The organism is Agromyces solani (assembly GCF_058349925.1).
Window position 1 is genome coordinate 282,179 of the sequence record NZ_JBYRER010000004.1, and the last position, 112,918, is coordinate 395,096.

102 protein-coding genes and 2 pseudogenes (1 of these 104 only partly in view) are annotated in these 112,918 nt (G+C 68.1%); 46 read left to right on the forward strand and 58 right to left on the reverse strand.

The window, feature by feature from the left end; translation table 11 throughout:
* A protein-coding gene (locus tag AC3RJ7_RS18005; RefSeq protein ID WP_491457223.1) for an SGNH/GDSL hydrolase family protein crosses the window boundary here: on the forward strand, nt 1–443 show its 3' portion. 343 nt of this gene lie to the left of the window's left edge; 443 of the gene's 786 nt are visible here — the last part of the coding sequence; its start codon lies beyond the left edge, outside the window; it ends in the stop codon at nt 441–443.
* On the opposite strand, the gene AC3RJ7_RS18010 is transcribed toward AC3RJ7_RS18005, so the two are convergent.
* Together AC3RJ7_RS18010 and AC3RJ7_RS18015 are read right to left on the reverse strand one after the other, a co-directional pair.
* Nucleotides 425–1,702 carry a D-alanyl-D-alanine carboxypeptidase family protein gene (locus tag AC3RJ7_RS18010; RefSeq protein ID WP_491457224.1) on the reverse strand — a complete coding sequence of 426 codons (1,278 nt, stop codon included), beginning with the start codon at nt 1,700–1,702 and terminating at the stop codon, nt 425–427. The two genes, AC3RJ7_RS18005 and AC3RJ7_RS18010, sit on opposite strands and share 19 nt — an antisense overlap.
* Nucleotides 1,699–2,517 (reverse strand): TrmH family RNA methyltransferase, encoded by an 819-nt coding sequence (locus tag AC3RJ7_RS18015; RefSeq protein WP_491457225.1) that lies wholly within the window; start codon nt 2,515–2,517, stop codon nt 1,699–1,701. Before AC3RJ7_RS18015 ends, AC3RJ7_RS18010 begins: the two co-directional genes overlap by 4 nt.
* A 143-nt stretch (nt 2,518–2,660) precedes the next feature.
* Here AC3RJ7_RS18015 and AC3RJ7_RS18020 point away from each other — a divergent pair, with 143 nt between their 5' ends.
* The gene (locus tag AC3RJ7_RS18020) at nt 2,661–3,443 is read left to right on the forward strand and encodes a Sir2 family NAD-dependent protein deacetylase (protein ID WP_491457331.1); all 783 of its coding nucleotides are present in this window, start codon (nt 2,661–2,663) and stop codon (nt 3,441–3,443) included.
* Nucleotides 3,444–3,474: 31 nt separating this feature from the next.
* Nucleotides 3,475–4,080, forward strand: coding sequence for a histidine phosphatase family protein (locus tag AC3RJ7_RS18025; RefSeq protein WP_491457226.1), 606 nt, complete (start codon nt 3,475–3,477; stop codon nt 4,078–4,080).
* 42 nt (nt 4,081–4,122) lie between these two features.
* Here AC3RJ7_RS18025 and AC3RJ7_RS18030 read toward each other — a convergent pair whose 3' ends face one another.
* The gene (locus AC3RJ7_RS18030) at nt 4,123–5,235 is read right to left on the reverse strand and encodes a glycosyltransferase family 4 protein (RefSeq protein WP_491457227.1); all 1,113 of its coding nucleotides are present in this window, start codon (nt 5,233–5,235) and stop codon (nt 4,123–4,125) included.
* Nucleotides 5,232–6,125, reverse strand: a complete 894-nt coding sequence (locus tag AC3RJ7_RS18035; protein ID WP_491457228.1) for an alpha/beta fold hydrolase — start codon at nt 6,123–6,125, stop codon at nt 5,232–5,234. Before AC3RJ7_RS18035 ends, AC3RJ7_RS18030 begins: the two co-directional genes overlap by 4 nt.
* Before the next feature lie 102 nt (nt 6,126–6,227).
* Between AC3RJ7_RS18035 and AC3RJ7_RS18040 the strand changes: the two genes are divergently transcribed.
* Nucleotides 6,228–6,929, forward strand: a complete 702-nt coding sequence (locus tag AC3RJ7_RS18040) for an exonuclease domain-containing protein (RefSeq protein ID WP_491457229.1) — start codon at nt 6,228–6,230, stop codon at nt 6,927–6,929.
* Nucleotides 6,930–7,050: 121 nt separating this feature from the next.
* On the opposite strand, the gene AC3RJ7_RS18045 is transcribed toward AC3RJ7_RS18040, so the two are convergent.
* The 4 genes from AC3RJ7_RS18045 to glgA form a co-directional block, all read right to left on the reverse strand.
* Nucleotides 7,051–7,314: a hypothetical protein gene (locus tag AC3RJ7_RS18045; protein ID WP_491457230.1), complete on the reverse strand. Its 264-nt coding sequence runs from the start codon at nt 7,312–7,314 to the stop codon at nt 7,051–7,053.
* 67 nt (nt 7,315–7,381) lie between these two features.
* The gene (locus AC3RJ7_RS18050) at nt 7,382–7,633 is read right to left on the reverse strand and encodes a type B 50S ribosomal protein L31 (RefSeq protein WP_491457231.1); all 252 of its coding nucleotides are present in this window, start codon (nt 7,631–7,633) and stop codon (nt 7,382–7,384) included.
* Between the two features lie 155 nt (nt 7,634–7,788).
* Entirely contained in the window at nt 7,789–8,580 is a 792-nt protein-coding gene (locus AC3RJ7_RS18055) for an ABC transporter ATP-binding protein (protein WP_491457232.1), read from the reverse strand.
* A gap of 50 nt (nt 8,581–8,630) precedes the next feature.
* Entirely contained in the window at nt 8,631–9,818 is a 1,188-nt protein-coding gene (gene glgA, locus AC3RJ7_RS18060) for a glycogen synthase (RefSeq protein WP_491457233.1), read from the reverse strand.
* 81 nt (nt 9,819–9,899) lie between these two features.
* Between glgA and AC3RJ7_RS18065 the strand changes: the two genes are divergently transcribed.
* The 3 genes from AC3RJ7_RS18065 to AC3RJ7_RS18075 all read left to right on the forward strand — a co-directional run bounded on the left by AC3RJ7_RS18065 (nt 9,900) and on the right by AC3RJ7_RS18075 (nt 12,864).
* A complete protein-coding gene (locus tag AC3RJ7_RS18065; protein WP_491457234.1) occupies nt 9,900–11,147 on the forward strand; it encodes a glucose-1-phosphate adenylyltransferase in 1,248 nt (415 codons plus the stop codon).
* On the forward strand, nt 11,144–11,806 hold the full coding sequence (gene serB / locus AC3RJ7_RS18070) for a phosphoserine phosphatase SerB (RefSeq protein ID WP_491457235.1): 663 nt from the start codon (nt 11,144–11,146) through the stop codon (nt 11,804–11,806). The genes AC3RJ7_RS18065 and serB overlap by 4 nt, the downstream gene beginning before the upstream one ends.
* Nucleotides 11,807–11,916: 110 nt before the next feature.
* On the forward strand, nt 11,917–12,864 hold the full coding sequence (locus AC3RJ7_RS18075; protein ID WP_491457236.1) for an SMP-30/gluconolactonase/LRE family protein: 948 nt from the start codon (nt 11,917–11,919) through the stop codon (nt 12,862–12,864).
* A 22-nt stretch (nt 12,865–12,886) separates the two neighbouring features.
* On the opposite strand, the gene fabG is transcribed toward AC3RJ7_RS18075, so the two are convergent.
* Nucleotides 12,887–13,597 carry a 3-oxoacyl-[acyl-carrier-protein] reductase gene (gene fabG, locus AC3RJ7_RS18080; RefSeq protein ID WP_491457237.1) on the reverse strand — a complete coding sequence of 237 codons (711 nt, stop codon included), beginning with the start codon at nt 13,595–13,597 and terminating at the stop codon, nt 12,887–12,889.
* A gap of 143 nt (nt 13,598–13,740) precedes the next feature.
* Here fabG and AC3RJ7_RS18085 point away from each other — a divergent pair, with 143 nt between their 5' ends.
* The 3 genes from AC3RJ7_RS18085 to AC3RJ7_RS18095 are packed head-to-tail and all read left to right on the forward strand — an operon-like array spanning nt 13,741 to nt 15,142.
* A complete protein-coding gene (locus AC3RJ7_RS18085) occupies nt 13,741–14,037 on the forward strand; it encodes a DUF3099 domain-containing protein (protein ID WP_491457238.1) in 297 nt (98 codons plus the stop codon).
* Nucleotides 14,034–14,288, forward strand: a complete 255-nt coding sequence (locus tag AC3RJ7_RS18090) for a hypothetical protein (protein WP_491457239.1) — start codon at nt 14,034–14,036, stop codon at nt 14,286–14,288. Before AC3RJ7_RS18085 ends, AC3RJ7_RS18090 begins: the two co-directional genes overlap by 4 nt.
* The gene (locus AC3RJ7_RS18095) at nt 14,285–15,142 is read left to right on the forward strand and encodes an SURF1 family cytochrome oxidase biogenesis protein (RefSeq protein WP_491457240.1); all 858 of its coding nucleotides are present in this window, start codon (nt 14,285–14,287) and stop codon (nt 15,140–15,142) included. Before AC3RJ7_RS18090 ends, AC3RJ7_RS18095 begins: the two co-directional genes overlap by 4 nt.
* Nucleotides 15,143–15,191: 49 nt before the next feature.
* Here AC3RJ7_RS18095 and AC3RJ7_RS18100 read toward each other — a convergent pair whose 3' ends face one another.
* The gene (locus AC3RJ7_RS18100; protein ID WP_491457332.1) at nt 15,192–16,790 is read right to left on the reverse strand and encodes an ABC-F family ATP-binding cassette domain-containing protein; all 1,599 of its coding nucleotides are present in this window, start codon (nt 16,788–16,790) and stop codon (nt 15,192–15,194) included.
* Between the two features lie 114 nt (nt 16,791–16,904).
* Between AC3RJ7_RS18100 and AC3RJ7_RS18105 the strand changes: the two genes are divergently transcribed.
* On the forward strand, nt 16,905–18,014 hold the full coding sequence (locus AC3RJ7_RS18105; RefSeq protein ID WP_491457241.1) for a winged helix DNA-binding domain-containing protein: 1,110 nt from the start codon (nt 16,905–16,907) through the stop codon (nt 18,012–18,014).
* 109 nt (nt 18,015–18,123) lie between these two features.
* Here AC3RJ7_RS18105 and AC3RJ7_RS18110 read toward each other — a convergent pair whose 3' ends face one another.
* On the reverse strand, nt 18,124–18,687 hold the full coding sequence (locus AC3RJ7_RS18110; protein WP_491457242.1) for a YceI family protein: 564 nt from the start codon (nt 18,685–18,687) through the stop codon (nt 18,124–18,126).
* Nucleotides 18,688–18,809: 122 nt separating this feature from the next.
* Nucleotides 18,810–19,982: a glycoside hydrolase family 3 N-terminal domain-containing protein gene (locus AC3RJ7_RS18115; protein WP_491457243.1), complete on the reverse strand. Its 1,173-nt coding sequence runs from the start codon at nt 19,980–19,982 to the stop codon at nt 18,810–18,812.
* Between the two features lie 80 nt (nt 19,983–20,062).
* On the opposite strand from AC3RJ7_RS18115, the gene AC3RJ7_RS18120 reads away from it, so the two are divergent.
* The 6 genes from AC3RJ7_RS18120 (at nt 20,063) to AC3RJ7_RS18145 (ending at nt 26,223) form a co-directional block, all read left to right on the forward strand.
* Nucleotides 20,063–21,220: an aggregation-promoting factor C-terminal-like domain-containing protein gene (locus tag AC3RJ7_RS18120; protein WP_491457244.1), complete on the forward strand. Its 1,158-nt coding sequence runs from the start codon at nt 20,063–20,065 to the stop codon at nt 21,218–21,220.
* Complete coding sequence (locus AC3RJ7_RS18125; protein WP_491457245.1) at nt 21,220–22,023, forward strand: oxygenase MpaB family protein; 804 nt, start codon at nt 21,220–21,222, stop codon at nt 22,021–22,023. Before AC3RJ7_RS18120 ends, AC3RJ7_RS18125 begins: the two co-directional genes overlap by 1 nt.
* A 14-nt stretch (nt 22,024–22,037) precedes the next feature.
* On the forward strand, nt 22,038–22,532 hold the full coding sequence (locus tag AC3RJ7_RS18130; RefSeq protein ID WP_491457246.1) for an Lrp/AsnC family transcriptional regulator: 495 nt from the start codon (nt 22,038–22,040) through the stop codon (nt 22,530–22,532).
* 108 nt (nt 22,533–22,640) lie between these two features.
* Nucleotides 22,641–23,762 carry a pyruvate dehydrogenase (acetyl-transferring) E1 component subunit alpha gene (gene pdhA, locus AC3RJ7_RS18135; protein ID WP_491457247.1) on the forward strand — a complete coding sequence of 374 codons (1,122 nt, stop codon included), beginning with the start codon at nt 22,641–22,643 and terminating at the stop codon, nt 23,760–23,762.
* The gene (locus AC3RJ7_RS18140; protein ID WP_491457248.1) at nt 23,759–24,778 is read left to right on the forward strand and encodes an alpha-ketoacid dehydrogenase subunit beta; all 1,020 of its coding nucleotides are present in this window, start codon (nt 23,759–23,761) and stop codon (nt 24,776–24,778) included. Before pdhA ends, AC3RJ7_RS18140 begins: the two co-directional genes overlap by 4 nt.
* The gene (locus AC3RJ7_RS18145; RefSeq protein ID WP_491457249.1) at nt 24,775–26,223 is read left to right on the forward strand and encodes a dihydrolipoamide acetyltransferase family protein; all 1,449 of its coding nucleotides are present in this window, start codon (nt 24,775–24,777) and stop codon (nt 26,221–26,223) included. Before AC3RJ7_RS18140 ends, AC3RJ7_RS18145 begins: the two co-directional genes overlap by 4 nt.
* A 29-nt stretch (nt 26,224–26,252) precedes the next feature.
* Here AC3RJ7_RS18145 and AC3RJ7_RS18150 read toward each other — a convergent pair whose 3' ends face one another.
* Both AC3RJ7_RS18150 and AC3RJ7_RS18155 read right to left on the reverse strand, forming a co-directional pair.
* A complete protein-coding gene (locus AC3RJ7_RS18150; RefSeq protein WP_491457250.1) occupies nt 26,253–26,756 on the reverse strand; it encodes a hypothetical protein in 504 nt (167 codons plus the stop codon).
* Nucleotides 26,757–26,862: 106 nt separating this feature from the next.
* A complete protein-coding gene (locus tag AC3RJ7_RS18155) occupies nt 26,863–27,360 on the reverse strand; it encodes a glutathione peroxidase (protein WP_491457251.1) in 498 nt (165 codons plus the stop codon).
* 132 nt (nt 27,361–27,492) lie between these two features.
* Between AC3RJ7_RS18155 and AC3RJ7_RS18160 the strand changes: the two genes are divergently transcribed.
* Both AC3RJ7_RS18160 and AC3RJ7_RS18165 read left to right on the forward strand, forming a co-directional pair.
* A complete protein-coding gene (locus AC3RJ7_RS18160; RefSeq protein WP_491457252.1) occupies nt 27,493–28,278 on the forward strand; it encodes a metal-dependent hydrolase in 786 nt (261 codons plus the stop codon).
* A gap of 129 nt (nt 28,279–28,407) precedes the next feature.
* Nucleotides 28,408–28,884 carry a hypothetical protein gene (locus AC3RJ7_RS18165; protein WP_491457253.1) on the forward strand — a complete coding sequence of 159 codons (477 nt, stop codon included), beginning with the start codon at nt 28,408–28,410 and terminating at the stop codon, nt 28,882–28,884.
* Nucleotides 28,885–28,960: 76 nt separating this feature from the next.
* Here the strand turns inward: AC3RJ7_RS18165 and AC3RJ7_RS18170 are convergent, their stop codons facing one another.
* The 4 genes from AC3RJ7_RS18170 to AC3RJ7_RS18185 all read right to left on the reverse strand — a co-directional run bounded on the left by AC3RJ7_RS18170 (nt 28,961) and on the right by AC3RJ7_RS18185 (nt 33,304).
* Nucleotides 28,961–30,397: a hypothetical protein gene (locus AC3RJ7_RS18170; RefSeq protein ID WP_491457254.1), complete on the reverse strand. Its 1,437-nt coding sequence runs from the start codon at nt 30,395–30,397 to the stop codon at nt 28,961–28,963.
* Entirely contained in the window at nt 30,387–31,118 is a 732-nt protein-coding gene (locus tag AC3RJ7_RS18175; protein ID WP_491457255.1) for a TIGR03943 family putative permease subunit, read from the reverse strand. The genes AC3RJ7_RS18170 and AC3RJ7_RS18175 overlap by 11 nt, the downstream gene beginning before the upstream one ends.
* Nucleotides 31,119–31,164: 46 nt before the next feature.
* Nucleotides 31,165–32,211, reverse strand: a complete 1,047-nt coding sequence (locus AC3RJ7_RS18180) for a permease (protein WP_491457256.1) — start codon at nt 32,209–32,211, stop codon at nt 31,165–31,167.
* A gap of 103 nt (nt 32,212–32,314) precedes the next feature.
* Nucleotides 32,315–33,304: a hypothetical protein gene (locus AC3RJ7_RS18185; RefSeq protein ID WP_491457257.1), complete on the reverse strand. Its 990-nt coding sequence runs from the start codon at nt 33,302–33,304 to the stop codon at nt 32,315–32,317.
* 1,108 nt (nt 33,305–34,412) lie between these two features.
* Between AC3RJ7_RS18185 and AC3RJ7_RS18190 the strand changes: the two genes are divergently transcribed.
* On the forward strand, nt 34,413–36,458 hold the full coding sequence (locus AC3RJ7_RS18190; protein WP_491457258.1) for an ATP-binding protein: 2,046 nt from the start codon (nt 34,413–34,415) through the stop codon (nt 36,456–36,458).
* Nucleotides 36,459–36,470: 12 nt separating this feature from the next.
* Here AC3RJ7_RS18190 and AC3RJ7_RS18195 read toward each other — a convergent pair whose 3' ends face one another.
* Entirely contained in the window at nt 36,471–37,181 is a 711-nt protein-coding gene (locus AC3RJ7_RS18195; RefSeq protein WP_491457259.1) for a hypothetical protein, read from the reverse strand.
* Nucleotides 37,182–37,682: 501 nt separating this feature from the next.
* On the opposite strand from AC3RJ7_RS18195, the gene AC3RJ7_RS18200 reads away from it, so the two are divergent.
* A complete protein-coding gene (locus AC3RJ7_RS18200; protein ID WP_491457260.1) occupies nt 37,683–38,030 on the forward strand; it encodes a hypothetical protein in 348 nt (115 codons plus the stop codon).
* A 234-nt stretch (nt 38,031–38,264) separates the two neighbouring features.
* On the opposite strand, the gene AC3RJ7_RS18205 is transcribed toward AC3RJ7_RS18200, so the two are convergent.
* The 10 genes and pseudogenes from AC3RJ7_RS18205 to AC3RJ7_RS18250 all read right to left on the reverse strand — a co-directional run bounded on the left by AC3RJ7_RS18205 (nt 38,265) and on the right by AC3RJ7_RS18250 (nt 55,081).
* On the reverse strand, nt 38,265–38,531 hold the full coding sequence (locus AC3RJ7_RS18205; protein WP_491457261.1) for a hypothetical protein: 267 nt from the start codon (nt 38,529–38,531) through the stop codon (nt 38,265–38,267).
* 89 nt (nt 38,532–38,620) lie between these two features.
* Complete coding sequence (locus AC3RJ7_RS18210) at nt 38,621–38,998, reverse strand: sulfate permease (protein WP_491457262.1); 378 nt, start codon at nt 38,996–38,998, stop codon at nt 38,621–38,623.
* Between the two features lie 111 nt (nt 38,999–39,109).
* On the reverse strand, nt 39,110–42,556 hold the full coding sequence (gene mobF / locus AC3RJ7_RS18215; protein WP_491457333.1) for a MobF family relaxase: 3,447 nt from the start codon (nt 42,554–42,556) through the stop codon (nt 39,110–39,112).
* A 479-nt stretch (nt 42,557–43,035) separates the two neighbouring features.
* Nucleotides 43,036–43,939: pseudogene (locus tag AC3RJ7_RS18220) on the reverse strand (IS982 family transposase).
* 102 nt (nt 43,940–44,041) lie between these two features.
* On the reverse strand, nt 44,042–44,512 hold the full coding sequence (locus AC3RJ7_RS18225; RefSeq protein ID WP_491457263.1) for a hypothetical protein: 471 nt from the start codon (nt 44,510–44,512) through the stop codon (nt 44,042–44,044).
* A gap of 138 nt (nt 44,513–44,650) precedes the next feature.
* Nucleotides 44,651–51,481 (reverse strand): PA14 domain-containing protein, encoded by a 6,831-nt coding sequence (locus AC3RJ7_RS18230; RefSeq protein ID WP_491457264.1) that lies wholly within the window; start codon nt 51,479–51,481, stop codon nt 44,651–44,653.
* A gap of 501 nt (nt 51,482–51,982) precedes the next feature.
* Nucleotides 51,983–53,146 carry an alpha/beta hydrolase family protein gene (locus AC3RJ7_RS18235; RefSeq protein ID WP_491457265.1) on the reverse strand — a complete coding sequence of 388 codons (1,164 nt, stop codon included), beginning with the start codon at nt 53,144–53,146 and terminating at the stop codon, nt 51,983–51,985.
* Nucleotides 53,143–54,135: a DUF6545 domain-containing protein gene (locus AC3RJ7_RS18240; RefSeq protein WP_491457266.1), complete on the reverse strand. Its 993-nt coding sequence runs from the start codon at nt 54,133–54,135 to the stop codon at nt 53,143–53,145. The genes AC3RJ7_RS18235 and AC3RJ7_RS18240 overlap by 4 nt, the downstream gene beginning before the upstream one ends.
* Nucleotides 54,132–54,662, reverse strand: a complete 531-nt coding sequence (locus AC3RJ7_RS18245; protein WP_491457267.1) for a hypothetical protein — start codon at nt 54,660–54,662, stop codon at nt 54,132–54,134. Before AC3RJ7_RS18245 ends, AC3RJ7_RS18240 begins: the two co-directional genes overlap by 4 nt.
* A complete protein-coding gene (locus AC3RJ7_RS18250; RefSeq protein WP_491457268.1) occupies nt 54,659–55,081 on the reverse strand; it encodes a hypothetical protein in 423 nt (140 codons plus the stop codon). The genes AC3RJ7_RS18245 and AC3RJ7_RS18250 overlap by 4 nt, the downstream gene beginning before the upstream one ends.
* A gap of 156 nt (nt 55,082–55,237) precedes the next feature.
* Between AC3RJ7_RS18250 and AC3RJ7_RS18255 the strand changes: the two genes are divergently transcribed.
* The 10 genes from AC3RJ7_RS18255 to AC3RJ7_RS18300 all read left to right on the forward strand — a co-directional run bounded on the left by AC3RJ7_RS18255 (nt 55,238) and on the right by AC3RJ7_RS18300 (nt 63,601).
* Nucleotides 55,238–56,476, forward strand: coding sequence for an ArdC-like ssDNA-binding domain-containing protein (locus AC3RJ7_RS18255; protein ID WP_491457269.1), 1,239 nt, complete (start codon nt 55,238–55,240; stop codon nt 56,474–56,476).
* Complete coding sequence (locus tag AC3RJ7_RS18260) at nt 56,473–57,366, forward strand: bifunctional DNA primase/polymerase (RefSeq protein ID WP_491457270.1); 894 nt, start codon at nt 56,473–56,475, stop codon at nt 57,364–57,366. The genes AC3RJ7_RS18255 and AC3RJ7_RS18260 overlap by 4 nt, the downstream gene beginning before the upstream one ends.
* Nucleotides 57,354–58,040, forward strand: coding sequence for a DUF2637 domain-containing protein (locus tag AC3RJ7_RS18265; RefSeq protein WP_491457271.1), 687 nt, complete (start codon nt 57,354–57,356; stop codon nt 58,038–58,040). The genes AC3RJ7_RS18260 and AC3RJ7_RS18265 overlap by 13 nt, the downstream gene beginning before the upstream one ends.
* Nucleotides 58,033–58,443, forward strand: a complete 411-nt coding sequence (locus tag AC3RJ7_RS18270) for a hypothetical protein (RefSeq protein ID WP_491457272.1) — start codon at nt 58,033–58,035, stop codon at nt 58,441–58,443. Before AC3RJ7_RS18265 ends, AC3RJ7_RS18270 begins: the two co-directional genes overlap by 8 nt.
* 3 nt (nt 58,444–58,446) lie before the next feature.
* Nucleotides 58,447–59,337 (forward strand): hypothetical protein, encoded by an 891-nt coding sequence (locus tag AC3RJ7_RS18275; RefSeq protein WP_491457273.1) that lies wholly within the window; start codon nt 58,447–58,449, stop codon nt 59,335–59,337.
* Nucleotides 59,334–60,311 carry a ParB/RepB/Spo0J family partition protein gene (locus tag AC3RJ7_RS18280; protein WP_491457274.1) on the forward strand — a complete coding sequence of 326 codons (978 nt, stop codon included), beginning with the start codon at nt 59,334–59,336 and terminating at the stop codon, nt 60,309–60,311. Before AC3RJ7_RS18275 ends, AC3RJ7_RS18280 begins: the two co-directional genes overlap by 4 nt.
* A 57-nt stretch (nt 60,312–60,368) precedes the next feature.
* A complete protein-coding gene (locus tag AC3RJ7_RS18285; protein WP_491457275.1) occupies nt 60,369–61,019 on the forward strand; it encodes a hypothetical protein in 651 nt (216 codons plus the stop codon).
* 10 nt (nt 61,020–61,029) lie between these two features.
* Complete coding sequence (locus tag AC3RJ7_RS18290) at nt 61,030–62,199, forward strand: M23 family metallopeptidase (RefSeq protein ID WP_491457276.1); 1,170 nt, start codon at nt 61,030–61,032, stop codon at nt 62,197–62,199.
* A gap of 1 nt (nt 62,200) precedes the next feature.
* Nucleotides 62,201–62,467 carry a DUF6112 family protein gene (locus tag AC3RJ7_RS18295; protein ID WP_491457277.1) on the forward strand — a complete coding sequence of 89 codons (267 nt, stop codon included), beginning with the start codon at nt 62,201–62,203 and terminating at the stop codon, nt 62,465–62,467.
* Between the two features lie 444 nt (nt 62,468–62,911).
* Nucleotides 62,912–63,601 carry a hypothetical protein gene (locus AC3RJ7_RS18300; RefSeq protein ID WP_491457278.1) on the forward strand — a complete coding sequence of 230 codons (690 nt, stop codon included), beginning with the start codon at nt 62,912–62,914 and terminating at the stop codon, nt 63,599–63,601.
* Between the two features lie 3 nt (nt 63,602–63,604).
* Here the strand turns inward: AC3RJ7_RS18300 and AC3RJ7_RS18305 are convergent, their stop codons facing one another.
* From AC3RJ7_RS18305 to AC3RJ7_RS18320, 4 genes are all read right to left on the reverse strand, one after another.
* On the reverse strand, nt 63,605–64,126 hold the full coding sequence (locus AC3RJ7_RS18305) for a hypothetical protein (protein WP_491457279.1): 522 nt from the start codon (nt 64,124–64,126) through the stop codon (nt 63,605–63,607).
* Nucleotides 64,127–64,194: 68 nt separating this feature from the next.
* A complete protein-coding gene (locus AC3RJ7_RS18310) occupies nt 64,195–64,602 on the reverse strand; it encodes a hypothetical protein (protein ID WP_491457280.1) in 408 nt (135 codons plus the stop codon).
* 32 nt (nt 64,603–64,634) lie between these two features.
* Nucleotides 64,635–65,063 carry a helix-turn-helix domain-containing protein gene (locus tag AC3RJ7_RS18315; protein WP_491457281.1) on the reverse strand — a complete coding sequence of 143 codons (429 nt, stop codon included), beginning with the start codon at nt 65,061–65,063 and terminating at the stop codon, nt 64,635–64,637.
* Between the two features lie 14 nt (nt 65,064–65,077).
* The gene (locus AC3RJ7_RS18320) at nt 65,078–65,548 is read right to left on the reverse strand and encodes a hypothetical protein (RefSeq protein ID WP_491457282.1); all 471 of its coding nucleotides are present in this window, start codon (nt 65,546–65,548) and stop codon (nt 65,078–65,080) included.
* Between the two features lie 286 nt (nt 65,549–65,834).
* Here AC3RJ7_RS18320 and AC3RJ7_RS18325 point away from each other — a divergent pair, with 286 nt between their 5' ends.
* Genes AC3RJ7_RS18325 through AC3RJ7_RS18335 form a run of 3 tightly spaced genes read left to right on the forward strand, consistent with a single transcriptional unit; the run spans nt 65,835 to nt 69,020 of the window.
* On the forward strand, nt 65,835–66,149 hold the full coding sequence (locus tag AC3RJ7_RS18325) for a DUF6112 family protein (RefSeq protein ID WP_491457334.1): 315 nt from the start codon (nt 65,835–65,837) through the stop codon (nt 66,147–66,149).
* A gap of 27 nt (nt 66,150–66,176) precedes the next feature.
* A complete protein-coding gene (locus AC3RJ7_RS18330) occupies nt 66,177–67,556 on the forward strand; it encodes a conjugal transfer protein TrbL (protein WP_491457283.1) in 1,380 nt (459 codons plus the stop codon).
* Nucleotides 67,557–67,559: 3 nt separating this feature from the next.
* A complete protein-coding gene (locus tag AC3RJ7_RS18335; RefSeq protein ID WP_491457284.1) occupies nt 67,560–69,020 on the forward strand; it encodes an SCO6880 family protein in 1,461 nt (486 codons plus the stop codon).
* 104 nt (nt 69,021–69,124) lie between these two features.
* Here the strand turns inward: AC3RJ7_RS18335 and AC3RJ7_RS18340 are convergent, their stop codons facing one another.
* Genes AC3RJ7_RS18340 through AC3RJ7_RS18355 form a run of 4 tightly spaced genes read right to left on the reverse strand, consistent with a single transcriptional unit; the run spans nt 69,125 to nt 72,137 of the window.
* Nucleotides 69,125–69,724 carry a response regulator gene (locus AC3RJ7_RS18340; protein ID WP_491457285.1) on the reverse strand — a complete coding sequence of 200 codons (600 nt, stop codon included), beginning with the start codon at nt 69,722–69,724 and terminating at the stop codon, nt 69,125–69,127.
* Nucleotides 69,725–69,732: 8 nt separating this feature from the next.
* The gene (locus tag AC3RJ7_RS18345) at nt 69,733–70,806 is read right to left on the reverse strand and encodes a sensor histidine kinase (RefSeq protein WP_491457286.1); all 1,074 of its coding nucleotides are present in this window, start codon (nt 70,804–70,806) and stop codon (nt 69,733–69,735) included.
* A 12-nt stretch (nt 70,807–70,818) separates the two neighbouring features.
* Nucleotides 70,819–71,094, reverse strand: coding sequence for a hypothetical protein (locus AC3RJ7_RS18350; protein WP_491457287.1), 276 nt, complete (start codon nt 71,092–71,094; stop codon nt 70,819–70,821).
* The gene (locus tag AC3RJ7_RS18355; RefSeq protein ID WP_491457288.1) at nt 71,091–72,137 is read right to left on the reverse strand and encodes a hypothetical protein; all 1,047 of its coding nucleotides are present in this window, start codon (nt 72,135–72,137) and stop codon (nt 71,091–71,093) included. The genes AC3RJ7_RS18350 and AC3RJ7_RS18355 overlap by 4 nt, the downstream gene beginning before the upstream one ends.
* 506 nt (nt 72,138–72,643) lie before the next feature.
* Between AC3RJ7_RS18355 and AC3RJ7_RS18360 the strand changes: the two genes are divergently transcribed.
* The 7 genes from AC3RJ7_RS18360 to AC3RJ7_RS18390 all read left to right on the forward strand — a co-directional run bounded on the left by AC3RJ7_RS18360 (nt 72,644) and on the right by AC3RJ7_RS18390 (nt 79,280).
* Complete coding sequence (locus AC3RJ7_RS18360) at nt 72,644–72,961, forward strand: hypothetical protein (protein WP_491457289.1); 318 nt, start codon at nt 72,644–72,646, stop codon at nt 72,959–72,961.
* Nucleotides 72,962–73,260: 299 nt separating this feature from the next.
* Complete coding sequence (locus AC3RJ7_RS18365; protein WP_491457290.1) at nt 73,261–73,704, forward strand: hypothetical protein; 444 nt, start codon at nt 73,261–73,263, stop codon at nt 73,702–73,704.
* The gene (locus AC3RJ7_RS18370) at nt 73,704–75,191 is read left to right on the forward strand and encodes an ATP-binding protein (protein WP_491457291.1); all 1,488 of its coding nucleotides are present in this window, start codon (nt 73,704–73,706) and stop codon (nt 75,189–75,191) included. The genes AC3RJ7_RS18365 and AC3RJ7_RS18370 overlap by 1 nt, the downstream gene beginning before the upstream one ends.
* Before the next feature lie 61 nt (nt 75,192–75,252).
* Nucleotides 75,253–76,242 carry a DNA-processing protein DprA gene (locus AC3RJ7_RS18375; RefSeq protein WP_491457292.1) on the forward strand — a complete coding sequence of 330 codons (990 nt, stop codon included), beginning with the start codon at nt 75,253–75,255 and terminating at the stop codon, nt 76,240–76,242.
* Between the two features lie 4 nt (nt 76,243–76,246).
* The gene (locus tag AC3RJ7_RS18380; protein WP_491457293.1) at nt 76,247–78,073 is read left to right on the forward strand and encodes a type IV secretory system conjugative DNA transfer family protein; all 1,827 of its coding nucleotides are present in this window, start codon (nt 76,247–76,249) and stop codon (nt 78,071–78,073) included.
* Between the two features lie 98 nt (nt 78,074–78,171).
* Entirely contained in the window at nt 78,172–78,660 is a 489-nt protein-coding gene (locus AC3RJ7_RS18385) for a single-stranded DNA-binding protein (RefSeq protein WP_491457294.1), read from the forward strand.
* A gap of 50 nt (nt 78,661–78,710) precedes the next feature.
* A complete protein-coding gene (locus tag AC3RJ7_RS18390; RefSeq protein WP_491457335.1) occupies nt 78,711–79,280 on the forward strand; it encodes a hypothetical protein in 570 nt (189 codons plus the stop codon).
* Nucleotides 79,281–79,294: 14 nt separating this feature from the next.
* On the opposite strand, the gene AC3RJ7_RS18395 is transcribed toward AC3RJ7_RS18390, so the two are convergent.
* The 7 genes from AC3RJ7_RS18395 to AC3RJ7_RS18425 all read right to left on the reverse strand — a co-directional run bounded on the left by AC3RJ7_RS18395 (nt 79,295) and on the right by AC3RJ7_RS18425 (nt 87,892).
* Nucleotides 79,295–80,107, reverse strand: coding sequence for an SDR family NAD(P)-dependent oxidoreductase (locus tag AC3RJ7_RS18395; RefSeq protein WP_491457295.1), 813 nt, complete (start codon nt 80,105–80,107; stop codon nt 79,295–79,297).
* Nucleotides 80,104–80,694, reverse strand: coding sequence for a gluconokinase (locus tag AC3RJ7_RS18400; RefSeq protein ID WP_491457336.1), 591 nt, complete (start codon nt 80,692–80,694; stop codon nt 80,104–80,106). The genes AC3RJ7_RS18395 and AC3RJ7_RS18400 overlap by 4 nt, the downstream gene beginning before the upstream one ends.
* 5 nt (nt 80,695–80,699) lie before the next feature.
* Complete coding sequence (gene manD / locus AC3RJ7_RS18405; protein ID WP_491457296.1) at nt 80,700–81,938, reverse strand: D-mannonate dehydratase ManD; 1,239 nt, start codon at nt 81,936–81,938, stop codon at nt 80,700–80,702.
* A gap of 48 nt (nt 81,939–81,986) precedes the next feature.
* Nucleotides 81,987–82,769: a GDSL-type esterase/lipase family protein gene (locus AC3RJ7_RS18410; RefSeq protein WP_491457297.1), complete on the reverse strand. Its 783-nt coding sequence runs from the start codon at nt 82,767–82,769 to the stop codon at nt 81,987–81,989.
* Between the two features lie 61 nt (nt 82,770–82,830).
* Nucleotides 82,831–84,243 (reverse strand): mannitol dehydrogenase family protein, encoded by a 1,413-nt coding sequence (locus tag AC3RJ7_RS18415; RefSeq protein WP_491457298.1) that lies wholly within the window; start codon nt 84,241–84,243, stop codon nt 82,831–82,833.
* Nucleotides 84,240–85,643 carry a glucuronate isomerase gene (gene uxaC / locus AC3RJ7_RS18420; RefSeq protein ID WP_491457299.1) on the reverse strand — a complete coding sequence of 468 codons (1,404 nt, stop codon included), beginning with the start codon at nt 85,641–85,643 and terminating at the stop codon, nt 84,240–84,242. The genes AC3RJ7_RS18415 and uxaC overlap by 4 nt, the downstream gene beginning before the upstream one ends.
* The gene (locus AC3RJ7_RS18425) at nt 85,643–87,892 is read right to left on the reverse strand and encodes a glycoside hydrolase family 2 protein (RefSeq protein WP_491457300.1); all 2,250 of its coding nucleotides are present in this window, start codon (nt 87,890–87,892) and stop codon (nt 85,643–85,645) included. The genes uxaC and AC3RJ7_RS18425 overlap by 1 nt, the downstream gene beginning before the upstream one ends.
* Before the next feature lie 146 nt (nt 87,893–88,038).
* On the opposite strand from AC3RJ7_RS18425, the gene AC3RJ7_RS18430 reads away from it, so the two are divergent.
* Entirely contained in the window at nt 88,039–89,253 is a 1,215-nt protein-coding gene (locus AC3RJ7_RS18430; protein WP_491457301.1) for a helix-turn-helix transcriptional regulator, read from the forward strand.
* Between the two features lie 53 nt (nt 89,254–89,306).
* On the opposite strand, the gene AC3RJ7_RS18435 is transcribed toward AC3RJ7_RS18430, so the two are convergent.
* From AC3RJ7_RS18435 to AC3RJ7_RS18465, 7 genes are all read right to left on the reverse strand, one after another.
* The gene (locus AC3RJ7_RS18435) at nt 89,307–90,809 is read right to left on the reverse strand and encodes an MFS transporter (RefSeq protein ID WP_491457302.1); all 1,503 of its coding nucleotides are present in this window, start codon (nt 90,807–90,809) and stop codon (nt 89,307–89,309) included.
* A 158-nt stretch (nt 90,810–90,967) separates the two neighbouring features.
* Complete coding sequence (locus AC3RJ7_RS18440; protein WP_491457303.1) at nt 90,968–91,771, reverse strand: SDR family NAD(P)-dependent oxidoreductase; 804 nt, start codon at nt 91,769–91,771, stop codon at nt 90,968–90,970.
* A 132-nt stretch (nt 91,772–91,903) separates the two neighbouring features.
* The gene (locus tag AC3RJ7_RS18445) at nt 91,904–92,776 is read right to left on the reverse strand and encodes a sugar phosphate isomerase/epimerase family protein (RefSeq protein WP_491457304.1); all 873 of its coding nucleotides are present in this window, start codon (nt 92,774–92,776) and stop codon (nt 91,904–91,906) included.
* A 3-nt stretch (nt 92,777–92,779) separates the two neighbouring features.
* Nucleotides 92,780–93,613, reverse strand: a complete 834-nt coding sequence (locus tag AC3RJ7_RS18450; RefSeq protein WP_491457305.1) for an SDR family NAD(P)-dependent oxidoreductase — start codon at nt 93,611–93,613, stop codon at nt 92,780–92,782.
* Nucleotides 93,610–94,848, reverse strand: a complete 1,239-nt coding sequence (locus AC3RJ7_RS18455; RefSeq protein ID WP_491457306.1) for a glycoside hydrolase family 1 protein — start codon at nt 94,846–94,848, stop codon at nt 93,610–93,612. The genes AC3RJ7_RS18450 and AC3RJ7_RS18455 overlap by 4 nt, the downstream gene beginning before the upstream one ends.
* A gap of 71 nt (nt 94,849–94,919) precedes the next feature.
* Complete coding sequence (locus AC3RJ7_RS18460; RefSeq protein ID WP_491457307.1) at nt 94,920–97,601, reverse strand: family 78 glycoside hydrolase catalytic domain; 2,682 nt, start codon at nt 97,599–97,601, stop codon at nt 94,920–94,922.
* A 56-nt stretch (nt 97,602–97,657) separates the two neighbouring features.
* A complete protein-coding gene (locus tag AC3RJ7_RS18465) occupies nt 97,658–98,989 on the reverse strand; it encodes an MFS transporter (RefSeq protein ID WP_491457337.1) in 1,332 nt (443 codons plus the stop codon).
* 76 nt (nt 98,990–99,065) lie between these two features.
* On the opposite strand from AC3RJ7_RS18465, the gene AC3RJ7_RS18470 reads away from it, so the two are divergent.
* Nucleotides 99,066–99,875 carry a TetR/AcrR family transcriptional regulator gene (locus AC3RJ7_RS18470; protein ID WP_491457308.1) on the forward strand — a complete coding sequence of 270 codons (810 nt, stop codon included), beginning with the start codon at nt 99,066–99,068 and terminating at the stop codon, nt 99,873–99,875.
* A 60-nt stretch (nt 99,876–99,935) separates the two neighbouring features.
* Here the strand turns inward: AC3RJ7_RS18470 and AC3RJ7_RS18475 are convergent, their stop codons facing one another.
* Nucleotides 99,936–100,943, reverse strand: coding sequence for a LacI family DNA-binding transcriptional regulator (locus tag AC3RJ7_RS18475; protein WP_491457309.1), 1,008 nt, complete (start codon nt 100,941–100,943; stop codon nt 99,936–99,938).
* Between the two features lie 329 nt (nt 100,944–101,272).
* Between AC3RJ7_RS18475 and rhaI the strand changes: the two genes are divergently transcribed.
* The 3 genes from rhaI to AC3RJ7_RS18490 are packed head-to-tail and all read left to right on the forward strand — an operon-like array spanning nt 101,273 to nt 105,914.
* On the forward strand, nt 101,273–102,439 hold the full coding sequence (gene rhaI / locus AC3RJ7_RS18480; RefSeq protein WP_491457310.1) for an L-rhamnose isomerase: 1,167 nt from the start codon (nt 101,273–101,275) through the stop codon (nt 102,437–102,439).
* A 2-nt stretch (nt 102,440–102,441) separates the two neighbouring features.
* The gene (locus AC3RJ7_RS18485; protein ID WP_491457311.1) at nt 102,442–104,478 is read left to right on the forward strand and encodes a bifunctional aldolase/short-chain dehydrogenase; all 2,037 of its coding nucleotides are present in this window, start codon (nt 102,442–102,444) and stop codon (nt 104,476–104,478) included.
* Nucleotides 104,475–105,914 carry a rhamnulokinase gene (locus tag AC3RJ7_RS18490; RefSeq protein WP_491457312.1) on the forward strand — a complete coding sequence of 480 codons (1,440 nt, stop codon included), beginning with the start codon at nt 104,475–104,477 and terminating at the stop codon, nt 105,912–105,914. The genes AC3RJ7_RS18485 and AC3RJ7_RS18490 overlap by 4 nt, the downstream gene beginning before the upstream one ends.
* A 344-nt stretch (nt 105,915–106,258) precedes the next feature.
* Here the strand turns inward: AC3RJ7_RS18490 and AC3RJ7_RS18495 are convergent, their stop codons facing one another.
* From AC3RJ7_RS18495 to AC3RJ7_RS18520, 6 genes and pseudogenes are all read right to left on the reverse strand, one after another.
* Nucleotides 106,259–107,572 (reverse strand): flavin monoamine oxidase family protein, encoded by a 1,314-nt coding sequence (locus AC3RJ7_RS18495; protein WP_491457313.1) that lies wholly within the window; start codon nt 107,570–107,572, stop codon nt 106,259–106,261.
* 284 nt (nt 107,573–107,856) lie between these two features.
* Nucleotides 107,857–108,234, reverse strand: a complete 378-nt coding sequence (locus tag AC3RJ7_RS18500) for a cupin domain-containing protein (RefSeq protein ID WP_491457314.1) — start codon at nt 108,232–108,234, stop codon at nt 107,857–107,859.
* A complete protein-coding gene (locus AC3RJ7_RS18505) occupies nt 108,231–109,568 on the reverse strand; it encodes a flavin monoamine oxidase family protein (RefSeq protein ID WP_491457315.1) in 1,338 nt (445 codons plus the stop codon). The genes AC3RJ7_RS18500 and AC3RJ7_RS18505 overlap by 4 nt, the downstream gene beginning before the upstream one ends.
* A gap of 30 nt (nt 109,569–109,598) precedes the next feature.
* Entirely contained in the window at nt 109,599–111,089 is a 1,491-nt protein-coding gene (locus AC3RJ7_RS18510; protein WP_491457316.1) for an NAD-dependent succinate-semialdehyde dehydrogenase, read from the reverse strand.
* A complete protein-coding gene (locus tag AC3RJ7_RS18515) occupies nt 111,086–111,442 on the reverse strand; it encodes a cupin domain-containing protein (protein ID WP_244853999.1) in 357 nt (118 codons plus the stop codon). The genes AC3RJ7_RS18510 and AC3RJ7_RS18515 overlap by 4 nt, the downstream gene beginning before the upstream one ends.
* Nucleotides 111,439–112,710: pseudogene (locus AC3RJ7_RS18520) on the reverse strand (flavin monoamine oxidase family protein); the annotation flags it as partial. The pseudogene AC3RJ7_RS18520 and the gene AC3RJ7_RS18515, both read right to left, overlap by 4 nt.
* Nucleotides 112,711–112,918 lie beyond the last annotated feature (208 nt).

Here is a 112,918-nt window from a genome sequence, read left to right on the forward strand (position 1 = left end):
ACCACGCGACGATCGTCATCTTCACGGGCGTCGACGTGGGCTTCTCCCCCGTCTTCCGCGGCATCCGCGGGAAGGTCGCGATCTACAACGAGAACCTCCGTTCGATCGCCGCGAAGTACGACTGCATCGTCGCCGACCAGTGGGCCCTCACCGAGATCCAGGACCAGCGGATGTGGTCGCCCGACCGGCTGCACCTCAACTCGCTCGGCCACCACACGGTCGCCCGCATGGTGCTCGCCGCCCTCAACGTCGAGAACGACCTGGAGCCGCTGAAGCCCGAGCCGCTTCCGCTCACGACGTGGCGCCAGGCCCGCGTCGAAGACCTGGCGTGGGCGCGCGAGTACCTGGTGCCGTGGGTGGTCCGGCGCATCCGCCACCAGTCGTCGGGCGACTTCATCACGGCGAAGCGCCCCGAGGCCGGTCCCTACTCGCTGCCGGACTGAGCGCTGCTCGAGGCGAGTCCGTCGGGGTTGGCGAGCCGCCACCACGTGCCGGGATCGTCGATCTCGGCGTCGAGGACGAGCGGCACGCTGATCTCCTGCTCGCCCGCACGCACGACGACCGTGCCGACCTCGGCGCCCTCGGGCGCGACGGTCACGGGCTCGGCATTCACCACGACCTCGACCGGCGTGTCGCTCCAGACCACGACCGAAGCCCCGTCGGCGGCCCGGGCGCTCGCCGTGTCGCCCCACCGCGTCTCGTAGGTCGCGAGCTCCTGGCCCGCCTCGAGCGGGGCGAGCGCGTGGAAGCCGGGCGCGATGCTGTCGAGCAGCTCGGCGACCGCCTCGCGCAGCACCGCGTGGTTCTCGGCGCCGAGCAGCACGCCGACGACGGTCACCGTCGTGTCGCCGACCGCGTAGTCGGCGGAGAACAGCAGGTTCGCCGCGTCATCCGTCGTGCCGGTCTTGATGCCGTCGACGCCGTGCGTGCCGAGCAGCTTGTTCGAGTTGTCGAGTTCTCCGAGCTCGGGGATGTCGACCGACTTCGTGGCGACGATCGAGGCGAGCGCGGGCTCGGCGAGGGCGAGCCGGCCGAGCTCCACGAGGTCGGACGGCGTCGAGACGTTGTCCATCGAGAGCCCGCTCGAGTCGGAGATGCGGGTGTTCGCGAGGCCGTGGTCGGCGAGCCACTTCGTCGCCGCGGTCACGAGGCCCGACTCCGACCCGTACGCCCAGTTCGAGAGCGAGATCGCGTAGTTGTTGCCCGAGGGCAGCAGCATCGCCTCGAGGCTCTCCTTCAGCGTGAGCGTCGAGCCCGCCTCGACCGGGGCGACCGAACCGTTCTGGGCGATCATGTCCCAGTAGATGTCGACGTCGGCCTCGGTGTAGTCGATCTCGGGTCCGCCCTCGCCCTCGGCGATCGGATGGTCCTGCAGGATCGTGAGCGCCGTGATGACCTTGGTGATGCTCGCGGTCGCCATCGGCCGGTCGGGCTCCCCGGCGGCGAGGAGGCCGTCGAACCCGACGGCGCCGACGGCGTAGCCGCCGAACCCGGGCAGGTCGAGCCCCTGGGGCGCGGCCACGACGGGGTCGGGCTGCTCGACGTCGGGCGTCGCGGCGGGCACGGCGGCACCGAGGGCGTTCGCCGTGTAGACACCGCCCCCGACGAACAGCGCGAGCACGACGGCGAGCGCACTGAAGACGACGATGCGGCGGCGCCGGTAGACGCGCTTGCGCTCGGCGGGATGGGTGGGGGTCGTCAACGGGCCTCCTCGGGGTCGACGGCGACGGCGTAGAGCACGACGGCCGCGGCGGCGGCGACATTGAGCGAGTCGACGCCGTGGTGCATGGGGATGGTCACGATGCGATCCGCGGCCGCGAGCGCGTGACGGCTGAGCCCGTCGCCCTCGGCCCCGAAGACGAGCGCGAGCCGGTCGGATGCCTCGGCGGCCAGCCGGCGCAACGGCACGGCGTCCTCGGCGAGCGCGAGGGCGGCGATCTCGAAGCCCGCGTCGTGCAGCAGGTCGGCGGCGGTGTCCCACTCGGGCAGCCGTGTCCACGGCACCTGGAAGACGGTGCCCATGCTGACCCGTACGCTGCGCCGGTAGAGCGGGTCGGCGCAGCGGGGGCTCACGAGCACGGCGTCGGCGCCGAGGGCCGCGACCGAGCGGAAGATCGCGCCGACGTTCGTGTGGTCGACGATGTCCTCGAGGACGACGACGCGGCGGGCGCCCGCGAGCAGCTCGGGCACGCCGGGCAGTTCGGGTCGCTCGAACGCCGCGAGCGCGCCGCGGTGCACGCGGTAGCCGGTGATCTCCTCGAGCTGCTCGGGATCGGCGAGGTGCACCGGGATGTCGAACGGGGCGAGCACGGGCTCGAGCCCTTCGAGCCACTTCTCCTCCATGAGCACCGATCGCGGCCGGTGTCCGGCGGCGATCGCACGGCGGATGACCTTCGCCGACTCGGCGATGTAGAGTCCCTCTTCGGGCTCGCGGGCGCTGCGCAGCGCGACGTCGGTGAGCCTCGCGTAGTCGGCGACGGCATCGGTGGCCGCGTCGCGGACTCGTTCGATGTGCATGGATCTCCTCCACTCAAGAGTGCCAGCCCGTGAAACAATCCGGAAAACGACGGCGTTTACTCTCAGTGGTGTCGAAGGGAGACGACGTGGAACAGGTGATCGGCCGCGCGCAGGCCGCCGGGATCGACGAGGCGCTCGATCTGATGCGGGGTGCGCGCGTCGCGGTGCTGACCGGCGCCGGCGTCAGCACCGACTCCGGCATCCCCGACTACCGCGGCGAGGGCGCACCGGTGCGCACCCCGATGACGGTGCAGACCTTCCTCTCCTCCGAAGCGGCCCGCAAGCGGTACTGGGCCGGCAGCCACCTCGGCTGGCGCGACTTCGCGTCGGCGGCGCCGAACGCCGGCCATCGCGCACTGGCCCGCCTCGAGGCATCCGGGATCGTGACCGGCGTCGTGACGCAGAACGTCGACGGACTGCACCGGCGCGCAGGCAGCCGCCACGTCGTCGAGCTGCACGGCGGCATGGACCGCGTCGTCTGCCTCGAATGCGGCCAGCACTTCGCTCGCCAGGCGATCGCCCGTGAGCTCGCCGAGCACAACCCGTGGCTGGATGCCGATCGGGCGGTTCGCCTCAACCCCGACGGCGATGTCGAGATCGACGACGTCGAGGCGATGCGGATCCCCGCGTGCACCGTCTGCGGCGGTGTGCTGAAGCCCGACGTCGTCTTCTTCGGCGAGTTCGTGCCCGTACCGACCTTCCGCGCGGGCGCTTCGCTCGTCGCGGCCTCCGACGTGCTGCTCGTCGCCGGATCGTCGCTCGTCGTGAACTCCGGCATGCGGCTCCTCGAGCAGGCTCGTCGCAGCCGGCTGCCCGTCGTCATCGTCAACCGCGGTGCGACCAAGGGCGATGCCCGGGCCGCCGTCAAGATCGACGCCGGCACGAGCGAGACGCTCGCCGCGTTCGCGACCGCCCTCGATTCGTGAACGGACGCGCACGCGTGGCAGAGTCTCCGTCATGACGGATGCCTCGACCAGCACCGATCCGGTGATCATCGCGCTCGTCCGACACGGGCAGACCGATTGGAACGTGCAGCGGCGGATCCAGGGCCGCACCGACATCCCGCTCAACGACACCGGTCGACGCCAGGCGTCGGAGACCGGGGCCGCGCTCGCCGAGTCCGGCTGGGACGCCGTCTACTCCAGCCCGCTCTCGCGTGCCTCGGAGACCGCCGAGCTCATCGCCGCTGAAGTCGGCGCTCCCATGCGGGGGCACTACGAGGCGCTGTCGGAGCGCAGCTACGGCGTGCTCGAAGGGCTCGACCACGAGGGCCGGGCCGCCGTGGAGGCGCAGGCCGCGACCATCGAGGGGCTCGAGCCGCGCTCCGCCGTGATCGAACGGGCGAGCGCCGCGCTCACCCAGATCGCGGCGGCGCACCGGGGCGGTCGGGTCGTCGTCGTCTCGCACGGCGGCGTCATCCACTCGCTCATCCTGCATCTCAGCGACTGGGCGCTGCCCGGCGCCGGCTACGCCGTGACGAACGGGTCGGTGCACCTCGTGATCGCCGGCGAGGGCGGGCTCGAGCTCGCCGAGCCCGAACGGCTCACGGGCACCGAGGGCTGAGCCCGCCCCGGTCGTCGCCCGACGGAGGTTCGGATCGCCCGGTCAGCGACGCCGGCCGGGTCGGGCCGTACGACGTCGTGAACCGTCGCGGTCGGCGACCACTCGCTTCAGCAGGTCGTAGAGCACCGCCGCGGAGTGCGCCCAGGTGAATCGCGCCGCCGCCTCCACCGACGCCGCGGACCGACGCTCCCATTCGTCGTCCTCCTCGAGGGCGCGCAGCGCGTCGACGAGCGTGTCGGGGCGGTCGGCGTCGAAGAACAGGGCGGCATCGCCGCCGATCTCGCGGAAGATCGGGATGTCGTTCACGACGATCGGCGTGCCGAGTCGCATCGCCTCGACGAGTGGGATCCCGAAGCCCTCGGCCTTCGAGGCGTGCACGAGCGCCGTGGCGTCCGACAGCAGCTCGCCGTACTCGGAATCAGTGACTCCGTCGTGGAAGACGAGCCGCGCCTGCGGTGCGAGCCTCGTGAGCCGCTCGCGCTCGTCACGGCCAATCCGGCTCAGGAGGTGCAGCTCGTGGTCGGGAAGTTCGGCGACGGCTCGTACGAGCGTGTCGACGCTCTTGTACGGCATGTACGAGCCCATGTACACGAGCCGGTGACCCTCGGGCCTCGTGCGGGGCAGGTCGGGCACCGCGAGATCGTCGGCCGCGTTCGGCACGACGGTCACCGGGCGGCGGGTGAGCCGATGGTCGCGGATGAGCCCGGCGGTCGTCTCCGAGACCGTCACGACCGCGTCCGCCCGGTTGAGCAGCAGCCGCTGCGGCCACCACGCCAGGTGGTACAGGCGCCAGAGCAGGCGGATCGGCGCCGACAGGTCGCGCGGCGGGGTGCGGTTCTCGTAGTAGATGAGGTCGTGCAGCGTCAGCAGCAACCCGTAGTCGCGCCCCCACGATCCCATCGTCTGCATCGGCGAGAACACGACATCGGGGCGCAGGCGGCGCACCTGGCGCGCGACGAACGGCTCGCGCGCGCTCGTCGGCGAGCTCACGAGCTGCCACGGCAGGGGCGGCAGCATCTCGAGCTGGCGGTGGTCGCTCACGAGCATGGTCACGGGATGCAGCTTCGCGAGTTCGCCGACGATGCCCGCGGTGAACCGGCTGATGCCGTCGTGGTGGCCGATGCGGGTGTAGCGGCAGTCGACGACGATCTTCACGCGCGCTCCCCCGCCCCGAGGAAGCGGGTGATCCGTGCGGCGGCGTCACCGGGGGTCTCGTAGTGGATGAGGTGCCCGACCTCGGGGATCACCTCGAGGGTCGCGTCGGGGAACCGGGCGACCAGGCGGTGCTGGGCCTCGAGCGGGGTCACGTCATCGCGTTCGGCGGCGACGAGCAGCGTCGGCACCGGGATCTCCGCGGCGTATTCGCTGACGTCGTGGCTCACCGAGGCGCGGAACGCCTCGAGCAGCTGGTCGCGGTCGCCGAAGTCGGAGAAGTAGCGATCGTGCTGGTCGTGGATCCAGCGGCGGAGGTCGCGGTCACGGGTCTTCGCCATCGTCACGCTCATCACCCGCACGATCGCCCCGTTGCGCAGCAGCGCGAATCCGGCCTTCTCGGGCAGCGCGGCCGACGCTCGGTAGTAGAGCACGGCGAGCCGGGTCATCACCCCTCGGGGCCCCTCGAGCGCGGGTGCGCCGATCGGGTTGACGAGCACGAGCCGACGCGGTGCGAGGCCGCCGGCGACGGCCGCGCTCACCACGATCGAGCCGAACGAGTGGCCGAGCAGGTCGTAGTCGCCCTCGATGCCGATCGCCTCGATGAAGGCGCCGAGCCAGCGCGCGTAGCCGTCGATGTCGTGGGCGCGGTCGCCGAACACCTCCGACGCGCCGAAGCCCGGGAGATCGGGCGAGACGATCCGATAGCCGGGCAGCTGCGCGACGATCGGCTCGAGTCCGTGGTGGTCGCCGCGGAACCCGTGCACGAGCACGAGCACGGGAGCGTCGGCCTCGCCGTACTCCCACCAGGCCGTCGTGGTGCCCTCGACCTCGGTGCGGTGCTCCCGGACGGGGATGCGGTCGAGCGCTGAGGCGTAGGGCGAGGCGATCATCCCCGCCATTCTACGGATGCCGACTGCGCGGATCCTGCGGAACCGGTGGACACGCGCACCTCTACGCGGGTCATGACGGTGGGGCTGCATAGCCTGTCGCACATGGATGCAGTGAACCGGGCCGGTTGGGCCGACCACCTCGCCGTCTTCGACCTCGAGACGACCGGCATCGACGTCGACGTGTGCCGCATCGTCACGGCGCACGTGGGCGTGCTCGGCCCGTCGGGCGAGGTGCTCGAACGACGCGAGTGGCTCGTCGATCCCGGCGTCGAGATTCCGACGGCCGCGTCGCTCATCCACGGCATCACGACCGAGCGGGCGCGTCTCGAGGGCCAGAACGCCGCGACCGCGGTCGCCGAGATCATCGACGAGCTGGCGCGTGCGGCGGCGAGGGGGCTGCCGATCGTCGCGTACAACGCCGCGTACGACCTGACGGTCCTCCACCGGGAGGCGGAGCGGTACGGACACGCGCCGCTGCCGGGTCCGGGCCCCGTCATCGACCCGCTCGTCATCGACAAGGCGGTCGACCGGTACCGCCGGGGCAAGCGCACCCTCTCCGTGACCGCGGAGCACTACGGCGTCGTCCTGGAGGACGCGCACGACGCCGGTGCCGATGCCGTCGCCGCCGGTCGGGTAGCCCAGGCGATCGCACGGGCGTACCCCGAGCTCGCCGCCCTGGCCGTCGGCGATCTCCACACCCGTCAGATCGACTGGTGCCGCGATCAGGCCGAGAGCTACCAGGCGTGGCGACGCAGCAACGGCGAGCCCGACTTCACGACGTCGGGCGCGTGGCCGGTGCGCTGACGCTCGCCGGCCGGGCACGACGAAGGGGCGGGCGACCGAAGTCGCCCGCCCCTTCGTTCGGCTGGATTACTTGCCGAAGTTGCTCGGCGTGTAAACGTGCCTCAGCCGGAGGAGCGGGCGCTTAGGCGAATACCCGCGACAGGATGTTCGAGGTGCCGACGATCACACAGATCGGCCCGATGATCACGATTAGGACGTGAGCCCAGCGCTGATTCTCCTTGTTGTAGACGCGTTCAGCGACGGCCTTGCCGAACACTGCCCTGCCGGGCCGCTTGAAGAAGTCAGCGAGACGGTCGGGATGGCGAAGTCCGTAGATCCCCAGCAGGGTGAATCCCGCCGCCATGAGCGTCCATATGACGATCCCGATGATAGGTGCATCGTCCACAGGTGATCCTCCTGCTGGTACGCCGAAAGCCCTGCCGATGGGCAGGGCTTTCGGTCGGAGAGAACAGTTAGTTCTTGCCGAAGTTCTTGAAGCGCTGGTTGAACTTCTCGACGCGGCCGGCCGAGTCCATGATGCGCTGCTTGCCCGTGTAGAACGGGTGCGACTCGCTCGAGATCTCGACGTCGATGACCGGGTAGGTGACACCGTCGAGCTCGATCGTCTTGTCGCTCGTCGCGGTCGAGCGCGTGAGGAACGTGGCGCCCGAAGCCAGGTCGCGGAAGACGATGGCGTTGTACTCGGGGTGGATGTCGGTCTTCATGGAGACTTCCTTGGATTTCGGTTGATAGAGCGATCGGATGGTTTTCGAGCTCCCGCCGCGCGAACGCGGCACCTTCGCGGTGCGGCTCACTGGAGGGAAAGCATGATGGCGGTAGGGCCAGCTGTCGAGTTTAGCAGAGTCAGCGCCCGAACGCCTCAGACGGCACGCGCGGCGTAGCGCCCGTCGCGCTCGGTGAGCTCGATCTTCATGTCGAAGGTCGAACTCAGGGTCTCGGCCGTCAGCGCCTCGGCGAGCGGGCCCGCCGCGACGATGCCGCCCTTCGAGAGCAGGAGCGCGTGGGTGAACCCGACGGGGATCTCCTCGACGTGGTGGGTGACCATCACGATCGCGGGAGACGCGGGCGACGCCGCGTAGCCGCCGAGAAGGCCGACCAGCTCTTCACGGGCACCGAGGTCGAGGCTCGCCGCCGGCTCGTCGAGCAGCAGCAGCTCGGGGTCGGTCATGACCGACCGTGCGATCTGCACGCGCTTCTGCTCGCCGTCGGAGAGGCTGCCGAACCGGCGGCCGGAGAAGCCGTCGAGGCCCCACTCCTTGAGCACGCGCTCGGCGCGGCGCAGGTCGATGCCTTCGTACTCCTCGTTCCATCGGCCGGTGACCGAGTAGGCGGCGGTCAACACGACGTCCAGCACGGTCTCGTCGCGCGGGATGCGCCGGGCCATCGCCGTCGAGGCGAACCCGATCATGGGCCGCAGCTCGAAGACGTCGACCTTGCCGAGCTTCTCCTGCAGCACCTCCGCCTTGCCGGAGGTCGGGTGCATCGAGGCGGCCGCGATCTGCAGCAGCGTGGTCTTGCCCGCACCGTTCGGCCCGAGCACGACCCACCGTTCGTCGGAGGCGACGCTCCACGTCACGGAGTCGAGGATCGTGTTGCCGTCGCGGACCACCGACACATCGCGGAACTGCAGAACCGTACTCGCACTCGCCATGCGTCCCATGCTATCGGGACCGAAGACCCCCTCCGGCGCACCCGAAGGGCTCAGCCGGCGAGCACCCGTTCGTACACCTCGATCGTGCGGGCGGCGATCGCATCCCACGCGAAGTGCGTCTCGGCGCGGCGCCGCCCCGCCGCGCCCATCACGGCCGCGGCGGCCGGGTCGGCGACGACGCGGGTGAGCGCATCGGCGAGATCGGCGACGAAACGATCGGGGTCGAGCGGGGTGCCGGTGCCGTCGTCGGCCTGCTCGATGGGCACGAGCACGCCCGTCACCCCGTCGTCGACCACCTCGGGGATGCCGCCCGTGGCCGTGCCCACGACCGGGGCGCCGCACGCCATCGCCTCGAGATTGACGATGCCGAGGGGCTCGTAGACCGACGGGCAGACGAAGCACGTCGAGGCGGTGAGCAGGGCGGTGAGCTCATTCCTCGGCAGGTGGCGATCGATCCAGACGACCCCGTCGCGCTCGGCGCGGAGCCCGTCGACGAGCCCCTCGACCTCGGCCATGATCTCGGGGGTGTCGGGTGCGCCGGCGCAGAGCACGAGCTGGACGTCGGCGGGCAGCAGCCGAGCGGCGCGCAACAGGTACGGCAGGCCCTTCTGACGCGTGATCCGGCCGACGAACACGATCGAGGGGCGCTCGGGGTCGACGCCGAGCGCCCGAACGGCGTCGACGTCGTGCGACGGCGCCCAGTCGGCGAGGTCGATCCCGTTGTAGACGACCTCGACGCGCGCGGGGTCGAGGTCGGGATACGAACGCAGGATGTCGCGTCGCATGCCCTCGCTCACGGCGATGACCGCGTCGGCGTCGGCGAAGGCGGCGCGTTCGACCCACGAGCTGAGCCGATAGCCGCCGCCGAGCTGCTCGGCCTTCCAGGGCCGCAGCGGTTCGAGGCTGTGCGCCGTGACCACGTGGGGCACGCCGTGCAGGCGCTTGGCCGTGAAGCCCGCGAAGTTCGCGTACCAGGTGTGCGAGTGCACGACGTCGGCGCCGGCGGCGTCGCCGGCCATGAGCAGGTCGACGGCCATCGTCGAGAGGGCGGCGTTCGCATCGGCGAAGTCGGCCGGCACCGGGTAGGCGGTCGTGCCCGCCTCCGTGCGCGGCGCGCCGAAGCAGCGCACCTCGATGTCGATGCTCGCGCGGAGGGCTCGCACGAGCTCTGCGGCGTGCACTCCGGCACCCCCGTAGACCTCGGGCGGATACTCACGGGTGAGGAGGTCGACGCGCATGCTGCAACGGTAGCGCAGGGCCCGGTGACACGCTCCGAAACCGGGGACGCCGAATCGCCGTCGGCTGGTTACAGTGGGCACATGGTTGCGCGCAAGGTCTTCGGTATCGTCCTCGCCGGCGGCGAGGGCAAGCGGCTCATGCCACTGACGGAAGACCGGGCGAAGCCCGCGGTCCCGTTCGCCGGGCAGTACCGGCTCATCGACTTCGCGCTGTCGAACCTCTTGAACTCGGGCCTTCGCCAGGTCGTCGTGCTCACCCAGTACAAGTCGCACTCGCTCGACCGGCACGTGTCGCAGACCTGGCGCCTCAACGGCCTGTTGAACTCCTACGTCGCCTCGGTACCGGCCCAGCAGCGCCTCGGCAAGCGCTGGTTCTCGGGGTCGGCCGACGCCATCCTGCAGAGCCTCAACCTCATCTACGACGAGCGGCCCGACCTCATCGTCGTCGTCGGCGCCGACCACGTGTACCGCATGGACTTCTCGCAGATGATCGACGCGCACGTCGAGTCGGGCGCCGCCGCCACGGTCGCCGCCATCCGACAGCCGATCGCGCTCGCGAACCAGTTCGGCGTCATCGAGGTCGACTCGACCTCCCCCGAGCGCATCAGCCGGTTCCTCGAGAAGCCGAACGACCCCGTCGGCCTTCCCGACTCCCCCGGCGAGGTCCTCGCGTCGATGGGCAACTACGTGTTCGACGCCCAGGCGCTCATCGACGCGGTGCTGAGCGACGGCGAGCAGGCCTCCTCGAGCCACGACATGGGCGGCGACATCATCCCGGCCTTCGTGGCGCGCGGCGAGGCCGGCGTCTACGACCTGCAGCGCAACGAGGTGCCCGGCTCGACCGATCGCGACCGCTACTACTGGCGCGACGTGGGGACGATCGACTCCTTCTTCGAGGCGCACCAGGACCTCATCTCGGTGCTGCCGGTGTTCAATCTCTACAACCGGGAGTGGCCCATCTTCAGCCAGCAGCTCAACTCGCCGCCCGCGAAGTTCACGCGCGATGCGCGTGGTTCGCTCGGCACGGTGATCGATTCGATCGTGTCGCTCGGCTCCGTGATCTCGGGCGCCCACGTCGAGCGCAGCGTGCTCGGTCCGTGGGCGATCGTCGGGTCGGGTGCGCACGTCGCCGACTCGATCCTGTTCGACCGCGCCCGCATCGAGGCCGGCGCGACGGTGCAGCGCGCCATCCTCGACAAGGAGGTCGTCGTCGAGGCCGGTGCTCGCATCGGCGTCGACCGCGCGGAGGACCTGGCGCGGGGCTTCATCGTGACCGACAGCGGCATCACCGTCGTGGGCAAGGGCTCGCGCGTCCGGACCCACGCGTGAGCGCCGCGGTTGGCGGCCGCTCCGGCGGCCCGCTCGTCGTGCTCGACGCCGACTCCACGCTGATCCGTGAGGAGGCGATCGAGCTGCTCGCCGAGGCCGCGGGCAGCCTCGAGCACGTGGCCGCCGTCACCGAACGCGCCATGCGCGGCGAGCTCGACTTCGCCGCGAGCCTGCGCGAACGCGTTGCGACGCTCGCGGGCCTCGACACCGACGTGCTCGCCGCCGCGCGCGCCCGCATGACGCCGACCGACGGGGTCGAGGAGCTCATCGCCGGCGTGCACGCCGCGGGCGGACTCGTCGGCGTCGTCTCCGGCGGCTTCCACGAGCTCCTCGACCCGCTCGCCGACCGGCTCGGCCTCGACTTCTGCCGCGCCAACCGGCTCGCGGTCGTCGACGGCCGGCTCACCGGCCACGTCGACGGCCCGATCATCGACGCCGACGCGAAGCGCCTCGCGCTCGAGGAGTGGGCCGACGTCAGCGGCATCCCGCTCGCGCGGACCGTCGCGGTGGGCGACGGCGCCAACGACCTGCGCATGCTCGACCGCGCCGCACTCGGCGTCGCCTTCTGCGCGAAGCCGATCGTGCGGGCGCAGGCCGACCTCGCGGTCGACCGACCCGATCTTGCACAGGTGCTCGCACCGCTCGGCCTGCGGGGCTGAGGGCGCCGCGACCCCGATCGGTGAGCGGGGGCTCGGCGTCGCCGTTCCGCACGGCTGGGAGCTTGCTCCGAACCCCGACGGCTTCACGAATGCAGTCGTAGCATGTGGCCATGTCCGGTCGCATCGTCGCACGTACATTCGCCGCCGCCGCACTGACAGGGCTCCTCGCCATCGGCGCGGCGGGCACCGCACAGGCTGCGAGTCCGCCGGGCGGCGCCACGGTCGAGGACCTGATCGCCCTCCCGGACGGGTTCCAGCCCGAGGGCATCGCGATCGGAAACGGACCCGTCGGCTACGTCGGCTCCCTGGCGGACGGCGATGTCTACGTCTTCGACCTCCGCACCGGCACCGAGATCACCACGCTCGAGGGCCCCGGCACGCCGTCCGTGGGTCTCGAGGTCGACGAGCGCGGGCGGCTCTTCGTCGCCGGCGGGCCCACGGGTCAGGCCCGGGTGGTCGATGCTTCGACCGGAGACGTGCTGCAGACCTACCAGCTGACCACCGGCCCGGCATTCATCAACGACGTGGTGCTCACGGTCGACGGTGCCTGGTTCACGAACAGCTTCGCCGGCGAGCTGTACTTCGTGCCACTCGGCCCGGCGGGGGCGCTGCCCAGCGCCTCGGAGGTCGTGACCCTTCCGCTCACGGGCGACTGGGAGCAGCAGGGCGGATTCAACGCCAACGGCATCGTCGAGACCCCCGACCACCGGTCCCTGCTCGTCATCCAGTCGGCGACCGCCACCCTCTTCCGCGTCGACCCCGCGACGGGCTCGGCCACCGCGGTCGACCTCGGCGGCGCGTCGCTGCCGGCGGGCGACGGCCTGCTCCTGGTCGGCCGCACGCTCTACGTGGTGCAGAACCAGCTCAACACCGTCGCGGTCGTCGACCTCGCGGCCGACGGCACGAGCGGGACGCTCGTGGACCAGCTGACGAGCCCCGAGTTCCAGGTGCCCACGACGGTCGCGTGGTTCGGCCACAGCCTGTTCCTGCCCAACGCCCGCTTCGGCACCCAGCCGACGCCCGACACCGAGTACTCGGTGGTGCGCATCGACCGCTGAGCGGCGGAGGTCGCGCCGTCGGCTAGTGGCCCATGCCCAGGCCCCCGTCGACGGGGATGACGGCACCCGAGATGTAGCCGGCGTCGTCGCCCGCGAGCCAGGCGACGACGCGCGCGACCTCGTCGGGCGTCGCGAAGCGGCCGAGCGGGATGTTCTTCTTGTACTCCGCCTGCTGCGCCTCGGGCAGCTCGTCGGTCATGTCCGTCTCGATGAACCCCGGAGCGACGACGTTCGCGGTGATGTTGCGGGCGCCGAGCTCGCGCGTGAGCGAGCGGGCCATGCCCACGAGGCCGGCCTTCGACGAGGAGTAGTTGATCTGGCCGGGCGAGCCGTAGAGCCCGACGACGCTCGAGATGAGCACGATTCGACCGAACCGCGCCTTGAGCATGCCCTTCGAGGCGCGCTTCACGACGCGGAAGGCACCCGTGAGGTTCGTGTCGATGACGCTCGTGAACTCGTCCTCGCTCATGCGCAGGAGCAGCGTGTCGCGGGTGATTCCCGCGTTCGCGACGACGACCTCGACCGGCCCGAGCTCGGCCTCGATCTCGGTGAACGCGCGGTCGATCGACTCGGCGTCGGTGACGTCGGCCCGCACCGTGAGCGCCCCCTCGGGCCCCTCGCCGGAGCGAGCGGTGACGGCGACGCGGTGCCCCTGGGCGATGAACTCGCGGGCGATGGCGTAGCCGATGCCCCGGTTGCCACCGGTCACGAGGACGGTGCGGCTCGTCGTCATGCTGGACTCCGTTTCCAAGATCGTTGGAGGACTCTGGCCGTGCGGCCCGTCCCAGCATAGAGTGTCCCGTTCTCGGCATCCGTCGGGTCGCAGCGGACGTAGGCTTGAGTCAAGAGGAGCGCCGTCAGATCCCGGCGACCACCATGAAGCAGCAGTCGATCACCTCGCTGCCGCCCTCGCCCGAAGCGGAGCGGCGTGCACGCATGATCAAGTACACGGTCGCGATGACGATCCGGGTCGCCTGCATCTTCGCCATGCTCTTCGCGCGGGGATGGTGGCTGGCGGTCTTCGCCGCCGGAGCGATCTTCCTCCCCTACATCGCCGTCGTCCTCGCGAACGCCCAGGGTTCGGGCCGCGCCGGACGCGCCGTTCGCCCCGACCGCGCGCTGCCCGCCGGGCCGTCCGCGCCCCCGACCGGCGAAGGCGACGGAACCCGATGATCGGTGGACTCTCCGGCGCCGCCGACGGCGCCGTCTGCTCCCGCGCCGCGTGCACGGCGACCGCGACGTGGCGCATCGACTGGCGCAACCCCAAGATCCACACCGGAGACCGCGGCAAGACCTGGCTCGCGTGCGACGAGCACGTCGACTACCTCCGCGGCTTCCTCGAGGCGCGCTCGTTCCCGGTGACCGTCGCGGCGTTCGTCGATGTCGGGCCCGGTGCGGATGCCTCGGCGGGAGGCCGCCCGTGAACGACTGGCGTTTCCTCCTCAGCGGCCGTTGGGCGGGATATCTCGTGCTCGTGGTGATCTTCGCGATCGCGTGCTCCGCCCTCGGCACCTGGCAGCTCAACCGACGCGCCGAGGCACTCGCCGAGGTCGCCCGCATCGACGCGAACTACGACGCGGAGCCGGTTCCGGTGACCGAGGCGCTGCCCGACCCCGCCGCATTCGACATCGACCAGCGCTGGCAGGTGGTGGCGCTCGAGGGCGAGTACCTGTCCGACGATGAGATCGTCGTGCGCAACCGCCCGCAGAACGGCAATGTCGGCTACGAGGTCATCACGCCGTTCCGGCTCGAGGACGGCACCGTGTTCATGGTCGATCGCGGCTGGATCCCCGAGGCATCCGACGGCGGTCCCGGCGACCGTGCCCCCGCCCCCGCCCCCGCCGGCGAGGTCGTCGTCGAGGTGCGCCTGAAGGCCGGCGAGGGCCGGATCGAGGGGCGCACCTCGACGAGCACCGAGCTCGCGACCATCGACCTCGACGAGCTCGCCGACCGGGTCGACGCGCCGGCCTACACGGGCGCGTACGGCCTGCTCGTGCAGACGCCCGACGACGCCGCGGAGCCGCCGCTGGCCGCGCCGCGACCCGAGCGCGATGAGGGTCCTCACCTGTCGTATGCGCTGCAGTGGTTCGTCTTCGCGCTGCTCGCCTTCATCGGCCTCGGGTGGGCGGCGAACCAGGAGCGCAAGGGCCTCGCCGAGGCATCCCGCATCGGCGCCCAGGACGGCACCGACCGTCGCCGTGCACCGCGGCGACCCGAGCGGAAGTCGCGACGCGACGAGGACGCCGACGTCGAGGACGGGATCCTCGACCGCCGCTAGCGCGGCACGGCGCGCGACGCCATGAGCGCGGGCGGCCGCCGGCCGCCCGTCAGGCGAGCTCGATGAGCTCCTGGTACTCGGCCGACCAGTGGTCCTCCACGCCGTCGGGCAGGATGAGCACGCGCTCGGGGTTCAGCGCCTCGACCGCGCCCGGGTCGTGCGAGACGAGCACGACGGCGCCCTCGAAGTGCGAGAGTGCGTCGAGGATCTCGGCGCGGCTCGCGGGGTCGAGGTTGTTCGTCGGCTCGTCGAGCAGCAGCACGTTCGCACCCGACACGACGATCATCGCGAGCGCGAGGCGGGTCTTCTCGCCGCCCGACAGCACTCCCGCGGGCTTGTGAACGTCGTCGCCCGTGAAGAGGAACGAGCCGAGCACCTTGCGCGCCTCGGTCTCGGTGAGGTTCGGCGAGGACGACACCATGTTCTCGAGCACGCTGCGCTTGACCTCGATCGTCTCGTGCTCCTGGGCGAAGTAGCCGATGCGAAGTCCGTGGCCCGGTTCGACGGTGCCGGTGTCGGGTTCGTCGACGCCCGCGAGGATGCGCAGGAGCGTCGTCTTGCCCGCACCATTGAGGCCGATGATGACCACCTTGGACCCTCGGTCGATCGCGAGGTCGACGGCGGTGAAGATCTCGAGCGATCCGTAGCTCTTCGAGAGGTCGCTCGCGCTGATCGGCGTGCGGCCGCACGGCGCGGGCGTCGGGAAGCGGAGCTTCGCGACGCGGTCGACCTGGCGCACCTCCTCGAGCCCCGCGAGCAGCTTCTCGGCGCGGGCGACCATCTGGTGGGCGGCGGCCGCCTTCGAGGCCTTCGCACCGAACTTCGCGGCCTGGAGCTTCAGCACGTCGGCCTTCTTCTCGGCGTTCGCGCGCTCCTTCTTGCGGCGCTCCTCGTCGGCGGCGCGCTGGCGCTGGTAGTGCTTCCAGCCCATGTTGTAGACATCGATGACCGAACGGTTGGCGTCGAGGTAGAAGACGCGGTTCACGACCTCGCCGACGAGCTCGACGTCGTGGGAGATGACGATGACGCCGCCCTTGTAGGCCTTCAGGAACTCGCGGAGCCACACCACCGAGTCGGCGTCGAGGTGGTTCGTCGGCTCGTCGAGGATCATCGTCTCGGCATCGCTGAACAGGATGCGGGCGAGCTCGATGCGCCGGCGCTGGCCGCCCGAGAGGGTCTTCAGCGGCTGGTCGAGGATGCGGTCGGGAAGATTGAGATTCGAGGCGATCGACGCCGCCTCGGCCTCGGCGGCGTACCCGCCGAGCGCGTTGAAGCGGTCGGTGAGGTTGCCGTACTTCTTCATCGCCTTCTCGGCGACGACGGGGTCGTCGCTCCCCATGTTCATGGAGGCTTCGTGCATGCCCAGCGCGAGGGTGCCGAGGCCGCGGGCGTCGAGGATGCGGGTGCGCGCCAGCATTTCGGGGTCGCCCGAGCGGGGGTCCTGCGGCAGATAGCCGATCTCGCCCGACCGGTCGATGCGACCGTCGGTCGGCAGCGTCTCGCCCGCAAGCGTCTTGGTGAGCGTCGTCTTGCCGGCGCCGTTGCGGCCGACGAGGCCGATCTTGTCGCCGTCGGACACGCGGAACGAGACGTTCTCCATGAGCAGGCGCGCGCCGACGCGGATCTCGAGGTCGTGGACGGCGAGCACGGCGGGGCCTCCTGCGGAGTCGGGGATGAACGTGCCGAGTGGCACAGCCTCCCAGTCTATCCACCCGGCGGCGGCGGGTCGCGTCGAGTCGGGGGCGTCGGGCAGACTCGCAGCATGACGACGGATGCCTCGGGCACCACCTCGATCGCGGCGCTGCGCGCCGCCCGACTCGCCGCGCAGGGGCTCGAGACCCCGTTCGGCTCCCCCGCCGACGCGATCGAGCGGCTCGTCTGCGTGCAGGCGCAAGACCTGGCCGCGGCGAAGTGGGTGCTCGGCGCACGAGTCGCCGACGCGAGCGAGGCCTCGATCGACGCGGCGATCGAGGAGCGGCGGGTCGTGCGCTCCTGGCCGATGCGCGGCACGCTGCATTTCGTCGATCCGGCGATGCTGCGGCCGATCCTGCGGCTCGCCGCTCCGCGGGCCAGGTCGCGTTCGGCGAAGCTCGAGCGCGACGAGGGGCTCGATGCGCACGTGCTCTCTACCGCACGGGACGTCGCGACGGGCCTGCTCGACGGCGGACGTGCGGCCACGCGCGACGAGCTCCAGGCGGCCTGGAGCGCCGCGGGCATCTCGACCGAGGGCCAGCGCGGCTATCACCTGATCTGGGTGCTCGCGACCGAGGGCCTGCTCTGCAACGGCCCCGTCGAGACGCGGGCGCGCCAGCGCTTCGCGCTGCTCGACGAGTGGTCGCCTCCCGGCGCCGACGAGCCCGACGACGACGCCGCGCTCGCCCGGCTGTTCGCGGGCTACGCGCGCGGGCACGGACCGGTGACGGTGCGCGACTTCGCGTGGTGGACGGGGCTGACGCTCATGCAGGCCCGCACGGCCGTCGCCGCGGCGGGCGGGGCGGTCGAGCCGTGGGGCGCCGAGCACTACGTCGCGGCCGACGCGCCCGCCGCGTCGGGCGACGCCGGCGGTCACCACGTGCTCGCGCCGTTCGACGAGTACTTCCTCGGCTACGGCGATCGCACGCCGTACTGCTCGCCCGACGACGCGCTCCGCGTCGTGCCCGGCAAGAACGGGCTGTTCCTGCCGATCCTGGTCAGCGACGGCGAGGTGGTGGGCACGTGGCGACGCTCCCCCGAGCGTCGCGGCGGCACGACCGTGTCGGTCGCCCCGTTCCGCGACGGCATCGACCTCGACGGGTTCCGGGCGGCGTTCGAGCGCTGGGCGGCCTTCTGGTCGACCCGGCTCGATGAGGTGAGCGCGGTGCCGGCCGGCTGAGCGACCACGCGGCCCCGCGGGCGCACCGGATGGCACCTCACGGCCAGTCGATACGACGAAGGGCCGGATGCCCGAGGCATCCGACCCTTCGCTCGATCGCCGCGCGGGACTACTGGTCGAGCGCCGCCTGCAGCTCGAGGGTGATCGTCACCTGGTCGCCGAGCAGCATCCCGCCGGTCTCGAGGGCCGCGTTGTAGCGCAGGCCGAAGTCCTCGCGGTTGATGACGGCCTTCGCCGAGGCGCCGCCCTTGTAGTTGCCGTAGGGGTCGCCGCCGAAGCCGCCGAAGTCGAAGTCGAAGGTGACGGGCTTCGTGATGCCGCGGATCGTGAGGTCGCCGTCCACCTTGAACTCGCCCTTCTCGACGCGCACGCCGGTCGAGACGAAGTCGATCGTCGGGTGGGTCTCGGCCTCGAAGAAGTCGCCGGTCCGCAGGTGCGCGTCGCGGTTCGGCTCGTTCGTGTTGACCGAGGCGACCTCGGCCGACGCCGTGACACTCGACTCGAGCGGGTTCTCCGCGGTGACGAAGGTCGCGTTGAAACGCTCGAACTTGCCCTTGACCTTGCTGATCATGAGGTGGCGGATCTGGAAGCCGACCTCGCTGTGCGTGGGGTCGATGGTCCAGGTGCCAGCGCGGTAGCCGGGGATCTCGATCGTCTGGGCGGTGGTCGTCATGTCTCGCTGTTCTCCAGTTCGGATGTCGTGGGCCGATCGGCCTCACGTATGCAAACGCATGGATCTCGGTGATCTATTCCCGGTCTCGCAGATTTTTTCCGGGCGCGTCCCGGGCGCCCGACTCAGCTGAGCTGGCGCCGCAGCGTGAGCACGCGAGTCACCGCGTCGTCGAGCCGCTCCTCGGAGATGCGACCCGACGACACCGCGTCGCCGATCGCGCCGACGAGCCCGTCGACCGTGATCCCGAACGTCGTCGGGTCGGCCGGCAGCACGTAGAGGAGCAGGTCGGCACCCGCGGCGATCGCGCGGACCGCGTTCTCCCCCGGGTCGGCGTACTCGGGCATGCCGTTGTGCTGCAGCATGAGCATGTCGTCGGTGACGACGACGCCCTCGAAGCCGAGCTCATCGCGGAGGATGCGATGCCACGCCGGCGACAGCGATGCGGGAGCCGCGTCGATCGCGGGATACGCGAGGTGCCCGGTCATGACGAGTTCGGCGCCGGCGTCGATCCCCGCCGCGAACGGCAGCGCGGGTCCCGTGCGCCACGCGTCGAGGTCGAGCGGAGCACTGGGAATGCTCGAGTGCGAGTCGCCCGGCGCCGCGCCGTGACCCGGGAAGTGCTTGAGCGTCGTCGCGACGACGCCGTGCTCGCCGCGCACCGCCGCGGCGACGCGATCCGCCGCGGCGCGCGGGTCGGTGCCGAGCACACGACCCGCGATGAACGAGTCGGGGTCGGCGGTGACGTCAGCGACGACCCCGAAGTTGACGTTGACGCCGCCCGCGTCGACGCTCTCCGCCCGTGCGGCGAACGCCGCGGTCGCATCGGCGGGCGGGGCGTTCCGGAGTTCCTGCGCGCTCGCGGCCGTGTCCCAGTCGAGCCGCTGCACCTCGCCGCCCTCCTGGTCGACGGCGACGAGCGGGGCGAGTTCGGGATCGACGGTGAGCGCGTCGGTGAGTGCGAGCAACGAGGCCGCGTCGCCCGTGATGTTGTCGCCCATGAGGATCACACCCGACGCGCCCTGTTCGACGTACGCGCGCAGCGGGGCCGGATCGGTGCCGGGCGCGTGCAGCAGCAGCAGGGAGGCCGCCTTCTCCCCCACGGTCATGGCCGCCACGCGGTCGGACACCCAGGCCGTCGTGGCGTCGGCGGCGGGCGTGGGCACGACGGTCGGCGCCGGCGTCGGGGATGGCTCGCCGGTCGTCGCTCGCGTCGGAGCGCTCGTCGGCGCACAGCCCGCGAGCAACGCCGCGGCGACGACGAGGACCACGGACAGGAACGGGCGGGGGGAACGCACCCCGCGAGTGTACGCTGCGTGTCTGATCGGGCGCCGAACGGGGCCGTGGGTAGACTCGCGGCCTCGGGAGGGGTGAGTCGATGCGCCGCAGACGCCTGGTCGTGCACGCCGCGACCGCGATGGTCCTCATCGCGGCGCTCGGCGCGACGGCCCCACCCGCTGCCGCCGAGGAGTATCCGAGCTGGGACGAGGTCGAGGCCGCCAAGCAGGGCGTCGCTTCCCGGGAGGCCGAGGCGGACCGGATCACGACCCTCGTCGACGGCCTGGAGCAGGAGGCCGGCCGGCTCGGCGACCTCGCCGTCGAGACCGCGTCGACCGCCGCGGTCGCCGGTGCCGAGCACCGCGCGGCCGCTGCCCGGGCCGACTACCTGCGAACGGCCGCGACCGCGGCGGCGCGGACCGCGGACGACGCGTCCGCGCGGTTCGCCCACCTGAGTTCGGTGCTCGCGCGCACCGGCGGCGCCGATGTCGCACTCCGGCTCTTCGCGGAGGCGGGCGAGGGCACTGATGCGGGCGACCTGCTCGACGGCCTCACGCGCGGGGCGCAGCTCAGCGATCTCGCGGCCGGATTCGCCGTCCGGGCCGGCGCCGCGCGGGCGGAGTCCGCTTCGATCAGCGCGCATGCGGACGTCGCGGAGCAGGAACGCGCCCGCCTCGCCGCCGCGGCGGAAGAGGCCGCCGACGAGGCCCGCGCCGCGCACGAGGCCGCCGAAGCCCGCGTCGCCGAGCAGCGGCGCACGCTCGAGACGCTCTACGCGCAGCTCGCGAGCCTTCGGGACCGGTCGGTCGCGCTCGAGCGCCGGTACCGCATCGGCGAGCAGGCCCGCCTCGAGGCCGAAGCGCGAGAGCGCGCCGCGGAGGAGGCCGCCGAGAACACTGGGGATTCGGGCAGCGGCTCCGGCGGGGATGCACCGCCGCCGGGAGTGGTCGTCGATCCCGAGGCCGCGAAGGCCTACGCGGCCGGTGCGGTCGGGCGCTACGGCTGGGGTTCGGCGCAATTCGAGTGCCTGGTGCTGCTCTGGAACAGGGAATCGGGCTGGCGCGCCGATGCGTACAACGCCTCGAGCGGCGCGTACGGCATCCCCCAGTCGCTTCCCGGCAGCAAGATGGCCGCCGCCGGCGCCGACTGGCGCACGAACGCCGCCACGCAGATCGAGTGGGGACTGTCGTACATCTCCGGTCGCTACGGCACCCCGTGCGGTGCATGGGCGCACTCGGAGCGGTTCAATTGGTACTGATGAACCCAGACGACCTCGTCTTCCGGCGACACGCGGCCGAGGGAGTGCTCCTCCTCGGTGGCGGGGCGGCGATCCTGCTGCAGCTCGCCGACCCCCGGGTCGCGAGCGGCGTGGCCCGTCACAGCGACTTCGCGCATCGTCCGCTCGACCGGCTGTTCGGCACGCTCGACTACGTCTACGCGATCGGGTTCGGCGACGACGCGATCGTGCGCGACGCCGTGCGCCGGGTGAACCGGCGCCACGGACCGGTGCGCGGCCCGAGCGGCGCGGAGGCGCCCGCCTACAGCGCGTTCGACCCCGATGCCCAGCGCTGGGTGGCGTCGACGATCCTCGCGACCGCCCTGCGCCTCGAAGAACGCCTCTGGGGTCCGCTCGACCCGGGCACCGCCGACATCGTGGTCCGCGGCTACGGCGCGCTGGGCCTCGGCCTGCAGGCGGGGCGGGCCGGATGGCCGTCGACCCGCGCCGAGTTCGACGACTGGTGGAAGGATCGGACGGCCGCGCTGGAGGTCGGTGACGACGCGCGTCGCATCGCACGAACGCTCCTCACCGAGTCTCCGGCGCTGCCGCCCGGCTCGCGCCTCCTCCTGCCCCTCGTCCGGCTGATCACGGCGGCCTTGCTGCCTCCCGGGGTCCGGGAGGCGTACGGGTTCCGCTGGACGCCCCGCGCCGAGCGGGTGAGCGACGCGTGGCTGCGCGTCGTGGCGGTCGTCTGGCCGCGACTTCCGCGGGTCGTGAGGCATGCCCCGATGCGGGCCTCGCTCGGGCGCGCGAGGCGCTCGAACCGGTACGCTGGGCGGTGAGGCAGAGGACGACGATGACCCCCCAGGCACCGCACCGCAACGATGCGCTCGACAGCATCGACCGACGCATCGTGGCCGAACTCAGCCGCGACGGGCGGCTCTCCGTTCGCACCCTCGCCGACCGCGTGCACATCTCGCGCACGGCCGCCCACAACCGGCTGCAGCAGCTGCAGCAGCGCGGGGTCATCACGGGCTTCGGGGCGCAGATCGATCGCCGGTCGATCGGCCTCCACATCTCAGCGCTCGTCGTCGTCCGCATCGGCGAGGTCTCCTGGGAGGAGATCGCGGCCAAGCTCGCGCAGCTGCCGTTCGTCGAGAAGGTGCAGGCGGTGTCGGGCGACATCGACATCATCCTCACGGTGAGCGCGCCCGACCACGAGCAGCTGAGCCAGGCCATCCTCCGCGACATCCACGACATGCCCGGCGTCGTGTCCACCCGGAGCCACCTCATCCTCGAGGAGATCGACGGGCAGCCGCCCGCGCAGACGCTGGACATCTGGCGCAGCTGACTCCTCGGCAGGTGGACGATCGGCACCGATTCCGACGACCGCGGGCCGTTCGTTCACGCTTGCTCGACACGCCCGTCCGGGCTGGCGAACATGTCGCACGATGGGCACATGAGCCTCAACGTGGAGCACCTCCCGACGCGCACCCTCCCCGCCGTGAAGCCGCTCCGGCTGCTCGACAACGCCGGCCACGCGGTCTCCGGCCAGGCGACCGGAGGGTTCTCCCTGCCCGATCTCGAGACGCTCCTCGACCTCTACCGCAAGATGGTCGTCGCCCGCCGGTTCGACGTGCAGGTGACGGCGCTCACGAAGCAGGGACGGCTCGCGACCTACCCGTCCGCCTACGGCCAGGAGGCGTGCGAGATCGGCGCCGTCGCATCGCTCGACCCGGCCGACTGGCTGTTCCCGACCTACCGCGACAGCATCGCCCTCCTCACCCGGGGGATCGCTCCCGGCGAGATCCTCCAGTCGTTCCGCGGCGACTGGCACAACGGGTACGACCAGCACGCCTACCGCACCGCGGCGCAGGCCACCCCCCTCGCCACCCAGGCGCTCCACGCCGTCGGGCTCGCGCACGCCGCACGCCTCCGTCACGACCCGATCGTCGCGCTCACCTTCCTCGGCGACGGCGCGACGAGCGAGGGCGATGCGCACGAGGCGTTCAACTTCGCCGCGGTCTGGCAGACCCCGACGGTCTTCATCGTCCAGAACAACCAGTTCGCGATCAGCGTGCCGCTCGCACGGCAGACGCACGCGGCGACCCTCGCCGACAAGGCCGTCGGCTACGGCATGCCCGGCTTCCACGTCGACGGCAACGACATCGCGGCGATGTACGCCGTCACCACGGCGGCGGTCGAGCGGGCGCGGGCAGGCGGCGGCCCGACCCTCATCGAGGGCCTCACCTATCGGATCGAGTCGCATACGAACTCCGACGACCCGACGCGCTACCGCTCGGCTCGCGACGTCGAGCACTGGAAGCGGCGCGACCCGATCGAGCGGCTCGAGAAGTACCTCGTCTCCGAGGGCGCGCTCACCGAGAGCCTCCGGGCCGAGATCACGGATGCCGCCGAGGAGCTCGCCGCCGCCACCCGGGAGGTCATGACCGTCGAAGCCGACCTCGACCCGCTCGAGCTCTTCGACCACGTGTACTCGCGCCCCCGCGCCTCGCTCGCCGAGCAGCGAGCCTTCCTCGAGGCCGAACTGGCCGCGACCGCCCAGGAGACCGCCCGATGACCGCCACCGTCGCCGCGGACGCCCGCACCGAGGCATCCCCCACCGAACTGACCATGGCGGGCGCGCTCAACGCCGCCCTGCGCGACGCGATGGCCGCCGACGACCGCGTCATCGTCTACGGCGAGGACGTCGGCCCGCTCGGCGGCGTGTTCCGCGTGACCGACGGACTGCAGGCCGAGTTCGGCGAAGACCGCATCTGGGACTCCCCGTTGGCCGAGTCGGGGATCATCGGAACGGCGGTCGGCATGGCGATGTACGGCATGCGCCCCGTCGTCGAGATGCAGTTCGACGCCTTCAGCTACCCCGCGTTCGAGCAGATGGTCTCCCACGTCGCGAAGATGCGCAACCGCACCAAGGGCCGGGTCACCCTGCCGATGGTCGTGCGCATCCCGTGCGCCGGGGCGATCGGCGGCGTCGAGCACCACTCCGACTCCTCCGAGTCGTACTGGGCCTCGACGCCCGGCCTCACGGTCGTCATGCCCTCGAACCCGGCCGATGCGTACTCGATGCTGCGCGAGGCGATCGACAGCGACGATCCCGTCGTCTTCATGGAGCCGAAGAGCCGGTACTGGGCGAAGGCCCCGCTCGCGCTGCCCGTCACGACGGCGCCGATGGACCGCGCCGTGGTCGTCCGCGAGGGCACCGACGTCACGCTGCTCGCCTACGGGCCGACCGTGCGCACGGCGCTCGAGGCGGCCGACGCGGCGGTCGACGAGGGACTCTCGATCGAGGTGGTCGACCTGCGCAGCCTCTCACCCTTCGACGACGAGACCGTGAGCGCGTCGGTGCGCAAGACGTCGCGCGCGGCGGTCATCCACGAGGCCGCGCAGTTCGGCGGGTACGGCGCCGAGGTCGCCGCGCGTGTGACCGAGCGCAATTTCCACCACCTCGCGGCGCCGATCCTGCGGATCGCCGGATTCGACATCCCCTACCCGTCGCCGAAGCTCGAGGAGCACCACCTGCCGACGGCCGACCGCGTGCTCGCCGCGCTCGACACCTGGGAGTGGGACGCATGACCCGCGAGTTCATCCTGCCCGACCTCGGCGAGGGCCTGACCGAGGCCGAGATCGTCGCCTGGCTCGTCGCCCCCGGCGACGAGGTCGCGATCGACCAGCCCGTCGTCGAGCTCGAGTCGGCGAAGTCGGTCGTGCAACTGCCGACCCCCTTCGCCGGCGTCGTCGAGTCGCTCGGCGGCCAGGTCGGCGAGACCCTGCATGCGGGCGCGGTGCTGCTGACGCTCGGCGTCGCAGCCGATGCACCGCCCGCGGATGCCTCGGGCGGGACGCCCTCGTCGAGCGAGAGGGCGGTTCCGGCCGCTCCGGTCGCCGCCGAACCCGGCGTCGCAGCGCCGACCGAGGTCGCGACCGAGGAGTCGGGCGCCGTGCTCATCGGCTACGGCACCCGGACGAGCAACGTCACGAAGCGCGCAGCCTCGGCGCCCGCGCGGTTCGGGCGTCGGCGCACCGGCGGCGGTGCGGGCGGCGGCACGGTCGCCGGCTCCCCGGCGAGCCGGCCGGCGCTGCTCGACGCGGCACGTCGCTCTCCCGTGGTGTCGCCCATCGTGCGGCGCCTCGCACGCCAGCACGGTTTCGATGCGAGTCGGCTGACCGGCACCGGGCCCGACCACCTCGTGATGCGGCGCGATGTCGAGGCGTTCATCGACCAGCAAGGGGCGCAGCGCGCGGGCGCCCCGACCGCGGAAGCCGCCCTCATCGAGGCATCCACGCCGTCGCCCGCCCCCGCCGCCGCCCCGCCGGCCGCGGCGGCCGCCGGCGACGAGCGACTGCCCCTCGACCGCGTCGCCCGTGCCGCCGCCGCGCACTTCTCACGCTCGCGGCGCGAGATCCCCGAGGCGACCGTGTGGATGGACGTCGACGCGACCGCGCTCGTCGAGGCGCGGCGCCGCCTGAGCGAGGCGACGGGCGAACGGTTCGGCACCACGGCGATCATCGCCCGCTTCGTGGTCGCCGGCTTGCGCCGCCATCCGCGGCTCAACTCGAGCTACGACGCCGAGCGCGGCGAACTCGTGGTGCACGGCGCCGTCAACCTGGGGCTCGCCGCGCAGACTCCGCGCGGGCTCATGGTCCCGGTCGTGCACGGCGCCGAGCGCATGAACCTGCGCGAGCTCCGCGACGCGATCGGCGTGCAGACCGAGGCGGCGTCGACCGGTGCGTTCGCGCCCGACGCGCTCACCGGCGGAACCTTCACGTTCAACAACTACGGCACGCTCGGGGTCGACGGTTCGGCCGCGATCATCAACCATCCCGAGGCGGCGATGCTCGGCATCGGTCGGCTCGTCGAACGCCCCTGGGTCGTCGACGGGGCGCTCGCGGTGCGAACGGTCACCGAGCTCACGCTCTCGTTCGATCACCGCGTGTGCGACGGGGCCGAGGCCGCGGCGTTCCTCACGTTCGTGGCCCGCTGCATCGAGAACCCGGTCTCCGTGCTCGCCGAACTCTGAGCCGGTCGTTCGAGCCGATCGAGCTCGGGTCAGAAGAACTCGTCGGGGGTTCCCGCGGCGCGCTCGACGTCGCGGGTCTCGACGCCTGCGGCGCGAAGCTTCGCGACGGACACTCGAAGTCCCGACTCCATCTGGGCGGCCCACGCATCGGACTCGCGCGCACTCGTCTCCGCCGCCCGGGCACGGGCCTCGGCCGCTTCGGCGGCGTCGCGCGCGTCGCGCACCTGCCGGAGCGCGAGCGAGATGCCGTAGTAGGCCGCGACCATCGTCGCGATGGGCGCCGCCACGATCGCGAGGGCGCTGATGGCGCCCGCCGACGGGCCGAAGGCCAGGACGAGCGCGAAGGAGATGAACAGCACGACGACGGCCACGAGCACGACGAGCATGAAGCGCAGGTCGCGACCCCAGGGCCGGGCCTCGTGCGTGGGAGCGGGCGGGGTCAGGACCTCGTCGTCAGCGGGCTCGGGCGCCGGTGCGAAATCGGGCACCGTCGGCTGCTCGTCGCGGCTCGGACGGGCGTACACGTCAGACATTCGGACTCCGCTCCTGAGTACAGGTCGACTGTTCGGGTGGACCCCCCCAATTGTGGGCCGCCCCCGTCGGAGGGTCAAGGAACCGCGCCGGGTGCGCGCGGATGCCTCAGGCCGCGCGGCGCTCCTCGAGGCCGCGCTCGATCGTCTCGATGATCGCCGGGTCGTCGGGCTCGGTCGTCGGCCGGAAGCGGTGCACCTCGCCGTCGGGCATGATCACGAACTTCTCGAAGTTCCACTTCACCCGGCCGGCCTTGCCGCGGGCATCCGGCACCTTCGTCAACGCTTCGTACAGCGGATGACGATGACGGCCGTTGACCTTCGTCTTCTCCATGAGCGGGAAGCTCACGCCGTAGGTCATCGAGCAGAACTCCTTGATGTCGTCGGCGCCGCCCGGCTCCTGGCCGGCGAACTGGTTGCACGGGAAGCCGATGACCGTGAACCCCCGGTCGCCGTACTCCCGCTGCAGGGCCTCGAGCTTCTCGTACTGCGGCGTGAGCCCGCAGCGAGACGCGACGTTCACCACCATGACGACGTCGTCGGCGTGGTCGGCGAGCGTTGCGGGCTCGCCGTCGATGGTCGTGAGCGGGATGTCTCGGATCTGCACATCTCGAGCCTACGACGCCGGTGCCCGGCATGTGGGCGGCGACCGCTACGATCGCAACGCCCTACCGGAAGGACCCGACCCGATGCACCGCTCCCCGCCCGCCGTCCGCAGCACTCCCGACGGCGTCCGGCGATGATGGGCGTCAACCACGCGGTCAGCGGCGGGGCCGTGTGGATCGCGGTGACCGGAACGGTTCCGTACCTGTCGACCGGGGCGCTTCCGCTCGATCCCGTCGCCGTGCTCGCCGGGTCGGTCGTCTGCGCCGGGGCCGCGCTCCTGCCCGACGCCGACCACCACAGTGCGACCATCGCGCAGTCGGTGCCGCTGCTCGGACGGCTGACGGCGCGCACGGTCGAGGCGGTTTCGGGCGGGCATCGGCACGGCGCGCACTCCCTGCTCGGCGCGCTGCTCGTCACGATCGCCGCATGGGCGCTCACCTTCGCGACGCTCTCCACCGAGCGCCTCGGCACGGTCGCGCTCGGCGTCGGAGCCGGGATCGCGGCGCTCACGTGCTTCGCGGTGAAGGCGCGCGACCTCGTGCGCTCGTGGTTCACCGCGTGGGTGGCCGGCATCGCGCTCGCTGCAGTGCTGGTCGTCGTGGTCCCCGACGGGCTCGCCTGGTTCCCGCTGGCCGTCGCACTGGGCTTCATCGCACACCTCGCCGGCGATGCGCTCACGACGGGCGGACTGCCGGGGGTCCTGTGGCCGTGGATGCCGCGACCACCCTCGTTCGTGCGCTCGGTGCCGCTCGTGAACCGCGTCTGGCTGCCGAACGGGTTCGTCGCGCTGCCGCTTCTCGGTGACACGGGTTCGCTCCGCGAGAAGGCCTTCGGCGGCGTGCTGACGCTCTATTGCACGGTCGCCGTCATCGCCGAGGTGGCGATGGCCGCGGGCCTCGGCGGCGCGGTGCTGCCGTGAACACGGAAGGCCCCGGACGACCGGGCCTCGCGCGAGCGATTCGGGTGCTCGACCGTCGCTCCCCACCCGGTAGGGTTGCCTGACCGTGGTCGGCGGGCGACGCCGCCGCAGGTTGGAGATGGAGTCTCAGTGGAGTCGTTCGATTCGCCCCGTGATCAGTCGGCCGCGCACGTGCCCGTCGGCACGTCGTCGTACGCGGGGCCGCTTCCGCCGTACATGGTCGCCCCGGCGCCCACGGCTCCGCGACCGACCCTGGGCATCGTCGCCTTCGCCGGCGCGACCGCCCTGACGCTGCTCTCGCTCATCGTGGCGGTGCTCGCCGGCGCGTTCGCGGGGAGCACGGTCGACCCGTACACCACGATCGAGCAGGACTTCGCCGCACCGGTGAACACGACCGACGTCCAGCTCGGCATGATCGTGATCCTCCACGTGGTCTTCGGCACCGTCATCGGGGTGTGGGCGCTCGTGCAGGGCATCTTCGCCGTCGTGCTGAAGCGGGGCCGAGCCTTCGGTGTCGCGGCCATCGTCATCTCGGCGAGCGCCCCGGTGCTCTCGGCCATGGCGTACGTGATCACGTCGAGCATCCTGATCGCCGCGAGGATGTGAACCGGGCCGAACCCGACCGGGCATGGTCGTCCGATTCGTACGAGCGGACGACGCCCCCGTCCATCGCACGACCGGATCAGGCGCACCAGTCGGAGGAACCGCCGTTCTGCGAACGGACGACCGCGCCGGTCGCCACGTCGATGATGCTCGTCAGTCGCTCGGAGGGCGCTGGCGCGTTCGGGTAACCGTCCGACGCGACATCCCGGCCGGCCGTCTCGACGGCGAGCAACCGCCCGTTTGGTGACAGGCACGCGCTCACCACCCGACTGTCGTCCGGCGCCGAGTACAGCACGGCGGTGCCCGCGTCGTCCACGCGAGCGACGATCGAGTGCGTCTCGACCCCTCCGTCGGCCGACGCCGAGACGAGCAGCACGTCCAGCAGGTGCCGCCCCTCGGCGTCGAGCTGCAGCACCCGGCCGGCGTGCGCTCCATCGGGCAGATCGGCGACCGGGAGATCGTTCGATCGAGCCTCACCCGTGACGAGATCGATCAGGATGCCTCGGTCCGGATCCGCGACGACGAGATCGGCCGTTCCCGGGAGGAGACCACGGAGCTCCGCATGGGCACCGAGGGGGGCCGGCGGTGCGAGGCCGAGCGCATCGACGGTGAAGACCACGCCGTCGACGTCGCGCACGACGAGCCAGGTCGTGCCGGGGACGAATCGCCAATCGGCGACCTCGAGTGGAGCCCCGTCGAGCCCGACGACCGGCACGGGGGCGGCCGTGCTTCCCGAGACGTCGAGGGTGAAGAGTGCGTTGCGGAATCGGGGCAGGCCGCCGTCTTCGCGCGGCAGACCGGACATCCGGAACGCGATGAGCGGATTCGTCGTCGATCCCGCGATGTCGGCGACGACGCCGGGTTCGGGGAGGTCGAGCGGGATGACCGCGTCGCCGAGGCCGGCGATCAGCAGCGAGTTCGAGGCGTCGCGTTCGATCGCGACCCCGACGACGACGTTTCCGGCGTGGGCGAATGATTGCAGTCGCGGGGCCTCGATCACCTCGCGCGGGGTCGCGTCGCCGACCGTCGTCCGCCGCACCGCATCCGCTGCAGCGTCGCCGCCGCGCCGCACGAGCGTATAGATCGGCTCGTCGCTCGTCGAGAACCGGTAGTCGATACGGGTCGACCCGGGCTGGGCCGTGCCGACGACGCCGTCGACCTCCACGTGGATCTCCGTGTCGTACGGAAGCGGCCGCTCGAAGGAGATCACGAGCCGGTCTCCGTCGATCGCGACGTCGGCCGGTTCGTCGGGCGTGATCTTGACGTCGCCCTCCACGCGCGCGATCGGCTGGTTGAGGCGCAGGACGAGCCCCGTGTCCGCCGTACGCGTGGCTTGCTGCACGTCGATCGCGGCCTCGGTGAGTCGCGGCCCCTGCCAGACTCCCGCCATGCCGAGCACGAGCGACGCTCCCGCGAGCACACCGACGGTCGTGATGAGCCCTCGGCGGAACCGTGCCCTTCCGTCGGCCGCCCGGTCCCCGAGTTCGGGCGGAGCCGTGCCACCGTCAGTAGACATACGGCTCCCCAGGTTGCTCGGTCGGCTCGATCAGTTCAGGCCGCAGCACGAGCTCGCCCGCACCCCATGGGTCCGTCACGAAAACGCCGGACGCCTCCACCCAGTCGTCGACGGCGAATCGATCCTTCCAGCCGGGAACGTGCACGGGAACGCCGATCGGTTGCGCGTCGACCGCGCAGCAGGTGACGGTGAAGCGAGAGATGTAGAAGCCGTCGTCGGGGTCGCCCGGCATCGGCGAGACGAATCCGACGAGCTCGACGGGCTGCGATCCGAAGGATGCGGGGTCGTCGGTCTGCCGCAGGAGGAGCGCCCAGTCCTTCACCGTGAAGGTCGAGGGGTCGGCGCCCGCCAGGTCGGGCGCATCACCGGCGAGGTCGGCGCTCGTGCGATCGATGTCGCGCTGCACTGCGGTCTGGGCGGTCAACGTGGCGGGCGGGAAGACGAGGAGCGCGACGGCCGCGCCCAGCACGATCGTGATCGTGAGCGCGGAGCGGAGACGCCGACGTCGGGCCGAACCCGCGGCCGACGCAGCAATCGCATCGGAAGCGACCTCGTCGCCCGCGTGCTCGTCGGCGCTGCCGGAAGCGGAGTTCGTCGCGAGCGCGAGTGCCGCGAGCGCGACCGCACCACCCACCACCGCCATGACCGCGGTGAACACGAAGTAGCGCGGATGGATGTAGAGGCCGAGCCGGCCGGTGGCGGCGAGCCAGACGGTGGCCACGACTCCGACGAGCGTGAGCGCAATCCCCTTCCAGCGGGTGATGAGATCAGGCCGCAAGGTTGACCCCCAGCCCCAGTGCCAGGCATGCGAGTGCCACGATCGCCGTCAGTTGCGCGAGCGTTCGAGCCGTGAACGTGGTGCGCATGAGTGCGAGCATCTTGATGTCGATCATCGGACCGAACACGAGGAATGCGACGATCGCGCCCGGCATGAACGTCGATCCGAACGAGAGGACGAAGAACGCGTCGACGTTCGAGCAGATCGCGACGACGAACGCGAGGAGCATCAGGGCGAGCACGCTCAGCACCGGGTTCTGCCCGAGCGCGACGAGCAGGTCGCGGGACATCGCGACCTGGATGACGCCGGCGATCGCGGAACCGACGAAGAGCGCGGGCAGCATCGCCGAGGTCTCGTCGGCGAACATCCGGGCTGCGCGCCGAGGTCTGCCCGAGGCATCCTCGGGCGTGTGGGCGCACGTCGCCTGGAATCGCGGGGTGAGCAGCGACATCGGCTCGGGATGGCGGCTGAAGACCCAGCCGACGAGATTCGCGATGACGAAACCGCCGACCACCCTCCACACGAGGATGCCGTCGCTCCACCCGAATGCCTGGTAGGTCGTGATGATCGTCACCGGGTTCAGGATGGGCGCCGCGAGCAGGAACGTCATGGACTCCCCCACGGACAGCCCGCGCTGCATCAGGCCGCGCGCGAGCGGCACGTTGCCGCACTCGCAGACGGGCAGCAGCACGCCGAGGAGGGACACGATCGCACGCCGGGCGAACGGATTGCGCGGAAGGCGCCGGGTCAGGAAGTCGGCCGGCAGCCACAACTGGACCGCGATCGAGAGCAGGATGCCGAGGAACACGAACGGCAGGCTCTCGATGACGATGCTCGCCGACAGCGTGATCGCATCCTGAACCCCGTCCGACAGGAGGTCGCCGAGCTCTTCGGGAGCGAAGAGCCGCACCGAGGTGAGGGCGAGGACGGCGCCGACCCCGATCGCCAGACCGGCGCCCGCCCCCGCGCGTCGGCGGATGCCGGCGCTCCCAGCCCGAGTGAGGGCGTTTGCGGGAGCGACGGGCGGGCGAGACATCCGTTCAAGGTTACCGATGAATCGAGAACACTTCTCAATACGAGTCGGGCAATTTCGGGTTGCTCAGTCCGTTGCGGGCCGATCCGCTCGCCCGCCCGGCTCATCAAATCGGTACCAGTGCGGTGGCGAACGCCGTCGCGAGCGGGGCGAGAACGCTGAGTACCGTGATCGGGCGACGAAGGACCGACCGGTCGATGCCGAGGCGGGCGAGCAGCCGCTCGCGCGCCTCGGCCTGCGATTGGCTCGGAACGCCCGAGGCGGGCGGGGCGAGCGCTCGGTCCGCGAGTCGGATGCCGTCGTTCCGCCAGGCGACGATCAGCGGGACGAGCAGGGCGGCCAGGACGAGGGCGAAGAATCCGCCGTACGCAAGGACGTACCACGCGGGGAAGGACTCGTTGGTCGCGCTCCCGGAGGCGATCCGCACCGAGCGCATGACCGCGGTGTTGAGCACGAGCGTGGAGAGCAGGAGCCCCAGGGCCAATGCGGTGCGCTCGATCGCACGCCAGACCGAATCCATGGCCACGGCGGACTCGCGGATGTCACGCCCGTCGAGCACCCGCGGGTCGTACTCGTCGGACGCCGGAGGCGAGTGGATCGCGTCGATCGACTCGGCGGTCGCTCGCGACTGCTCGTGGCCGATCCAGATCAGCCAGATCCACGGCGCAGCCGCGGCCCACCCGAGCACCATCAGCAGAACGATGACGACGTACATTCCGTCGTCGGGAGCCCGATCGCCGGTACCGACCGGCGCCGCACCCTCACCACGAGTGACGAAGAGCAGCATGAGCGAGGCGGCGGCAGCGAGCAGCAGGTAGGACACGACGGCGGACACCCACCAGAGCAAGTCCTCCCGCCGCCACGCGGGTTGCGCCGGTCGCAACAGCGCGGCGTACCCGGCGATGCACACCGCACCCCAGATCACGAGAGAGATCGAGGCGGTCGCAGACCAGACCGCGTACCCGCTGCCGAGCGAGGATCCGATGCCCCACGACCAGCCGGCTGAACGAAACGCGAAGTAGACCAGGCCTGTCGCGACAACCGCGATGGCTCCGCGGATCGCGGGCCGGCTGAGGCGGGCGGTGAACCTGCGCATGTGACCCCCCTGAGCGGCGGACTCGCTCATGATCCCACGAGCATTGCCCGCAGCGCCAGATTCAAGCCTCGTTCCATCCGCTGGCGATAGGCGTCGGCTGCCGCACGAGCCTGCCGACGATCAGCAGGAGACATCACGGGGAACGTCGTCGCCTATCCCACTCGCGCAGCGTCCCGATCGATGACCTCGGTGATGGCGGCTTCCGATCGAGGCGAGCCATGCGGTCCGGTCGTCCGGATCGAGGTCGGAGCGCTGCAGCGTACGCGTGATCGCCCAGCGAGCCGGTCTTCCTCACGCTCGCGAACGTCTCTTCGGACAGCTGCAGGTGCTGCGCCAGTTCGGCGCTGAGGTCAACCCCAGCTCGTCGACGCTGAGGTAGTGGTCCCCCGGCTCGACGAACCGGGATGCCGGAACAGTGTGACGGTCGATGTGCTCATACTCCCCAGGAGTGCGCGTCACGCCGAGTTGCCTGCCCGCTCAGGACATCGCATGTGGATGCCTGTGGAAGCCAGTCATCGTTCTGAAGCGTGACCCAAAACAGCCTCGAACGCCACTTTTCGACCAGTTTCAACGAAAAAACCCCTGACAAATCTCACGATTCATCAGGGGTTCTTGGTGGATCTGAGGGGACTCGAACCCCTGACCCCCTGACAGTGCTGCATACGACTTGAGCGCACGTGTTTGGTTGTGGATACCAGTAATCATAAAGCAGCGCGGCTGTGCGGCCGATACTGAGACGCCGGTTGGTTGTGGTCAGATGGCGGTGTTTGGGGTTGAAAACGGGACCCAAAAAGGACTCGGTAACGACCATGCGTTTGTTCCCTCTCACGACATCACAAGATGTGACGCAGGGGTCAACATATATCCGACGTTCAGGGGTCAGTATTCACGCGTCGTCGACAACAGCTGCAGTGAGCAGTACCCCCAGTTCTGGGTAGGAGAAATCCTGCCACGCTAAGGCGCCCAGATGGCATATTCAAGGGACGCGATACGGACTTTCACCGCAGCGCTCACGGACGCCCCAAAGGAGTTTGCGCCTGCATGTCACCCGACCCGATCACCAACCGTGCACGCGAGTAAGGTCGGCGCCTCATGCGATGCTGTGCATATGGAGAATCTCGACGTCGTCGTCGAACACGCGCATCTCGTCACGCTCGCCAAGACACCCAAGGTGGCGCTGGCCGAGTTGGTCTGGAACGCGATCGATGCGGATGCCACGAATATCGCGCTGGATGTCGAGTTCGGCGCGCTCGGTGGCCCCGAGAAGATCACGGTTATCGATGACGGCGTTGGCATCGCACCGGACGACCGGAAGCAGACCTTCGGCGCTCTGGGGCACTCGTGGAAGCGCCTGACACAACAGAGTCCCGGTGGGCGCGCGCTCCATGGCGAACGCGGCGAAGGGCGTTGGGCCGCACTGGGCGTCGGCGATTCGGTGCGATGGACGAGCGTTGCGGACAGCACGGGCGACGGGCGAGTGCGATTCTCCATCTCAGCCAACAAGGCCGAACTCAAGCGATTCACGGTATCCGACCTGTCCCCTGCTCCCGATGCGCCCACTGGCGTCAGCGTGGAGATCGCTGCGCTTTCCCAACGTGGTGCCTCCTACGCGGAATCCGACGCGGTCGCGGAAGATCTCCTGACGACGTTTGCTCTGCAGATCGAGCAGTACGACCTGAACCTCTCCTGGCGAGGCCAGCACCTCAACGTCGAAGCGCTCAAGAAGGATCAGGTCGAAATCCCTCTGGCGGTGGAGGGCATCGACGATGAAATCGTGCTCACCGTAATCGAGTGGAAGTCGGCGGTGCAGCGTCACCTCTACCTCTGCGATGGGGCCGGCAACTCGCTCCACGACATGAAGCCAGGCATCCAGGCGCCGGGCTACCACTTCACCGGGTACGTCAAGTGGAGCGGGTTCGCCACGGATGTCAGCCTGCTGACACTCGAGGACAGCGCACCCGAACCCATCAAGTCCGTCCTCGACGCGGCGCGAGACGCACTTCGGAAGCACTTCTCGGAGAAAGAGGACGAACGGTCAGCCAAACTCATCAAGCAGTGGCGGGATGAGGACTCGTACCCGTTCCGGGAGCCGCCGAAGAACAAGGTGGAGGAGGCAGCCCGCGGCATCTTCGACATCGTTGCTGTAGCGGCGGCGCCAGTGGTTGAGAAGACGGACTTCTCCTCGCGGAAGCTGTCCCTGGAACTGCTGAAGAACGCCGTCGAGACGAGCCCGTCGAACGTCCGTCACATCCTTGAAGAGGTGCTCAACCTCACGCCGGAGCAGGCCGACGAACTGAGCGACCTCATCAAGAAGACGTCTCTCGGGGCGCTACTACGGGTCGGCAATCAGGTAGTCGGCCGGCTTGAGTTCCTCACCGGCCTCGAGGAGATTATCAACGACCGCGAGCTCAAGAAGCTGGTCACCGAGCGGCGCCAACTCCACCGAATCCTCGCCGAAGAGACCTGGGTCTTCCGTGAGGAGTACGCACTTACCGTCGACGACAACACGCTGCGTACAGCGCTCAGAGCCCACACCAAGTTGCTCGGCCGCGACGATCTCGCGCCGAGCGACTTGGAGGCACCGGTCACCGACGGCGACGGTCGGGTTGTGGTCGTCGACATGATGTTGAGCCGGGTCATCGAGCAGTCGCGCAATCACCGCGAACACATCGTGATCGAACTCAAGCGGCCGTCCGTTTCGATCGGCAAGGAGCAGCTCGACCAGATCGAGAACTACGCCCAGACTGTTGCCGCCGATACGCGGTTCGCGGCCGTGGACACCACCTGGGAGTTCTGGATTGTCGGCGACGAGATTGACCCGCGCATCAAGCACAAGTTCGGCCAGGGCAATCTGCCGGATGACGTGTACCAGGACTACTCGGAGAACGGACATCACGTAATCATTCGGGCCGTGACGTGGGCGCGGATCATCCAGGATGCGCGGCATCGCATGAAGTTTGTGAAGGACGCACTCGGGTACGACCCCACTTCTGAGGCGAGCATCGAGTATCTGCGCGAGCGGCACGGGAAGGTACTTCCGACCGTGCTGATGCCGACGCCCGTCCCAGCGCCGGACGATGGTGTGCCTCGCTCGGCCGCAGCAGAAGACGCTGCCCCGCGCACAGATGGGGTAAGCGTTCCAACGGCGCACTAATCGCTTCGGTTCTCACCAATCAATCTGCTTGGTCGGCATGCGAACACTGCGGTTGAGCGCCTCACGAGTCGGGTACTTCGCCAGCACCTGCTCGGGGACGGGCGTGTGCGGGACGGGGTCGTCACGCAGTCCGAGCGCCACTCCAAGCTCGGTGACGCGCGCGGCAGTCTCACGGGTGATGGGTTGCCTCGGCAGGTCGGCACGACGGCGACGGTTCGGCCACAACGAGACCAGGGTTCCGTTGGCTGCTCGCTTCACCGCGCGCACGACTTCACGGACGATTGTGGACAATTCGGGCTCGCTGACGATGACGACCACGAACAGGTGCCCGAGACCGCCGTACGAGAAGCAACGGACCGCCGTGGTGCTGAAACCATCGACGGTGATGGCGCTGTAGTTCCCGCCAGCATAGAGGTATCCCTCGTCGTTGTGACCCAGCAGAATGTGGACATCGTTGGGCGGTCGACGGAGTTCGTGGAACTCGGGGAAGCGCCGTGTCGGCAGGCCGTAGGCGTCGCGCTGCCCCCACATGCCAATCAGGGCTGCGCGGTACAGCGAGGCTGCCAGCGGCAGTACCTCAGGAGCCGCAATGTACATGCGACGCCGGAATGCAAGGTCGAGTGCGACCTGCTTTGCGGCGACGTCGAGCTCCCGCAACCAGCCGCTATTGCAGTCGCGACAGATGCCATCGAACTGCTTGTCGAACTGGCTGAGGTTCTCCACGCGGCTCCTGCTTTCGCCGCCGTAGTCGTGCCGCGCCGAGATCAGACTCGGGTGTCTCGGAAAGTACTCGCCCCAGTCTCGGGGAAGCCAATGTTCCTTACTGAATTTCACGCCGACGGCGCCGCAAAACGGACAGCGGCGCAGCTCTTGAGCGCTCGCGCGATTGCTCCTCGCTTCCACCCGTCAAGCCTTTGAAACGGCGCCACATTGCGGCCCGCGCGTGACGACACCTCGAGCACCCGCACGCGGGTCGCCACGCGGAGAATCCAAGAGCACGTAGCAATAGGGCCGAATCTCGGCCATCGCGACAGCAGTCTTGATTCCTTCGAGTCTGTCGCCCTCCGCCATCTCACCCGCGAGCCGTGAACTGTGAAAGAGGATGGCCGTTCGCAGAGCGGGCGCACGGTTTCCGGTCTTGCTTTCCTCTGTAACACGAGCAGACATCGAGCGGCCCTCGCGCAGCGCACGCACGTTGTCAGACCCCAGCGCTATGACTGACGTATGGAACTTGTCGACGGCCTTCCGCCGAGCGTCGCCACTATCGCCGAGTCTCTCGCGCGGTGGGCGAAGGGCTACAACAACCACCTGAAGTGGAACGAGAAGGCGAAGTTCAAGGCAGACCTCATGAACGCGCGCCGCCGCTGGCACGGCGTTTCTCCGGACGCGTTCGCCGCCAAGCTCCGCAAGGAAGGCATGCGCGGCGAGGACATCGCGGAACTCATCGAGTGGCTCAAGAAGGCACAGGCCGGGAAGCGACTGGTGCCACAACGCAGCTACCGCCAGCACACGTTTGGTCCGCTGGACCCGCCGGATAACCCGCCGCTGACGACCAGCCCCGACTGGCGCTGACGGGCAAGCCTTCGCGGCTCGTCGACAAGGAGCTCGTCGACGAATTGCGCGAAGCAAGCTGGGCCGGACTCTGTTCCCACGGCTGCCCAGACACCGATAGCATCGCTGGTAATAGATCTCTCGCCGATAGCCCCGGGAAACCGGACAGGGTGGCGAGATCACGACTTGGGGCACGTGATGCCGTGGCGAGAAAGTGGCCACGACATCCTTGTCGGCTGAACGCGTCATCATCGCCTACTCGTTCGGCGGCGGCGCCAGTTCCGCGACAAGCGCGAGCAAATCAGACCTGAATGCGGTCGGGTCCGCGATTGCTCGCCCGATCGACTCCCGCAGGCGCTCCATGTCGGTAGCGGGCAGACCATCGACCGGCTGCAGGCAATACTCGACATCGTCCTGCAACCGGTACGCGCCGTCCTCGACGGTCACCTCCGGAAGGTAGAACAGCGAAGCCAGCGCGGTACGGCCGAGCAGGTCGTCAAACTGTTCCTGCGAAATCGCCATGCGGGGCCTCCCTGTCGGCACGCTCGTACGTGACAAGCCTGCCGTGAGAAGGAGGTGCGCAGGCGGCGCCGTGCCGCTCGACCGCTCCTTCAGTGCTGAAGCGCCGGCTCGACGAGCGTTGTGCCCTGCTGCCCATCCTCGAGATCGAGCATCGCGAGAATCTGACGAGCGCGTGCCTCCCGTGCCCGCACCCGCAGCAGGCGCACGAGGGTGACGGGACCTGCAACGAGAAACTTGAACGCGTCCCACACGCAGAGCAGGGCGAGCAAGCTGTACCACCCGCCGCGCTCAGTCAGCCCAGTGAATGCCACCGCGGCAAGCAGATACGGTACCGCGAGCAGCATCGCCGGCACGCCCCACTTCAGGCCGCGACGCGTGTGAACAGCATCGAGCAGGATGCTGGTCGGCATGAAGCGACGAAAGAACGTCGCCATGCGGACAGTCATGGCGAAGACGATTGCGAACATGCGGCTGCTCTCCGATCGGTCAGCAGCGAGAACCAGGAGAGACGGCCTGCCAGGCGTCGTGCCATCGTGTCGAACGACGGCGAACACATTGATTGCTGCTCGACCTGCACTTTAGACCCGAAGATCGACATCCGAAAGACCGGGCGAGACGTTCGGCCCGCGAGCCAGTGACGGATCGGCCTCGCGATCCTCGATGCGCCGGGCTGCTTCGACGGCGGCGCGGGCGCGCACCGCATCCGCCTTCTGGGCGTCGGACATCGGTTGCCCGATGCCGAGCGGACGACCGCCGACGATCCGGTAGCGGTCACGGTACGCAGCGACGGTGGCCGCGCATCGCCACCACGCGGCCGAGCCAGCGCCGGTTGGCGCGGTGCCGAGCGCACGCAACCATGACTCCCCCGATGTCACGGCATGCTTGGCCAACGCCGTTGCTCGCGCCTCGATGAGGTTGGCCCGCTCGCGCAGAGCGCGCTCGGACTCGGCATCCATCGGACCGCACGCGACTGGCAACAGTCCCGCGACGAAGCGCGGAGTACGCGCTGCACGTCCAGCTGCAGCATCCTGCATCAGGGCGCGCGTGACCCGTGCCCGCAGGACTGCCGCGATGTCGGCCGCATCGTCGAACCCGCGCTCGCCGGCCACGCGTTTCAGCAACAGTGCGACGTTCGCCCCGTGCGCCTCCGCCCATCGGAGTTCGGCGCCGAGTGATCCGAACGCGTCCGAGACGATCGCAGCGTCCGCTTGTTCGGCGGTGAGTCCGCAGCCTTGGACGAGTGCGACCCAACGGTCATGTTGCGCGGCGGCGGCGATGGTCTCGTATTCTGCGGCGAGTTGCGCGATCGATCCCCAGGCCTCCTGCTCAGCCGTGATCATCTCGTGCGCGGAGAGTTCCGCTCCGACGTGCTGGAGCACGCCGGCGAGCACCGACTCGGCGGTCGCGTCGACATCGTCGCGGGGTCGGATGCCGGTGTGTGCGACATCCGGACGGTCGAGGGCAACGTAGGCGGTGTTCGCTTCGCGGCCGCGGGTCATTGCGACGTAGAAGTTCTCGCGGGTCATGCCGCGGGCGACGACCACGTGCGCGGTATCGGTCGTCAGGCCCTGGGCGCGGTGGGCGGTCACGGCGTACCCGAGCTCGACGTGCTCGGCGGCGTAATCGGCGGGCAGCAGGGTGCTGCTCCCCCACCGATACCCGTGTCGGCGGACCTCGATCGCACCGTGGTGGTGCACGGCCAGGATGGTCCAGCGGTCGCCGTTGCGCACCCATCCACGGCCGGCGCGCAGCAGTCGGTCGTTGCGGCGGGTGATGATCGTGTCGCCCACCCCGGCGCGGGTGCCGTCGTGCAGGGCGACCTCGTGCAGGGCGTCGACGCGGCCGTCGAGGATCGCGTCGGTGCGGGCCCGTTCGTTCAGCGCCGCGACCGCCTCGTTCGAGTCGCTGATCAGCACACTCATCCGGCCGGCGCGAGCGTCGGCACGCCAGCCTGCGTAGGCGGCATCCGCCATCGTCTCGGTTTCGCCCTCCTGCACGCGATCGTGTGCGAGATAGCGGTCGATGGATGCCACGTCGCCACGTCGGAGGCTGAGCGATGCGGTCTTCTCCCACGCGTTGACGAAGCGATGCACATCTGTGAGTTCGGGTGGGTTGGGGCGGTCGTGCACGAGCATGGCGAACGCGCCGCCCGCGTCCACGGATTGCAGTTGCGCGTAGTCCCCGACGAGCAGGACCTTGGCACCCGCCTGCGCGGCGAGGGCGCTCACTCGGTCGAGCGCTTGCGTGCCGGCAAGTGATGCTTCGTCGACGATCACGAGCTGGCCCGCCTGGAAGGCGTCGCCGTGTGCGAGGTGGTTCTGCCACCACTTCGCGAGGTTCTCGGTTGCGATGCCGAGGTCTTCGGCCAGCACGTGCGCGGCCGCCGCCGACGGGGCGAGCCCAATCACGGCGCCGCGCCCATACTCGGTCTCCCAAGCCAGGCGGAGAGCGCCCATCACGGTCGACTTGCCGGCGCCGGCCGGACCGACCAGCACGTCAACGATGCGACCCGATCCGACGATCGCCTGCAATGCGGCCGATTGATCGGCGCACAGCCGGGCACCACCAGGCAGTCGTCGACGGGAGACGTCGCGCAGGGTCGCCGGCGCGATCGTCGGTCCGGTCGTCGTCGCGGCACGCTCACGGAGGTGTGCCTCGGCGTCGAGCAACGCCTCGCAGGTGTAGACGGTCGAGTGCTTCGGTCGGAACACGCTCGTACCGTCAGCTCGTTGGAACACGGCCGGGCTCGCTGCGAGCTCTGGCGGCGTAATCCGCAACGACGCCTGCTCGGCCGCGTCGACGACGAGCCCGATGACGACTTCGCGATCGAATGCGGTCGCGAACCGGTACTGCATCGTCTGGCGTGCAGCCTCAGCCGCAAGATTCCAGTGCCGCCAGGTTGCACGCTTCTCACTAACCGCGTGCAGCACCCGTGCGCCAAGCGCTGCTACGACATCGAGCGGCACCTCCTCAGCGTGCAACAGCAGCGGTGCAACGTTTGCCGATGCAATGCGCGCCCATGCCGTTGCGTCCTGCCCGAGGACTGCGGTTGCACGGTCGCGCCAGCCGTGCGTGACCTCAGCGAGGGAATGCACCTGCTTGTCAGGCCGCGTAGACAACGTCGCCTGCGCGCGAAGCTTCATGATCGTTGCCCGACCCGGGCGGTGACCGTGCGTTTCGACGTAGTCGGCGATCAGGCGATCGGCCGCTGCGTCGATGTGGCGTGAACGCGTTGAGAACTCCGCGATCAGCTGTTCCGGCACTGAGGCGATCGACCACGCTGGATTGCGGTCGTGACCGCGGTCGCGCTGCTCCCACTCGACACCGAGCGCACGCGTGAGCGCATCCTGGAACAGCGCCTCGTGCAGTTCTGACAGCGCGACGACCGCAGCGTGCAGCGGACGCCCGTCGAGCGAGCGCCACTTGCCATCGAGCACGGTCTGCACCTTGTTGCTCACCACCACGTGCGTGTGCAGGTGCGGGTCGCCCGCACGGCTGTCGAAATGATCGAACGCCGCCGCGATCAACCCCGTCACATCGACCTGCGCAACCGCGCCGTCACCGGCCGCGACCCCGGTGCGCGTTGCGGCGACCTCGCGCTCCATGAACGACACCACCTGCTCAACCGCGTCGTGATGCGCCCGCACGATGACCTCCTGCGTGGCCGCGTCCGCCATGCCCCAGAGCACGCTCGCCGACTTCGGCACTGAGAACGTGAAATCAAACCCCGCAACCGCACGCTTGCCGCCTTCGTACTCCGGGAACGCACGGCCAAGTGGATCACCGGTGACCGGATCCCGGCAGAGGCCAATCAGCAACTGGAGCTGCTCCTCGGTGACCTCGCTGCCGGCGACGAGTAGGCCGCCTGCGAGGCTGCGAACGCCGCCGCCCATCCATCGACCGGGCGGGGTACCCTTCGCCTCGTAGTACCGCGTCAACGGCGTCGTAAGCGACCGCTCACTGTCGTCGGCGACGACTGTGCGCAGCAGATACCGATATCCGTCGCCGGCGCTCATGACCCGCATCGACACCGTCACCCGCGCTACCCCCGATCATGCCGACAAGGTGCGCGCCCTCGATCTGCAAGAGGCGTGGCCAGAACTATGTCGGGATTCGGGTGAGTCCCATTGGGTGGTGTCAATTCCTGCGGGGTTCTCGAACAAGCGCCCATTTATGATGAGGCTGTGCCGGCCCGGTAGCGCCGAGTCTATGTGACTTACGAAAGCGCCAGTTGTGGTGGTGATGGCTCACGGATAACGAGTCAACAGACTTGGAGCGCGCCCGCGAGCATCGACCTCGGGCCTCGAACGGTGCGGTACTTCAGCACCGCCGTGATAGATGGAAGGAGCAGGTAGTGAGCCGACACAGCTTCGAGCTCGGCACCGACACCTGGACGATCGGATACGACGTCCCCAAAGCCAGCTACGTCGCCGAAGAGTCGTAGGGACACGCCCGCGCGTCAGCGGCCCGGGCCTCGGCCACTAGATGAGTGAGTCCGTTTGGCTCAGTGGTCGTAGGCGGTGAGGGAGCGCTTGGCGGGGGCGTCGATGAGCCAGTTTGTGCCAGATGCCTGCGGCGAGGGCGAGGAGGCGTGCGGCGACGCGGGAGTAGACGCCCGCCGGGGTGCGTCCGCCGTGTTGTTCGAGGGTGGGTTGGCCCTTCAGCGTGTCGAACACGGACTCGACCCATTGCCGGACCCCGCCGAGTTTGCCGAACCGGGCTTTCTCGTCCTTTCGGTCGGGGCGGATCAGTTGCGCATTGAGTTCATCAGTGATGAACGCTTCGAACGCGGCGCCTGCGAACCCCTTGTCGCTGACGATGATCTGTCCTGGATGGATCAAGTGTCGGTCGTGCCCGAGCATCGCCTGGGCGACTTCGCGTTCCCCGATGTTCGGGTTCGCGAGCGCCCAGACGACGGGCATCCCGTCGGGAGTGCACACGAGGTAGAGCCGGAAGCCCCAGAAGAAGCGAGAATGAGAGGCGCAGTACCCGTAGCCGGCATGACCGGCAAGGTCTGAGCGTTTCACTGTTTCGCGGGACTTCCCGCACGGCACCGGTGTTGAATCGATCAGCCTGGTGTCGTCGTCCCACGACGGGGTATCGCGGGCGAGCTCGGTGATCACCGCGGACAGCAGGCCAGTCGACTGCCTGACGCGTTTGCCCCACCCGGATTGGTGCGGGAGGGCCGGGAACATCCCCAGCAGATTGGCGTGGGCGTACCGGATCCACTTGCGATCCGACGCGATCCCGAGCAGGTGCTGAGCGACGAGCAAGCACAGCAACTCAACATCGTTGAAGGCGGGCTTGCGTCCAGGGCGATGGTCTCTGGAGAAACCGAGCGCGGGAAGGATCCGGTCATCGAGATGGACGTACAGTGTGGTCAGGAGGGTGTTGAGGTCTGTCTTCACACATGGGGTTTAACACCCTCCGCCCGCTCAGCCCCGCATTGAGCACTGGTTATGCCAAATGGAATACGCGCACGCCAGCAGCCGAAGCCCAATAGGACTCACTCATCTAGATCTGCCGAGGGAACCGAGCGTCTTGGCGAGTTCTTCGATTTTCCAGAGTGGTTTGCGCGAGAGAGTCTTCTCGCTAAGTGGGACAACCCGCACCGGCGTCCCACTGTCAAGGCCTACGACAATCGCCGGGTCAGTCACTCTGTCGTAGTCGACGGTTGCCCCACGAATCCGATCTGATGAGACGTGGAAGATTGACCCGGACTTATCGCGCATGTCCAAGTGGCCACTGTCGCCTACCACGACGACTAGCTCCTGTGGTCCGCCCTCATCCCACAGCATCGCTACGAATGCAGTCGCATCCGGTTGTCTCGCGCGCGCCTGACGTAGGGCGGCGCGTGCCCAGGACCCGGCGAAGAACGGTGGTACGACCAAGAGAAAGATCGCTACCGCCAACACCGCGTAGGTTACAGCTGTCCAGACTGGGCTTCCGAACTGCCCGGTCAACAGTTGGGCGGCGGGCACGGCGATCATCGTGATCACAAGTACCCAGCCGAACCCCAAGCGTCCAGACGTCCGCGTCATATCGAATTCCGCTCCCCGACCCAAGTCGAACGTGCAAAGTCCATAACCTCAGCCATTCACCGAACACCGGTTGGCAGGCTATGCCATGCACACGTACTCAGCACAGTACCGGCCAGGTATGGGGACAGGATTCGTGGAAAGGTCGAACGGTACCAAGATCGTGGAGGGGTTGGCGACAGTCGTGAGAAGCCCCGTGATCGCCGTTGCGGCAACCTTCTGAAGCGACTGGCCGAGTTTCGCGGCTACAAATCCCTCAAGGCTAGCCTGTGCTGCGCCCTGTTCCGCGCCCACCTTAGCCGCGCGGGAAAATGCTCTCGGCGATAGCCCTTTCAGCTTGGCAACGGCGGACGCCTTGGCTGTTCCGCCGACAGCTCCGACTGGCGCTGAGTAAGACAGGCAGGCCGTCCTCCCGGTGACGAAGCAGCCGAGATTGCTGCTGCCGCGTCCAACTGCGTCCGATATGTATGCGGCAATCACGCCGCCCAAGATTGGCAAGGTTACGTTGAGCCGCCCCACGATCCCTCGATTGCACATCCCACAGTCGAGCCTCTCGCCTGAAACGTCGGTCTGGTTGATGGGGTCGGCTGGGTAATCGTAGTTGTTCGTGACCCCGCCTTCGACGGGGTCGACTTCGAGGAAGCGGCCGAGTGTGGGGACGTATTGGCGCGCTCCCATCTCGATCGTCATCACGCTGCCAGCGTGTTCGGCGAACTTGCGGTTGATGCCAAGCCATCCCCAGTCGGCCGAACCAGGGAGGGTATCCGGACCGGAGTCGTCGGCAACAGTGGTGCTGGCTTGACCGGTGGTTGGGTCGACGGGTCCGCCGAAGGGGTCGTATCGGAACACGCCCGGGCTCCGGATGCCAGTCTGGTCGGCAGTGATGGTGATGTCGCCATGAAGGTTCGGATACAACCATGACTGGCCTTCCGCACTGATGGCCATCGTCACCCCGCCGGGCAGACCGTGCACGGACTGGAGGACCGCCCCCGATGCGTCAAGGGTCAGCGAGGGCCCGTCTCCGCCACCGGTGTGGCCGTACCGCAACACGACCGGGTCCCCCGTCGTTGGGGTTTCGGTGCGCTGGACGACTCGGCCCGTGACGTCCCGCAAATACGTGATCTTCGTGCCGTCATCCAACACCGTTGTCGTGTGCCGGTCCGTCACGTCGTAGCCGAGCGTCTGGTCCGCCAACCTCGCCGTGTTGCCGTGGGCGTCGTATCCGAGGTCGGCGGCATTGATGCCCCCACCGACCGGCGACAGACCCGGCCCAGCCGGAGTGCCGGTGACGCTCGAGGAAGTCAACCGGTCGGCCTCGTCGTAGCAGTACGTCGTGGTCACCGTGCCGCCACCGCCGCCGGGAGTTTCGGTCATGCTGGTGCGGTTGCCGTTCAAGCCGGCGAAGGTGTTCACCCCGCATCCGCCCGTGGCGGCGAATCCGTACTCGATCGTGCGGCCGGGCATGGTTGCCGTCACAAGCCGGCCGGCCTTGTCGAAGCGGTACTGCGATGCGTAGGCCTCGGCACCGTCGGTGAGGGTGTTTGCCACCACCCGACCCGACTGTGAGCGGATCACCGCGTCGGATACCGAGGCTTGTCCGCCCGGAAACTGCCATGCTGAGTTCAGCGGGGCTCCGGAGGGATCACGCTGGATGCCGGCAAGCGAACTGCCGTTGCCGTACGCGACGCTCGTCAGTTGACCCGTCGTGTAGGCGGGATCCGCGACCTGCGTGCCGTTGATGCGGAGGGTTTCCAGTTGCCCATCGAGGTTATAGGTCGCCTCTGTTGTCGTTGCCGGCCCGACGGGCGGTGTCACGACGGTTTGGGTGGCCTGCCCGAGCCTGTTGTAGGTGACCTGAGTGGTCGTGCCCCAGACGTCGACGTAACCCGTGACGCGGCCAAGCAGGTCGCTGGTCGCGGTGAGCTGGCCTACTGGGTCTTCCGCCCGGGTAACAAGTGGGTCGCCGTCAACGGCGAACGTGAAGGTGGCGGTGCGGGCCGTCTCGCTTCCGTAGGCAGGTGTCTTCGCCTCGACCGTTCGGCCGCGGGCGTCGTACTTAGTGCAGGACCAGCCATCGTCGCCGGTGCGTTTCGAACCGACCGCGCGTCCGAACAGGTCGTACACGAACTCAGTGACGACCCTGGTGCCGTCCGCCGACGCCGGGGCGGTGGACTTGCGGAGGGCGCCGTACTGCGGTGTCGCTGCGGGGACGCCGCAGATCGCATCGCTCGTGCTGAGCGCTTGGCCGAGGGTCTCCTTGTCGCCGTAGTATGCGTAGCTGGTGCCGGCATCGGCAACGGTTGCGCCGGCGGCGACGCCGGCTGGGAGCATGCGGCTGGTGCGGCGGAGGTAGCCGTCGCCCTCGGCTTCGTACCCGGTGCGGGTGGTGAGCTTGAGGCCGGTCGGGTCGATGATTGACTCGGTCGGGAGTCCGAGCCACGGCGCGGTGCCATACTTCGTTGCCGTGGTGACCGATGGCGCGGAGTCGGCAGGCAGACCCGTCGACGTCGAAACGCTGTCATCGGTCGTCATCGAGGTCGCGAGGTCATACCCGGGCGACAGGTTCGTTCCGGGGATCGTGACGGACGTGGTCGACCCCGGCGGGGTCCACTTCAGCACGAGACGCGCGTCGCCCGTGTCGTCCATGTACTGCAGGCGGATGCGCTTGCGTTCACCCGCGGTCGCGGTGATGTTCACCTCGGTCGACCGGAGGGCTCCGGTCTGCCAGTTGTCGAGCGCGAGCACGTCGTTGAGCCAGATCTGGGTCGCGTCATCCGCGTACGTCTCGAATTTGTAGGTGCCCGCAATGGGGAAGGTGAGCACACCGGTCAGCCGTACCGACCACTTGTCGATCGGCAGTCCAGTCTGGGCCGCAGCGGCTGCCCAGTTCTTGTCGATTGCACCGCCGGCACCGCCAACCCCGGCAGCGAACACGTCAGGGACACCGGACAGGGTCGCGTTGTCGAAGTAGGCGCCCTGGAGCCCGGTCAACCCCTCGTCGTACCTCGTTGACGAGTGCGCAGGCGTGATCGCACATGTCGCAATCGGCTTACGGCTCGCGTCGAAACATGCCGCCGGCGCCGGCCCGTAGGTGTCGGTCGCGCGGTCGGCCCAGTCGTACAACGTCGTGCTCATCCGCCCCTGCGGGTCGGTCGACGACAACTGCTGATCCTTGCTGTTCCACACCGTCTTGCCGGTGAGGCCGAGCGCACTTCGATCCGACGTCTGCCGGAGAGCGGAATCGAACGTGACCGTGCGGGCGTGGCCATTCGACACGGCATCCGTCGGGACGGTCAGACCATCGACGTCGACGTAACTCGTCCCGCTCGCGTACGTGTACCGCTTGATCGGCCGGTTCGCCAGCGTCACACCGTCGGGAGCCGCGAGCGAAACACTCGCCACCTTGCCCGCCGCGTCGTAGGCGATCGTCGTCCGGTTCGCGTCGGATGCAGCCGTACCGGAGTCAGCCAGCCAGTCGACCTCCAGCGGACCTCGGACGCCGATCACACGCCGCTTCGAGTCGTACTCCAAGTGCGTCGTCTCCGCACCCGGATCGACGATCGCGACCAGCCGGTCAGACGAGTCGTAGAACAGTTGGGTCGTGTCATCTTGTCCGGTCGACCCTGGGTAGATGATCCGACACAGCTTCTCCGGATCCGGCGCTACGTAGGCCGTGCCAGACGGCACGGGACAGGCGGGCCCGGTACCCGGCAACCCCACAGCCGCGAGCGTGTCGGAACCGTACGCGAATCGCACCTCACGCGAGTACTTCGGCGTCGCGGCACCATCCGACGACAACCTGTCGGACACTCGGTCGGGGCTGCCATTGGCCCGGTAGCTGATCTTCGGTGTAGCGGGCTTCTTCCCATCCAGAGGGTCCGCCGTTTCCTGCAGCTTGCCGGCCGCGTTGAACACGTACACGACGCCGTCGGCTTCGGTCAGGGTGACGTTGCCCTTCGTGTCGAGGCTCGCGACCCCGTACTCCCCGGTCGGGGCGGTGTAACCGCCCTTCGACGCCTTCGTATAGGTGTGCACCCCGCCGGAGCGGTCCGTGAACACGAGCGTCGTGTCTGTCGCCCGTACGGTCACGTAGGTCGAGCCCGACCCGGCGACCGGCGCGGATGCCTCCCACCCTTGCGGAAGGGTCGGCACCGATCGGGTGTACCAGTCGGCCGGGACGATGAACTTTGTGCCGGTCGCTTCATTACGTGCCCACAGCTGCGCTGTCGCGGGACCTGTTTGATCGAAGAACTGCAGGTCGAACGGAACGGCGCCATCGGACATGACCGTCGATGCGGGGGCCCATTCGACTGCACCCGACGTCCAGGTGTTGGTGTATTTGTCGATCACTGTTTTGCCGTCGATGAGCAGCTTTGCGCCGTTGTCGCGGTTCATGCCGAACGTATAGGTACCTGCCGGGGCCTTGATGAACCCGGTCCATTTCACGATGAAGTTGTTCTCTGGAACCGACGGGGCCGGTTCCTCCGGCCAATAGAAACTCACGAGCGGATCGGTGCGGATCAACACCGGTTTGCGGGATCCGATCTGAGGATCGAACGTCGCCCCGGACGCTGGAGTCGCGTCGTAGTAGGCGGCGTTCAGACCGCGGTCATCGCGTGCAGGCGTGTAGTTGAACGTCAACCCCATCGGCCCACCTGCAGTCGACACCATCGGCGAAGCAAATGAGAGATTCAGGTTGCCGTTCGCGAGATTCACGCTCACCGGCCCAGCCTGATCGACCGGCGCCGGCCCTGGCGCACCGATCCGTAGGTCGATCTGGAAAGCGTTCGTCCACACTGGGCCGTATTCCTCGATGGTGTCCTGCGTCAGCACCGTCCAGTAGTACTTGCCGCCGTCCTGCAATGTGCCGGCCGGTGGCACCCATTTCGGGTTCGACCCGTCCGGCGGCGCCGCCAACCACCCCGACGACGCCACCAGGCCGGACTTGCCATCAGAACCCGATGTCACCTGGAACTTGTATTTCACCTGCTGGCCGGCACCGTTCGTCACTCGCCCCGTCGTCAGCGTCGGGGTCAATGTCGCGAGCTTCGCGCCCTCGACCGGGGACGCCGTTGACTCGGCGGGCATGCCTGGCTTGTTCGTCGTGAATGACCAGACAGAGGAACTATCTACCGTCGAGGTCCCCAAATGCCCGTCGGCGGTGTCGTGGATATCGACCTTCCAGTAGTATTTCGTACCCGGCAACAACTCATTCACAGGGACGGTCACTTCAGCGTTGCCGGGCGTCCCATTGCCAGCGATCCAACCCGAGTCGTAGACGCGCGTGTCCCACACCGCAGACGACGTGCCCACGATGAATCGCCACGACACCTGATACCCAGCCGCCGACGTCGCCCCCGTCGACTTCAACGTCGGCGTAAGGTCGACCAATGCCCCATTCGCGGGCGAAGAAGGCGATCCCGACGTCGGGAAACTCTTGTACGCCACGCGTGTGTGCAGTGACGCGTAACGCTTGTAGGTGTACCCGTTGATCTCTTCGCCGCGCATCGCAACGTACTTCCCGGTAGCCCGAGCGTTCACCCAGTCCGAGATCTGCTTTGACAGACGAGTATCGTTTGCGTACGCATATCCGGTACCGCCGACGAACGGCCCCAGCACGGCCCCGTAGCCGCCATACGTCAGCGAGGTACCCACATGGACATAGTTCGTCCGAGTTGTAGTCGTGGAGTCAGATGAAAGCAGGTCGAAGTCCATTACGACATCGAGCACCTGCTTGCCGAATAGGCCCTCGTAATCAATGTCTGCCCAGGTCCGCCAGATCCCCGTTTCATTGGTGTTGCCGACCTGGACTCCGTAGAACGAGTTCGTCTGGCCGTTCGACTTGATGCTCTTGACATCGTTCGAACCGTAGGTGCCCTCGGGGTCCACGGTAACGGGGTAAACACGGGCATCATCGTTGAGCCAGTCGCGGTCGGCCTTCAACGTCAAGCGCCAGCGATCACCGTCCTCGACGACCGCTGCCTGCACGTCATGAGTCGCGTTGGGTTGGTCCTGCTCGCCGACTTCGCCGGCGGAGTCCCACATCATGGGAGCCGGAATCACAAACACGGGGGAGTTCTCCGAGTCCCGCAGTTCGATCGTGCCGTCCTCGAGCTCGACCATGTCGAGCCCGTCGGTATCGATCGACCATTCCCATGAAACGCGACCATCCACCCCTGGCGCTTCCTTGAGCTGGAACAGGTCCTTCACCCCGCCCGTGCGGACATCGAACACGAGATCGGTGTTTGGGAACACGTCCCCGTAGACAACCCGCGAGCGCTCCCCGGACCACGGATTCAGGTCGCGCACAAGCTTCGAGCCGCCGGCACCGACCAAGGTGAATGCGATGTCGTAGCCATCCTTCGAGAGACGCAGGATGCCGTCGTCACTCGCAGTCTCCGCGAACTCGGGGCTCAACGGGTGCTTCGCAACCTCGCCGCCGCCGAACCCGAGGAACGACCAGAACCCCGTCCCGTCAACCGCGGTTTGGATGGTTTCCCACTCGCCATCGATCTTGATGTTCTGCGGCTCCTGCGAGAGATCCACCATGCTCACCCCGTCACCGAGGTCGTAGGTCGTCTCGAATTCACCACGATCAACGATGTCCGACTCCGGTGGCAACGGCGCTTCGGGATCCAGCTGGAACGACTCTCCCGCCTCGACAGCGCTTGCCTCGGCCGCCTCGGGCACTTCTGCCGGGGTATCACCGACAGGTTCAACCGGGGCCGGAGACTTTGCCGGTTCGGCAGACTCTTCCATCGGGAGGTCCAAGACCTCCTCGACCGTCGCAAGTTCCGGCTCAGTACTCGTGCTCTCCTCGGCGCCGGCTGGCGTCACCACGCCGACGATGAGCGCGCAGACCAGCGACGAGACCAGCACAAAACGACTCTGAAAGCGCACGGCTTCCTCCAAGGGCACAGCGTCGACACCGGCCCGGGAATGGAACCGCGGGAACGAACATAAACGTCAACACCCCTACCTTTCGTTCAAAGCCAGCGCATCGGTATGCATCCGTTATCGAAACGGTGCATCAAATTGGCGGATCGGGATCGGCGAGTCGAGAAACGCACAGCCAGCACCAAGGTGCGGCCGGGCGATGCGCGGGCCCTCTCAGGTGGCGCTCGTGCGCTGAGCCGTGGTCGCCGGAGTGCAAGGGGCCCTCGTCGCGCCCGAGGCGGTCACGTCCGGGCCCACCACGCAATGGCGCGGCCTCGAGTTCGAGCCCGGCTCCTCGCCCGCCAGCATCGAAGGGTGCGCAGTGCGTTTGTGCCGCCGAAGTGGAAGGCGTCGGTAGGCCGTCACAGCCTCGAACTCGGCCAAGGCACATGACACATACCGGATCAACCGATCCGTCGTCGCCTATCTCGCTGGGTCGCCACAAGGGGCCGGGTGAACCTGCTCACGCTGGGTGGATCAGCGCGTATGACGCGACACTTGGGCGAGCAACCCTCCAACGAGAGTTCGCCAGCGGAGGGGGTCGACGTTCCATGTCATTGTGTGATCAGCATCGAACTCTTCAGTCTGAATGAAGGCATGAGGGCGCACGAACTGCGCGACAGGTTCGACGGGTACCGAGGTATCCCGGGAACCGTGCAGCACCACGGCGGGAATCTGTAGCGTACGAGATTGCTGAGCGAAGGCGAGGCTCCTCAATCCAATTGGCGCATCGAGGCCGACGGAACACGCGAGGAGTTGCGAGTTCAGCCATGGCACTGCCAGTGCGCCCGCGCTCTTCGGCAAGCCGGCTCGCCGGCAATTCGCCTTGATCGCCTCGAGCCAGTCGAGCACGGGCGACTCGAGCACGAGGCCAGCCACACGGTCACGGGTGTCCGGCCGCCATGCCAGTTGCAGCGCGATCGCTCCGCCCATCGACCAGCCGAACAGGACCACGCGGCTTGCACCGTGGTTGACCGCGTAGCGAATCGCTGCTTCGACGTCGTCGGTCTCCGTCGCGCCGAGTGTCGATCGTCCGGATCCGACTGTCGGCCCTTCACGGTCGTTTCGATAGGTGACGACCAAGGAGGTCAGTCCGGCCTCGGCAGCGACTTGCACACCGCGCAGCGTCCCTGCGCGAGTACCTCCGAGCCCGTGGATGTGGATCGCCCAGGTGTCCCCGGCTGCACCTGCAGGTTCGATTAGCCACGCTGGCGCGGGTCCGAACTCCGTCGGCACCTCGACGTCAACGGCTTCCAAACCGGCATCCGCGGGTGTTCGGAAGTACATGCCACTCCACGAGGCACGGGTTCCGGTCGTGAGCGCATCGGGCGCCAACTCCCCCACGACCTCGCGGCCGACGAGCTCGGCGCTGACGGCGAGCACCTTCTCGCTGAGCTTGACCCACGCGCCGTTCTCGAGGATCAGGTTGAACAGGCCGGGCGTCGCGGTCTGCGCGGTCCGGGTGAGGATGACGACGACTCGCTCTTCTGAGACATCGACCCCTCGCACGACGAGATCGAATCGGCGCGGGCCGACCGGCGCAGTGACGCGTCCGGCGATGACGTAGCCGAGCACTCCGAGCGCCGCGGAGACTGCGACGCCGACGGAGATGACGGCGCCGACGACGCGACCGGCGCTCATGCCGTCACCCGCGTCCGCGGCGGCGACTTCGATTTCTCGCCGACGAGATGCCGCTCCGCCCGCTCGAGCACCTGACGATCCGCGTCACTGATCGAGAACGCAACGCGTGTGTCGATCATCGCGTCGCGGACCTCGACGACCTGGCGATGCAGCAACGCTTCGGGATCGGTGGCGTCGAACGCGGCATCCGGACGCTGGCTGATGCCAGGATGCACCGCCGAAGCTGCGTGCCAGATGGGAGCGAGCTCGCGAGTCAGCGTTTGAGTTGCTCGGGCCCGGGCGCGCGCACGGAAGGTGCGCGCGGCCGGTTGACTCGCGAAGCCGCCGCACAAGAACACGAAGGTCAACAGGTACAGCGTGCTGTAGGGCATCGCGGCTGCAGCCATGAGGTCTGGACGACCGGCGAAGTGCGCAAGATCCATCAGGATCACGTCGGCCGTCAGAGCGATACCGAACGCGCATCCGATGACGAGCAGAATCGGTGGCGCAATGAGGATGCCACGGCTGACGCGGGCCTGCCGAATCGCGACAGTGGCCATCGCTGCGAGCACGACCGCGTAGTACGTGAACAGCGTCATCGAGTAGACCATGGCCGCCGGTTGGGCTCCGAAGTCGAGCATGAAGTTCGTCGTCGTCGCGTCTCGATCGATCACGAAGAACGTGCCGGCCGTAGCCACCGCCGCGGCTACATACGTCGCACGGCTCAGCGCGATGCGTACCGCCCGGGGAGGTTCATCCGCCGCTTTCATCACGCCTCGTCCGAGGAGGAACACGCCGGTCATGAGCGCGAGATCGGCGACGAGCGTGACGAGGTTCGTGCCACCAGCGAGACGATCGAGCCCGACGTACACTCCGTCGATATTGAGTGTCATGGCTATCGCGATCGTCAGCGACGCCCAAGTGATCGCGCGCTCGACCCGCCCTCGGCGCAGGATGAGCAAGCTCGCGACGAGGAGCCACATCAATCCCGCGACGATGACTGCAGTCACCCGAAGATCTCCACGAACCGAGTGTCGTGCGTAGCCGATGAGCGAATGGCGGCGGCGAGCTCGTCGGCAAGGTATTCAGCCTCGATCTCGAGCGGGTCGTCGAGGTTCTGCCGCCGCAGCAGCCGTTGCCGAGTCTCCCGCGGGATGTCGGGCAGCAGGAAGTCGGGCACGCCTGCGTCACCGCTGTCGATGTGCCCGAGGATGAGATGCGCACACTCGTGCAGAACGAATTGCTGTCGATGCAGCGCCGACTCGGTCGGCGCGTGGAAGATCAGGTCTTCGCCCTCGCGTTCGACCAACAGCGCGCAGAGGCCGGCCTCATCGCCCAACTCGGGGATCTCGACGATGCGGATAGTTGTCCCGCGCACCCGCTCGATCGCGCCAATCAATTCGTTGAACGTGAACGACGTGCCGAGTCCGAGCCCCGGTAGCGTCTCCGACACTGCCCTTTCACTGTTCACGGCCTCGTCCTCCCCTTCGGACGTGTACGGCTCGTGACCCTCGACGCCGTCGCGCCGCCGGTTCACGTGTGCGCGATCTCCTCATCGAGATATCTGCTGATCGCGTAGAGAGCGTTGGGCGAGATGTCGCCCAACGCACGAGCTGCGTATGCCTTCACGCGCGCGGCTCGCATGGCTCGCACGAGGTCGAGCTGTGCACTCACCCGCTCGGGGGTGGCAGCACCACTCACCCCGGAGAGGAATTCCGGCTCGACGTCGAAGAACGCTGCCAGTCCTTCGAGGACTCGTCGATCTTGCACGGAGCGATGACCGTTGACCATGTACGTCCAACGGGATCGCGAGAGCTTGACGCCCCGTTCGCCGAGAAAGTGCGCGATCTGCGTGTAGGTCGGCTCCGAGCCGGTTTCCGCTGTCGCGACATCGATGAGCAACCGGAGGCGCTTCGCCAAGTCTTCGGCTGCCGCAGTGCTGTCGTATTCGGTCATGTGATTCAGTCCCTCTCCCCCTCGGGTCAGGCAGGGCTGATCGTCACCTCCCGCTCATGCTGAGCAAAACTCACCCTAGCAATTGAGCATGCCCAACACAAGGGTTGCGCATGCTCAAATCGAGTGCTAAAAAGACCTCGAATCCAGCTTTTGAGCATGCTCAACACGGAGCGCCAAGCCTGTGCTGAACGCGCCCCCGGTGCCGCCTACCGCGCCAGGCGGAGCCGCTTCCCGTATGCGCCCGAGGATGACTCGTGCGCAGGCGACACACCTCTGTGTCAGCCGCCCAGCTCGAGCGGCAGGCGCTTGCGAAAGGTGATGGACGTGCCCACGAATCCAGAATCGCGACCTGACCGCGAAGCCAAGCTCGCTGAACTCCACGAGCGACTTACAGCTGCTGTCGAAGCCCTCGTCGCTGGCGACAGCTGGAAGCAAGCGCTGGAGTTCGCAGCACGCTTCCGTACCCGGTCATTCAACAACATGCTGCTGATCCAGGCTCAGCACTTCGCCGCCTTCGAGCGCGGTACGGTCCCCGAGCCGATTCCCACCTACCTCGCCGGTTTCAAACAGTGGCAGACCCTCGGCCGGCGCGTGCTCGCAGGCCAGCGCGGGTACGCGATCCTCGCACCGCGAACCGCCCGCTTCGCCTCCGCCGATCCGACCGATGTCGCTTCCTGGCGACGTCTCAGAAGCCGCGAACGTCCGAGGCCTGGTGAAATCGTTCGGCCGAAGCTGACCGGCGTTCGTCCCGCCTACGTCTGGGACGTCTCGCAAACCGATGGTCGGCCGATCCCGGCGCGACCGGCCCCGCAGCTCCTCCGGGGCGAGGCCCCGCCCGGCCTCGAGGCCGCTCTCGCGATACTCATCCGTGCCGCGGGTTTCGAACTCACGACGGCGAAGGATGCCGCGGCGATCGCCGGTGCGAACGGGATCACCGACTTCGCGAAGCGCACGGTCGTCGTCCGAGGCGACCTCGATGCCGCCGCTCAGGTGAAGACGCTCGCCCACGAACTCGCGCACGTCCGCCTCCACGACACCGCCGACAACGCCGAGTTGCCACCTCACCGTGGCATCGGTGAGGTCGAGGCCGAGTCGGTGGCACTCATGATCGGCGCCGCGCACGGGATGGACACGACCGACTACACGATCCCGTACGTCTCCGGGTGGGCGTCGACAGTGCCCGACAAGACCCCGGTTGAAGTCGTACAGGCCACGGGTGAGCGCGTTCGCCGTGCCGCCCGCGACATCCTCGACGTGCTCCCTACGAAGAAGTTCAGTGGAGGCGACCCGCCCGGACTGACGCACGCGCCCTCCCGCGCTTCGGCTTCGTCGGTTGCGCGGACGGCGCCGCGGAGTCGCACGCTCGAGCGCATCCAGTCGAGGCGGCTCGCATGAACATCGCAGAGGTGATGCTCGCCGCAGCATCGCTCAGACCTCGTGATGCGGCTCTGGAGTTCGCGGAAGCGGGGGTGCCGGTGTTCCCTTGTCTGCCTAACGGCAAGCGGCCACTGACGTCGGCCGGCTTCCACGATGCGAGCTCCGATCTCGAGATCGTCCGGGTGTGGTGGTCGCAGTGGCCGGCAGCGAACCTCGCGATGCCAACCGGGCCGACCTCGGGATTCGATGTCGTCGACGTCGACATCACCGACACCGGCTCTGGGCTCGCCGCACTCGAGGCTGCACAAGCAGCCGGCCTCGTCGACGGTGACGCGATCCGTGTCCGGACCCCATCCGGCGGGCTCCACCTCTACTTCCCCGCCGAGCCGCGTCGACCGCAGCGCTGCTGGCAGTCGGCGAGCGCGCACATCGACTTTCGTGGCGATGGCGGCTACGTCGTCATACCGCCGTCCACACTCGTCAGCGGTACGCGACGTACGAGCTATCGCGTCTGCGCGATCAACTCCTCCCCGCACCAGCCGGTCAACGCATCGGCACTCCGTGAGCTGATCGATCCTCGGCCTGAACCGACGACCTGGTCGACACCGAGCGAACCAGCAGACCTTGCCCGCCTCGCCGCCTGGGTGAGCCGGCTGCAGGAAGGTGAGCGCAACCACGGGCTCTTCTGGGCTTCTTGCCGACTCGCTGAGGCCGGCCAATCGCCAGACGGAATCATGCGCGCCCTGGGTGATGCGGCAGCGAGTTCCGGACTCTCCGACCGGGAGATCGCCGTCACGATCCGCTCTGCCGTTCGTCGTGCCGCTCTGCCGCGGGCATCAGCTGACATCTACTGGCACGAGCCTGAGCACAGCACTCGACGAGGAGGTGAGGCACCATGCCTGCGCTGACCGCCCATCGCCCTGACGGCGTCCGCCTCGCCATGATCACAGCGATCATCGGCACCTTCTTCATCGCCGCGGGCGCGTTCTGGCTCTCGTTCACATCGCTCAGCGACCTCGCTCGCCGCTCCGGAGTCGCGACCGACCAAGCATGGATCTGGCCGCTGATCATCGACGGCATCATCGTGGTCGCGACCGTCGCTGTCGTCGCTCTCGCCAGCTCCCGCGCGGCGTGGTACCCATGGGTGCTCCTCGTGGCCGGCGCAGCGATCTCTGTCGCGGCGAACGCCATCCACGCCGTCGTCGCCGACACTACCGACGTGCCGCTCGCGCTCGCCGCCTGCGTCGCGTCGGTGCCGCCCCTCGTGCTGCTCGCGATCACCCACCTGACCTCGATCCTGATGCGCACCCCACGAGCCACGGCTCCAGCGACGGCGGCAGCACCGGCTGCCTCGAAATCGACTGCTCGAGTCTCAGCGGCAGCGAGTATCCCGAAGAAGCCCACGACCGTCCTCGCCCCTCGCGAAGACGCGTCCTCTCTGCGAGCACTCGGCTGGTCGAACTCGGCGATCGCCCGTCAGCTCGGCGTGCATCCCTCGACCATCGGCCGATGGCTCCGCGACCACGTCGGCGCACCTACCTCGCAAAACCCCACTGTGAGAGAGGGCGCGAACGATGGATGAAGACGACTTCGAGCAGAACCGCCGCCCCTGGGATGATCGGCAGCCCAGAAGCCCGCACGCGGAATCCGAGACCGACGACGTCGGCCACCGCATTCGCGCTGCGCTCGCCGCACGAACCAGGACATTCGAGGCCAACCCGACAAACACGGTCGACCCAACCGGCGGCGCCAATCGGCCCGGAATCGTGTGGGTCCGCGCGTCCGATCTCTTGAACACGGGAACGGGGCGAATCGCCGGCCGTGGTCTCGACCTCGAAGCCGAGCTCGCACGGCGACTCCGCCGCGCACCCGCAACGACCAGACGCGCCATTCGCGAGCGGGCAGCGAAGCTGCCGCCCCTCTCCGAATTTGGACGGACGCAGGAGCGCACCCAGTTCACCCGCCCAGGACTCGGACGGAGGTGAACCATGAGCATCCTGCTGACCGCGGCAACACGCACCGATCCGACAGGAGGTGCCGCCATGGAGTGGAGCTCGACGCTCGAACGTGAGACAGAAGCCTTCCGAGGGCCAGAAGGTCTGCGAAGACTCCTCAAGCGCCTGCAGGAATCCGACGGCGCCGCGTGGCGCACCGACCCCGAGGCATCCGCCCTGCTGCAGTACGCCGCCCAGAAGTACTCAGCGCTCGCCCGCAAGCACCACCTCGACCCGTGGGAGGCCGCGTCGGCCGCATTCGATGCGATGCGGGCGCCCGCGACGCTGCGGGCGGATGACCCATGGGCGCTCGTCACTCGTGCCGTGCAGGTCACGTGTATCGCCGAAGAGCGCGCACAGGGCTTGCTGTGCTCCGTGCACCAGGCACGACGAGCAAAGGTCTCAGCCTTCCACGATGCCGAACGGTTCAGCGACCGGGAGCACGAACTGCCCGAGTACCACCCGGCGTTCCGCACCGAGCCGGCCGACGCCGTGCTCGACGCAGGCTCCGCACCCCGTGAAGACGTGCGGGCCGCCATCGCCGACGCGATCACGCTGTTCACCCTGCTCGGCTGGCCCGGCGACCGCGCGCGCACCGGCGTCGAGTACGTGTGCGGGCGCCTCGCGGATGCCCCATCCCGAGCGTCTGCATACGAGTCGTTGCGTCGCGACTACGCCGCCCGCGCGCAACTCGACCTGCCGCAGCACGCCTGGCACGCCATGCTCAAGGCGCTCTTGGGATGCTGCGACCCGATGCATCAGCACACCGTCGCGGGTCGCGGCATCCTGTTGCGGCTGCTCATCGGGGAGCCGCTGCGCGCCCTTCTGCACGACGACGACCTCGTCATCGACGTGGTCGTCAACACCCCGCGGGTGGTGACATGACCAGCGGGCATGGGCACATCGAGCTCGATCGGGCGATCGACTCGATCCGCGTCGGGGTGCGCCATCGTACGGACCTCGGCGATATCGAAGCCCTGGCCGCCTCGATCGAGCGGCAGGGGTTGCTGCAGCCGATCACGGTAACGCCCGACGGCGACCTCGTGTGCGGGGCACGCCGCCTTGCGGCGCTGCGACTGCTCGGGCACCGCCAGGTGAGTGTGTGGGTGCGATCCGGCATCTCGGATGAACTCGCCCGGCTGCTCGCCGAGCAGGACGACAACGCCATGCACAAGTCGCTCGCACCGACCGAGGCAGCGGCGCTGTATCGCGAGGTCAAGACGCTGCTCAGCGAGGACGCACAGCGGCGGCAGGCGACCGGTCGATTCGGAGTCGGCGGGGTCCATCAGAGCGGTGCCGCGTCGGACGCGGCACCGCTCCGACGAGGCCTGGGCGACACTCGATCGCAGGCCGCCTTGATGGTCACCGGACAGCGCTCTTATGACACCCACGAGCGCATCGGTCGCCTGCAGCAGATCGTCGACGACGAACATGCGGCCGAGGAACTCCGAGCCGACGCAGCTCGCGCGCTCGTAGCCATCGACGGCGGTGCGCCGGTCAAGCCAGCATTCCAAGCCGTGACCGCGCATCTGCATGCGGTCGACGGGTCGGCCACTCCCCCGGAACTGGAACAGCTCGCGAAGGAAGCACTTGCCCGTGTGAAAGCAGATTCACGATCGAAGCGACGCGCCCGACTCACACACGGCGCCGGCACCGAGACCGTGAAGCTGCCGGTGCGGGCATTCGTACTCCAGTGGGCCGACCTGAAGGACTGGTGGCTGCGCTTCGACGTCAACGAGATCGCCGCGGAGCTCACCAACGAGCAGAGCGACGAGTTCGAAGCAACGATCGCAGGGACAGTCGAATTCGCTGCGGCGCTTCGTGGGCTCCGCAGCCAGACACAGGCAATCGCCCGTTGAAGTCGCGCGCACCTGTCCCATGACCTTGTTCATCGGGATGCTTCGGAGGAACCAGCCGTGCCACTCGCCCATCGACGCCGACTGATCATCGCCCTCGTGGCGGGCGGTTGCCTGCTGCTCGGATTGATCGGCGTCGGCATGTACGGGCTACTCCGCGGGGCAGCGACCGCTGCCGATCATGTGTCGCGACCCACAGCCGACAGCTCTCAGGATCAGCCGGCCCCGATCTCCTCACCTCGATCGGTGGCCGAAACCGCCGATCCCGAGCGCTTCGTTCGCAACGTCGCCCGAGCGCTCTTCGACTGGGACACGCGCTCGTCCGATGGCCCCGGGGAGTGGGCGCAGGGCCTCGTCGACGCCGCCGACCCCGAGGAGGCGGCCGGCGTCGCGGCCGACGTCCGCGCCTACCTGCCGAATCCAACCACCTGGGACCAACTGCGGGCCTACAGCACCCGGCAAAAGATCGACATCAAGACCATCGAGATTCCGGATGCCTGGACCACAGCCCGCGCGCAGGCAACGCGCGGGCAACTGTCGAAGACGGCAGTCGCGTTCACGCTGACGGGCACCGCCCAACGGCATGGCATGTGGAACCGAGAACCCGTCGAGAGTTCGCACACGGTGTCATTCACGGTCTTCGTCGACTGCCCGAGCGATGAACGCTGCTGGCTGCTGCGCCTCTCACGACCCGACGCGCCACTCCATTGAGGATCCCCCCATGAAGAAGATCTTCGCCATCCTGCTCCTCATCACCTTCCTCGGGCCGCCCGCCGGACTGGTGAGCGTGGCTGCACTCGTCAACCCGGCAGCTCGCTCGTGCGCATCCGGGTCGCTCATCGTCAGCGACATCCCCGACTCGCTCACCGCCCGCACGCGAAGTGGCGAGCCGCTCACGCTGAACCGCCGGCAGTTGACCCACGCGGGCACGATCACGACCATCGGCTCGCAGACCGCGGGCGTCGGACGGGACGGCGTCATCATCGCGCTGATGGCGGCCCTCACAGAATCGGGCCTCAGAATGCTCGCGAACTCCGGCGCCTACCCCGAATCGATCGGCTACCCGAACGACGGCGACGGATCCGACCACGACTCGCTCGGACTCTTCCAGATGCGCCCGGCCTCCGGATGGGGCACGGTCGCCGAACTCATGGACCCGAAGTACCAGGCCCGCGCCTTCTTCGGTGGAGCGTCCGGGCCCAACGGTGGCTCGCCGCAGGGGCTGCTCGATATCGCCGGTTGGCAACAGCTCGAACGCGGTGCCGCTGCGCAAGCCGTGGAGGTCAGCGCGTTTCCCGACAGGTATAGCGAGTACGAGCCGGTCGCCGAACGGATCCTCGCCGCGCTCACCGCTACACGGTCGGCCGGCGATGCGCACGGCGGACTCCCCCGCGTCCCTGAGACGATGCGAGTCGTCTTCCCGCTCCCGGAAGGCACCTACACGAACACCGACAGTTTCGGGCCCCGCGTCGACCCCTACACCGGCGAGTATCGCTTCCATGCGGGCAGTGATCTCGCCGCGCCTTCCGGAACGCCGATCCTCGCGATCGCCGACGGTCGGGTCGTGTTCGCAGGCGAGCGCGGAACCTACGGCGGGCTCATCATCCTCGAGCACACCATCGGCGGTCAGACCGTCGCGTCGTACTACGCGCACATGTATGGCACCGGAATCCATGTCACTGCCGGCGACAGCGTCGCCGCCGGATATCACATCGGCGATGTCGGCTCAGCCGGCAAGTCGACCGGCCCGCACCTGCATCTCGAGATCCACCCCGGTGGACAGGACCAGCCCGCAGTCGACGCCCTCGCCTGGCTCACCGAACATGGTGCGGCCGCCGTCGGCAACGCGGCCGTCAATTTCGCCGGATGCCGCCCCGAAAGGATCCGCTGAAATGGATATCTTCCCCGACTTCGGCGCCGTCGGCGCAGCCGCCGAGTTCCGCAGCGTCATCGGCGCGCTCATGACGTACGTGCTCATCTTCGCCGTGCTCATGATCATTGTGAGCGCGGTCACTTGGGCGCTTGCAGCCGCGAATGGAAATTATCGAACCGCAATTCGTGCGCGACTCGGCGTCTTGATCGCCTGCTCCGCTGCCGCCCTCGCCGGGTTCGGGGTTGCATGGGCGAACTTCCTCCTCGCCGCGGGAGCGGCGATGTAGGTCATTTCAGATGCGGTTCGCCTCGTTGCCGCGAAATTCTCGGGGCAGTTAGCCAATAGGCCATGCTCACGAGTCAGCGCGCCCCGCATTCCCTTGGCGCGACCAGCGGCAGTACATGGGCAGCGCTGCCGAGATTCGCCGCAGCTATCTTGAGTCGCTCTGCCCGTCTACGTGACGTCCCCCGTATTGGGCGCTGGTAAGTCAGCAGCCGCGCGCAGTTCCGACGGCTATCAACGCCCCGGCCTTGGCTGCTCCTCGTTAAGGTTCGCCTGCGCGGACCGCGACAGGCTGTTCAGAGGGGCGTCGTCGGAGCCCAGGCGTTCGACAATGCGGAAGCGTGGTCGCCAATCGCGATCAGCCGGCGCGTCGCATCCGGCGTGTCGATCGCACGCAGCGAGCGCGTCTCCCCGCCAGCAGTGGACTACTGCCGTATAGAGTGCGCTGGTGGACTGCAACCCGGGACAGATCAGCTGTCAGCTCGGTCGCATTGTTGAGGCGACGTCCGGCACGCCTTGGTGGGAGGTGCTGGGCGTGATCGTCTCGTTTCTGTCGGTAGCCACATCAAGCATCCTCGTTATCGTGATGTACCGGCTGCAGGTGCGTGACCGGGAGGCCGAGCGCGCTGCGGATCGCAAACGAGCCGATGCTGAGCGAGCGGCCGAACGAAAGCAGGCGCAGGCTGATCTGAGGTCGGCCAGGCTCGAAGCGAATCGTGAGGCTGTTTTCGAGGGATTTCGAACAGCCATCGATGCTGCGGAGCGGCACCATATTCTTCGATCCTACCCAGGCGCTACGGAGCGCGCCATTGAGGCTCTGACTCTTGCGAGCGCGGCCAACGGTGCCGCGACGATCCATCTCGGATCGAAAGAGATCGACATCAGCATCTGGGCGATGAAGCACCTCAGGAACTTGAGCGTCGAGGACGATCCGAGGGCGCATCACGAGATCTTCCACCTACGAATGGGCATGCGCCATTGGCTCGACCGGACCATAACGGTTGCAGATCTCAACGAAATCGATTCGGAAATGGAGAAGCTCTTCGGGCTCGCCTTTCCGTTGGGCGGCGAGGCGTGGGCGGCGAAGCTCGCGATGCGACGGCGCGATGCGAAGGCAGCGGACCCCGCAATCGCGTGATCCCTACGACCCGAATGTTGCGACGAGAGTGACGACGGCGACAACAAGTGATGCGCCGGCAATGATCAGGGCGATGACTGTGGTGCGCTTTGACCACTTCTCGGCTTGCTCGGCGCGCACCGTCGCGGCCTTGGCCTCAACGATGCTCTGTTCAGAGTAGGCGGCAAGGACCTCAAGCGTTCGGGCCATCTCTCTGGTCTGCTCGGCGACAGCCGCTGTGTGTTCGGCGGTGCGCTGAGGCGAATCGTCTAGGTCGGCGAGATCAAGCGGCGCTGAGATCGTCCGCAGCTCTTCGAGGATGGCCGGGTGCTGCTTGAAACGCTCCGCAGCAGCCTCTTCGAACGTTGGGACGTGTAGGTCAAGCTTCGGGATGTTCTTGCCGACCATGCTTGAGAGATCCATCGAGGCGACGATTCGACGGCCGATGTCGTTGAAGCCGGCCCGAGCATCGGCGAGCGCAGCATCAGCCGCGGCAACGCTCAGCGTTGATGGGTCCGCCTTCACCTCAGGTGAGTCGTCGTTCACGGGATTGAGCCTATGCGGCGTACTCGTGGTGACGACTGATCGACGCGCGACTGACCGCCAGACTCTATCTACTCCGAGATGTCGTCCAAGTCGAACCCAACAGCCCCTCGCGAGAGAACCGGCAGAAGGATAGCGTCCCCAAACACTCGCCCTGTGATCGAGCTGATCGATTCGCGGAAATACGGGAACAGCGTCATGATTGCGACCTCGTTGCCGAATGCGAGGAGCGTCCGCAACGCCGGTTGATCACCCTCGTAGTCATAGGTTGCGGCGACCGACGCTCGAGCTTCCCCGAACTCTGTCGACACGTCCCCGGTGAGGCGGAAGCCAAACGTCTCGTCGTCGATCCGTCGCTGAAGGCCCAACTCAAGGTTGGCCTCGCCTGACCCTGAATCCTCGCGAGTGCCCGTCCAGCGGGCCGACAGCTCGTGATACTCGATCTCCTTTAGGCTAGAGCGTTCGAGCAGTTCTCGCACCGCCTGACGATCTTCCTCAGTAGAGTCAGACGTCATCGATGAACCGCCTCTGCCATGCGTGCGGGGGCGTTCATCCAATCGTCGGTGCGGCCGACGGATCGCTCCGTGATGCTTATCACGTGGTGCCCTCTGACAACTTGCTCGGTGTGCCAGGGGTTCTGCGTTGCAAGCCATACTGACTGACCCCGATCGACAACCACCCGGTGCATTACGAGCGCGCCCACGGCATTGGCATAACGCTCGACGGTCGAGAGTTTCGGGTCTGCGTCGTACCGCTCCATCTTCTGAACGGCCTGCTGCGTGATGCCCATCCGCTCGGCGACCTCGAGCTGTGTGAGACCTGCGTTGCGGCGCGCTCTAACGAGGGCTGTCCTCATCTCACGGTTCTCCCGAGCGAGAACCTTTGCCCGCGCCCTGATTGGGTTGATGGCAGCAGCGATCCTGCGCACAGCGGTGACCATAGCAGTCATTCTATTCACACAACCTCTGAGTTGTCTGCGGTGCCCCACAAACTGGGGCGTCCGATGTTGAAGCGGTCTGTCGCGTGACTGATGTGCCTTTCCTGCTCCTCGTCGGTCGACTTGATGTGATGGTGCAGCGCAACCAAAGCATCCGAGATCTCGGCTGGCTCCGCGTGATAGAAGCGGAACTTCTTGCTCAGAGCTGTATGTCGGAGCTCGTAAATCTCAGGATCGGTGCGAATCGGTTTGATCGGCGTGACGTCGTCGCCGCCCGCTTCCAAGCGCCCGTACGCTGCGGCCTCCATCAAGTCGTCAATCCGGCCCAGCTCGTGTTCACGAACGCTTGGATGCAACGTCCTGAGCCACGCATCCGCCTCAAGCACGCCGTAGTGAGCGAGGTCGGCATACTCGATCCACGCGAGCGCATACTCCGTCGGCTGGCAGCACCGAGAATCCTTGCCAGTTCGCCCGATTGAGTACCCCACATTCGCATGTTAGCTATCCCATGGCGCATAGCCACGGGAGACGCTGGCGGCCAGCCCGCCCCAAAAGTGGGGGGATGCACCGCACCATGGGCCCTGTCCGACCGGGTGAAGCCGCGCGGCGCCTGCTCGACGACCTAGTACGACATCACCACGTGCGTACGGAATCGTCGGCGGGAGTAGCAAGGGCATGCGTCGATCCGCTGTATCCGTATCGGGTGCGTCCGTGCCGACAGACCTGCTGAGTGCTGGCGAGGCCTGATCTCTGATCGGTCCGACGATGGTCGCAATGCGCACCTATCAAACGACCGTCCGTTTGACCGAGGAGCCCACCGTGATCGACATCGACCCCAACGGAACCGGCCTACCCGGCATCGACCAGCTGCGCACCATCGTCGGCGCAGTGATGACCATCGGCCTCATCTTGGCCGTACTCGCACTGATCATCGCCGCGATCGTGTGGGGACTCGGCGCGAACTCGTCGAATCCCCACCTCGCATCGCGGGGAAAGACCGGCGTCCTCATCGCATGCGGTGCCGCAGTCGTCTGCGGCGCTTCTGTGACGCTCACCAACTTCTTCTGGAACGTCGGCCAATCCGTCTGAGAGCGCCACGCCGTTCAGGGCTGCACGATGAGCGTCTGCGACATCCCAGTCATCGCCGAGGTCTGCACCACGGTCGGTGAGGGCACCGCGTCGCTCGTCACAGCACCGTTCGACTGGCTCGCCTCGGCGATGGGCGCCGCCGCCGCATGGATGTTCGAAGCCGTCTGGACCGCATTCGACACCACAACGTTGGTCGATGTCACTGATCCGAGCTACCTCGAAGTCTTCAACGTCCTTTTCGGCGTCGCCGTGTTCGTCACCCTGCTGTTCTTCTTCCTCCAACTCATCACCGGACTCATCCACCGCGACCCGACGGCGTTGAGCCGCGCCGGCGTCGGTCTCGCGAAGTCGATCCTCGGCTCGTTCGTCATCGTCAGCCTCACAGCCTTGCTTCTGGAGATCACCGACCAACTCTCGATCGGCATCGTGCAGGCAACGGGCAACACCATGGAAGGGATGGGCGACCGCATCGCTCTCCTTGCTGGAGGTCTCGCGACGGTCAATATCGCCGGCCCCGGCATCGGCGCGATCGTCACGATCTTCTTGTCCGCGCTCGCGATCAGCGCCGCTGCGATCGTGTGGTTCTCGCTGCTCATCCGCAAGGCGCTGCTGCTGGTCGCGCTCGTGTTCGGTCCGATCGCTCTGGCCGGAGCGACCTGGGAAGCCACGAAGGGATGGCTCGGAAAATGGATCGCGTTCGTCGCAGCGCTCATCTTGTCCAAGCTCGTGCTCGTCGTGATCTTCCTCGTCGCGATCGCGCAGGTCGCCGCACCGATCGACGCCGACCTCGCCTCGATCAGCGATCCGATCGCGGGCATCGTGCTGATGTTCGTCGCCGCGTTCGCCCCGTACATCACCTACAAGTTCCTCAACTTCGTCGGCGTGGACATGTACCACGCCATGTCGAGCGAGCAGGAGGCGAAATCCGCACTGAACCGGCCAGTGCCAGTGCCCGGTGGACACGGGGTCGACGGTGCGAAGAAGATCCTCGACGGCGGAGGAGGCACGAAGGATGCCGCGGCCGGGAGTCCGGCCCCGACTGGCGCAACCGCGGGCCACGCCGGCGGCCGAGCGGGGACCCCGACGGGCTCGGCGGGAGGATCTGGCACAGCATCGAAGGTGGGGGCATCGGGCGGTACCGCCGCTTGTTCATCCGGTGCGGCAGGAAGCGGCGCCGCAGGCGCGGGCGCGGCAGCAGGACCGATCGGCATTGCCGCCGTCGCCGGCGCCCAAGGTATCGGCGCCGCTGCGAAAGCCGGCCCGAGCCTTGGAAACGCTTTCGCACAATCGGCCGACTCGCACTTCGGCGCCGCAGACGACACCGTCCGACCGCCGACGGTGCCCCCGCCAGCAGCGCCGACACAAGGGCCACCGACGGTGCGACCGAATCCACGAAAGGATGGCTGACCGGTGAAGCCAGAAACACAACACGACTACCGGCTGGCCCCCGTGCAGTTCTCGCGGCTGACTCGACGCGGCATCCTGCTCGGCCTCTCAACGCCACAGTTGGTCGCGTTGACAATAGCTCTGCTCACGATCGTGACCGCGCTGTACTCGGCGGGCGCCGACGGAGTCGCGTGGACCACGCTGATCTGGGCCACCGCCGCGCTGACCGCAGCCGTCCCGATCGGTGGACGCAAGATCGTCGAATGGGTGCCCGTCACGACCAGATGGATGCTGCGCGCCGTCCGAGGCCAACTGACCTACCGGCGCCGCATCATGCGACCACGTCCGGTCGGAACCCTCGCGCTGCCCGGTGATGCTGCGCCCCTCCGTGAATGGCGCGATCCCGAGTCCGGCGCTGTGATGATCCACGACCCTCATCAGCAGACTCTGACCGCAATCGTTGCGATCTCCCACCCAGCGTTCGCGCTCATCGATCCAGGCGAACAACACCGCCGAGTCCAAGCCTGGGGGCGAGTCCTCGCCGGCGCATGCCACTCTGGACGCATCGCTCGTATCCAGGTCAACGAACGTACGTTGCCCAACTCCGGAACCGGGCTTGCCGAGTGGTGGGAGCAACACGGCCTCGACGACGATTCCTGGGCCGCCGGAACCTATCGTGAACTCATTGAACGCGCCGGACCCGCGGGCGAACGCCATGCCACCACGATCAGCCTCGCGCTCGACCTGCCCGCTGCGGCCCGGCAGGTGCGCTCGAATGGCGGCGGCATGCGCGGCGCCGCCGCCGTACTCCGGCAGGAAATTGCCGCCTTCACAAGCGCGCTCCGAGCCGCAGATCTCGCCGTCGGCGGCTGGCTCGCCGCTGAAGACCTCGCTAGAACCCTCCGAACCGCATACGACCCAGTTGTCGGCGTCGAACTCGAGCGCCATCCGACGATTGGCCGCAATCTCGCCACGGCCGGCCCCGTCGCGGTCACCGAATCCTGGGACCGGCTCCGCACCGACACCGCGTTCCACGCCGTCCTCTGGATCAGTGAATGGCCCCGGTCGCAGGTCTATCCCGGCTTCCTCGCCCCACTCGTCTTCACGAACGGCATCCTCCGCACGGTCAGCTTGCACTATCTCCCCATCAGCGCGGACAAGGCCGCGCGCGACCTGCGAAAGAAGAAGACCGAGCTCATGTCAGACGCCCACCAGCGCCGCCGAATCGGCCAGATCGAGGATGCCTCCGCCACGGCGGAATATGGCGACGTGCTCCAGCAGGAGGCTGATCTCACTGCCGGCCACGGCGTGCTGCGCGTCACCGGGCTCATCTCGGTGTCGGCATCGACCATCGACAAACTCGACGCCGCTGTTGCAGGGATCGAGCAGACTGCGCTCCAAGCGTCCTGCGAAGTTCGCCGACTCGTTGGCCAACAAGCCCAGGCGTTCGCAGCAGCAGCGCTCCCGCTCTGTCGTCCGACATAGGTCGCGACTCACCGAGAGAATCCACACCGATCGGGGGGGCCAGGGGCAGAGGTGGTAAGAGCGGTTCCTTGAACAGCTCCACGTCACAACCGGGGGCCTTCGCCTTACAGCAGGCCCAGTAGAGTCGCGCGATAGATGGCGTCGCTACGGGACTGAGCGCCGAGCTTGGCGAAGATGTGCGAGTTATGAAGCTTCACGGTTCCAGTCGAAATGGACAATCTTGAGGCGACCGCTGCGTTCGTCATCCCCCTGGCGATAAGTCGGAGCACCTCATGTTCGCGAATCGACAAAATCGGGGTACCGCTCTGCGACATGGTTACGAAGGGTGTTGCGATCGAAGTCTCGTGGATTGCGTCGAGGAGCCTTGTCGCTGGGGCAGATTTGGACACGAACGCTGTCGCTCCCAACGCGAGAAGCCGAGTTGCGATTGATTGGTCTTGATGCATTGAAACGACGAGCACCCGAACCCCGGAGTTCCCTGAATTGAGTCGAGAGATGATTGACGGCGCGGGTGTCCCGGGCATTTCGACGTCGAGAAGCAGGACATCCGGCGTCAGACGAATTGCGAGCTCGATGGCCTGCGTCCCATCGGACGCGTCACCAACAACATTGATGGCTGGGTCGGTTGACAAAATCGCCCTGACCCCGTCCCTGAACAAGTCATGGTCGTCTGCAATAACCACGCGGATTGTTTCGATACTCATGGTCGTATCTATGAGGGGAAGGGCATCCGAAAGCGAATCCCGGTCTCGCCCGGATCATGTAGGAAGGTGATGTCACCCCCGATAAGTCGTGCTCGTTCCCCAATTCCTCGGAGCCCCAGCGCCGAGGGACGGACGCCCTCATTCTCGTAGCCATTCCCGTCGTCCGTGACCGCGAGTTCGATACCTGATTCCGACCAGTTGACCGCAACTGTGATTGTGGTCGCAGCGACCGCGTGCGACCTGGCGTTCCGAATCGCTTCGAGCGAGATCATGAATATCTCTTCTTCCGCGACCTGCGAGAGAGGCCGACGCGTGCCACTCTCGAGGATTCTGACAGGAATATCGCTCGAGCTCTCAGCCAGCACGTGAGCTGCGATAGCGTCGCCGAGCGACTTTCCCCCAACGAGTGAACGGAGGTCAAACGCCGTCTCCTGAACATCGCGAAGCGTCGACCGAAGAATCTCGATCGCGCGAACCAGCGAAGGGTCGGCCGGATCATTTGGCGCGAGGCGTGCAACTTCGAGACGCTGAATTCCCGAAGCAATTCCGTGAGCGATGTGATCATGCAGGTGCCGCGCAAGCCGATGTCGTGCGTCCTGTTCGACGCTCTGCGCCTTCGCTCGAAGCGCGTCAACGTAGGCGATCGCGCCAACCGGAAAACGCCTCCAGATTGCGTGGTGCAGGGCAACCGCCACGTCGAGTTCCCGCACCGCCGTGACTGTGTCGATGACAGCTTCCACCATTAGCGGCAGGGCGATCCGGAAAAGCAGTTCGGCGGCCATGAGCGGTTCCGCCGGGTCGATCGAAAGGAGCGCTGCGCGCTCGCCATGGTTTGTCAGTGCCTGTCGATCGTGATACTCGATCGAAATCGGTGACTCATCCTTCCCCTCTTCAAGGCGCTCAAGAACTTCGCGGAGGATCGCTCTGGTCTCTTGTTCAAGCGCGCCATCGATCGCATCTGCAGTCGCAAGGGAACTGCCGCGGAGGAACAGAGCGTGTCCCAGTTGCTCAACGACGTTGTTGCTGAGCAATGTGAGGTCAGCAAGATTCAAGTGCGCTTGCGGATGTATCGGTGAGGTCATTTCCTTCGCTCATCACTCCTCAACATTCGGCCATAAACCAAGATCGCGTGAGACAAGGCCACCTTCATCGTCGTAGGCGCAAACCCAGTGTGGCGCTGGAAAGTGCTGCCATTGGACGCTGTACTCCGTGCTGCCGGAAGGGAGCACGCGAACACACGCCGCTTCGGCACGATCGTAGCTCAGAACCTGAAATGCCTGATCGGCGACCCAGCCAATGAGCGCCACGACAACGATGGCGAGGCCGACCACCAGAGCGGTTCGACCTCGCCGAGACTGTTTGATCGTCATGGTTTCCATGATCCCGGAAGCTTGATCACCCATGCGTATTGAATCTTGCTGGCGTCAGCGAAGATGCACCACGCAGGTCCACTCGGGCAACCCCATGTGTAGTGGCCGCGCTGCCACACGATCTTCGCCGTGTCGGAGGAATAGTTGCCGTTCGACATTCGGAAGTAGACGTTGTAGTTGGTGTTCGCAGCGACTCTGGCAGTGTTGCTTGACCCAACTGTGTACACGCGCTCCTGGGAACCGTCGAACGCATTGGTGTCCCAGTAGCCGCTCGGCATGGTCGTAGACCAGGCCAGCATCTTCTGCGAGAAGTAGTAGCGCGAGTCGTAGTTGTACGTCACAAAGTCAGGCTCGAACGTGCTGCTACCAGTGCAACGCAACGCTGTCAGGTTGCTCGATGCCCACCGGAAATTCAGTGTATTGTAGCGGCCGCCAGCGCTACTTGCTGCCGAATATGAGCTCGTGTAGAACGGCCACCAGTTGCCGCACGACGCCTCACTGGTTTCAGTGGAGTCCAGAGAGGACACTGCTTCATCCGGTGTGGCGGCCATCGTGTCGGTCGATGCAGGCGCGACAAAGCCGTTCGCGGCCAGGTTCGACGAGGAACCTTCTACGACGAGCACTTTGGGGTGCATAGTGCCCGACGAGAGTTCAGTTTGCCCGGTTGCGACTAGGTTCGGCATGACATTCTTGACAACCTCTCCATTGGGAGGGGGCGCTGCCGTCGCAGACTCAGCCTCCGCCAAGTCGTCGAGCGTCGCCTCGATCACGGCGCTGTCGTCGGCTGCGCTACCGTCCCATGGGACGCCGATCGTGAGCACCTCACCATCTGCTTCGATCGCGTATCGGGTCTCGATCGGCTGGGTAGCAGACGACGCGACCGCCGCATCAACGTCGGTCGCACTCATGTCAGCTGGAATCATCCACTCGGAGACATCACCGACGTCAGGGTCAGAAATATCGGCACTTGCAGATTGCGATACTGCGAGTTGAAGCGCGACGACGGCCGCCAGCAACGCTATCGCTCGCATCGGGTTTCTCATTTGTTGCACCACCTTTCGCGAGGAGAGTAACTCCCGGCGCGGCGGCCGGGGAATATCACTTTCGGCATACTTCGTCTGCGACGAGCGGCCCGAAGTTCGGCAAGTTGACACTCATTGGGCGGTGCCGCACGCGTAGATCCGCCTCCGGCGCCGGGCCGAGGCGACCGCCGCAGCAAGCCGCGTGAGCTCGACGTCGGCCTTCTCCTGCGGGCGTGCGGACGACCATTCGCGACGCTCGCGGGAGCGAGCAGGTCGTCCGGCCGTGCCGCCGCCCGGCCTTTGTAGGGCGACGGAAAGCGTCTCCTTCGAACACGACGCCACCCGTCATTGGCGCTCGATCCACGCTGGCGCAGCGCCGTCGCATTCCTGGGAATCCAGAGACCGGTCGAACTGCGCGATGACGCGGTCGCTGCTCCGCTGCACGACGGGAGCAGGCGTTGATGCATCCGCACTCTCGGTGTCGAGCCCACGCGTACCAGGGGAAGCTTGCCGGATTGGAGCAGACCATGGACGCCTTCGAACGAGATGAACCGTCGACGCGTCGGATCAGCGTGGCTTTCCTTCAAGGCGAGGAGGCCGGTGGATTCCTGGCGGTGATCGATCGGAAGGGTCCGATCTCGGCCATCTATCGCCTCCGCGAGTTCGACAATGGCGACGAGACGATCGAGGCAGCGCTCGTCAACGATGCGTCTACAACGCAGTCCCAGCGACACACGTTCGGGTTCGTCTCGCTCCTGCGCAGACACGCGCCCATGAACGCGACCGTGCCCGCTGGCGCGATGCCAGGCGCACGGGCTCCGCAACCGTCTCCACCCGCTCGATGAGCGGCATCGTCCGGCTGCGGCATCCGATGCGGGATGGGCGGCGCATCGCGCCGCTTGCCGTCACGACCTGATCGGCGCCCTCGCGGAGACCGTGTTGCATCGCCCACTCACGCCCCTCGAGCACACTGCAATCTACCTCGCACTCGATGATGCTCTGTCGACGCCCGTTCCCCTCCACCGAGATCACCCATCCGCTCTGTCCGGGTGGCCCAGTTGTCGGCCGTCGCTATGGTCCCCTTCAAGCGTCGTCGACAGGAGGATGCACACCTTCCTTCGAAGCAACCTGATTGGAGCCGAGCATGTATCTCTATGAGCGTGATGAGCCTTCGACGCGATGGATCAGCATCGACTTCCTCCAGGGCGAGGATGCCGAGGAGTTCCTGGACCTCATCGACGCGGAAGGTCCGATCTCCGCGATCTACCGTCTCAGCGAACGCGACCTGGGCGATGAGAGCGTCGAGACCGCCCTCGCTAACGGCTACGTGTACGACACCCTGCCCGCCGGAAACACCGATCACATTATCGAACCGTTCGGGTCGCCCTATGCGCTCACGTACAGCGAGAAGTACGGGTACGTCTCCCTCCTCCGCCGATACGAAGCGCAGCCTCAACCTGAGCCGATCACGGGCGGAGGAACGATCCCCGTCTTCGAACGGCCTGCCCGATCAATTGCCAGCGAATCACTCGCACACCCGACCTCGACGACGCGCGGCCCGGGGGTGCAGGATGGGGTGGCCTTGTGATGATCGGCGAGCGACTGCACGCCACGCAGCTGATCAACCCTCACCACGAGCCGCATCGTCTCCGGCGGGCACGCAAGCGCGCAGCATCCAAGATCGAACACGACGCCCGCAAGGCTGCTGCCTGCACGAGGCGTGAACAGTTCGACGCCGAGCGTGCTGCCGCCTGCGCGGCCGCTTACCTGCCCCGTTCCGGCGAGCCTGGACCCGCTGCCCTCCGTACGCCGGGCCGGCTGAAGCTGCCGAAGCATCAGGACACGTCGGCGACCCTCGCGGGCCACTACCCGTTCCTCGCCGAGGGCGGGCTCGGCTCGGCTGGCGTGTTCGTTGGTCAGGACCTCTACTCGGGCGGTTCCTTCGTCTTTGACCCGTGGGTGCTCTACCAGCAGGGCATGATCACCGCCCCGAACGTCGTGCTGGCCGGCATCGTCGGCTCCGGCAAATCCTCACTCGCGAAGTCGCTCTACACGCGATCGCTGCCGTTCGGACGGCGCGTCTACGTGCCTGGCGACCCGAAGGGAGAGCACACCGTCGTCGCCGAGGCCGTCGGTGGCAAGGCGATCATCCTCGGCCACGGCCTCCGCAATCGGCTGAACCCGCTCGATGAGGGACACCGGCCGAGCAATGCATCCGACGCTGAGTGGGCCGCCCAACTCGCCGCACGCCGACGTGAGCTCATCGGCGCGCTCGCCGAGACCGTGCTCGACCGCCCGCTCTCACCCCTCGAGCACACCGCCATCGACCTCGCGCTCAACGACGCCGTGCGCAGCGCCGACGTGCCGATCCTGCCGATGGTCGTCGACCGTATCCTCGACCCGAGCATCACGACCGACCCCGACCGTCGCCTGGGCGAAGACGGACGCCTCGTCGGCCACGCGCTCCGCCGCCTCGTCGCCGGAGACCTCGCAGGCCTATTCGACGGGCCCTCAACGGTCCGGTTCGACCCGTCATTGCCGATGGTCTCGCTCGATCTGTCGCGGGTGGCCGAGAACTCGACCCTCATCTCAGTGCTGATGACCTGCTCGTCGGCATGGATGGAGTCAGCGCTCTCCGATCCCGACGGCGGGCAGCGCTGGGTGGTCTACGACGAAGCCTGGCGACTCATGGCCTACCCGGCGCTGCTCCGTCGCATGGACGCCCAATGGCGCCTCGCCCGGCACTTCGGCATCGCGAACATGCTGATCTTCCACAAGCTCTCGGACCTCGACAACGTCGGCGATTCCGGGTCCGCGATGCGCGCCCTCGCGTCATCCCTGCTCGCGAACGCGGAGACTCGCATCGTCTACCGGCAGGAGCCCGACCAACTCGGCGCGACTGCGACGGCCTTGGGGCTCTCCAGCACCGAGCAGAAGCTCCTACCGACCCTTGGCACCGGGCAAGGCCTCTGGCGCGTCAAGGACCGGAGCTTCGTGGTTCAGCACCAACTCCACCCTGCCGAGCTGGCAGCGTTCGACACCACGGCCCGCATGATGGCGGGCGCTACACGGTGATCGGGATGCCGCGTGACGACGGTGACGCGGGTGCACCTTCCGTTCACACCGAGGAGGCTCCGTGAGTAGAGACGACGAACGTGACGCGAGGATGACGCTCGCCGTCGCATCCGAACCGGCCGACATCATCACCGGCACCCTCGTCGGCCGCCTCGGCGCCTCCGAGACCCTCGCGCTCGTGGAGTCGCGCACCGCCCTCCCGTCCGACATCGACCCTGCAGAAGGCGAACTCTGGCGTCGACGGCTCGCTTCCCGGGTCACGCCTGGCGAGAACGAACGAATCCAGCGCCGAATGGATCAGCACGAGCTGCGCATGATCACACCCGAGGACCCGAGCTGGCCCGCGGAGTTGAGCCAGCTCGGATCGAGCGAACCGCTCGCCCTTTGGATGAGAGGCGACGCTGCACCGCTGAACGTCCCGCTGCTACAGCGAGTCGCAATGATCGGAGCGCGGGCCTCGACCTCATACGGCGATCGGATGGCGGCAGACATCGCAGCCGACCTGACCGGCCGCGGGAAGGTGATCGTCACGGGAGGCGCATACGGGATCGACGCTGCCGCCCTCCGCACGGCGACCGACACAGCCCCCGGTCGCGCGATCGCGATCCTTGCCGGTGGACTCGATCTCCCATTCCCAAGTGGACACGACGACCTCTTCGCCCACGTCACCGGTGCAGGGGGTCTTCTGCTCAGCGAACTCCCCCCGGGAACTGCGCCGACGAAGTGGCGGTTCCTCCAGCGAGCGCGGCTCGTCGCGGTACTGAGCAGCGCGACGATCGTCGTCGAAGCCGGTCGGCGTTCGACCTCACTGCACATCGCCGGGATCGCGCACGCGCTCGGCCGCCCGGTCGGCGCCGTCCCCGGTCCGCTCACCTCGGTCGCGAGCACCGGCGCGCACCGGCTCATCCAGGACGGCATCGCCAACCTCGTCGTCAATGCCGCGGACATCATCGCGCTGAGCGACCCGGCCGCCAGATACGCCGCCGGCCGGCCGTTCGCCTACTCCCAAGCTCGCCGCAGTCGCCTCGTCGGCACCGGAATCGGTCGCTAGACGGATGAGCACCCAACGACACACAACGGCGGGGCTCGGCGACGAGCTCACCAACCTCGGCATGTTCGTGCTGATCGGTGGTGCCGGACTCGCACTCGTGCTCCGAGGCGCTGGAAGCGTCGCGGCATGGGCCACCGGAATCCTTCAACCAACCGGCGGCCCCGGGTCCGGCGTCGCCGTCCTCTTCCATCCCGGCGACCCCGGCAGTGCACTCGGCGCCCCCAGCCTGCATCCGGTCGCCTACTGGGTCACTGCCGGACTGCTCGTGGCGGCCGCCGCGGCGGCCGTACTCTTGATCGGTCGCGCGTTCCGCACGTCAACGCATGCCCGCCGAATCGACCCGTTTCGGTACCCGGGAATCGCCACGCGATCCGAGATCGCCGACACTGCATCGCACGCTGCGCTCATGCGGCGCGCCCACCACCTCCGCCCGTCATTGACGGGTGCGACCCCCGCTGATGTCGGCTATCGACTCGGCAGTTCCCGGGGCGTCGGGGTGTGGGCGTCGGTCGAGGACTCGATCCTCGTCATCGGCCCACCCCGCTCCGGCAAGGGCGCGCACATCGTCATCAACGCGATCCTGGATGCCCCCGGGCCTGTCGTGACGACCTCGACTCGCCCCGACAACCTCACGACCACCTTGCGCGCGCGAGAGCAGCATGGGCCGGTCGCCGTCTTCGACCCGCAGCACCTCGCTCCCGGCATCCCGGCAGGGCTTCGATGGTCACCCATTCGCGGCTGCGACGACCCGCTCAACGCGATGATCCGCGCGACCGGCTTGGCCGCCGGCACCGGTCTCGCCGCAGGTGGAGTCGAAAGCGGCAGCTTCTGGGAAGCCAAGACCCGCGTCGCCCTCCAAGCGCTCCTCCATGCCGCCGCCCTCGACCATCGCACGCCCGTCGAACTGTTCCGCTGGACCCTCGACCCCGCAGCTGCAGCCGACGCCGTCGCGATCCTCACCGCCAACCCTGCCGCCGCGGTCGGATGGGGCGACTCCCTGCAGGCCATGCTCGAAGCCGACCCACGAACCCGTGACTCGATCTGGCAGGGCGTCTCCCTCTCGCTCGCCGCCCTCGCCGACCCGCGCGTACTCGATGCCGTCTCTCCCAGTGACCAGGAGGAATTCCACCCCGAGTCGTTCCTCAGGAGCAACGGCACCCTCTATCTTCTCGCCACCAGTGCAGGCGCGAACAACGCCGCGTCGCTCGTCGCCGCGTTCCTGGAAGACGTCATCGAAACAGCCCGCCGGATCGCCGCGCGCAGCTCCGGCGCCCGCCTCGACCCTCCCCTGCTGCTCGCCCTCGACGAGATCGGCAACCTCGCCCCGCTCCCCTCGCTCCCGAGCCTCATGGCCGAAGGCGGCGGTACCGGAATCACGACCATGCCGGTGCTGCAATCCCTCGCCCAGGCCAGAACCAAGTGGTCCGACAGCGCAGCCAGCACGATCTGGGATGCCTCGATCGTCAAGATCGTCCTCGGCGGAGCATCCAACTCGAAAGACCTGCAGGATCTCTCCACCCTGATCGGCGATCGAGACGACGCAACCGACTCGACCACCATCGGCGACCGCGGATCACGCTCAGCGCAGCGATCGGTACGACGCGTTGCGACGATGGCACCCGACGCGATCCGCACGCTCCCCTTCGGCACAGGCCTCATCCTGCTCCGCTCGGCCCCGCCGATCATTGCGCGCCTCCGCGCCTGGACCCGACGAGCCGACGGGACGGCACTCCGGGCAGGGCGTGCCAACGTCGAAGCACTGCTGCGCGCACCAACGCCACAAGCGCCATCCGAACCGGAAGCCGACGCGGCGACCGAACCCGTCGAGTGAGACCGGCGCGATGGGGGTGGATACCGCGGCGGAGCGCCGAGCGCACCTATTGGTGAGCGCGGATCGACGATCCGCCCGGCACAGGAAGGCACAGTCCCATGGCTCTGCACACTCAGCAATCCATCTCGGGCTTCATCGCGACCGAGCCCCGACAGTCGGTCACCGAGCGCGGCGAAACCCGCTTCTACGCACGCATCGGCCAACCCCGATTCCGCCGCGAAGACGACGGCACCTTCACCGAACTCACGCCCACGTTCCACGACCTCGTCGCCTACCGCGCCACCGCCGACCGCGCCATGGCCCAATTCGCGAAGGGCGACAGCTTCGTCGCCGAAGGCTACGTCCGCACCTTCCAGGTCGAGCACGACGGCGAGATCGTCGACCGCGAAGAGTTCGTGGCGAAGAAGCTCGGTCATGACCTCGCGCGCACCGAGTACGAGGTCGATCGCTCCCGCCGCCATGCCGCGGGAGTCCAGGCGGATGCCACGGCCAAGGCCCATGACACCCTCGTGTCGGAGGGCGATCAGCCGCGAGCGCACGAGAGCGGCGGGCCGACAGCCTACGGAAACGCCGTCCTCGGATTGTGATCGACGTGGTCGACGCATCGCGAGGCGCCGCGTCCGCCGACCGGGAGTCCCTGCTCGGCGGACGCACCTTCAACGAGGCTCTCTTCGACGACCACGCCTTCGACGGCGCCACCGAGCCACTGATCGCCGAGCCGCCGCATCCGGTCAATTGGAATCTGCTCACCGCGGAGCAAGCCGAGACCGAGTGGATCGAGCTGAACCGCTGGGTCAACTGGCTCCGCCGCACGTACGGCCTACCGGCGTCGATCATCCCGCCGCTCTGGCACCGCCATCCCGAACTCGTGTGGGAACTCTCCGCGCTGCACCTTCACTGGCTCGGCGCCTACGACCCCGAGCAGCACGGCTCCGCTCCCTTCGGCTGGCACCGCGACTTCGCCGACGCTCGCAACCGCCTGCACGATTGGGTCGCCACCTCCGGCACCCGCCTCGACCGCGATCGGCCCACCCGCCAAACCGCGTGGCCGGGTGAGGCGCCGGCCGAGGCCATTGACGACGTCGTTATCGCGGACCGTGACGCCGACTTCGTTGAATTCGTCGTCACGGATATCGAGCGGCGGCGTGCGGCCGACGGACAGTCATCCGATCCTCAGACAGGTTGTCGCCGCCCAAACGACCGTTGAAGCGGCGCGGGAGATCAGGCTCGCATGGCTCGGGCGACAAGCGGCACGGCGAGCCCCCGTGGCAGCCGAGGAAGCAGCGCAGCTGTAACCGCGTTCGCCGTGCCTGGCACGATGACGCTCGGGGGTTCCGGCGTGTCGAGTGCGCGCAGAATGGTCGCGACGACATCGGCGGGAGCGGCGTGCATCCTGTCGGGGCCGGGGATGCGACCACCATGGGCGCTGAACTCGGTGCGCGTCGTGCCTGGCATGACAGTGATGGCGCGGACACCGGTTCCCCTGAGCTCGACATCGAGCGCGTAGGTAAAGCTGTAGACATACGTTTTGCTCGCGGAATAGACGGCCATGTGCGGAGTGGGGATCGCTGCGGCGACGCTCGAGATGTTGACGACGATGCCGCTGCCGTTCGTGACCATGTCGGCGGTGTAGCGGCGGGACAGTCCTGTGAGTGCGAGCACATTCAGGCGCAACAATTCGTCGAGACGCTCCGCTTCGGTTTCGATCACGTCGGCGTCGGTGCCGATTCCGGCGTTGTTGACGAGCACGTGAATGCGAAGGCCGTGAGTTCTCGTGTGAAGCCGCTCCGCCGCATCCGGTTCACTCAGGTCCATCAGGATGACCGTCACGTCGACCGACGCAGTTCTGCGGATGCGTTCGGCGACTTCGAGGAGGCGGTCCCCACGGCGGGCGACGAGGACCAGGTCCAGCCCGCGTTCGGCGAGCTGCACGGCGAGTTCGGCCCCGATCCCGGAGCTCGCTCCGGTCACGAGGGCACGCATGCCGCGTGCGAGTCCGGGTGCCTCGTGCACGCTGTCGAGCCCCTCGTTCATGAACGGTCCCTCTCTAAGTGGGAGCCGCCGGCACCTGCGGCCGCAACATTTCGGAGGGCGACCTCCACGGCTTCCGTCACAGGAAGGTGGTGGGGGACTACGAAGCCGCGCTCGTCGGCTGCGAGCGGTTCGAGCGCCTCGAGTTGCGAGGCGAGCATCGACGCGGGCATGAAATGACCGGTTCGCTTGGTGATGCGTTCGGTGAGCTCGGCCTCAGTGCCGTGCACGTGCACGAACGCGAGGTCTGTCTCGCTGGCCCGAATGAGGAACTCGCGATATCTCCGTTTGAGGGCAGAGCAGGAGACCACGATGGCGCGTCCCTCGGCATGCTCGTCGCGCGCCCGAGCTGCTACGCGGGCGAGCCAGGGCCACCGGTCGTCATCGGTGAGTGGGATCCCGGCGGCCATCTGAGCCTTCGCCTCTGGCGAGTGCAGGTCATCTGCCTCGATGAACACTCCGTCGATCCGGTCGGCGAGGGCTGCGGCGAGGGTCGACTTGCCGGCACCGGCAACCCCCATGACGACGATCGCTGCGGGCGGGACAGGCGCAACCGGGTCAGGACCGGTCGCCTCGATTCGTTCGGTCATCTCGGTCACCAGTCGTGGACCGTTCCGTCGAGGAGCCGGTTGTAGGGCAGGTAGGCCTGCTCGTACGGGTACTTGCCAGCCTCGTCGATGTTCAGCTCGACCCCGAGGCCGGGCTGGTCGCCGGGATGCAGGTATCCATCCGTCCAGGTGAAGGACTGCTCGAACACCTGATCGGTCTTCGCCCCGTGCTTCATGTACTCCTGGATGCCGAAGTTGTGGATCGACAGACCCAGGTGCATGGCTGCGGCCATACCGACCGGGCTGATGTCGGTCGGGCCGTGCATGCCGGATTTGACCTGATACATCGCCGCGTAGTCGAGCGTCTTCTTGAGCGGGGAGATTCCGCCCATGTGCGTGACCGCGCCGCGCACGTAGTCGATGAGCTGGTCGCGAATGATGTCCTTGAAGTCCCAGACGGTGTTGAAGATCTCGCCGATCGCGAGCGGTGTCGTGGTGTGCTGGCGCACGAGGCGCAGCGCTTCTTGGTTCTCGGCCGGGGTGCAGTCCTCGAGCCAGAACAGGTCATACGGTTCGAGGTCCTTGCCGAGTCGTGCAGCCTGGATGGGGGTCATCCGGTGGTGCCCGTCGTGCAGCAACGGCAGATCCGGTCCGAACTCATTGCGGACCGCCTCGAACACGCCGGGCAGGTGGTTGAGGTAGGCGCGGGTGTCCCAGTCCTCCTCAACGGGCTTGGCGCCGCGCCGCGCAGGCTCGTGGTCGTAGCGCACCGTCGCGTCGCCGACATCGGCGCCCTGCGCCGCGATGCCGTAGATCGCCTTCAGCGTTGGCACACCCGTCTGCACGCGGATCGCCTTGTACCCCTGCTCCTGGTGCGCCCGGATCGAGTCGAACAGCTCGGGCAGTTCCTTGCCCGACGCGTGTCCGTAGGCCATGAGCCCGTTGCGCGAGGCACCACCGAGGAGTTGGTAGACGGGCATCCCGGCGGCCTTGCCCTTGATGTCCCAGAGCGCCATGTCGACGGCGGCGATCGCGGCCATCGTGACCGGCCCACGGCGCCAGTAGGCGGAGCGGTACAGGAACTGCCAGGTGTCCTCGATGCGGCTCGCTTCGCGGCCGATGAGCAGCGGCACGACGTGCTCCTGCAGATAGGCGACGACGGCGAGTTCACGCCCGTTGAGCGTCGCGTCGCCGAGGCCGGTGTGCCCCTCATCGGTCGTCAGCTTGAGCGTGACGAAGTTCCGGTCGGGACTGGTCACGATGACTTCAGCCTTGTCGATGATCATGAGAGCCTTCCGTGGTTCTATGCGATGGGAATACGTGGGAGCGGAGCGTCATTCTCCGCGTGGCGACAACTCGGGCACGAGCACCTCGCGAATCGCAGTGGCGAACCTGGTGTAGCCGGCCTCATTGAGATGCAGGCGATCGGAGCCGAACAGTGTGCCGTCGATCTCTCCTTCTTCGGTCAGCATTGCCGAGGCGGTATCGATGAAGGTGACCTCCCCCGTGTCCGCTGCCCACTCCGCGAGACGGCGGTTCGTCTCTCGCATCTCTTCGCGGACGCCTTCGCGGGAAGGGGACTCGACGATGCCGACGTAGTAGATCGGGAGTTCCGGAAACCGGTCGTGCACGAGGCCGACGTATTCCTGAATCTTCGGCACCACCTCGTCGGAGGACTTGGCGAAGAACGGGCCTAATCCATCGAGATCGTTCGAACCCGCATATACGACAATTGCTCGCGGGTTGAACGGGGTGACGAGCTGGTCGATGTAGTGGATCTGATCGCCGATTCTCGTGCCGCCGATGCCGACGTTGACACTCACGAGCGGCGCGAGGTCTTCGGCCGAGGTCTCCCAGTTCTCGAAGAACGAGCTGCCGGTCAGGAGCACTGCGCCCTGCGACTCGGTGCCCTGATGCTCTTCAATGATCTGGGAAACCCGGCCCTCGTACTTCTCGGGCCGATCGGCACCGAAGTAGAACAGCGCCACGATGCTCGCGACGAGCCAGAGCACGATCAACGACCCGCCGATGATCGTGACTCGCTTCCAAATCGTGCGCCGGGAGCGGCGCGGGAGTTGGGCAACATGCCCGTCTGGTGCGGGAGACACCTTCGTCATGTGCAATTCCTTTCGATGGGTCACGCGCCTTCAGCGAACGCGGATGCAGGTCCCGACGGGTTCAGTGGAAGGGCGTGTCCGGCGAGAACCGGGCGAACGCAGAACCCACGAGCTCTGCGAACTCCGGATGGTCGGTGAACCCCGGGTCGAGCGCGGTGAGGAGGGCGTCTCGCGCGGCTGCCTCGAGCGGCCCGGACGCCGCGACTGCGGCGATGCCGCCGGGCAACGCTGCCGTGCCCAAACGGATGCCGAGGATCCATGCGGCGATGGCGGCTGCGCATCCGCCAGCGGTTCGGCCGGCGGCGAGTTCGCGGAGGGCGACCGGCACGATGCGCAAGCGAACCTTCGTGGTCGAGTCGAGGGCGATCTGCGTGAGACGGTGCTCGATGCGCGGGTTGCGGAATCGAGTGAGAAGCGCCGCTCGGTATGCGGTGAGGTCAAGGTCGGGCAACTGCGCGGCGTCGTCGTCCCACAGCGACTCGACGGCCGCTCGGCACACGGGGTCCTCGATCGCGGTGCTCACGACCGCGTGGCCGCGCGCCTGTCCGAGCGTTGCGAGCACGGTGTGCGCACCGTTCAGCATCCAGAGCTTGCGGTGCTCCCATGGTTCGAGGTGGTCGACGAACCGGGCGCCTGCGGCCTCCCATTCGGGCCGGCCGGCCGGGAACTCTCCAGACAGCACCCAGTCGGAGAACGGCTCGGTGACGACCGGCGCGGCGTCCAGGCATCCGGTCGCCCGGCCGATCGCGGCCGACTCGATTACTGCGTCGATCGCCGGCGTGATCCGGTCCACCGAGGTGGACACGACTGCCGCGTTCGCAGAGAGCCAGGCGGCCAGTTCGTCGGACACTCGCCCAGCGAGGTCGGCCAATGCGCGCCGGAGAAGTCCGCCGTTGTTCGGCAGATTGTCGCACGGCACGAGCGCGATCGGACCGGCGCCCGCGCGGCGGCGCGCGTCCAGCCCGAGCAGCACACGGCCGAGGGCAGACGATGGCTCGACGACGCGGGCCTGGGCGAGGGATGCCTCCCGTACGAGCGCAGACCGCAGCATGGCGACATCGGATGCGACGACCGGGTCGGCGAGGTCCACCGTTCCGTCGGCAGCGAGCCGATACCCGGCCTCGGTGATGGTGAGCGTGAGGATCGCGGTCTGCGGCGCCGCGACTGCCGTGACGAAGGCCGGCACATCGTCGCCGGCCTCGACGCGCACGATCGACGGCACGACTTCGAAACGATCGCCGTCGGCGCCGCGCTCGACGATGGTGTAGAGACCGTCCTGCGGCGCGAGACGGTCCACGAGATCGCGGCTGCGGCCCGTGAACGCAACGATCCCCCACTGGTCGGCGTCGCTCGCGTGCGCCGTGTACCAGGCCTGATGCGCGCGGTGGAACGCTCCCAAGCCGAGGTGCACGATCCGCTCGGATGGCGTCGGGACTGCGACCGACGCGCGGGTCAGCAAGGTCAGGTCGGTCACAGTTTGAACACCGCCCGCGGGATGTCGCCGACGAGGTCGTCCATGATCCGTTCAGCGGCAGGCATGCGTACTCGGCCCTCCGCCACGAGGCGGGCGAGGAACCCGGCGTCCACCCGGCGCGCCGTGTCGTGTCGTGCCGGGATCGACAGGAATGCGCGCGTGTCGTCGATGAAGCCGCTGCTGCGGTAGAAGCCGGCCGTCTCGGTCACGGCCGCGCGGTGGCGGGCGATCGCGTCGGGTGCGTCGAGGAACCACCACGGGGCGCCCAGGTAGACGCTCGGGTAGAACCCGGCGAGCGGCGCGAGTTCGCGCGAGTAGGTCGTCTCGTCGATCGCGAACAGCACGAGGTGGAGGTCGCGCTCGAGCCCGTACCGTTCGAGCAGGGGCCGGATGCCGCGGGTGAACTCGGTGGCGACGGGGATGTCGTGCCCGGTGTCGGCGCCGAACCGTGCGTGCGTCGTCGTCGAGTGGTTGCGGAGGACGCCCGGGTGGATGGCCATGACGAGCCCGTCGTCGGCGCTCATGCGCGCCATCTGCACGAGCATGTGGCCTCGGAATGCGCGACGTTCAGCGGCATCGGCGGTGCCCGCGAGCACGGCCCGAAACAGGCGCTCCCCCTCGGCTGCGTCGAGGTCGACGGTGAACAGCTCTTCGACGCCATGGTCGGTCGAGACCGCGCCGTGCCGGATGAAGTACGCGCGCCGCTCCTCGAGCGCGCCCAGGTAGCCGGCGAAGTCGGCCGGCCGCGCCGTCGCGCCGAGCAGCCGCTCGACGTCTCGACCGAACGCAGGTGCGTCGGGATCGAGGTACCGATCGGGCCGGAAGGTCGGCACGACACGGCCGGCAAGGCCGGATGAGGCGAGCGCGGCGTGCTCCGCGAGATCGTCGAGCGGGTCGTCCGTCGTCGCGAGGAGTTCGATGCCGAACCGCTCGAACAGCGCGCGGGGCCGGAACTCGGGGCGCGCGAGCGCCGCGAGGATCTCGTCGAAGATCGCGTCGGCCGTTTCGGGGCCGAGCGGCGTGGTGATGCCGAAGACCCCGTCGAGCTCCTCCTCGATCCAGTATCCCGACGCGGTGCCCGCGAACCGGTGCCAGTGCGCGGCGAGCGTGCGCCACACGGCTCGCGCATCGCGCCCGGCCTCGCCGACGACCAGGTCGGCCAGGTCGACGCCGCCGGCGTGCAGCAGCCGGGTCACGTAGTGGTCGCCGGTGACCAGCAGCGCGACCGGGTCGGCGTACGGTTCGTCGTTCACGAGCAGGGACGGTGGCACGTGCCCGTGCGGGGAGATGATCGGGGCATCCGCGACTCGCGCGTACAGGTCGAGCGCGATCGCGCGCACAGTGGGATCGACCGGTAGCAGCCGTGCCGGGTCACGGTGGAACGTGTCTGGGGTCGACATCACTTGGCGATGAGGTTCAGTCGGGCGTTCAGGGCAGCGACGGCCTCGCTGGGAACGCCGCCTGCCTGCTTGATGAGCTTCTCGACGCTCATGCGGTCGATGATCGCCTGCATCGACGGCGGGATCTCGACGCCCTGGCCGACCTCTCCCCGGCTGGTCGCCACGGCCTCCATCACCGAGGCGATGACTTGTGCTCCGTCTTCGGACTGCTTGATGTCGCCGAGGGAATCGCGCACCGAGAAGAATCCGGCAGGGCTCGGCAGGTCGGTCTCGTCGAACCAGTTGGCGATGCCGGTGGTGGGCATCACGCTCGCTGCGGGCGCCTCGTCGACCTTGCGCAGCGTGATGGTGTCGGCGAGATCGCCCGATCGCGCGGTGATCTCGTGCTCGCCGGTCAGCGGCACGCTGAATCGGAACGCCCGGCGGCCTTCGGCTGTGCCGACCGGGACGCCGTCGACCAGCAGGGTGACCTGACTCCGGTTGGTGTAGACGACGACCTCGGTGACCTCCTCCGCCCGCTCCGCGCGGCGGCGCCCGGCGACGTGCACGAAGGGCTCGCTCGACCAGGCCGCCTTGTAGAGGAAGAACGCGTCCTTCTTCAGCGTCCGGTCGAAGGTCACGAGTCCCTTCTGGTTGCGCCCTGCGGTGCCGCCCTCGTCGCGGCCGGCGGAGCCGAAGTCCGCGAGGTTCCACACGTGCGTCGCCCACAGCCAGGGGCGCCGCTCGATCATCGCCAGCATGTGCTCGTGATAGAGCGCCTGGTATCCCTCGGTGTAGTCGCCCTTCTCGGGGGAGGCGGATTGGAACTGCGGGTTCGCGTCCGCCCCGTACTCGGCGAGGCCGACCGCGGTCCCGGGGTGGGCCTCGTGGAAATCGTCGAGCCAGGTGTCGTTGTCGGCGACCTCTCCGACGTACCAGCCGAAGTAGAGGTTGTACGACATGACGTCGGGGAGCCCGACCAGCGGGTGGTCCGTCTCGAGGAGGAACAGGTTCGCCATCGCGGTCAGACGAGTGACGTCGAGCTCGTGGGCGAGGTCGTTCAGCTCGCGGTGCGCGGCGATCACGTCCTCGCCGGAGCCTGCCAGCGTGATCTCGTTCGACAGGCCCCAGCAGACGATGCTCGCGTGATGGCGGTTCTGCACGATGAGCTCGGTGAGCTGATCGCGGGCGTTCTCGACCGCACCGGGCAGGAAGACGGTGATCTGCGGGATCTCCGCCCACACCACGATGCCCGTCTCGTCGCAGAGGTCGTAGAAGAGCTGATCGTGCTGGTAGTGCGCGAGCCGCACCGTCGTGACGCCCAGTTCGCGCAGCAGTGCGAGGTCCTGGTGCTGCATCTCCTCGGTGATCGCATTGCCGACGCCCTCGCGGTCTTGATGGCGCGAGACGCCTCGGAGCGGGTACTCCTCGCCGTTCAGGAGGAAGCCGCGCTCTGGGTCGACCGTGAACTCGCGGCATCCGAACCGCAGGTCGACCACGTCGAGCACCGTGTCACCGGCCAGCAGTTCGGCTCGCGCGGTGTAGAGGTGCGGGTCGCGCAGGCCGTGCCAGCGCCGAACCTGCTCGATCCGGATCGTGGCGTCCGCCTCGCCACCATCCAGAGGCACTGTCGTCGCGGACTCGCCCTGGACGCTGAAGCGCACGGACGTGGCGGTGCGCTCGGTCCCCGACGTGGTAACGGCGACGTGCAGCGCAACCTCGGCGCGGTCGCCGTGGAGCGCGGGCACGATGGTCAGGCCGGGGCCGCCGTGTGCGGCGAGGTCGAAGTGCTCACGACCGACCGTGATCTGGCGCACCCCGCGGTAGATGCCTCCGTAGAACGTGAAGTCGGCGCGCTGCGGATACACGTGCTCGTTCGCGACGTTGTCGACGACGACGAGCAACGTGCGCTCGCCGCTCGCGAGACCGTCGGTCAGGTCCACGCGGAAGGTCGAGTATCCGCCGTCATGACGCGCGAGCAACTGGCCGCCCAAGTACACCTCGGCCGACGAGTTCACGCCGGCGAACTCGATCCAGGTCTCGACGTCGCCCTGCTCCGGCTCGATGTACTTCGCGTACGTCGATCGTCCGCGCCGGTACTCCCCGCCCGCCTGACCGTCGATCGCGTTCCACGTGTGCGGCAGCACGACCGCCTCCCCTGCTGCAGCGACGTCCTCCCAGCTCGAGGACCCGGGCAGCTCGACGGGTGCGAACGCCCAGCCGTCGTGGATCGTCACGACTCGTCGGGGTTGGCGGGCAGCGGGTGTCATGCATGTCTCCTTCGACCTGGTGCACCGGCGCGAGCCGGTCCGGCCCAACCAAACTACGAAGCCGACGCGGCGAAGTGATAGAACTGGTCACGCACGATCAGTACTGATTCGGCACAACCTCGTGTACTCGACGAACAGAGGCTCAGATGGCGACGACACCCGTACCGCTCGATGCCGCGCTCGAACCGATCGCCACCGCGGTGGCCGAGGTGCTGAGTTGTCCGGTCCAACTCACGACCGACATTCCCTCAGCCCTGGACGCCTTCGAAGCCGCGCACTGCCTCGATCCCCGGCTCCAGCCTGCGTTCTCGGCAGCCGTGCTGCGCGGGTTCGTGCGCGAGATGGAGCCGCAGATCGTTCACGAGTTCCTCGAACCGCTCGGCATGGCGATCACCCTCGTGCGCTGGGACGATCACCTGCTCGTCGTCGGTCCCTACACCCACGAGCCGATGCACCCCGGGATGGCCGAGGAGACGATGAGCCGGCTCGGCATCCCGAGCGCCCACCTGCCGCTGTACAAGCTGTATCGCACGAGATACCCGCTCGTCGATGCGGAGTACGTCTACCGCGGTGCCGCGGCGCTGCTGCGTGCTGCCGGGAGCGAGGATCTGCTCGGCAGCCTCCGCGAGGTCGAGGCCGACGGCGGAACGATCGCGCCGGGGTCCGGCGATGCCCCGCAGTCCGCGACCGTCACGGTGATCGAGGAGCGGTACCGGCTGGAGCGGGACTTCATGGATGCCGTCGCCGACGGCTCCGCCGAGCGTGCGCTTGCCGCATTGCATCGCATGGGGCGGATGCCGCAGACGATCAGTTACCTGAACACACCGTTCCTCGGGACGACCATCCTGAGGATCATGGCGCGCGTGGCAGCGCAGCGCGGTGGGCTGCCGCCTGTGACGATCGATGCGATCTCTCAGGAGTACGCGCAGCGTCTGCATCGGATCGGGCATTCCTCTGACATGCGCCGGTCGGTTTCGTTCACGTCTCAGATGGTCACCGACTTCTGTCGGCACGTTCGCCGCCACCGTCAGCGAAGCTTTCCGCCGCTCGTCCGGCAAGTCGCCGATGAGATTGACCTGCACCTCAGCAGCCAGGTCTCGACCACGGATCTCGCGGATCGCCTCGGGGTCTCCGTGTCGACGCTCGCGCGCCGGTTCAAAGCCGCGACCGGCATGACCGTGGCGGCCTATACGGCGAGGCAGCGCGCCGAACGTGCGGCCCGCCTGCTCGCGACCACCACGCAGAACGTTCGTGACATTGCATTGTTCGTCGGGTACGACGACGCGAACTATTTCGTGAAGGTCTTCCGCGAGGTGTACGGGATGACCCCGACCGCCTACCGCGACGCCCACACGGGCTGACGCACGCCAGGGCCGCGGATCCGGTCGGATCCACGGCCCCGAGCGTCAGGACGTCAGGCGAGAACGCCCTCCGTGTCATGTTCGGCCGCTTGCAGGGCGGCCTTGCGCGCGCCCACGCGCTTCTGCACCTCGATCATCTCGGTTCGGTCGAGCTTGTAGCCTCGCATCGCGATGAGCGTGCAGACCCAGCCGAGGATCGGCAGGCCGAAGAAGAGCAGCAGGCTCATGAGCAGGATCGGCGTCGTCGGACTGTCGGTCGGCTGCGGCATCACCGTGGTGAAGCCGATCAGGGCGACGGCGCCGAGCGCGAGCGTCGCGCCGAGCGAGGAGATGATCTGATCGACGATGTTGTAGGTCGCAGTGACCGTGGCCGGCAGAAACTTGCCTGAGCGTTCGAGCTCGTAGTCGATGACGTCCGCGCGCATCGCGCCCGAAGCGACGGTGACGACCATCGACGCGCCGTTCAGCAGCAGGTAGACGAGGAAGAACCCGATCGTGAGGGCGAGGTTGCCCAGGATGGAGCCCATGTCGACGACCAGGCAGAACACGGTCAGCACCGCGGCGAGGATCACGCAGATCCAGGTCCAGGTGACAGTCGCGGCCTTCGATCCGTGCTTGCCGGTGTGGCGGGCGCCCCAGATGGCGAACACGATGCCGGGGAGGATCGCGATGAGCCCGAGTACTGAGCCGAGCTGCATGTTGCCGAGCAGGATGCCCCACATGAGGGTGCCGATCACGGCCTGCGACTTCACCACCTGGGCGAGCTTGTCGGAGGCGCCGCTGATGAGGTAGCGCTGGAACGGCCCGTTCTTCGTGAGCAGATTCCACATGTCGCGCATCGAGACGTCCGCCTTCGCGCGGTCGACTTCGAGGTGCGCGAAGTTCTCGGGCTTGTCGATGCGCGATACGCCGACACAGGCGAGGATCTGGAACACGAGCGAGCAGGCCACGTACGTGAGCGCGGTCTCGCTCAGCATCTCCACTGTGAACTCGTTGCCGTGGCGGGGCAGGAAGACGACGGTCGAGAGGATCGAGAATATCGCCGGCACGAAGTAGGCGTACACCGTCGACCACACTTGCACCGTGGGCCGCTGCCTGGGGTCGTTCGTGAGCACTGGCCCGGTCATCTGGCCGGCGATGTCGTTCATGGACGAACCGATGATGTACACCACGTACATCGCGATGAAGAACACCGCGCCCAGACCGGTGTCGGACGCCCAGACGAAGAGCATCAGGATCGCGAGCGATCGGATCGCCCATCCGCTGAGCATGAAGAAGCGGAGCTTGCCGAAGCGGAAGTTCACCTTCTCGATGATCAGCGCGAGCAGGGGGTCGATCAGCCCGTCGAACACCCTGGTGAACGTGAGGATGAGACCTGCGGCCGCGACGGCGATGCCGTAGCCGGCGTTCTGCAGGTAGCTCATGAGGCCGACGAGGACGTAGAAGATCATCGCCGAGCCGTTGTTCATCTGGGAGAGGGCGATCTCCCAGGTCTTGGCGCGGCGGTAGGTCACGCCGTCCGCCTCGCTGGCCGTCTGCTTCGGGTTACGCGCCATTGCGTTCTCGCTCCTTCGGGTATTCCGCTCGCGCGACGAACGGGTTGTTCCGTCGGTCGCTTCACTGAGCCGAGAGCAACACTAAGAATGCGGCGCGTGCCGGTGATAGAACCGTGTCGACGGATCTAGTACGAATTCGGCACCCGCTTTCGAATCCGTCAGGCCTCGAGGAGGTCGCCCATCTGCTTGGCGATGAGGGTCGTCGCGAACTGCGGGTTCAGTCGGGAGAGCCGGTCCATCGCCGCGGCATCTGAGCCGATCGTCGCACGGAACCGTCCCTTCTCGATGGCGGCGACGATGACGCGTCCTGCTTCGACCGGGCTCGTCGTCTTGTACGTCGCCGTCTCGGCGGACGTGTCACCCGCAAGGCTGACGCCCGAGTTCGCTGCGATGTCCGTGCCGATCGCTCCTGGGAACACCACGGTCACCTGCACGTTCGTCCCGAGGAGTTCGGCGTAGAGCGCCTCCGTCAGGAGCTTCACCGCCGCCTTCGACGCTCCGTAGACGGCTTGACCGGGCACCGGCGCGTACGACCCCATGCTCGCCACGTTGAGGATCGCCGCCTCGGGACGCGAGAGGAGTATGGGAAGGAACGTCTTGCACATGTTCATGACCCCGCCGAAGTTGACGTTCATCACCTTGTCGATCTCGGAGAACGGCAGGTCGACGACCTTCACGAACTGCTGGATGACGCCCGCGATGTTGACGACGCCGTCGACCGCGCCGTGCGCGTTCTCCGTGGCATCAGGCAGCGCCGCGACGGCTTCACGGTCGGTGATGTTCACGACATGCCCGGAGAATCGATCGCCGGCCGAAGCGAGCCGACCGGTCTCGGCGAGTCCGTCGGCATTGAGGTCGACGCCGGCGACGGATGCTCCGCCACGGAGGAGCCTGAGGGTGGTCTCGCGTCCGATGCCGTTGCCGGCGCCGGTGACGACGAAGACCTTGTTGGTGATGTCCATATGAGATTCCTGCCTGGTCGAAGGGTGGATGCCGGGCGAGCCGGATCGGCGGTGGGGGCTGTGACGCCGGATCCGGTGATGCGGTCGCGGCTCATGAACTGCTCGAGGGAGGTTCGGCGACGAACTCGTCGATCAGGACGGGAGCAGTCGTCGGAGTACGTCGGCGCTCACTTCCGCGCTGCGCAGCGGCGACCCGTCGATCCAGTTCTTGTGGGTCTCGAGGATCACCGCTTCCATCTGCAGCGCGATGGCTCGCTCGATGATGGTGTCGACGGCCAAGTTGCCGGTGCCGAGTTCGACGCTGTCCGCTTTGACGATGGGCGTCATCGTCGGGCCGGTCACGCGCGAGCCGCGGTCGGTGAGGTGGAGGAGACGAACCCGTTCGCCGACTATGTCGAGCAGGCGCAGCGGATCCGCTCCCGCGGTGGCCGCCCAGTAGCAGTCGAGCTCGAATCCGACCGCTTCGGCATCCGTCTGCTCGAGCAGTGCCGCGAAGGCGGTGCCGCCTGAGGGCAGCCGCCGGAACTCCGCGGTGTGGTTGTGGTAGAGCAGGCGGAGGCCGTCGTTTGCGAAGGCGTGGCCGGCGATGGTGAGCCGTTGCGCCAGCCGGGCGACCGCCTCCTCGTCGCCGTAGTCGAAGCGGTGCATTCCGGTGATCACGACGTTCCGCGTGCCGAACTCGGCGCACCGCGCCGCGACCTCCGCCCGTGCGGACTCGATCGTCCCGAGGTCTTCGTGGAGGGCGACCACCGAGAGGCCCGCTTCGGCGACGAGGCGCGGCCAGTCGAGCCGCCCGCCGCCGCCGACCGGCATTCCGGCGACTCGCGTCAGGCCCCGGACGATCAGTGGGGTCGGCCGGGTCATGAATCCGTTGAGTTCGATGCCCTCGAATCCGGCCGCGACCAGGCGCGCGAGGGTCTCGCGCGCCTGTTCTTCTGTGGACGCGATCCGGCCGATCTGGATCTGCTGGATCGCCCGCAGCGGCCGCCGAGTGGATGACGGCACGCGTCAGACCGTCTCACCGGCGTCGGCGAGGAGCGTGCTGCCGGTCATGATCATCGAGAGGTCGCTCGCGGCGAAGAGGACGACGCGCGCGATGTCGTCGGGGGTGCCCATGCGGCCGATCATGCTCGTCTTCATCACGTCGAGGGTCGGCATCTCGATGCCGGCCGCGGCCGCGGCCTCGGCGCCGGCCTTCGCCGCGGCGATGTTGCCCTCGGTGGGTACGAAGCTCGGCGCTACGCCGAGCACGCGAATGCCCAGCGGGGCGAGGTCGACCGCGAGCGACTTGGTCATGCCGAGCGCGGCGTGCTTCGATCCGACGTACGCGGCCATGCCGGGGAACGCCACCTGCACGCCCGCGGTCGAGATGATATTGACGATGACGCCGCCCGATCGGTCGGCCGACATGCGGCGTGCAGCCTCGCGCGAACCCAGGAACACGCCGCGCGCGTTGACGGCGAAGGTCGCGTCCCACATCTCGTCGGGCATCACGGTCGCCGGCGCGTTCGGGAAGATCCCGGCGTTGTTCACCCAGATGTCGATGCCGCCGAGTTCGGCGACGGCCACGTCGGCGGCCGCCGCGACCGAAGCCGTGTCTGCGACGTCGGCGTGTGTGGCGGCCACGCGAACGCCGTACCGGTCGGCGAGTTCCCCTGCGGCGAGCTGCGCCGCATCCTCGTTGAGGTCGATCAGCAGGAGGTCGGCCCCAGCCTCGGCCAGTCGCGCCGCGATGGCTTTGCCGAGGCCCTGCGCTGCGCCGGTCACGACGGCCCGGCGGCCGGCGAGCGAGAGCAGCTCGGTGAGCGAACGGGCCGAGACGTCGGCGAACGGGAAGGTCATGCTGCAGCCTCCGCCGACTCCAGCCCATTGCGCTTCGCGACCTCGCCGAGCCAGGCCAGGCTCGGTTTCGGTGTGCGCGCGAAGGTGTCGCGGTCGACCGAGATGAGGCCGAAGGTCGGCTCCCAGTGGCCCCACTCGAAGTTGTCCAGGAGTGACCAGTGCAGGTAGCCGCGGACGTCGATGCCGTCGGCGATGGTGCCCGCGAGGCCCCGCAGCGCCTCCTCCGTGTAGCGGATGCGCTGCGCGTCGTCGGCGGTGGCGATGCCGTTCTCGGTGACGACGATGGGCGTGTGCTCACTGACCTCCCACGCGTGGCGGACGGCCATCGCGAGGGAGTCGGGACGGAAGGACGTGCCGACGAGGGTGTTGTCGGGGTGCGGCGGGTGCGGCACGAGGCCGTTCGCGTCGACCTGCTGGCTCGAGTACGCCTGCACGCCGACGAAGTCGTCACCGCGGCTGCCCTCCCAGTACACGTCCTCCTTGCCGTACCGGATCTGCAGCAGCTTCTCCTCGCCGCCGGGCGCTGCCGTGAGGGCGCCTGCCGCGATCGTCCAGCCGACCTTCGCGCCGGTGCGCTCGCGCACGATCGCGCGGGCGGCGTGGTGGATCCGCGTGAACATGCGCCCGATCTCGGGGTCGGCGTAGGTCAGGAACTCACTGTGCGTCTGCTTCTTCTCCGCATCGCCCTCGGCCTCGACCGTGGGGCTCGTCCACTCCCCGCCGGACGCTGAGAGGTGCCGCATCGCGGTCATGATCGCCGCCTGCATGTTGGGCTCGTTCATGGTCGCGACCCATTCGACGCCGTCGAGGATGGTGCACGCCTGCTCGACGTACGCGCAGAACAGCGCTTCGGCGTCGGGGCTGTCCCAGCCGCCGAGCGCGGCGAACCACTGCGGCGTCGTGAAGTGCTGCAGGGTGACGACGGGTGCGACGCCGTGGTCGAGGCAGTAATCGATCATGCGGCGGTAGTGGGCGAGTTCAGCCTTCGAGAAGTGACCGCGCACCGGCTCGATCCGCGACCACTCGAGGCTGAAGCGGTAGGACGTGAGGCCCGCGTCAGCGAGCAGCCGGATGTCCTCGCGGTAGCGGTGGTAGCTGTCCACCGCGTCACCGGAGAGCTCCATGCCCGGCATCATCTGCTCGCGCGCCCACCAGTCGCTGTTCACGTTGTTGCCCTCGATCTGGTGGCCCGCTGTAGCGGCGCCCCAGAGGAAGCCCTCGGGGAAGGTCGTCATGGGTTGGTTCCTCTCGTTCGTGGAGTGGTCGATATCGAAAAATGGATGCGGTGTGGAGGCTGCCGCGGGGGTCATGCCGTCGCGGTCGACGCGCGGGCGGGGAGCGTGGCGGTCGTCTCGAACCGGCCCGCCCCGATCCGGTACTCGGTGCCGTCGGGCAGCACGACGCGGGCGGTGGTTCCCGACGGGACCACGGCGGTCAGCGTCATCCGCTCGCCCTCGATGCGCCAGTCGACGTCGATCGTGCCTTGCGGCCCCTCGTGGCTGCCGCGCGCCCAGGTGACGCCGCCGCCCGGAACGGGTTCGATCAAGACGCGCTGCCAGCCGACAGAACCGGCGTCCTGCCGCAGCCCGAGCGTGTGCGTGTGCAGGAACCGCATCGCGGCACCCTTGCTGTAGTGATTGAGCGACTCGTGGGCGTCGCCGTGTTCGTCGATGCCCTCCCAGTCCTCCCAGACTGTGGTCGCGCCGCGGTCGAGCATGTACCGCCACGACGGGGCGGTGCGCTGCTGGAGGAGTTCGTACGCGACGTCCGCGCGGCCGTGGTCGGCGAGCACCTGCAGCAGGTCGCCCGTCGCGAGGAATCCGGTGCCGACATGGGTGCCGGCGTCGCGGATCAGTTCCACGAGCCGGTCGACCGCGCGGTCGCGGAGATCTTCGGGAATCAGTCCGAACGCGAGGGCCCGCGCGTAGGCGGCCTGAGTGTCGGTCGCCGTCGTGCCATCGGCGCGCAGGTAGGCCTGTCGCCAGGCATCGGCGATGCGGTCGGCGGTCGCCGCGTAGCGGGTGGCATCCTCGACGCGGCCGAGAATGCGCGAGACGGCGGCGAGGGTCGCGGTCGAGCGGTGCAGGTATGCGGTGCCGACCTCGCCCTTGTCGGCCATGAACCAGGCCATCGGGTCGTGCTTGATCGGATCGATCCGGTTCCCCTCGGCGTCGCGTTGCCTGGGCTCGGTCCACTCGCCCCAGTGGAACGTGCCGTCCCAGAGATACTGCTCGAACGGCTCGGGCTCGGCTGAGGCCTGCACGCGGGCGAAGTGCCGGGCGGAGCGCGCCTGTCCGAGCGCCCACTCGACCCAGCGCCTCATCGCGTCGACGTTCTCGGCGAGCACCTGCTCGTCACCATACGAGAGGTAGAGCTCCCACGGCACCGCGACGATCGCGTCGCCCCAGCCCGCCGAACCGGTCATCATGGCGAACTGGTCGTCGAGCTGCTGCTTGATACGGCGCCCGTCGGGCGAGAAGTTCGCGATCCGGCCGTCGTCGAGCTGATCATCACGCACCGAGCGCAGCCACTTGCGGCTGAAGCCGTGCACGTCGTACAGGCGCGTGGCCATCGGCACGAACACTTGGTAGTCACCGGTCCAGGCGAGCCGCTCACGGGTCGGGCAGTCGGTCGGTACGTCGACGGCGTTGCCTCGGAAGCTCCAGTCGACGATCTCGTGCAGCCGGTTCAGTTCGTCGTCGCTGCACGCAAAGGCTCCGGTGCGCGCGAGATCTGTCTGCACGATGCACATCTCCAGGGATGCGGCGGCGAGTGCGCCGCCATCGGAGCGGGTGATCCGTGCGTACCGGAACCCGTGCACCGTGTGGCGGGGCTCGAAGACGCCGCCCTGCTCCCCCGCGACGATCTCGTCGCGCTGCACGAATGCCTTGCGCCCGCCGTCGGGCCGTTCGGAATCGAGGTGCGAGGTGTCCAGGTCGCCGTCGCGGCCCAGTGCCTCGCCGTACTCGAGCACGGTGCGAGTGCCCGGCGCACCCAGGTCGGTCAGCCGGATCCAGCCGGACGCATTCTGCCCGAAGTCCACGAGCCAGACCCCGTGGGCGATCGCTCGCAGCGACTCGGGTGCGCGCCGCTCGACGACCCGCACCGGCGGCGCCGGCGACCAGTCGATCGGCGGCGCCTCGACGACGTCGACCAGCACGGGCACCACGGGGCCGGTCACCGTGGACAGGTCGAGCGTCTGGCCGTCCATGAGGTCGGCACGGGTGATCGCCGACCGCCGGCTCGTCCAGGAGCCGTCGCCCGCCACGACCTGCAGCGATCCGTCGGGGAACTCGACGTGCAACTCGACGCGGGCACCCAATGTGGTGCCCCAGGCGGCCGGAAGCCGGAACGCGCCGACCTGCCCGCGGTACCAGCCGTCGGAGAGCTCGAGCTCGACCGTGTTCGCCCCATCGCGGATCAGCCGGGTGACGTCCGCCGCCTGCGCATAGACGGTGCGGTCGTACGAGGTCGACCCCGGCGCGAGCTCGATCGTGCCGACGCGCTCGCCGTTCACGGTCGCCGTGTACACGCCGAGCGCGGTCGTGTAGAGGCGAGCCGACGAAATGGTGCCGGCGATCGTGAAGCGACCCGCGAGCACATGCGCCGCACGCCGTCCGTAGCCGGCATCGCCGTCGGTGCCCACGGCGGGTTCGACGGGAGAGATCCAAGGTGCGGACCAGTCCGCGTCGAGGAGTCCCGACTCGAACTCCGCCCACCCCGACCACGCGGCATCCGGCGCCTCGGCGCGGACCCGCCACGTCACCCGCTGTGCGCTGCCGAGCGCCGTGAACGGCCACGCCGTCAAGCGACGACCGGCGACCTCTGCGACGATCGGTTGCGCTCCGTCGATCACCGCTTCCACCCGGTAGACCGCGTGAAGATCGCGGTCGACCGCGTCCTTCCAGGAGAGTCGGGGGGCGGAGCCGGTGACGGCGAATTCGTCACCGCCGTAGTCGACGACGAGGTCATACGGGGCACTGGGCATGCGGGTTCGCTTCCGTTCGAATGCCGGTTTCGGACTGTCGAATGGGTCGAGCTCGGTCAACGAACCGACTTGACCTTGAACATGATGACGAGGCCGCCGATGAGCGCGAAGGCGGCGCCGAGCAGGTACAGCAGCGTGTAGTTCTTCTCGCCGCCGGTCGCGCCGATCGTGATCACGACGCCGGCCAGCAGCGGCGCAATGGCGCTCGGGATCTTCTGGGCGAATTGGATGACCGCCATGTAGCGGCCGGCCTGGTCGCGTTCGGGGATGGTCGCGTACACGATGGCCTGGTCGACGGTCGCGAACACCGCGATCGTCAGCTGCATGAGCACGGCGCCGACGACGATCTGCGCGAGCGACCAGGCGGTGGCCTCGACGAGCGCGCCGACGACGAAGAGCACTGCGGCGATCATCACGAAGAGGCGGCGGCGCTGGAGCTTGTCCGAGAGGAATCCTCCTGCGAGCGCGCCGCCCGCAGCAGCGAGCACCCCGACCATGCCGACTGTCGCGACCACGCCGGCCACCTCCCGCACAGGCATGTCGAGCCGCTGTGCGTAGAAGAACGTGCCGAACGTGGTGTTGAAGTAGAGCCCCATGAAGAAGACGAAGCGGCCCAGCCAGTTCCAGGCGAAGTCGGGGTACTTGCGGATGTTGAACCCGTAGCTCGCGAACACCGACTTCACGGTGACCTGCGTCGACGGCGCGAGGTCCTTCGAGCTGCCCTCGGGCTTGATGAGCGGGAACAGGACGAGCAGCACCGCGCCGATCGCACCCGGCAGCAGGAAGACCAGGAAGGTGTTCGACGACACCGCGTAGGCGACGCCGATGCCGAGCACCGGAGCGACCTGGGTCATGAGGCCGGTGAGCGCCGACACCTTGCCGCGCTGCCCCTCGGGCAGTTTGTCGGCCTGGATGTTCTGCAGTGCGGCGCCGGCGATCGACCATCCGACCATGCCGAGCACCCAGCCGGCGCCGACGATCAGCAGGTTGGGAGCAAGACCGATGACGACGAGACCTGCCAGTCCGATCGTCACTCCGAGGTAGATGAACGGGCTTCGACGTCCGAACCGCGACCGGGTGTGGTCGCTCCAGATGCCGACCAGCGGACTGAGCACGAGGTAAACGGCCTGCGCGATCCCGGTGATGAATCCGAGCACTTCTTCGTGACCGGGTGCGAGCTCGGTGATGCGCACGGCGATGCCGTACGAGAGCGGCACCATCATGGCCATGGATGCACCGAAGCTCGCGAGCATCAGCCAGAGGATGTAACCCCGGCTCATCGGTTGCTGCGGCTCCGCCACAGGAATCTCGACCGCGGGCGCGGTCTCTCCGTCGGACACGGCGAGGCCGGCGGCGAGGTCCGCGTCCGGCTCGTTCTTCGTCACCATTGACTCCTTCATCGGCGATGATCCGACCACGCGATCGTACGCAGGTCGTGCTGGGAAGTACGCAAAAGTAACCGCAGTGGTTACTAGCGCCAACAGTAACCACCTCGGTTACTATTGGCAAATCGGGCTCGGGTACGGGGCCTGCCAGACTCGAGTAATGCGCGTACAAGGAGAAGGCATGCCAAGATCCACCCCGCTGGAGACAGCGCAGTTGCAGGAGCCCGGCTTGCGCGAGACAAGCCCTGTGCCGGCTCCCGCCGACCGAATCGCAGCCGCTCCACCCGCGAAACCGCCGCGAGCCCGTCGCGGCCCCTACGCGAGCACGCCCGCGCGCCGCGCCCAGATCGTGCGCGCCGCCCTGGCCAGCTTCGCCGAGCATGGCTACGAACGCGCATCCCTCCGCGACATCGCCGCGCGCGCTGAGCTGACGCACGCCGCACTCCTGCGCCACTTCGGCAGCAAGGACGAACTCCTGCTTGCGGCACTCGCGCAGCGCGACGACGACGACGAAGAGATGGCGCGCCGCATCATGCAGTCACGCGTGCCGGCCGAGCAGGTGCTCTCGAATGTGCTCGCCGACGAGTTCGCCCACCCTGAGCACCAACGCAACTGGCTCGCGATCACCGTCGCGGCGACCAACCCCGACCACCCCGCGCACGACTTCTTCATCGCACGCCGCGAACGCATGCGCCAACACTTCTCGAGCGGCCGACTCGCCACGGCGCACGACGGCGAAGAGGTCACCGCCGACGACAAGGTCACCATGCTGCTCGCCATGATCGACGGCCTGCGAATCCAGGCCCTACTCGACCCGAGCCGCCAGACGCTGCCGCTTCTCGAGACATTCATGCGCATGATCATGACCGACGACGCGGCACGCAACTAACCATGCATTCGCACGCTGGTAGGTAATCGCGATGATCGATCGGTAGCGCGGCCCGCCCGGTCACCCAGCGGTCGACGCCCGCACGACGAGCTCGGGCTGGAAGACCACCTGTTCGGGCTCGAACCCGTCGTCGGCGTCGGCCTCGCGCAGCAGCAGGTCGACCGCGGTGTGGCCGATGAGGGCGGCGGGCTGCCGGATCGAGGAGAGCGGCACGACCGCGGCGGCCGCGAAGTCGATGTCGTCGTAGCCGATCAGCGCGATGTCGCCCGGAACGCTCACGTCGCCCCGCATCACGAGCGCCTGCAGCACGCCCATCGCGAGCAGGTCGTTCGCGGCGAACACCGCGTCGGGCCGCTCGGCGGCCGAGCGGCCGCGCAGCACCTCGCCGGCCGCGCGCCCCTGCAGCACGGTGAGGTTCTCGGTCGCGACGACCTCGAGCGAGGCATCCGGCACCTCGGCGATCGCACGCCGGGCGCCCTCGAGCCGGTCGGCGACCTGGCGGATCGGCTCGGGCCCGCCCACGAACGCGATGCGGCGCCGGCCGAGGCCGAGCAGGTGCTCGGCGGCGAGCCGTCCGCCGGCGACGTCGTCGACCGCGACCGACGAGAAGGTGAGGTCGTGCGCCTGCCGGTCGACGAGCACGACCGGGGTGCCGCGATCGCGCAGGCGCTGCAGCCGGGGCAGGTCGTCGGCGAGCGGCGAGATGAGCACCCCGTGCACGCGCTGCTCCTCGAACAGGTCGACGTACACGCGCTCGCGCTCGATGCTCTCGTCGCTCGTGCCGAGCAGCACCGTGAGGCCGGCGTCGGCGGCGCGGGTCTCTGCGCCGCGGGCGACCTCGGTGAAGAACGGGTTGCGCACGTCGAGCACGACGAAGCCGATCGAGCGGCTCCGGCCGGCGCGCAACTGGCGGGCGGCGTCGTTGCGCACGAAGCCGAGCTCCTCGATCGCCGCGAGCACGCGTTCGACCGTGGCCGGCGCGACCTTGTCGGGCCGGTTGAGCACGTTCGAGACGGTACCGACCGACACCGACGCGGCGGCCGCGACCTCACGAACACTCACCGCCATCTGCTGCCCCTTCGTTTCGCCGCAACCTGATCGTTCTCGGAACCGATTCGATCGTTGCGCATCCGATGCTTCGCCATGTGCAGCACGCGCCTGATTGACTCAGGCGCTGACTTGACCGTCTCACGGACGGGCCTCTAGGGTATCTTCAACTCTACGTTGAAACGATTCATCTTTGTGCCGGAGTGCGCGAGACTCGCGTCGGTGAGCAAGGCCCCGCAACGCGTACCGCCTATGCGGGCGGTGACTCCGCCGACTCGATGAGCGTGGCAAAGCCTTCCCGACGAGCCGCTAGAGCGGCATCCGACCACCCTCACGAAAGCAGGACCACAGTGAGCATCCTCACCGACGACATCCAGGCGCAGCTGGCCGCGCAGGCCATCGAGCTGCCGAGCTGGGCGTTCGGCAACTCGGGCACGCGCTTCAAGGTGTTCGCGACGCCCGGCACGCCGCGCGACCCCTTCGAGAAAATCGCGGATGCCGCGCAGGTGCACCGGTACACGGCGATCGCGCCGACCGTGGCGCTGCACATCCCGTGGGACCGGGTCGACGACTACGAGGCGCTCAAGCGGCACGCCGAAGACCACGGCGTCGCCCTCGGCACGATCAACTCGAACACCTTCCAGGACGACGACTACAAGTTCGGCGCCCTCACCCACGAAGACGCCGCCGTGCGTCGCAAGGCGATCGACCACCACTTCGAGTGCATCGACATCATGCACGCGACGGGCAGCCGCGACCTGAAGATCTGGCTCGCCGAGGGTTCGAACTACCCGGGCCAGGCCGACCTGCGCGGCCGGCAGAACCGCCTGCACGAGTCGCTCGCCACGATCTACGAGCGCCTCGGCGACGAGCAGCGTCTGGTGCTCGAGTACAAGTTCTTCGAGCCGGCGTTCTACCACACCGACGTTCCCGACTGGGGTACTTCGTACGCGCAGGTGGCCGCGCTCGGCGAGAAGGCGATGGTCTGCCTCGACACCGGCCACCACGCGCCCGGCACGAACATCGAGTTCATCGTCATGCAGCTGCTGCGCCTCGGCAAGCTCGGCTCGTTCGACTTCAACTCGCGGTTCTACGCCGACGACGACCTCATCGTGGGCGCTGCCGACCCGTTCCAGCTGTTCCGCATCATCTTCGAGGTGATCCGCGGCGGCGGCTTCAACCACCCCGAGGTCGCGTTCATGCTCGACCAGTGCCACAACGTCGAGGACAAGGTGCCCGGCCAGATCCGCAGCGTGCTCAACGTGCAGGAGATGACGGCCCGCGCGCTCCTCGTCGACACCGAGGCGCTGCGCGCCGCGCAGGTGTCGGGCGACGTGCTCGAGGCGAACCGCATCTTCATGGACGCGTTCTACACCGACGTGCGCCCGGCGCTCGCCGAGTGGCGCGAGTCGCGGGGCCTCCCCGCCGACCCGATGGCCGCGTTCGCCGAATCGGGCTACCTGCAGCAGATCGCCGCCGACCGCGTCGGCGGCGTGCAGGCCGGTTGGGGGGCGTGACCATGACGAACCCGGCAGCAGCAGAGCTCATCGCGCGGTCGAACCGCCTCGGCGCCGACCCGAAGAACACGAACTACGCCGGCGGCAACACGTCCGCCAAGGGCACCGAGACCGACCCGGTGACGGGCGAGCCCGTCGAGCTGTTGTGGGTGAAGGGCTCGGGCGGCGACCTCGGCACCCTCACCGAGCAGGGCCTCGCAGTGCTGCGGCTCGACCGGCTGCGGGCGCTCACGGGCGTCTACCCGGGGGTCGACCGCGAAGACGAGATGGTGGCGGCGTTCGACTACTGCCTGCACGGCAAGGGCGGCGCGGCCCCCTCGATCGACACGGCCATGCACGGCCTCGTCGACGCGGCCCACGTCGACCACCTGCACCCCGACTCGGGCATCGCGATCGCGACCGCGGCCGACGGCGAGGCGCTGACGAGCCGCGTCTTCGGCGACAAGGTCGGGTGGGTGCCGTGGCGCCGCCCCGGCTTCCAGCTCGGGCTCGACATCGCCGAGATCAAGGCCGCGAACCCGCAGGCGGTCGGCTGCATCCTCGGCGGCCACGGCATCACGGCGTGGGGCGACACCTCGGATGCGGCGGAGCGGAACTCGCTCTGGATCATCGACACCGCCGCGGCCTACCTCGCCGAGCACGGCTCGGCCGAGCCGTTCGGCGGCGTGCGCCCCGGCTACGAGGCATTGCCCGAGGCCGAGCGCCGCGAGCGCGCCGCCCTCCTCGCGCCGACGATCCGCGGCATCGCGTCGCACGACAGGCCGATGGTCGGCCACTTCTCCGACACCGAGGTCGTGCTCGACTTCCTCGCGAGCGAGAAGGCCCCTGCGCTCGCGGCGCTCGGCACGAGCTGCCCCGACCACTTCCTGCGCACGAAGGTGAAGCCGCTCATCCTCGACCTGCCCGCGACGGCGACGGCCGACGAGCAGATCGACCGCCTGCACGAGCTGCACGAGGCGTACCGCGCCGACTACCGGGCGTACTACGACGCCCACGCCACCGCCGAGTCGCCCGCGATGCGCGGCGCCGACCCGCTCATCGTGCTCGTGCCCGGCATCGGCATGTTCTCGTACGGGGCGAACAAGCAGACCGCACGCGTCGCGGGCGAGTTCTACGTCAACGCGATCAACGTCATGCACGGCGCCGAGTCGGTCTCGACGTACTCCCCCATCTCCGACGCCGAGAAGTTCCGCATCGAGTACTGGGCCCTCGAAGAGGCGAAGCTCCAGCGCATGCCCAAGCCCAAGACCCACCAGGGCCGCATCGCGTTCGTCACGGGCGCCGCGAGCGGCATCGGCAAGGCCATCGCCACACGCCTCGCCGCCGAGGGAGCGTGCGTCGTCGTCGCCGACCTCGACCTCGAAAAGGCGCAGGCCGCCGCCGCCGAGCTCGGCTCGACCGACGTCGCGATCGGCGTCGCCGCGAACGTCGCCGACGCCGCGGCCGTGCAGGCCGCGCTCGACGAGGCGGTGCTCGCGTTCGGCGGCGTCGACCTCGTCGTCAACAACGCCGGCCTCTCGCTGTCGAAGCCCCTCCTCGAGACCACCGAGGCCGACTGGAACCTGCAGCACGACGTCATGGCGAAGGGCTCGTTCCTCGTGTCCAAGGCCGCCGCCCGCGTGCTCATCGACCAGAAGCTCGGCGGCGACATCATCTACATCTCCTCGAAGAACTCCGTCTTCGCCGGCCCCAACAACATCGCCTACTCGGCGACGAAGTCCGACCAGGCCCACCAGGTGCGACTCCTCGCGGTCGAGCTCGGCGAGCACGGCGTGCGCGTCAACGGCATCAACCCCGACGGCGTCGTGCGCGGCTCGGGCATCTTCGCCTCGGGCTGGGGCGCGAACCGCGCCGCGACCTACGGGGTGAAAGAGGAGGACCTCGGCCAGTTCTACGCGAACCGCACCATCCTCAAGCGCGAGGTCGTGCCCGAGAACGTCGCCGACGCCGTGTACGTGCTCACCGGCCCAGAGCTCAGCCGCACCACGGGCCTGCACATCCCCGTCGACTCCGGCGTCGCCGCCGCATTCCTGCGATGACGACCGGCGGCCGAGGCGCGGTCGCCGCAGTCGACCTGGGTGCGACGAGCGGCCGGGTCGTTATCGGCTACGTCGACCAGGCGGCGGGGCGACTCGACCTCGAGCAGGTCGCCCGCTTTCCGAACGGGCCCGTGCGACTCGCGTCGGGACTGCACTGGGACGTCACGGGCCTCTATCGAGACCTCTCGCAGGGCATCGCCGAGGCATTCCGCCGCGAGCCCGCGATCACCTCGATCGGCGTCGACTCGTGGGCGGTCGACTACGGTCTGCTGCGCCACGGGCGGCTGCTCGGCGAGCCGTTCCACTACCGCGACGAGCGCACTGCGACCGCCGTCGGCGACGTGCACGCCCTCGTGCCGTTCGCGGAGCTGTACCGCCGCAACGGTCTGCAGTTCCTGCCATTCAACACCGTGTACCAGCTCGCGGCCGAACGGGCTGGCGGCTGGCTCGGCCTCGCCGACGAGCTGCTCCTCATTCCCGACCTCGTCGCCTACCAGCTCACGGGCGCGGCGGTCGCCGAGCGCACGAACGCGTCGACCACTGGCCTCGTCAGCGTCACAACCGGCGAGTGGGACGTCGAACTCGTCGCGCGGCTCGGGCTCGAGGCATCCCTGCTGCCCGCGCTCGTGTCGCCGGGTACCGTCGTCGGACCGCTGCGGGCGACCGTCGCAACCGAGCTCGGCGCGCCCGACGGCGTCGACGTCATTGCCGTCGGCTCCCACGACACCGCCTCGGCCGTCGTCGCCGTGCCGATGCGAGCCGAGTCGGCCGCCTACATCTCGTGCGGCACGTGGGGACTCGTCGGCGTCGAGCTCGAACGGCCCGTCACGAGTGACGCGGCCCGCGCCGCGAACTTCACGAACGAAGGCGGTGTCGACGGGCGGGTGCGGTTCCTGCACAACGTCATGGGGCTCTGGCTGCTCAGCGAGTCGGTGCGCTGGTGGGAACGCGACGGTTCGACCGTGGTGCTCTCCGAACTGCTGGATGCCGCGGCCGCCGTCGACCGACCGGTCGCGCTGTTCGACGCGAACGACCCTCGCTTCGTGGCGCCCGGCGACCTGCCGGGGCGCATCGTCGAGTGGTGCGCGGAGAACGGCGTCGCACCGCCGCGGACCCGCGCCGAGTTCGCCCGCTCGATCATCGAAAGCCTCGCCCAGGCCTTCGCCGACGCCGTGCGGCAGGCGTCGATCCTGTCGGACGTCGATGTGTCCACGATCCACATCGTCGGGGGCGGCGCCCTCAACGAGCTGCTCTGCCGGCGGACCGCCGACCGAGCGGGCATCCCGGTGCTGGCCGGCCCCGTCGAGGCGACCGCGATCGGCAACGTGCTCGTTCAGGCGCGCGCGCAGGGGTTCGCCACCGGCGACCTCGAATCGCTTCGCGCACTCGTGCGGCGGGCGTCCGAGCCGGTGCGCTACCTTCCGACGACGGAATAGGCGCAGCCTCTGGACCTCCGAGCATCGACGTGCGCGCCATCGAACTGCCGAGCCTGGTCGACCGTCTAAGACCTGTCGCCCATCGCGCCGGAGGGGAACCCTCTCCATATATGGCGACAAGCCCGGCTTCCCGCACGTGACGGCGCCTCGGCATAAACTTCCTAACCTGTGATCGACGACGCCATCCTCGCTTCTGAGCCCGACTGCCCGAACTGCGGCACTCGTCGCGTGTCGTCGAGACTCGGACTGTTCGTATGCGGGAACTGCAAGGTGGACACTTGGAGGTTCCGATTTGTCGAGAGCGGACAGTACCGTCGCGACCGCGCGGCGCCGGGCGCTGCCCTTTATCCGGCCACTTGGGGCACGTTGTGGTGCCCGATGTAGGCCGCGCAGCGTTCGGCAGCATCCTCGCCCGAGGTGAGAGCTCCGTCCATCCAGCCGGCCCATCTGCGAGAGAGATCGCCTCCAGCGAAGAAACAGGGGCCCGACTCTGCGGCGAGTTCGTAGAGTCCGGTGGCCTGTCCAGGCGCCGGCGCGCACCATGTTCCGCGGATCAGCGGATCGTTGACCCAGTCGTGGTAGAGCGTCTCTTCGCCGAACGTCACTTCGGGGTGTCGGCGCTGCATCACCTCGAGTGCACGATCGGCCGCACCGCTCGTGTCGCCCCCCGTGACGAGTTGGAAGGCGCCGATCTGCTGACCATCCGGAACCGAACGACCGTAGGATTCGGGAACATCGGGCCATCCGAAGGACCAGTAGGGGTCAGGGAGATCGGTCGTTCGAAGCCAAACCTTGACGACGGCGCCGGAGTGCCCGGTCGCGATGACCTCGCGCTCGGCAGCGCTGAGCGGCACCTCGAGGTCGATCCCGCGGAGGGCATTGACCGGCACGGCGACGATCACCGCCCGGGCTGTCATCGCACCCTCTGATGTGAAGACCCGGACGGGCGACGGCCCGTCAACTGTGCTGATCCGGTTGACCGTCGTCCCGAGCCGGAGCCTCTCGCCCAGTTCCTCCGCGATCGACTCCGCGATCTTCATGGTGCCCCCCTTCACGCGAGCGGTCTCACTGGTGAAGGCCTCCTCGCATGATCCGAAGGCCGCGAACTCGTGGAGCGCGTACATGGCGCTGTAGGAGGCTTCATCCGCGCCGAACAGGGCGAAGCAATGCCGCAGGAAGTGCGCCCGGACCGTCGCATCGGGGGTGAACCGGTCCAGGTAGTCGGTCATTGGGATGTCGAAATCAGCTGCGACCTCGTGCCAACGGGGATCGTCGGCGTCGATGCGGGCGACGTCCGCGTCGATCGAAAGGCAGAGATCGCGAAAGCCCTCTTCGGCTTCTCCGGTCATGCCGCTCGCTCGACGCTCGACCACGTCGCCGATCGCCCAGTAGGGCGATGCCGGCGACTCCGGCGCATCCAGCTCAAGTCCGTACCTGTCGAGCTCGCGGACGACGGCATCGTGATACGCCGACTCGACCCACTCCGCCCCGAGGTCCAACGTCAGGCCGTCCTTCGCTTGGCTGAACGTGCGTCCGCCGACGTGGCCTTTGGCCTCGAGCACGCACACATCCAGATTGGCGGCAACACACGTGCGCGCAGCTGCCAGTCCGGCCAGGCCGCCACCCACGATGACCACGTCGTAATCGGACACTGACATCCGCTCTTCCTTCCACCTGTTTGATCGCGTTCGAACTTGAAATGCGAGAGTTTGCTGAGTATTCAGTCACTGCCGGTTGAGCCGCGGAGCTTCGTGCTCACGTTCACGGCCCTGCTCCACGGGATGTCGACGCAAATGGCGTTGCAGGACCCCGAGTTCTCTCTCTCTCCCCCCCCCCCCCCCGCGCGAAGTGCGGCTGAACTGGCGATGACGTACGCCGAGAAGGAGCTCGGCTGGTTACTGTCCACCGGGTAGGAGAACGCGGCAGGGTCGAGTGAGTCAGGTCAGGCGTCACCACTCTCGTAGTAGACGAACTGTTTCATGAGACGCTCTTCGACGCGATATTCACCAGACCAGCCGGGCTCGATCGTGAACGCATCGCCAGGTCCGAAGCTGCGAACTTCGCCGTCGGTACCGGTGAGCGTGACCCGACCCTCGATTACGCGGGTGTACTCGTATCCCCCGTACGAATCGACGTGCTCACTGTATGGCTCCGCCGACCAGATGCCGACAACGAAACGGTCGTCAGCGCTGACCAGATGCGAAAGCTCGCACTCGTGCGGATCACCGGTGCGCAACGCTTCTGGCGTCACATAAGAGCTCGCGATCATGCTGGGACCTGCGATGTCGGACGCGGGCAGAGGCCGGATCTTGCTGTTCATCGGCTCTGTTTCCCTTCGCTCCCCTGCAGGACGGCGGCGGCTGCGGCTCGACCGGTGCGAACCGCGCCCTCCATGTAGCCGCACACCCACTGGTCCGACCCGCACACGTAGAACGGCGGCTCGTGGGAGCCGTGGAGCGGCCCGACAGCCATGACGTCGCCGGGCCGCCAACCGGTGGCGTATCCCTGCGTCCACCGGTCGGTCGCCCAGTTGCGTAGGTAGAACTGGGAGTACTCGCCGGCCTGCTTGCCGAGGACCGTGATGAGCTCGTCGGTGAGTTCCGCTTGTCGGCGGTGTAGAGGCGTGGCGAAGTACTCGGCGAGACTCGACGGAGGCAGGAGGCCTGACAGGACGCCGTCGCTTTGCGCCCAAGTTCCTCCGAGAAGCGTCTGCTCCATGTAGCTGGTTCCGTTGCGCCCATCGTTCTCCCAGATGGAGTCCGGGTAGACAGCTGCGACTTTGACCGTGAGCGCGTTCCGTTGGGCGTGCAACGATGCCATTCGTGCGGCGCTCACACCTTCGACACAGACATCGCGAAGTGGTCCGACGGGCAGCGCCGAGACGATCGCTGCAGCGCCTAGGATCTCACCCGTCGCCAGGCGCACCGTGCTCTTCCGTCCATCGATCTGTACCTGCTCGACGGGGCTGCTGTAACGGATGCGCTCACCGAGTTCATCAGCCATTCGAAGCGCCACGGTTGCGGAGCCCTCGAGCACCCGCTCGTTCTCCCAAGCGTCATAGTTGTAGAAGCCGTCCGCTCCAGCAGCTGACTCCTTGCGGAGGTACGCGAGCAGCGAAGAACGCTCGATCGACGAGTCGGCAAGTGCCTTGGCCGAGAGTTCGAGCGCGCGGAGAACCGACGGCGACCCTCCCTCGCCACGGACCCATTCGGCGATGGAGAGGTCATCCAGTCGCTCGGCGTCGGGGTGCGACCACGGGTCGTCCGGATTCACCGTCGCGGCCAGGGCCGAGAACTGCTTCTCGATCGTGTCGTAGACGCGACGGTCGCCACTGCTCATCCACGGCAGGTCGTCGCCGAGGAACGAGCCGTCGGCGAGGCTCCAGCTGGTCTCGCCGCTGCTGGCCACGAAAGTCGGGACGAGCGTCAGCCCGAGCTCTCGGACCAACTCCTTGTATGCGGTGTGGAAGCTGCCGATGATCTCGCCGCCGAGTTGAACGAGCCGGCCGTCGGGCGTGTTGGCCTGCTCGACGCGCCCTCCCGCTCGTGCTCGAGCCTCGACGACGATCACATCCACTCCTGCCGCGGCAAGGTCTCGCGCGGCGCTGAGTCCGGCCAGGCCGGCGCCGAGCACGATGACGTCGTGTTTCTCCATGTGTTGATAGCTCCTTCGGAAGGTGTGGTTCTAGCTGCGGGGTGCGAGCGTGTACTTGGTTTGGAGATACTCGTGGATCCCTTCGGCGCCGCCCTCGCGTCCGAGTCCAGACCTCTTCCAGCCGCCGAACGGTGCGGCCGCATTGGAGACGACGCCCATGTTCAGGCCCATCATTCCGGTCTGAAGACGCTCGATCATCCGCTGGCCCCGGGCGAGGTTCTCGGTGTACACGTACGACACGAGGCCGTAGTCGGTGTCGTTCGCGATGCGCACGGCGTCCTGTTCGTCGTCGAAGGCGATGATCGCGAGGACTGGTCCGAAGATCTCCTCGTGCAGGATCTCCGACCCCGGCTGCACGTCCTTTACGACGGTCGGTTCGTAGAAGGCACCGCGGCGGTCCCCCGCCCTCCTGCCACCGGTGGTCACGATGGCGCCACGGGCGACCGCGTCCTGCACCAGGCGATCCGCTTTCGTAACCGCAGCTTCGTTGATGAGGGGGCCGATCGCCACGCCCTCCTCGGTTCCGCGGCCGAGGCGGAGTCCGCTCACCCGGTCGGTCGTCCGTTCGGCGAACTCGTCGGCGAGGGATCGTTGCACGATGAACCGGTTCGCCGCCGTACAGGCCTGACCGGTGTTGCGGAACTTCGCCGCGATCGCCCCCTCGACCGCCTTGTCGAGATCGGCGTCACCGAAGACGACGAACGGCGCGTTTCCGCCCAGTTCCATCGATGTGCGCAGCACGCCGTGCGCGGCGTGCCGAAGGAGGCGCTGACCGACGTGCGTCGACCCGGTGAATGAGAGCTTCCGGAGCCGCGGATCACGGATGATCGGCTCCGAGACGTCCGCGGACATCGATGTGGTGATCACGTTGACGACACCGCCCGGCACGCCGGCGTCCTGCAGCAGCTGCGCGAAGGCGAGCATCGTCAGCGGGGTGAGCTCGGCCGGCTTGATTACCACGGTGCAACCGGCGGCAAGCGCCGGTGCGATCTTGCGGGTCGCCATCGCCAGAGGGAAGTTCCAAGGGGTGATCAGGAAGCACGGACCCACCGGGTGCTGCGAGACGATCACGCGGCCAGTTCCCTCGGGATTCTCACCGTACCGACCCTGAATCCGCACGGCTTCCTCGCTGAACCAGCGGAGAAACTCGGCCCCGTAGTCGACTTCGTTGCGCGCCTCAGGAAGCGGCTTTCCCATCTCGATCGTCAGCAACAGTGCGAAGTCTTCCTTGCGCTCCTGCAGCAGGTCGAACGCCCGCCGCAGGATCTCCGCCCGCTGCCGCGGCGGCCTCGCCGCCCAAGCGGGGAAGGCCTGATTCGCTGCGTCGAGCGCGGCCAGTCCATCCTGGGACGAGGCGTTCGCGACCTCCTTGACGGGTTCACCGGTCGCAGGATCGGAAACCGTCATCGTGACGCCGCCGGTCGCCCTACGCCAGCATCCGTCGATGAACAGGCCGTCGGGGACGGACGCCAGCAGCTCGTGCTCACGGTTCGTGACCGTCGGGTCTGGGAGCGCGCTCATGAGTTGATCACGGTGTACGCCTTGGTGATGGTCTCGTGGACGACCCAACGGCCCCTCCAGCCGGGCTGCATGAGCACGGTGACGCCGGGGCCGAGATCGAGCGCGACACCGCCCTCGTCGATGAGCCGACCAGTCCCGGATAGGACGTGGATGTACTCCAGGTAGCCCGCATGATCGGTGACGAATTCGCCAGGAGTGACACGCCACAGTCCGAGCTGGTGAGTGGAAGCGTCCTCGATGACGAACGTGGACGCCGTCGGCGTGCCCTTCAGGACTCGGTCGGCGGCAATCGCAACGTCGTCCGGCCAGTCGATGGCCGAGTGCTCGAATCGGGTAGCGACGAATCCAGTCATGCTGCGACGTTCCCTTCGGCGGCGAGGAGCGCTGCGGCGGCCCGGTCGCCGCTGCGAAGTGCGCCTTCCATGAGACCGGTGAACTCGGGGTCGATGTACTCCCCCGCGAAGTAGAGCCGCCCATGCGGGGCAGCAAGTGCCTCCGCGTCCGCGGTCGTGAAACGCGGGCTGTGCGCCGTGTACGCACCTCGGGCGAGCGGATCGAACGGCCAAGCGGAGAGCACGGCGCGCCCGGGGGCGATCGGCAAGTCGGCGCGAAGCGCACGGACCGCCCGCTCCCAGTCGCGTTCACCTCGGTCGATGCGGAGATCGAGAAGGTGACCGATCTCCCCGCCGAAGCAGTTGAGCACGGGAGCGACCCCGACGTCCAGCGCGTTCGCGGTCCAAGTCCAGAATCTCCCCGTAACGCTCATCACCGCGCTGGTCGCGGGGGCCTCGTCGAGAGCGAGGTGGAGTTTCGCAGCGTTGCCCTGGACGACCCGGGACATCGCGTCACGCTTCCATCGCGGGATCTCGAGGCTCACGGAAGCGGGGTCGGTGAGCACGCCGAACGGCAGCGCCACCACGGCGAAGTCGAAGGACTCGTCATCGTGGCCGACGGTGATCCTGACCCGGTCGCCGTGCTGCTCGACGTGGTCGACTCTGGAACTCAGTCGGACGCGGCCGTCCAGCGCGACCGCCATTGCATCGGGAAGGCTCTGGTTGCCCCCGCCGATGCGCCAACTCGGCTGGGGCTCGAACGAGGCGACGTGTTCGAGAGTTTCTTCAGCCGTCACCTGGTCGATACGGACTGCCGTCGACATCTCGATTCTCGCCTCGAGCGCTTCGCGGGTAGGCCCTTCGACGCCGATGGCGTCGAGGACATCCGCGACCGACCGCTCGTCGGGGCCGTCCGCGGCGGCTTCGGCGGCGGCCCTCCCGAGCGCCGCCATCGCTGCGGTGGTGACCTCGGGACGGTCGGCCGGTGTCCGGACGTAGTAGCTCATCCCCGTCTCGACGAGCTCAAGACGGTGTTCTTCGCAGTAGCTGCGAAGGGTTGAATAACCGTCGAGCACGAATTCCGCTCCGCGCTCGATGACGTGGTATCCGCCGGCCGCGGTGATGGTCTCCGACCATACGCGCCCTCCGACACGATCGCGTGCTTCGAATATGGTCACATCGTGGCCGGCCCGGGCCAGTTGGGTCGCAGCGGCGAGGCCTGCGAGGCCTGCACCGAGCACTGCGGTGCGCGTCATTCTTCTCTCCTTCGATGTCCTGGCAGTCGCGGACGTACGGACCTGCGACTGGTAATCGGTTGCCGTTCGGTGCGGTGCGTGCCGGTCAGCCGCCGCTCATGGTGCGGGCGATGTCGGCGGCCGAGTCGCCGGCGCGGCGCAGCACGTAGGCGACGAGGCCGAGGGCGATGAGCGTGAGCACGAGCATGATCGTCGAGACGGCGGCGATCTCGGGTCGCAGGCCGCTGCGCAGGGCGCTCAG

What these genes read in the sequence shown, in the direction of transcription:
- AC3RJ7_RS18015 (WP_491457225.1), bottom strand. Translation starts at nt 2,517, where the DNA reads ATGCACATCGAACGAGTCCGCGACGCGGCCACCGATGCCGTCGCCGAC.
- AC3RJ7_RS18020 (WP_491457331.1), top strand. Translation starts at nt 2,661, where the DNA reads ATGCGGGGTGCGCGCGTCGCGGTGCTGACCGGCGCCGGCGTCAGCACC.
- AC3RJ7_RS18025 (WP_491457226.1), top strand. Translation starts at nt 3,475, where the DNA reads ATGACGGATGCCTCGACCAGCACCGATCCGGTGATCATCGCGCTCGTC.
- AC3RJ7_RS18035 (WP_491457228.1), bottom strand. Translation starts at nt 6,125, where the DNA reads ATGATCGCCTCGCCCTACGCCTCAGCGCTCGACCGCATCCCCGTCCGG.
- AC3RJ7_RS18040 (WP_491457229.1), top strand. Translation starts at nt 6,228, where the DNA reads ATGGATGCAGTGAACCGGGCCGGTTGGGCCGACCACCTCGCCGTCTTC.
- AC3RJ7_RS18050 (WP_491457231.1), bottom strand. Translation starts at nt 7,633, where the DNA reads ATGAAGACCGACATCCACCCCGAGTACAACGCCATCGTCTTCCGCGAC.
- AC3RJ7_RS18055 (WP_491457232.1), bottom strand. Translation starts at nt 8,580, where the DNA reads ATGGCGAGTGCGAGTACGGTTCTGCAGTTCCGCGATGTGTCGGTGGTC.
- glgA (WP_491457233.1), bottom strand. Translation starts at nt 9,818, where the DNA reads ATGCGCGTCGACCTCCTCACCCGTGAGTATCCGCCCGAGGTCTACGGG.
- AC3RJ7_RS18065 (WP_491457234.1), top strand. Translation starts at nt 9,900, where the DNA reads ATGGTTGCGCGCAAGGTCTTCGGTATCGTCCTCGCCGGCGGCGAGGGC.
- AC3RJ7_RS18075 (WP_491457236.1), top strand. Translation starts at nt 11,917, where the DNA reads ATGTCCGGTCGCATCGTCGCACGTACATTCGCCGCCGCCGCACTGACA.
- fabG (WP_491457237.1), bottom strand. Translation starts at nt 13,597, where the DNA reads ATGACGACGAGCCGCACCGTCCTCGTGACCGGTGGCAACCGGGGCATC.
- AC3RJ7_RS18085 (WP_491457238.1), top strand. Translation starts at nt 13,741, where the DNA reads ATGAAGCAGCAGTCGATCACCTCGCTGCCGCCCTCGCCCGAAGCGGAG.
- AC3RJ7_RS18090 (WP_491457239.1), top strand. Translation starts at nt 14,034, where the DNA reads ATGATCGGTGGACTCTCCGGCGCCGCCGACGGCGCCGTCTGCTCCCGC.
- AC3RJ7_RS18105 (WP_491457241.1), top strand. Translation starts at nt 16,905, where the DNA reads ATGACGACGGATGCCTCGGGCACCACCTCGATCGCGGCGCTGCGCGCC.
- AC3RJ7_RS18110 (WP_491457242.1), bottom strand. Translation starts at nt 18,687, where the DNA reads ATGACGACCACCGCCCAGACGATCGAGATCCCCGGCTACCGCGCTGGC.
- AC3RJ7_RS18120 (WP_491457244.1), top strand. Translation starts at nt 20,063, where the DNA reads ATGCGCCGCAGACGCCTGGTCGTGCACGCCGCGACCGCGATGGTCCTC.
- AC3RJ7_RS18125 (WP_491457245.1), top strand. Translation starts at nt 21,220, where the DNA reads ATGAACCCAGACGACCTCGTCTTCCGGCGACACGCGGCCGAGGGAGTG.
- AC3RJ7_RS18130 (WP_491457246.1), top strand. Translation starts at nt 22,038, where the DNA reads ATGACCCCCCAGGCACCGCACCGCAACGATGCGCTCGACAGCATCGAC.
- pdhA (WP_491457247.1), top strand. Translation starts at nt 22,641, where the DNA reads ATGAGCCTCAACGTGGAGCACCTCCCGACGCGCACCCTCCCCGCCGTG.
- AC3RJ7_RS18140 (WP_491457248.1), top strand. Translation starts at nt 23,759, where the DNA reads ATGACCGCCACCGTCGCCGCGGACGCCCGCACCGAGGCATCCCCCACC.
- AC3RJ7_RS18145 (WP_491457249.1), top strand. Translation starts at nt 24,775, where the DNA reads ATGACCCGCGAGTTCATCCTGCCCGACCTCGGCGAGGGCCTGACCGAG.
- AC3RJ7_RS18150 (WP_491457250.1), bottom strand. Translation starts at nt 26,756, where the DNA reads ATGTCTGACGTGTACGCCCGTCCGAGCCGCGACGAGCAGCCGACGGTG.
- AC3RJ7_RS18160 (WP_491457252.1), top strand. Translation starts at nt 27,493, where the DNA reads ATGATGGGCGTCAACCACGCGGTCAGCGGCGGGGCCGTGTGGATCGCG.
- AC3RJ7_RS18170 (WP_491457254.1), bottom strand. Translation starts at nt 30,397, where the DNA reads ATGTCTACTGACGGTGGCACGGCTCCGCCCGAACTCGGGGACCGGGCG.
- AC3RJ7_RS18180 (WP_491457256.1), bottom strand. Translation starts at nt 32,211, where the DNA reads ATGTCTCGCCCGCCCGTCGCTCCCGCAAACGCCCTCACTCGGGCTGGG.
- AC3RJ7_RS18185 (WP_491457257.1), bottom strand. Translation starts at nt 33,304, where the DNA reads ATGCGCAGGTTCACCGCCCGCCTCAGCCGGCCCGCGATCCGCGGAGCC.
- AC3RJ7_RS18190 (WP_491457258.1), top strand. Translation starts at nt 34,413, where the DNA reads ATGGAGAATCTCGACGTCGTCGTCGAACACGCGCATCTCGTCACGCTC.
- AC3RJ7_RS18200 (WP_491457260.1), top strand. Translation starts at nt 37,683, where the DNA reads ATGGAACTTGTCGACGGCCTTCCGCCGAGCGTCGCCACTATCGCCGAG.
- AC3RJ7_RS18205 (WP_491457261.1), bottom strand. Translation starts at nt 38,531, where the DNA reads ATGGCGATTTCGCAGGAACAGTTTGACGACCTGCTCGGCCGTACCGCG.
- AC3RJ7_RS18210 (WP_491457262.1), bottom strand. Translation starts at nt 38,998, where the DNA reads ATGTTCGCAATCGTCTTCGCCATGACTGTCCGCATGGCGACGTTCTTT.
- mobF (WP_491457333.1), bottom strand. Translation starts at nt 42,556, where the DNA reads ATGCGGGTCATGAGCGCCGGCGACGGATATCGGTATCTGCTGCGCACA.
- AC3RJ7_RS18235 (WP_491457265.1), bottom strand. Translation starts at nt 53,146, where the DNA reads ATGAGCGCCGGTCGCGTCGTCGGCGCCGTCATCTCCGTCGGCGTCGCA.
- AC3RJ7_RS18250 (WP_491457268.1), bottom strand. Translation starts at nt 55,081, where the DNA reads ATGACCGAATACGACAGCACTGCGGCAGCCGAAGACTTGGCGAAGCGC.
- AC3RJ7_RS18255 (WP_491457269.1), top strand. Translation starts at nt 55,238, where the DNA reads ATGCTCAACACGGAGCGCCAAGCCTGTGCTGAACGCGCCCCCGGTGCC.
- AC3RJ7_RS18260 (WP_491457270.1), top strand. Translation starts at nt 56,473, where the DNA reads ATGAACATCGCAGAGGTGATGCTCGCCGCAGCATCGCTCAGACCTCGT.
- AC3RJ7_RS18265 (WP_491457271.1), top strand. Translation starts at nt 57,354, where the DNA reads ATGCCTGCGCTGACCGCCCATCGCCCTGACGGCGTCCGCCTCGCCATG.
- AC3RJ7_RS18270 (WP_491457272.1), top strand. Translation starts at nt 58,033, where the DNA reads ATGGATGAAGACGACTTCGAGCAGAACCGCCGCCCCTGGGATGATCGG.
- AC3RJ7_RS18275 (WP_491457273.1), top strand. Translation starts at nt 58,447, where the DNA reads ATGAGCATCCTGCTGACCGCGGCAACACGCACCGATCCGACAGGAGGT.
- AC3RJ7_RS18280 (WP_491457274.1), top strand. Translation starts at nt 59,334, where the DNA reads ATGACCAGCGGGCATGGGCACATCGAGCTCGATCGGGCGATCGACTCG.
- AC3RJ7_RS18290 (WP_491457276.1), top strand. Translation starts at nt 61,030, where the DNA reads ATGAAGAAGATCTTCGCCATCCTGCTCCTCATCACCTTCCTCGGGCCG.
- AC3RJ7_RS18295 (WP_491457277.1), top strand. Translation starts at nt 62,201, where the DNA reads ATGGATATCTTCCCCGACTTCGGCGCCGTCGGCGCAGCCGCCGAGTTC.
- AC3RJ7_RS18315 (WP_491457281.1), bottom strand. Translation starts at nt 65,063, where the DNA reads ATGGTCACCGCTGTGCGCAGGATCGCTGCTGCCATCAACCCAATCAGG.
- AC3RJ7_RS18325 (WP_491457334.1), top strand. Translation starts at nt 65,835, where the DNA reads ATGCGCACCTATCAAACGACCGTCCGTTTGACCGAGGAGCCCACCGTG.
- AC3RJ7_RS18330 (WP_491457283.1), top strand. Translation starts at nt 66,177, where the DNA reads ATGAGCGTCTGCGACATCCCAGTCATCGCCGAGGTCTGCACCACGGTC.
- AC3RJ7_RS18340 (WP_491457285.1), bottom strand. Translation starts at nt 69,724, where the DNA reads ATGAGTATCGAAACAATCCGCGTGGTTATTGCAGACGACCATGACTTG.
- AC3RJ7_RS18345 (WP_491457286.1), bottom strand. Translation starts at nt 70,806, where the DNA reads ATGACCTCACCGATACATCCGCAAGCGCACTTGAATCTTGCTGACCTC.
- AC3RJ7_RS18350 (WP_491457287.1), bottom strand. Translation starts at nt 71,094, where the DNA reads ATGACGATCAAACAGTCTCGGCGAGGTCGAACCGCTCTGGTGGTCGGC.
- AC3RJ7_RS18355 (WP_491457288.1), bottom strand. Translation starts at nt 72,137, where the DNA reads ATGAGAAACCCGATGCGAGCGATAGCGTTGCTGGCGGCCGTCGTCGCG.
- AC3RJ7_RS18360 (WP_491457289.1), top strand. Translation starts at nt 72,644, where the DNA reads ATGGACGCCTTCGAACGAGATGAACCGTCGACGCGTCGGATCAGCGTG.
- AC3RJ7_RS18365 (WP_491457290.1), top strand. Translation starts at nt 73,261, where the DNA reads ATGTATCTCTATGAGCGTGATGAGCCTTCGACGCGATGGATCAGCATC.
- AC3RJ7_RS18370 (WP_491457291.1), top strand. Translation starts at nt 73,704, where the DNA reads ATGATCGGCGAGCGACTGCACGCCACGCAGCTGATCAACCCTCACCAC.
- AC3RJ7_RS18380 (WP_491457293.1), top strand. Translation starts at nt 76,247, where the DNA reads ATGAGCACCCAACGACACACAACGGCGGGGCTCGGCGACGAGCTCACC.
- AC3RJ7_RS18385 (WP_491457294.1), top strand. Translation starts at nt 78,172, where the DNA reads ATGGCTCTGCACACTCAGCAATCCATCTCGGGCTTCATCGCGACCGAG.
- AC3RJ7_RS18395 (WP_491457295.1), bottom strand. Translation starts at nt 80,107, where the DNA reads ATGAACGAGGGGCTCGACAGCGTGCACGAGGCACCCGGACTCGCACGC.
- AC3RJ7_RS18400 (WP_491457336.1), bottom strand. Translation starts at nt 80,694, where the DNA reads ATGACCGAACGAATCGAGGCGACCGGTCCTGACCCGGTTGCGCCTGTC.
- manD (WP_491457296.1), bottom strand. Translation starts at nt 81,938, where the DNA reads ATGATCATCGACAAGGCTGAAGTCATCGTGACCAGTCCCGACCGGAAC.
- AC3RJ7_RS18410 (WP_491457297.1), bottom strand. Translation starts at nt 82,769, where the DNA reads ATGACGAAGGTGTCTCCCGCACCAGACGGGCATGTTGCCCAACTCCCG.
- uxaC (WP_491457299.1), bottom strand. Translation starts at nt 85,643, where the DNA reads ATGTCGACCCCAGACACGTTCCACCGTGACCCGGCACGGCTGCTACCG.
- AC3RJ7_RS18425 (WP_491457300.1), bottom strand. Translation starts at nt 87,892, where the DNA reads ATGACACCCGCTGCCCGCCAACCCCGACGAGTCGTGACGATCCACGAC.
- AC3RJ7_RS18430 (WP_491457301.1), top strand. Translation starts at nt 88,039, where the DNA reads ATGGCGACGACACCCGTACCGCTCGATGCCGCGCTCGAACCGATCGCC.
- AC3RJ7_RS18435 (WP_491457302.1), bottom strand. Translation starts at nt 90,809, where the DNA reads ATGGCGCGTAACCCGAAGCAGACGGCCAGCGAGGCGGACGGCGTGACC.
- AC3RJ7_RS18440 (WP_491457303.1), bottom strand. Translation starts at nt 91,771, where the DNA reads ATGGACATCACCAACAAGGTCTTCGTCGTCACCGGCGCCGGCAACGGC.
- AC3RJ7_RS18450 (WP_491457305.1), bottom strand. Translation starts at nt 93,613, where the DNA reads ATGACCTTCCCGTTCGCCGACGTCTCGGCCCGTTCGCTCACCGAGCTG.
- AC3RJ7_RS18455 (WP_491457306.1), bottom strand. Translation starts at nt 94,848, where the DNA reads ATGACGACCTTCCCCGAGGGCTTCCTCTGGGGCGCCGCTACAGCGGGC.
- AC3RJ7_RS18460 (WP_491457307.1), bottom strand. Translation starts at nt 97,601, where the DNA reads ATGCCCAGTGCCCCGTATGACCTCGTCGTCGACTACGGCGGTGACGAA.
- AC3RJ7_RS18465 (WP_491457337.1), bottom strand. Translation starts at nt 98,989, where the DNA reads ATGGTGACGAAGAACGAGCCGGACGCGGACCTCGCCGCCGGCCTCGCC.
- AC3RJ7_RS18475 (WP_491457309.1), bottom strand. Translation starts at nt 100,943, where the DNA reads ATGGCGGTGAGTGTTCGTGAGGTCGCGGCCGCCGCGTCGGTGTCGGTC.
- AC3RJ7_RS18485 (WP_491457311.1), top strand. Translation starts at nt 102,442, where the DNA reads ATGACGAACCCGGCAGCAGCAGAGCTCATCGCGCGGTCGAACCGCCTC.
- AC3RJ7_RS18490 (WP_491457312.1), top strand. Translation starts at nt 104,475, where the DNA reads ATGACGACCGGCGGCCGAGGCGCGGTCGCCGCAGTCGACCTGGGTGCG.
- AC3RJ7_RS18495 (WP_491457313.1), bottom strand. Translation starts at nt 107,572, where the DNA reads ATGTCAGTGTCCGATTACGACGTGGTCATCGTGGGTGGCGGCCTGGCC.
- AC3RJ7_RS18500 (WP_491457314.1), bottom strand. Translation starts at nt 108,234, where the DNA reads ATGAACAGCAAGATCCGGCCTCTGCCCGCGTCCGACATCGCAGGTCCC.
- AC3RJ7_RS18505 (WP_491457315.1), bottom strand. Translation starts at nt 109,568, where the DNA reads ATGGAGAAACACGACGTCATCGTGCTCGGCGCCGGCCTGGCCGGACTC.
- AC3RJ7_RS18510 (WP_491457316.1), bottom strand. Translation starts at nt 111,089, where the DNA reads ATGAGCGCGCTCCCAGACCCGACGGTCACGAACCGTGAGCACGAGCTG.
- AC3RJ7_RS18515 (WP_244853999.1), bottom strand. Translation starts at nt 111,442, where the DNA reads ATGACTGGATTCGTCGCTACCCGATTCGAGCACTCGGCCATCGACTGG.